Genomic DNA, 113,710 nt, shown 5'->3' with positions numbered 1-113,710 from the left:
GTTGTCCACTGTGGTCAGTGGATTGGCCGACGCGGGCGCGGGTGGCGGCTACGTGAACTACATCGATCCGGACCTGCCGGACTGGAAGGCCGCGTACTACGGCGACAACGCCGGCCGCCTGGACCAGCTCACCCGGACACTCGACCCGGACGGGGTGTTCGCCTTCGCCCAGACCGCGTGACGCAAGGCCTTCCCGGAGTGCGAAGCGTTCAGCCGGCATCGAGGACGGCGGCGGTCTCGGTGATTTCCGCGAAGGCAGCGCGGGCAAGGGGCCCGAAGTCGCGGTAGCCGGCCTCGATCGACCGTTCGGACGCCACGTCGACGGCCAGCGTGCCGAGGCTGGCCGCGGCCTCGGGAGCCGGGTGACTTACCGGCCGGACGCAGGCCGCGCTCGACGCCGCCGTGGGTTCGATCGGGCAAGGAGCGATCGCCGTCCTCGCCGTCCGCAACGGCATCGCGGACCTCGACGGCCTGGACGCGCTCGTCGAGCGTGCGCGCGGCACGTTTGACAGTCCGGGGCTGCTTTTGCTCAACGCGGGAATCGCCCGCAGCCCCGAGTCCGGCGACACCACCGCGAATGTCGATGATGACGTCTCGCGATCACCATGTGGGTGACGCAAGGCCTTCCCGCGGCTACAGCTCCACGCCGGTGAACACCGTGACCTGCTCCGCGGTGAGGTCGTGCATTGCCGAGAGCACGCCTTCCCGGCCGAGGCCGGAGCCTTTCACCCCGCCGTAGGGCATCTGGTCCGCGCGGTAGGACGGCACGTCGCCGATGATCACGCCGCCCACCTCCAGCTCCGCGGACGCGTGGAAGGCCAGCTGCACATCGCTGGTGAACACGCCGGCCTGCAGGCCGTAGGCCGAATCGTTCACCGCGGCAAGGGCTTCGTCCACACCGTCCACAACGGACACCGCCAGTACCGGGCCGAAGATCTCCTCCGCCCACGCCTTCGCGTCCGCCGGGACGTCGGCGAGGACCGTCGGCGCGACGGCGGTGCCCTCGCGGGTGCCTCCGGTGAGCACCCGGGCGCCCCCGGCCACCGCCTCCTCGACCCACGCGATGATCCGCTCGGCGGCTGCCTCGTCGACGACCGGGCCGACGTCGGTGTTGCGGTCGTAGGGATCGCCGGTCTGCTGCGACTCCACCGCTTCCACGAGCGCGGGCACGAATTCGTCCGCGATCGCCGAATCCACGATCACCCGCTGCACCGCGATGCAGGACTGCCCGGCCTGGTAGTTGCCGAAGGTCGCGATGCGGTACGCGGCGCCCTCCGGATCCGGCCAGTCGCGCAGGACCACGGCCGCCGCGTTGCCACCCAGCTCCAGGACCACGTGCTTGCGCGGCACGGCATCGGCGATCGACCAGCCGACCGGTCCGGAACCGGTGAACGACACCACCGGCAGCCGCGGGTCGGCGACCAGCGCCTGCGTTTCCCCGTTGCCCAGCGGCAGCACCGAAAAGGCGCCTTCCGGCAGCTCCGTCTCGGCCAGCAGTTCGCCGAGCACGAGCGCGGACAGCGGCGTGCGCGGCGCGGGCTTCACGACGATCGGCGCCCCGACCGCGAGCGCAGGCGCGACCTTGTGCGCCACCAGGTTCAGCGGAAAGTTGAACGGAGCGATGCCGAGCACCGGCCCGCGCGGCACCCGCCGGGTGAGCGCCAGCCGAGCGTCCCCGGATGGGTCGGCGTCAAGCCGCTGCACGTCGCCGCTGAACCGCCGGGCCTCCTCGGCCGCGATCCGGAACACCGACACCGCCCGGTTGACCTCTGCTTCGGCCCATTTCAGCGGCTTGCCGTTCTCGGCGGTGATCACCTCGGCGATCTCCTCCGCACGGGCCGCCAGGCCGCGGGACACGTGCTCCAGCGCGCCGGCGCGCAGATGCGCGGGGCTGCGCCGGAACTCCTTCGCGACCGCGGCCGCCGCGGCCACCGCCCGTTCCACCTGCTCCGGGCCGGGCACCGCGACGGTCGCGACCTCGCTGCCGTCCAGCGGGTGGCGCACCACCAGCGTGCTCGCGCCCTGCTCGGCCCGCCCGGCGACCCACGCGGCCCGCGGCTGTGGAGTGATCGTGTCCATGCGCACCAAGGTATTCGGCTGCGCCGGACGAGGCACGTCGGCGTCAGAACGCCACGAGCACCTTCAACGCCTCACGGTCGGCCATCGCCTGGTAACCAGCAGGGACGTCCTCGATGCCGATGGTCCGGTCGAACACGCGACCCGGCTGGTAGCGGCCGTCGAGCACGTCGGGCAGCAGCTCCGGGATGTAGTGCCGGGCCGGTGCGACGCCCCCGGTAACGGTGATGTTGTTCGAGAACAGCGGCCGCCCGATCGGACCCTCCGCGTACTGCGGCACGCCCACGCGGCTCAGCGCGCCACCGGGGCGCACCACGCCCAGCCCCATCTCGAACGCGGGCAGCGTGCCCACGCATTCGAGCACGGCGTGCGTGCCCCGGCCGCCGGTCAGATCACGGACCTTCGCGATGCCCTCGTCGCCACGCTCGGCCACCACGTCCGTGGCACCGAAATCGCGGCCGAGGTCGGTCCGCTCCTGGTGACGTCCCATGAGGACGATCCGCTCGGCGCCGAGACGCTTCGCGGCCAGCACTGCGGACAGGCCGACCGCGCCGTCCCCGATCACGGTCACCGAGCTGCCCTCGCGAACGCCCGCGGTGACCGCGGCGTGGTGCCCGGTGGCGAACACGTCCGACAGCGTGAGCATCGACGCCAGCAGATCGGCGTCCTCGGTGTGGGGCAGCTTCACGAGCGTGCCGTCCGCCTGCGGTACCCGGGCCGCCTCGCCCTGTCCGCCGTCGACGCCATTCTGGCCCCAGCCGCCGCCGTGCAGGCACGAGCTCTGCAGCCCTTCCCGGCAGAACTCGCAGGTGCCGTCGGAGTACAGGAACGGCGCCACGACCAGGTCGCCCTTGCGCACGCTGGTCACCTCCGCACCGGTTTCCTCGACGATGCCGAGGAATTCGTGCCCGATCGGCCGTCCCCGCTCCTGTACCGGCAGGCTGCCGTACGGCCACAGGTCACTGCCGCAGATGCACGCCCGCGTGATCCGGACGAGGGCGTCGGTGGGCTCGACCAGCTTCGGGTCCGGCACCGTCTCCACTCGGACGTCGCCCGCGCCGTAGATGAGTGTCGCTCGCATGAAGGTCCTTTCCTGGTGGTTGCCCTCACCCGGTGCCGAGTCGCGAACGCCGGGATTCATTCCCGGCGACACCCACGCAGGGGACCTTCGCAGTTCAGCGGCTCCGGTAGAGGTCGCGCATCAGGAGTACCTCCGCTGAGTGGTGAATAGTCTCCCGGTTGATGTGCAGGATCAGCTTGGCGAGCGGAGCGTCGGCGTACGGTCCCTCCGCCGGTCCGCACGGCCGCGCGAGGCCTTCCGCTTCGAGCTCGCGCACGCCGGCGATCCAGGTCGCGTAGGCGTCGTCGAGCTGCTGCAGCGCTTCGCCGGCAGTGCCCGCGTACGGGAAGGTGTCGTAGCTCATCGGCGGGCCGCCGAAGTGCGACGCAGCGCGCATCCCCAGCACGCCGACGATGATGTGCGCCAGCCGCCAAGCGATCGTGGTCACCGGGGGCGGCGCCGGCTCGGGGAAGGCGAAGTCGATGGTGAAATCGCCGGTGCCCGGGCCGTCCGGCCGCTCCGCACGCGGGCGCACGGTCCAGCAGTCCGGAACCGGCTGCCAGAAGTACTCGTCGTCGGTGATTCCCGCCAGCCGCTCGCGCACGTGGTTCTGCCAGTGCCAGTCGAGCTGCTCGGCGAGTTCGGTGGTCCAGTCGACAGTCATGGCGGCACGGTATGCCCGATCGCGGTCAGTCCCGGTCCTCGTTCCGGGGCCAGCGCCGACGTGACGCGGCCCACCTGGGACGATGGTCGGCAAAAGCGCTCATTCGCCTGGAGGTCGTAGGTGGCCACTCCCACCGGTCCGGTACTCGTCATGGACTTCGGGGCGCAGTACGCGCAGTTGATCGCGCGTCGCGTACGCGAGGCGCAGGTCTACTCCGAGGTCGTGCCGTCCACGTCGACCGCCGAGGAGCTGCTGGCCAAGGATCCGGCGGCGATCGTGCTGTCCGGCGGCCCGTCCAGCGTGTACGCCGAGGGCGCGCCCGGAATGGACCCGAAGCTGGTCGAGGCGGGCGTCCCGATCCTCGGCATCTGCTACGGCCACCAGCTGCTGGCGAGGGCTCTCGGCGGCGTCGTCGAGCCCACCGGGGTGCGGGAATTCGGCCGCACCGACGTGCGGATGGTCGGCGAAGGCGGCGTGCTGCACGCCGGGCTGCCCGGGCAGCAGACGGCGTGGATGAGCCACAATGACAGCGTCACCGAGGCGCCCGCCGGCGCGGTCGTCACCGCCTCCTCGGACGGCGCGGCGGTCGCCGGCTTCGAGGACGTCGAACGGCGCTTCGCCGGCGTGCAGTACCACCCGGAGGTGGCGCATTCGCCGCACGGACAGGAAGTCCTGCGCCGGTTCCTGCACGACATCGCCGGCATCCGTCCACAGTGGACGACTTCGTCCATCGTGGACGAGCAGGTGCAGCGGATCGCCGAGCAGATCGGCGACGGCCGGGCCATCTGCGGACTGTCCGGCGGAGTCGATTCGGCGGTCGCGGCCGCACTCGTGCAGCGGGCCATCGGCGAGCGGCTGACCTGTGTGTTCGTCGACCACGGCCTGCTGCGTGCGGGGGAGCGTACGCAGGTGGAGCGCGATTTCGTCAGCGCGACCGGGGTCAACCTGGTGACGGTGGACGCGCGTGCGCGGTTCCTCGACGCGCTGGCCGGCGTCACCGACCCGGAGCAGAAGCGCAAGATCATCGGGCGTGAGTTCATCCGGGTGTTCGAGCAGGCCGAACGGGACCTCAAGGCCCAGGGCGACTACAAGTTCCTGGTGCAGGGCACGCTCTACCCCGACGTCGTGGAGTCCGGCGGCGGCGAGGGCACGGCGAACATCAAGAGCCACCACAACGTCGGCGGCCTGCCCGAGGACCTGCAGTTCGAGCTGGTCGAACCGCTGCGGCTGCTGTTCAAGGACGAGGTCCGGCGCGTCGGGCTCGAACTGGGTCTGCCGGCGACGATCGTGGGCCGCCAGCCGTTCCCCGGACCGGGGCTGGGTATCCGGATCATCGGCGAGGTGACCGCGGACCGGCTGGAAACCCTGCGCGCGGCCGACGCGATCGCCCGCGAGGAGCTCACCGCCGCCGGGCTGGACCAGGAGATCTGGCAGTGCCCGGTGGTACTGCTTGCCGAGGTGCGCAGCGTCGGCGTGCAGGGCGACGGCCGGACCTACGGCCACCCGATCGTGTTGCGCCCGGTGTCGTCCGAGGACGCCATGACCGCGGACTGGACGCGTCTGCCGTACGAGGTGCTGGAACGGATCTCGACCCGGATCACCAACGAGGTGTCCGAGGTCAACCGCGTCGTCCTTGACGTCACGAGCAAGCCGCCGGGCACCATCGAGTGGGAGTGAACGCCGTCCAGGCCTCCTTCGCGGAATCCGGTTCCCGCGAGGAGGCCTGCACGCCGCGTCCGCCTCAGCGCCGCCGGCGGCCGAACGACGAGGCGAGCATCAGCACCCCGATGAACACCGCGCCGCCCGCGACGATCCACCGGAAGTCGAAGGTCGGCAGCCAGCTGGCCCCGTCGGTGAGCACATAACCCGAAACCAGCAGGGTCGCGATGCCGACCACGAGGGTCACCACATCCACGCCGCCCCGGCGCGCCGGGGACTTCGGCTCGTCGTAGGAGTACGGGTTCTCAGCCACGGCGCACCTCCACAGTGCCCACGCCGTTGGTGACGTGGAGAGTGATCTTCTGTCCACCCGGTCCGTCGGCACCGTTGTCGATGCCGGTCAGCGGGTCCTGCCCGACGCCGTCGGTCGAACGGCCGAAGCAGGTGGCGTCCCCGGCGCTGGTTTCGCAGCTGTAGGTCACGTCGGCGTTCGCCGGCACGGTGACGGTGGTGTCACCGGCGCCGTTGCTGACCGTGGTGGTGATCGGCTCGGACGCCGGCAGCTGGGTCAGGTCGAGGTCGAGCTGCCCGGCCGCGTGGTGGTACTCCGGCTGCAGCTCGGACACCGTACGCGGGGTGGCGGTCAGGTCGCCGACTCCGCCGCGCAGGTCGAGATCGCCGAACGTGCTCGTGGTCAGCAGCATGCCGCCGATCGACAGCAGTACCGCCAGCCCGATCAGTCCCCGTCCACCACGGACGAACGCGCCCGCCACCATGCCGACGCCGAGCACGGCGAGCACCATGCCGATGATGTGCTGCAGGGAGAACCAGGGCACGTCGCTGAGGTTCAGCACGACTCCGGTGCCGGCCACGAGCACCGCCAGCCCGAACGCGGCCCCGCCGATTTTCGAGTTCCGCCGCCTCGGCAGCGGTGTCTCGTACTCCGGTGCCGCCGCGACCGGCGGTACCGGCGCGGCCGGATCCGGCAGGTCCCAGCCCGCCGGATCGGCGGCCAGCGGATCGAATCCGGCTGCCGCGGGGGCTGAGGTGTCGGCGTCGCTGCTCATCGTGAACGCTCCGGTTCCGGGCACGGCCGCACCGGCCGCGAACGCGGTGACCGGGGCCGGGCGGTGGTCCTGCCCGCGGCTGCGGTGCAGGAAGTAGAGACCGAGGGAGAGCAGGACCAGCCCGATCAGGCCGCCGCCGTCGAACCAGCCACCCGCGAACGTCCAGCCGGTCACCGGAATCAGCACGATGGCCAGCCCGATGGCGAACCCCTTCGGCATGCTCGTGCGCCCCCGCCCGGCCAGCGCTTCGGCCGCCGAGACCTCGTCGTTCTCTCCCGGGAACAGCAGCCATCCGAGCAGGTAGAACACCAGCCCGAAACCGCCGAACACGGTGGCCGCGACGAGCGCCACCCGGATCACCACGGGATCGATGCCGTACCGGTTCCCCAGCCCGGCCGCGACCCCGGCGACCTTCCGGCCGTCCACCGCCCGCCGGGGCCTGCTGAGCCAAAAGTCCTTGGCGGTCTCCTCGAACCCGTTCAACGGGTTGCCCCGGGACGTCCGCTGCTCCGCACCACTCATACCGAAGAGCATGCGCGAGCGCGGCGCGGCACACATCGGGGTAGGTCCCTGAGTTTCCCCGGAGGCAGACCGGTGCCCTTCGACGCTGCGCGATCCGGGTCGATGATCAGGGGCTTCCCCGATGTCGGTACCGCGCACGCGTGTGACCATGGGACCCGTGCAGGACTTTCTCGACGTCGGCGCGCCCCCGCGCGAGGCTTCCGACGATCCGTTGCCGATCGTGCCCGCCTCCGTGGACGTGGCCGAGGCGGAGCAGCGGCCGCGGATGTACCGGCAACGGTCCGGGCGGGCCGTGGCCGGGGTGGCCGGAGGGCTCGCCGAGCACCTCGGGGTGCCGGTCGTCTGGGTGCGGACCGCGTTCGCGCTGCTCGCCGCGCTCAACGGGGCGGGGCTGCTGGCGTACGGACTGCTCTGGGTGTTCGTGCAGCAGCGGGCCGACGAAGCGGAGACGACGCCACGGGCCCGGGACCGTCGGCAGGCCTACGGCCTGATCGCACTCGGGATCGGGCTCGCCGTCGTCAGCGGCACGCTCACCGGCACCATCCAGGGTTGGGTCGCGGTTCCGCTGGCGCTCGCGGCGATCGGCGCCGCGGTGGTCTGGCGCGAGGCCGACGAATCGCAGCGGCGACGCTGGCGCGGGGCGCGTGAGGGGGTGGCCGGCGCGCTGGTCGGGGACGGCGGACGGCTATCGGCCGCCGTCCGCATTCTCGCCGGAGTCGCGCTGGTGGCCACCGGCATCGGGGTCGTCGTGTTCCAGAGCGGCAGCTTCGACCAGGTGAAGTTCGCCCTGCTCGCGGTGCTCGCCACGCTGTTCGGCGTCGCGGTCATCACCGTGCCGTTCTGGCTGCGGCTGGTGCGCGACCTCGGAGACGAACGCCGCGCCCGCATCCGCACCGACGAACGCGCCGAGATCGCCGCGCACCTGCACGATTCGGTGCTCCAGACGCTCGCGCTCATCCAGCGCCAAGCCGACCAGTCACACGAGGTCGCCCGGCTCGCCCGCGGCCAGGAACGGGAGCTGCGCGGCTGGCTGTACGGCCCCGGCGGCTACGGCAAGCCCAGCGAGAAGCGGACCAAGGAAGAAGAAGAGGGTGCGCGGCAGCTGTCCGAGGCGCTCGCCACCGCGTGCGGAGAGGTCGAGGACCAGTTCGCCATCTCGGTCGGGCAGGTCGTCGTCGGCGACGTCGAGCTGGACGAACCGCTCACCGCGCTCGTGCAGGCCGCCCGCGAGGCGATCGTGAACGCGGCCAAGCACGCCGGTGTCGACGAGGTGAGCGTGTTCGCCGAGGCCGAACCCACGTCGGTCACGGTGTTCGTGCGCGACCGCGGCAAGGGTTTCGACCCGGACCTGGTGCCAGGAGACCGGCACGGGCTCGCCGATTCGATCCGCGGCCGGATGGAACGCCACGGCGGCACGTGCAGCCTGCGCACCGCGCCCGGCGAGGGGACCGAGGTCCAGCTCGCCATGCCGGTCAAGGCGACCAAGACAGTGGCGTGACCTCGCTATGCTCGGGGCACGCGAGTGAGGGAGTGCGATCGTGACGGAAAGCCAGCGGGAACCGGTCAAGGTCTTCCTCGTGGACGACCACGCGTTGTTCCGAGCCGGGGTGCGCACCGAGCTGGACTCGATCACCGACGAGGTGCAGGTCGTCGGTGAGGCGGGTTCGGTCGGCGACGCGGTCGCCGGGATCGCCCGGACCCGGCCTCAGGTGGTGCTGCTGGACGTGCACATGCCCGACGGTGGCGGTGCCGAGGTGCTCCGGCGGGTCCGCCCGGAGCTGCCGGACGTGGTGTTCCTGGCGTTGTCGGTGTCCGACGCGGCGGAAGACGTGATCGCGGTGATCCGCGCCGGCGCGCGTGGCTACGTCACCAAGACGATCTCCTCGAAGGAGCTGGTGCGCGCGGTGGTCCGGGTCGCCGACGGCGACGCGGTGTTCTCGCCGAGGCTGGCGGGCTTCGTGCTCGACGCGTTCGCCGACCGCCCCGGTTCCGCGCCGATCAACGACCCCGAGCTGGACCTGCTCACGCCCCGCGAACGCGACGTGCTGCGCCTGCTGGCGCGCGGGTACGCGTACAAGGAAATCGCCTCCGAGCTGTTCATCTCGGTGAAGACGGTGGAAACGCACGTGTCCAGCGTGCTGCGGAAGACCCAGCTGTCCAACCGTTACGAACTGTCCCGCTGGGCCTCGGACCGCCGCCTGGTCTGACTTCTGCGTGCGCAACGCCGGTGGGAACCGGCGTTGCCACTCGCGAGTCAGACGCGTTCCGCCAGGGCCACCGGTTCCTGGGGCCGCGCGGCCGGCGTGCGCCGCAGCCGGGTGAGGGCGACTCCGCCGAGGACCACGACCATGCCCACGATCACCCGGACGTTCAGCTGCTCGTGCAGGAACACCGCACCCAGCAGGACCGAGACCACCGGCAGCAGGTACCCGACCATGGACGTCGCCACTGCGCCTTCGCTCGCCAGCATCTGGTAGTTGAGCGCGAACGCGATCCCGGTCGATCCGACACCCAGTACCAGGACCGCGATCACCGCGAGCGGGCTCAGGTGCACCGGCGTCATTCCGGCGAACGGCATCGCCAGCACCAGGAAGCCGGTCGCCAGCAGCATCTGCGCGCCGGACAGCGCATACGGCGAGACTCCCGTGCCGGTCAGGTAACGGCCTTCGTAGACGAACGCGAAGCCGTAACTGGCCGCGGCGGCGAGGCAGCCGAGCCCGGGCCAGCTGAGCAGCCCGGAAGCGTGCCACGGCGCGAAGATCAGCAGAATCCCGGCGATCCCGGCCACGAGACCGGCCACCCGGGTTCCGGTCATCCGGTTCGGCACCCCGAGCAGCGGCGCGGCCACCAGCACCCACAGCGGGGTGGTGGCGTTCAGCACCCCGCTGACGCCGGAGTCCACAGTGGCCTCACCGATCGCGAAGAGCAGGAACGGCACGGCGTTGTGGAAGAACGCCGCGACGGCAAGGTGCCCCCAGGTACGCCGGTCCGAAGGCAGCCTGCGCCGGCCGAGCAGGCACAGCGCCAGCAGTACCGCCGCGCCCATCACCAGCCGCGCGAGGACGAGCTGTACCGGCGAGAACGCGGCGAGGCCCAGCTTGATCCAGAAAAAGCTGGACCCCCACAACAAGGCCAGCGCCAGGATTCGCAGCAATGTCTTGGTCTCGCCCACCTGGATGTCTCCTCTCGCTCCTGCGATCAGCTTCGCTACGAGCAGACGTAAGGACAAGCGAAAATAACTGCACGGACTTTTAAGCAGAGCTGTAGCATCGAGGCATGCTTGACGTGCGACGCATGCAGGTCCTCCGGTCGGTGATCGTGAGTGGTTCGATCACTGCCGCCGCACGGAACCTGGGTTACACGCCGTCGGCGATCAGCCAGCAGCTGTCGGTGCTCGAACGGGAGGCGGGCACTCCGTTGCTCGAGCGCGTCGGCCGCGGGGTCCGTCCCACCCCGGCGGGCACGTTGCTGTCGAGCCATGCCGAAACACTCAGCACCGAGCTGGCCCGGGCCGAGGCGGCGCTCACCGAGCTCAAGGAGGGCCGCACCGGTCGGCTCGCGATCCGCTACTTCGCCACCGCGGGAGCCTCGCTGGTGCCGCACGCGGTCGCCGCCGTGCGCCGGGAACACCCCGGCGTGTGGCTCGATCTGAAGCTGATCGAACCCGACGATCCGCTGCCCGAGGTGGAGCAGGGCCGCGCCGAGGTGGCGATCGTCGTCTTCCCGCGGTCCACCCCGCCGTCCGGCGGCATCGAGCTGGTGCACCTGCTCGACGATCCGTACTGCGCCGTGCTGCCCCGCACCCACCGGCTGGCCCGCAAACGCGTGCTCGACCTCGCGGAGCTCGGCGACGAGCCGTGGGTGGGCATCGACCCGCTGCCGGGGGCCTGCCGGGCGATCCTCGAGGGCGCCTGCGCGTCCGCCGGGTTCCACCCGAACGTGGTGGTCGAATCCGAGGATTACCAGACCGCGCAGGGGTTCATCGCCGCCGGACTGGGTGTCGGGCTGGTTCCCGAGCTGGGTCTCGGCACCCCGCATCCGGGAGTGGTGGTGCGGCGGGTCCGCAATCCGCAGCCGAGCCGGGGAATCCATGCCGCGGTGGCGCCGCGGGTGGCAGGCAGCCCGGCCGTGCGCACGCTGCTCGCCGCGATGCGCGAGGCGGTCACGGCGGTCGCCTGAGCCCGCGTCAGACGAAGAGCAGTTCCGAAACGCCGATCCCGATCAGCACCGCGCAGAGAATCGCGGCCACGGTGAGGATCATCCGGCGCCGGGCCGCCGCCTTCTCGCGGACGGCCTGCGCCGCGGCCGCCTGCTGCGCGGCCGAGGGCACGTACCGCGCGGTCGGCTGCCGGGGCACCTGCATCGGCTGGGGCGGGGCGGGAGCCTGCGGAACCTGCTGGACCGGCAGCTGCATGAGCGGCCCGGACTGCTGCGCCCGGGCGATCTGCTGGGTCTGGCCGATCTGCTGGGGCTGGGCGGGCTGCTGCGGCGCGAGGGCCTGCGGGGTCGGGACGGACGGCGGGATCTGCTGGGTCGGTCCGGCCTGCGGCGACCGGCCCGGCCAGGACACCGGCATGGTCGGCATCGCGGGCGCGGTCGGCGGGACGAACGCGGTCTGCTCGCGTCCCACGGTGATCGCCTTGAGCGCGCGCACCGTGTCGGCCATGGTCGGCCGGATCGTCGGATCGGACCGCAGCATCTTGCTCAACGCCCCGGCCAGCACGCCGGCCTGCTGCGGTGGCCGCTCCGGGGAGGTGCCGTCCTCGCCGAACGGCGGCACCCCTTCCACCGCGGTGTAGAGGGTGGCACCCAGCGAGAACACGTCCGCGGGCGGCGACGGCGGGCCTCCGCGCGTGACCTCCGGCGCCCGGTAGGCCGCGTGCGGGCCACCGCCGGTGATGCCGATGTCGGTGAGCTTGACGCCGCCGTCGTCGGCCAGCAGCACCGTGCCCGGCTCCAGCGTCCGGTGCACGATGCCGGCCGCGTGGATCGTCGCCATCGCGTCGCCGAGCAGGATGCCCAGCGCTGCCGCCTGTTCCGGGGTGAGAGTCCCGTACTCGGAGAGGAAGACCGACATCCCGCGGGAGGGGATGTACTCCATCACCAGCCACACGTCGGCGCCGTCGGGCAGCACGTCGTACACCGTGATCGCGCACGGGTGCTCGATCCGGGCCGCGGCCTTGCCCTCTTCCATCGCCATCGCCCGCGCCTGTTCGGCCCGCTCCGGCGGCAGCCCGACCGGCAGGTACATGCGCTTCATGGCCACGGTGCGGAACAGCCGCGTGTCGAACGCGAGCCACACGATGCCCGATCGGCCGCGGCCGATCGGCTGGTCGAGCCGGTACCGGTCGCCGACGATGGTGCCTTCTGAACTCAACTCTGTCCCTGGATCATGGATTCGGCGACGAGGTATCACCGGGATCACTGGCCGACGTGGTCGGCGTCGGGTCGTCCGGCTCGCTCGTCTCGGGCTCCGACGTCTTCGTCGTCTTGGTCGGAGTGTCCTTGGTCGTCGTGGTCCGCCGGGTGGTGCGATGCGTCGGCGTCGACTCCTCCGAGGTCTCCTCCTTCGAAGACGTCACCGGGGCGCTGCTGGTTGCTTCCTCGGTCGAGGGAACCGGCTGTGAGGTCGGCACGACCGCCGACGACGTCGTGGGGACGGGCTGCTGCGAGGCGTCCGGCGGGTTGTTCGGGCTGAGCAGCCACACCCCCAGCGCGACCAGTGCGACCACCACGACGCCGCCGATCAGTGCCGGCTTCTTCCAGGCGCCGGGTCGCTGATCGTCCTCGTCCTCGGGGCCGGTGTGCGCCCGAGCCGGAGGCGGCTCGTCGTAGCCGTCGCCGTACGGATCGTCCTCGAAGCCCGGTGGCACCGGCACCGCCCGCGTCGCGGCCATCCCGCCGCGGCCGGGATCGGCGTAGGCCCGGGTCTGCTGCTGGTACGGGTCCTGGGCGTACTCGTCCTGCGGATAGTGCTGGTAGCCGTCGTAGTCGTCTTCGGGGTAGCCGGTCGCGGCCGGGTAGTCGTCCTCGTAGTACTGCCGGGTCGGCCCGGACTCGTCGAGCAGCGTGCCGGAATGCCCGTCGGGCTGGTCGTCGAAGAACTCGCCGGCTGCGGCACCGGCCAGCCCACCGGCTGCCGCGGCACCGAGCGTGCCGGACGACGACGCGAGCACCGTCTCGTCCCCGGCGCCGCCGAGCGGGGTCTCGCCACGCGCGACCGCGGCGAGCAGCTCCTCGCATTCGTCGGCAGTGGGCCGGTGCTGCGTTTCCGGGTGCAGCAGTACCGCGAGCACGCTGGCCAGCGGACCGGACTGCCGGGGCGGGTTGATCTGCCCGGCCGCGACCGCGTGCAGCAGGCTCAGCGTGTTCTCCGACAGGCCGAACGGCGGCTGTCCCTCGCAGGCGGCGTACAGCGTGGAGCCGAGTGAGAAGACGTCCGACTCCGGGCCGGGATCGCCCCCGATCGCTACCTCCGGTGCCAGGTAGGCGGGTGTGCCGGCGATCATCCCGGTCTTGGTGACCGTGACGTCGTCCTTCGCCCGGGAGATGCCGAAGTCGGTGATCTTCACGGTGCCGTTGTCGGCCAGCAGGATGTTGCCCGGCTTGATGTCGCGGTGCACGATGCCGACCGCGTGCGCCTCGCGGAGCGCGGCGGCCACCTGGGCGCCGATCCGGGCGACCTCCAGCGGCGGCAGCGTGCCGTGCTCCTGCAGGCTTTGCGCAAGGCTGGTCGAGGCCAGGTACTCCATGATCAGGCACGGCTGGCCGTTGTCGTCGGTGACGACGTCGAACACGGTGATCGCGTTGGGGTGGTGCAGGCGCGCCGCGATGCGGCCCTCACGCATGGTGCGCTGCCGGGCGTCCTCGGCCTCGTGCTGCTCCAGGCCGGGCTGCAGCAGCAGCTGCTTGATGGCGACCGTACGGGCCAGCACCTCGTCGTGGGCCTGCCAAACGGCACCCATCGCGCCGGTGCCGACCTTGCCGATGATGCGGTACCGGCCGGCGACCAGACGACCCTCGTCGCTCACGCGACCTCCCTTTGGGGCTCCGACTTCGCACGGCGGGACGGGACCCGCCGCGGCACCGGAGCCTAGGCACCGGACATGGGCCGCGTGCGCGGTTTACCGAGACCGGCCCGTGACAAGGCTAGGCGTTCACTCTGCGCACACGCACCCGGCACACTCCGACCGCCTGCCGGAAAGCACGTCGCCGCAGCTCAGGCGTACACCGCGGACAGCAGTCGGGCCTGGGAGATCACATCCTGCTCGAGGACGTCGAACAGCTGGGTCACGCGGACCACAGTCCCGTCCGCCTGGTGCACGAGCGCCGCGGCGAACACCGAACCGTCGTCCTGAACGTACACGTCCTGCACGGCGATGGACTGGGCTTCGCTCCACGCGCGGACCAGCCGGCCGGTCTCGCCGACCGCGGCTTTCGGCGTGAGCAGCGCCAGCGCGTCGTCCGGGCTGCCGTCGATCGACGAGTAGAACGTGCGCACGGCGTCGAGCTTCACCCGGTCCGACGGGGTGGTCGTTTCCTCGTCCGACGAGGGCGAGCTGCTCGGATCCGGTGACGAGCTGGTCCCCGACGGCGTCGCGGTGCCGGACGACGTCGGGGTGGCCTCCTCCGCGACTGGCGCGGAGCCGGTCTCCCGGTGCTGGGCGGAGGCGGAGCCGGACGGGTGCTGCCGCTGTGTGGGCACGGGCTGGCCACCGAGCGCGGCAGCGCCGTCGAACCCGGCGGGCATCGTCGTGTCGTCCGCCGACACGGCCGCTACCGGACCGCGGCTGAGCAGCGCGGCGGTGACGACGGCGCCGGCGACCAGTGCGCCGGCGCCGACGAGACCGGCCAGCTTCGCGCGGCGCGCCACGGTGCCCTCGGGCTGGTCGGCCGGTTGCTCGGCGCGGGCGTCGTGCGACCGGCGGGATCGTGGCGGCAGGTACTTCTGCGGTTCGCGGAACACCTGCTCGAGGTACTCGCGGTCGGCCTCGTCGACGTCCTCGAGCAGCTGCGGCGGGATCACGTCCTCGACGCGGACCGCGTCGAGGTCACGCCGGGTGCGCTGCCGTTCAGGCACGGAAGTCCTCATTCAGTGGGGTCGGGCGGGATGCCGCCGTTCGGCTCATCCCGGCTGGCCCGGGCGGCCGAGTCGTGGTCGGTTCCGGGTCCGTCGTCGTCAGGTAACCGCGTGCCGCCCGGCAGCCGCCAGGGTCAGTCGCCGGAATGCCTCCGTCGTACGACGAGCGGCAGCCTATGTCACCCACCGAGCGCAAGGCCAACCGTTCACCGCACCGCACGTGCATCGGCATGAGCAGGTGAAACGCTGTGGTGACCTCGGACGATGGACCCGGGATTCACTTGCCGTCGTCAGTGATCTTGCCGGTGTCGTCGAAGGTGAGAGTCTGCTGCTCGGTGCTCTTGCTGCCGTCCTGATGGGTGACTTCGACGGTGTTGACGGTGGTGTTGTGGTCGGGGTCGATGGTGACCTTCTTCACTTCGAAGTACGCCACGTCGGAGTAGCGTTCGCGCAGTCCTTGCGCGCCTTCTTGCTGGAGGTCGCCGGACGTCACCGACGACGCGGTGCCGGGGTCGGTGGTGACGTTGTTGAAGAAGGTCTCCGAGTTGTCGCCCATCGTCTGCGTGTTGTGCTTCGTGTAGTAGATGGACGCTTCGGTTTCCCGTGACGCGGGCGTGACCGGTGGCTTCTGTGGCGGTTCGCTGGACGAGGGTGACCCGGTGCTCGTCGGCGACGAGGACGAGCTGCCGGCCGAGGTGCCGGACGTGCTGGAATCCGTGGTCGGATCGGCGCCGGTGCTGGTGCCCGGGGTGTTGCGGGCCTGGTCGGCCGGGGTGCCGTCGGGGGTGGTCCCCTCGGTGTGGTGCTCGGGGGTGTCGCCGGTGGAGCCGCCGTCCGGTCCGCTCGAAGGGATGAGGGCGCTGAGGTCGGGGTTGCCGCCGTTCTGCCGTCCGGGCCAGCCGCCGTCGAGCGCGCCCGTCGTGGTGGTGGGCCCGCCGACGAGGAACGTGCCGGCGAACAGCAGCCCGACGACCACCGCACCGGACGCGCCGGTCGCGAACCAGGCCGCCTTGCGCCACGTCTTGGGCGGAGTGACGGAGGCGGGCACCGAGCCGAGGTCGAACTTCCCGAGCCCGTCGAGCACCGGCGCGGCGTAGACCCGCACCTCGTCGTCCTCTTCCCGCGAGGTGACCACGGACCCGGCCGAACGCAGCGAAACGCGCTGCCGCCGCGGCGGCTCGCCCTCGACGCTCTGCCGCACCTCGCCCACTCCGCCGGATGGCTGGTCCGCAGCCGGGTCGGTGTCCGGCTGGGTCGTGTCCGCGTTCGTGCCGGCGTTCTCGTGCGCGACTGTCGGCCGGTTCGTCACCGTGGCGTCTTGTCGGTTCGCCGGCGTGGCTGCTCGTTGGTTCGCCACTGTGGTGGTCGGCTGATGCTCCGGCGTGGCTGCTCGTTGGTTCGTCACCGTGGTGGCCGGCCGATACTCCGGCGTGGGCGTCCGCGGGTCCGCCGTGGCTGCCTGCTGGTTCGCCGCCGTGGCGTCCTGTCGGTTCCCCACGGTCACGGTGTCCGGCTGGTCCGCCACTGCGGATGACCGGCGGTTCGTCGCTGTGGCGTCCGATTGGTTCGCTACCGTTGCAGCCCGCCGGGCCGCTGGCGGATTCGCCAACGTGGCGGCAGTCGCTTGAACTCGCTCCTGCCGAGTCCGCCGAACCCGGCCACTCGGTTGCGGAAGCCCGTGATCCGGCGGCGCGAAAGCCCGGTGTTCCTCGGGTACCGGCAGCGCCCCGGAAACCTGCCCCGTCTGTGCCTGGAATGTGGTCGGCCGTGCCGCCTCGACCGGCCCATGCTGCGCTGACCGACCGCCCCGCGCCCCGCCGCCGCGCGACGGCTGCGGTAACCCACCAACCGGCAACGTGCCCCGCGCGGCGGCGAACGACCCGCGACCCCCACCCCCCGGCAGCCCACCGGCCGACGCATCCTCCGCAGACGGGCCATCCCGTGGGTCGATCGCAGCGGGAGCGCCCCGCGAAGCATCCCGCGACGCGATGAACCGCGACCCGGCGGATGCGTCCGGCGGTACCGCTGTGAACGAAGAGTCACCTGGTGCCGTCGAGAACCGTGCGTCACCCGGCGGCGCCGCGTATTCCGACCCACCCGGCGTCCCGGCACATCGTGAGCCCTCCAGCGTTCCGCCACCCCGGGTGTCCGCCGCAGACGTCGAATTCCTCCGGGCCGCCGGGACCTGCGCATCCATCGCGCCACTTGGCCTCGCAGGCTGCAAGTCGCCCCGTGTGGCGGCAAACTGCGCTTCGCTATAGCCGGGGAACGGCGCAGCCCACGACCCCCCGGGAACATCAGCCCGTGACCCGGGCACCGCGTGCGGTGGTGGTGGGGGCGGGGGTCCGGCCGGAGCACCCGGGCGGTGCCGATGGTGCCCGGCGCTGCGCGGCGGTACGACCGGCGTCCACGTCCCGTCGCCGCGGACCCGGTGCCGGCCCGGAACCGTGACTTCGGCGTCCGTCACCGCGTCCGGACGACCCGCGCGCCGCGCGCCGCCCACCGTGTTTCCCGTCATGCCGGTCCGACCCCTCCCCGGTGCCGACGTGACGGCGCCGCCGCCCCGGTCAACCCGAACGGAGCAGGCCGGCGAGCAGAATCCCTTGCGTACACACGAGCGGACTCCCGCGCATCTGCACGCGCATGCGGCCACAGACGCGCGGTGCCGCAGCTACCGCGCGTCCTCCGGGTCCGGCCCGGGGCAGACGCCAGGGTCCTCACTCGTTCCACAGTAGGAAACCGTCAAGCGAAAGTCTTCACCCATCCTGCAACTTGCATGGGTTTCACTCGGTCGGGTTCGCTCGGCGGAAAGTACGTCACTCAGCGCTGTGCAACCCAGGCTGTTCGCCCAGGTCGCCGAGCTTCAGCCGCCGCTGCGGTACTTCGCCTGGGTCGACTGAAGGGCCTTGACCGACGTCGCGCCACTACCCACCGCAATCAGGATGGCGATGATGTCCAGCGGGACATCCCCGTTCGTGAGCAGCCAGGCCAGCAACGACGCCGCGGTGGTCCCGCCGGCGATGGCCCACCGGCTGCGCACGTACTGCGCGATCGGTGCTCCTCCGGCCCGCTTGCCCGCCGCGTTGCCGAGCATCGCCAGATAACCGGCGTGGCCGAGCGCGGCCAGCACACTCGCGATCGCGATGATGATGGCGATGACGTTAATCATGTGTCCAGTCTGCCCTGTTTCCGTGGCGCGTGAATCGGGGATCCCCCCGATCCCCGCGTTCCCCCGGACGCACCCGCACCCGGTGCGCCCGCGCGCTCACCGGCCCAGCCGGCCCCGGCCCAGGTTCAGCAGGGCCATCGCCAGCTGACGGCCGTCGGGCCCCAGCTCGCGGTACCGGGCGAGCACGTCCATCTCGCGGTTGTAGACGATCCGGGTACCACCGGCGGCCATCCGGGCCGCGCCGATCGTCTTGGAGACCTCCACGCGGCGTTTCACGAGCCGGAGGATCTCCTTGTCGAGCCAGTCGATCTCGGTGCGGAGCGAGGAGATGTCCTCGCCCGCGGTGGTGTGCTCAGCGGGCTGTCCGTCGGCGTTCTGCGTCTGCGCGTTCATCGGGACCTCTCTGAAGTCCGGATTCCCAAGTGGCCCCTGGGACGGCGAAAGCCCCGGGTCCGTGGACTCCGGGGCTGCGGGCGATGGCGGGTGGGGCACTACGCGATCACGGGAGCCGGAGTCCGGGTCCCGTAGAAAAATCGCTCGCTGTCGTACCGCACGAGATCAGTATGGCACAGCCGAGCCCGATCGCGTCCGGAACGCCCGGAAGCGAGCGTGCGCCAGGAGACTGACGAACAGCCAGAACAGGGGCACCACCGGCCAGAAAAAGCCGGGCCCGGTCACTGCCCATCGCACGATCAGCAGCGTGGCGAGCACGGCGATCACGCCGAGGTGCACGCGCAACGCCGGATGGTCGCGGAGCGCGGCCACCGTGAGCGGCCGGCGTGGCCGTGCGCGCTCCGGCGCGGGGAGGTCGGCGGTGAGCGTGCCGAGCTCGTCGACGTAGCGGGTGGCGTAGGCAGCGCGTAACCGGTCCTCCACTTCGCCGAGCGAAAGCCGTCCCTCGGCGCCGGCGGCCTGGACAGTGGTGGCGACGCGCTCTCGGTCGTCGTCAGAAGCCCTCAACCGGGCGGGAATCCTGTCGTCCATGCCTTCTCATGCTCCGCGCGCGAAGCGGCGTCCGCGTCGGGCGCGGAGCGGCAAACCCGCGTACGTCGGGAAGCGCAGCATGCCGTCGCGCCAGTCGAACACCTGTCGTACCCCGGGGGTAGCGTGGACAGGCGATGGACACCCTCTTCGATCTCCCCGCAGACCAGCCCGTGCCCGCCCGGCCTGGTGTCGCCGACCTGCTCGAGGACCTCAATCCCGCGCAACGCGAGGCGGTGACGCACGCGGGCGGTCCGCTGCTGGTCGTCGCCGGCGCGGGCTCGGGCAAGACACGGGTGCTCACGCGTCGGATCGCGTACCTGCTCGGGCAGCGTCACGTGCATCCGGGCGAGATCATGGCGATCACCTTCACCAACAAGGCGGCCGCGGAGATGCGCGAGCGCGTCGCCTCGCTCGTCGGCCGTCGCGCCAACGCGATGTGGGTGTCCACGTTCCACTCGATGTGCGTGCGGATCCTGCGCCGCGAGGCGAAGACGCTGGACATGTCGTCGAACTTCTCCATCTACGACTCCGACGACACGAAGCGGCTCATCACGCTCGTCGCGCGCGACCTCGACATCGACCCGAAGAAGTACGCCGCGCGCATGCTCGCGGTGCACATCTCGAACCTCAAGAACGAGCTGGCCGACCCGGAGACGGCCGCGGCGAACGCCGGAAACGACCTGGAGCGGCGGGTCGCCGAGGTCTACGCGGAGTACCAGCGCCGTCTCGAAGCGGCCAACGCGTTCGACTTCGACGACCTGATCATGCGCACAGTCTCGCTGCTGCAGGCGTTCCCGGCCGTCGCGGAGTACTACCGGCGCCGTTTCCGGCACATCCTGGTCGACGAGTACCAGGACACCAACCACGCGCAGTACACGCTGGTGCGCGAGCTGGCGGGCACGGAGGCCACGGACACCGGGATCGACCCTGCCGAGCTGTGCGTGGTGGGTGACGCGGACCAGTCCATCTACGCCTTCCGCGGTGCGACCATCCGCAACATCGAGGAATTCGAACGCGATTTCCCCAACGCGCACACGATTCTGCTGGAGCAGAACTACCGGTCCACGCAGACGATCCTGTCCGCAGCCAACTCGGTGATCGCGCGCAACCCGAACCGGCGCGCGAAGCGGCTGTGGACCGATTCCGGGGACGGCGAGAAGATCGTCGGCTACGTGTCGGACAACGACCACGACGAGGCCGCTTTCGTCGCCGGGGAGATCGACGCGCTCGCGGAGCAGGGCGCGGCCGACTACTCCGACGTCGCGGTGTTCTACCGCACCAACAATCAGTCGCGGGTGTTCGAAGAGATCTTCATCCGGCTCGGCCTGCCGTACAAGGTCGTCGGTGGAGTGCGGTTCTACGAGCGGCGCGAAGTGCGCGACATGGTCGCGTACCTGCGAGTGCTGGCGAACGCCGAGGACACGGTGTCGCTGCGGCGCATTCTCAACGTGCCGAAGCGCGGTATCGGTGATCGCGCGGAGGCAGTGGTCGCGACGCACGCGGAGCGGGAGCGGATCTCGTTCTGGGCCGCGCTGCGCGACGCCGTCGACGGCAAGGTGGCGCTGCTGAACCCGCGTTCGGCGAAGGCGATCACCGGATTCGTCACGCTGCTCGATGACCTGCGCGAGACGGCGTCTTCCGGTGCCGAGGTGCACGACGTGCTCGAAGCCGTGCTGGAGCGCACGGGTTACCGCGCAGAGCTGGAGGAGTCGGACGATCCGCAGGACGCTTCGCGGGTCGAAAACCTCACCGAGCTGGTCACGGTGGCGCGCGAGTTCGCCGAGTTCACCGCGGAGGTCACCCAGGACGAGAACGCCGAGCTGGTCGTCGGCGACGGCGTGCCCGCACCCGGTTCGCTGCCGGCCTTCCTGGAGCGTGTTTCGCTGGTCGCGGACGCCGATTCGATCCCGTCGCCGGACGGCGGCGAGGAAGGCGACGGCGGTGCGGGCGTGGTCACGTTGATGACCGTGCACACCGCGAAGGGCCTGGAGTACCCGGTGGTGTTCTGCACCGGGTGGGAGGACGGTGTCTTCCCACACCTGCGCGCGCTCGGCGACCCGGCTGAGCTGGCGGAGGAGCGGCGGCTGGCGTACGTGGCGATCACGCGGGCGCGCCAGCGGTTGTACGTGTCGCGCGCGCTCGTGCGTTCGGCGTGGGGGCAGCCGCAGATGAACCCGGCTTCGCGGTTCCTCGACGAGCTGCCGCCCGATCTGGTCGATTGGCGGCGCCTCGAACCGTCGTCGCCGGGGTTCGGCAACTTCGGTTCGTCCTCGGGTGGCGCCTCGTCCGGTCCGCGCGCGGCGACCACGTGGGGGCGGCGGTCGTCCTCCGCCACGTCATCCAGCTCGCCGTTCGGCAAGGCGTGGAAGGACACCGTGGCGCTGAAGCTGGACGTGGGGGACCGGGTCAGCCACGACAAGTACGGCCTGGGCACGGTGGTCTCCTGCGACGGGGTCGGCCCGCGCGCCACGGCCACGATCGACTTCGGCGCGTCCGGCAAGGTCCGGCTGATGCTGATCGGCAGCGTGCCGATGGTGAAGCTCTGACCAGGCACAACCTTCACCAGGTCGGGTGATCTTGCCCCGGTTCGGCAGCCTCCTGCAGTAGAGTATCGAACAGAAGTTCGATACGTTCGGCTGTGCTCAGGGAGGGGCAGAGGATGGACGCGGTTCTGTTTGGGCTGTTCGCGGCTGGGGTACAGGAGTACTTGCGGGGCGTCGTGGGGACGGCGAAAGCACCGGCAGCGGTACGGGGAGCGCCGGGCGAGATCGCGCGCTTGGCCGCGGCTTGGCGGGTCTTGCTGAAGCAACATGCGCTGGGCTCGGACGGCCGATGCGTCGTATGCGGTGGAGCTGGCACTGCGGGATCGGCTGGTTTCAGCTGGTGGCCGAGGCGCCGGCGGTCGGGAATGTGCACGGTGTGGCAGGTGGCGGTCGCGTACTTCATTCGCCGCTCACCGGCTGCGGATCCGTGATTCGCGGGGATCGGCGCGTTCTCCGCGGAGCGGATCCTCCAGAACGGCACGGGACATCCCGATCTGTTCGGGCCGAAGGTCGAGCAGATCGGTCGCGAGTCGCATTCGCTTCGGGCTTTCCTGACCTGCCCGGGTCGGGCTGTGGCTGGCGCTGCTGCCGTCCGGTCGTGGCCAGGCCGTTCTCTTGCACGTGGAGCGTGCGCGGGGCGCACGTGGAGCGTGCGCGGGGCGCACGTCGAGCGTGCGCGGGCCCGAGTGGTTGTCGCGAGTACCGGGACGTTCGTTCCGGGTGCGTTGGTCTTGCCTGACTGCCGATCTGCCGGGCCCGGTGCCAGTCTGCAGATCAGGCGAATGTCCACTCTGGACTGTCGCGTGCACCGGTGCTGCGGCGATCGCAACGTCACGCTGGCACCCTGCCCTTGACCCGTAGCGCGGAGGTCGCGGCTTTGCCCTGGGTCTCTTTTGCTGGCGCGGAGATTACGACGTCACGCTGGGCGCCAGCGGATAATGCGGACGTTGCGAGAGGTCACGCTGGAAGTTGGGCACTAGGGATGGGTGCGGAGAGGTGATGTCACGCAGGAACCTAGCGGATGATCCGGAGGTGCGGATGGTGCGGAGATTATGACGTCACACCGGGCGTAGCGATGCTGTAGAGGTTGCGAGAGGTCACGCTGGAAGCGGGCACTAGCGATGGTGCGGAGTTACGACGCCACCGCTAGGCGCTAGCGATCGTGCGAGACCGCGGCCTCAACGCTGGGAGTAGGGCACTAGCGATGGATGCGGAGGTGTCATACCGATCCCTGGCGGATGATGCGGAGTTTGTGACGTCGCGCCGGGCGTAGTGAACGGTGCGAGGCCGAGACCTCACGCTGGAAGCTGGCATCAGCGACGGTGCGAAGACCGCGAGTCGCTACGTTCAACGCGCCGGTGGGGGAGACCCGATGGGCGTGAAGATCAGACGTCCACGCCGCGGGCGGCGAGCCAGGGGCGAGGGTCGATCTTCTTGCTGCCGTTCTGCCACACCTCGAAGTGCAGGTGCGGCCCGGTGCTTTGGCCGCGCTGGCCGATCTCCGCGATCTGCTCGCCGCACTTCACCTTCTGGCCTTCACTCACGGAGAAGCTGTTCATGTGGCCGTAGACCTGGATCGTGCCGTCGTCGAGCTGGATGCGGACCCACAGGCCGAAGCCGTGGGCAGGGCCGGCGTCGATCACGGTGCCGTCGGAGGCGGCGTAGATCGGCGATCCGATGGAGTTGGCGATGTCGATGCCGAGGTGGCTGGCTCCCCAGCGGGCGCCGAAACCGGAGGTGAAAGTGCCGTGCGCGGGCATGCAGGTCTTCGGGCGGGCGGCCTCTTCGGCGGCCTTGCGCGCGGCCTCGGCGTCGGCCTTCTCGCGGGCCTCGGTGATCTTGGCGCTGTCGGCCATCTTCGCGGCCTCGTCGGCGGCGTTCATCGAGTGACCGGCGGGCAGCAGTTCGGGAGCTCCCCCCGAGCTCGCGCTGCCGAGGGTGAAGGAGGCGCTCGCGTCCTGCGCGTTGGCGAGCGGCTTGACCGTGGTGTCCGAATCCGTGCTGTTGGCGGCCTTGAGGGTCTGCCCTGCGGCGGCTGCGGCGAACGCGCCGGCCGCGACGGCAGCGACCACGACCCGCCCGCGAAGGGCGGAGGAAGGAGGTGCGATGCGGTGCTGGCCCCGCACGCGGATGACCGCACCGTCCAGTGCGTCCTTCAGCGCCGGGGAAGGAGCTTGGCCGCCGGGGGAGCGGTGTGAAGCCAAGACGAGGCCTTCCATCGTCGGGGAGCCGGGTCGAAGCGAACTCGGGTCGGGGGAACCCGTGGGCCAACCTCGGGGGTGGTGTGCCCGGCGTCCTGCTTCGTGACCTGACTGTAATGGGGACCGGAGGACAGTAACGAAGCGGCAGCACCGTCGGCAAGATGCCCGCCCCGTTTCGGCCGAACGAGTGGCCGCCGCTCGCCTCCTAGCTGTGGAAACTACCCAAAGTTAATCCGAAACTACGCCAAAAGTTGTGACCTTGCTTACAGACTCACGGTAGGTGTAGCTGCCCGATCTGCGCTCTACGCCCGTTACGCACGATGCGGGCGACGAAATAACCGCCAGCCCCGAAGCGTTGAACCGCATTCGACGCCCCGCTTGTGACCGCGCTCACCGCGACGTGCTGATTTTGAAGCCGCTACTGCGACCGAGCCGGAAACTTCGACACTCACCAACCGCCCACGCCTACACCTCCGGCGCTGCTGGCCCTTGGGCGTGTGACTCGCGCCGGGCTGCAGACATTGCCGGGCTGCGGATGCTGCCGGGCTGCGGATGCTGCCGGGCTGCGGACATTGCCGGGCTGCGGACATTGCCGGGCTGCGGACATTGCCGGGCTGCAGACATTGCCGGGCTGCAGACATTGCCGGGCTGCAGACATTGCCGGGCTGCAGACATTGCCGGGCTGCAGACATTGCCGGGCTGCAGACATTGCCGGGCTGCAGACATTGCCGGGCTGCAGACATTGCCGGGCTGCAGACATTGCCGGGCTGCAGACATTGCCGGGCTGCAGACATTGCCGAGTCGCGGAAGCTGCCGGCCGCCGATGCTGCCGAGTCGCCGACACTGGCGAGCCGACCAGCACTGCGGGGCACCCAATCTGTCGGCTCGCGGTCGCTCAGCGCTGCGAAGTTGGCGGCAATGCTGGGGGCGCCCATAGTGCCGGGCAACTCGCTTTGTCGACTTGCCGTCGACCCACGCTGCGGGGGCCCTGTCGCTGCTGGGGCGCCGCAAACCACCTGTGGCTCCGGTTGGCGGGAGGTCGTGCTTTGCCGGTTGTCCTGACGTCGGCGACGGTCACCGTCGCGACTGGTCACCTCGCCGCAGTGAAGTCATGCCCGATTTTCCGGCGGCGGTCGGTCCTTGTGCGCTGGCGATCACTGCGCAGCGTCAGCTCCGGTACACCGGCGGTCTCTGTGAAGCCTCGTTCCGGTACACGGGCGATCTCGTGCGGCTCGGCCTGCAGCACATCTGCCGCCGTCGTGTTGTGGCACGGCGCGAGGGCAAACTGGCTGGTCAGCCGCGCCTGCGTTGCCAGCCGCCCCGCGTTCCCAACCCGTCTGCGTTGCCAACCCGTCGGCGTTCCCGTCTTGCCGGAGTTGCCGTATAGCGGCATTCACGTGCGGCATTACCGTATGGCGGCATTCACGTACAGCGGCGTTGCCTGCCCGGTCCCCGCTGCAGCCCTCCTGCGCCCGGTCAGCCCCCTGTGCTGTCCGGGCGCGGCCCGCGCGGCCCCTGGCTGATCTCCGCGCGGGCTGGCTGCCGGTCGATGTCCCGTCCGGTCCGCCCTGTGGACCGGCATCGTCCGGCTTTCCCCTTGTGTTCCCCGGTCGTGCCTGTGTTCAGTTGTGCCCCGATAGCCCCGGTCCGTCCCCACGGCGGTGGCCTCTGTCCTCGAGACGTCCGCCTTCGGTGATCATTACGCGGTTCGGCCGGGAAAAATTCCCTGTTCCTGCCTGGCAAGACGGTCGGGAGGTCGCCGAGGTTCACTCCGGAGGCAAATTTCCCGACACGTCCGGCTCACCCGTCCCGGACGTGCGGTTCTTGCTAGCGTCGCCACCGATGACTCCGCCGACCAACGAGCCTTCCGACGGCGACCCGGCCCCGCGCCGCCCCGGCGCGCGCCGGCCCAGCCTGGCCGAGCGCAAAGCCGCTGCCCGGGCCCGAGCGCGTCGCGCAGCCGAGCACTCCGCGGCGGACCGCCCCGACGGCCGCCCGGCGACCGACGGCGAGCCCGTAGCAGCGGACGGATCCGCGACCGCCGGTGATCCCGCAGCCGACAGCGGCCCCGCGACCGGCGCCAGCCCCACGGCCGACGGCGGATCCACGGCAGCCGGTGGTTCCGCGCCTCCCGGTGGTCGCGCGCTCGCCAGTGGTCCGGCAGCCGGTGGTCCCGCGACCCCCGACGGTCCCGCGCACGCTGGCGGTCCCGCAGCCACTGGTGGTCCCGCGACCCCCAGTGGTCTCGCGACCTCGGGCGGTCCCGCGCACGCCGGTGATCCCGCAGCGGCTGGTGGTCCGGCATCCGCTGGCAGTCCCCCACCCGTTGGTGGTCGGGCAGCCGCTGATGGCCCCGCGTCCCCCAATGGTTCCGTCACCCCCAGTGGTCCCGCAGCCGCTGATGGTCGGGCAGCCGCCGGTGGTCCCCAACCCGCTGGTGGTCGGGCAGCCGCTGGTGGCCCCGCGACCCCTGGTGGTCCCGCAGCCGCTGGTGGTCGGGCAGCCGCTGGTGGTCTCGCGACCCCGGGCGGTCCCGCGCACGCTGGTGGCCCCACCGCCCCCAGTGGTTCCGCGACCCCCGGCCCGCGTTCCGTCGACGAGCGGCGGGTCGCGCTCGAGATCGGCCGGCAGGAGATCTCGCCGGCGTTGTGGGTTGCCGTCGGGCTCGTTGTGGCGGGGGCGGTGGCGCTCGCGGTGGGGGCGGTCGTGCCCGTCTCGCCGGATGCGGGGCCCGGGTTCCTGTCCTGGCCGCTGCTCGTGCTGCTCGCCGTGGTGCCCGCCGGGGTGGTCGTCGCGGCGGTCGGCAGCAGGCGGGTGGGGCTGGCGGCCGGACTGGTCGTCGGGCTCGCCGCGCTCGCGCCCGGACGGCTGGTGCTCGACGGGCAGTTCCTCGTCAACGGCGCGAAAACCGTCCGTCCCGAGTTATACCTCCCCGATCGGCTACTGGATCGCAGTGCGGTCGGTGCCGGGTTCTGGCTGCTGGTCGCCGGGCACGTGCTCACGCTGGTGGCGGGCATCGTCGCCGCGCGGGTGGCTCGCGAGCTCAACGAGGTCGCGGGCAGCGACGCGGGACAGCGCCGCTGGCGGCTCGTGGTTCCGCTGCTCGCCGTGGTCGCCGCGGTCGGGCTGTTGATGACTCCCGTGCTCTCCGACGACCCCTTCCTGCTCGCACGTTCCGCCTTCGAAGGACCCGGCGTCGCCCTCGCCGGGTACGTGCTGCTCGCCGGGGCGCTGCCGATCGCTGCCGTACTCGGGCTGTCCGCCGCGTCCGACGGGGTGGCCCGCGGGACGCTCGGTGGCGTCGCGGCCGCGGTCTTCGCTGTCGCGCTGCCCGCGCTGGTGGCCGGGCTCGCTGTCAACGGCCTGCACGTGTCGACCGGCGCGTACCTCACAGTGGTGCCGACGGTGCTCGTTCTCGTCCTCGCTCCGCTCACCACGCCTCAAGAGGCTGTTTCGGAGCGCACGGATCTCGCCGGTGAAGCGCGCATTCCCAGCCTGACGCTGTGGCGCAGCCTGACCGCGCTGCTCGCCTTGCTCACCGCAGTGGCCGCAGCCATCGGCGCGCTCGCTCCTCAACTCGGTACGACCACGGAAAGCCCCGCGCGCTGGCATCTGCTCGCCTCGGCGATCTTGGTGGTTCTTCCCGTGCCCTTCGTGCTCACTCGACGTACCGCGGCCGCCGCGCGGGGGTTGCTCACCGTGCTGTGGGCGGGCGTGGTGCTCGCCGGAACGGCCGTGCTGAGCACCGCCATCACCGCGTCGGAGGCGACGGGGCTCGGCGGGCTCGGTGGCGCGATCAGCTACCGGCTCGGTGCCGGCGCCGTGTTCACCGGCGTCGCGCTCGGGCTGGCCGGGCTCACCGCGCTGGCCGCGGTGATCACCGGTGTCGTGGAGCGCGACGACACCGGTACCGAAGGACCGCGTTCTCCGGTTCTCGTGCCGGCCGTGGTCGCCGCGGTGCTCGCTGTCGGATCCTTCGGTACGCCGGTGTTCACCGCGCCGGACTATCCCTCGCCCGGGCTTTGGTCCGATTTCGACACTCCGTCGTGGGGTCTGCTCACGGCTCTGCTCGTGGTCCTCGGCGTACTCGCGCTCGGGGTGCGCTCCCGGCCGGGTGCGGCCGCGGCCGCGTACGCCGGTGCCGCGGTGCTGCTCGCCTTGCACGTGGCCGAGCTGCCTCTCGTCGGCTCCGCCATCGACGGCGCACAGCCTGGCCTCGGCTTGTGGCTCGGTGTCGGGGCGGTGGTGGCCACGGCCGTCGCCGCAGCGTTCGCAGCCGCCGGTGCGAAGCGGGACGAGTGAGCCCGCGGCGCGTTGTGCTCGCAGAGCTCGCCGAAGGTCCCGACGCGGTCCGCTTCGCGCGGCTCCTGCGCGACGCCGGGCTCGAAGTCGTCCACGTGGGACTGCTGGGCACTGTCGAACAGGTCCTGCGCACCGTCGAGCAAGAAGACCCGGACGTGCTCGCCGTGACGGGCGCGGAACCACCACCCGAACTCGCGGACGCGCTCGGCGAAGTCCACCTGTTCGTGCTCAGCACCGGTGACGGTGGCTACCCGACGCTGGAAAAAGCGGCGGAAATGGTCGCTGGTGGGCGGTCTCACACCCTCGCCACACCCTCTGACCGCACACGGTGACCGACTTCACCAGGTGCGGCGTCCCCTGTGTCTGCGCAGGTCGCTAACCTCGACTGGTCCGACAGCGCGGTCCGGGAACGGACCACCACAGTGGCGTGTCGTCAGGAGACTGGAGTAGTGGACCTCTACGAGTACCAGGCGAGGGATCTCTTCGCCGCCCACGGAGTACCGGTTCTGCCGGGCTCGGTGGCCAACACACCGGAAGAAGCCAAGGCCGCCGCGGAGCAGATCGGCAACCAGGTCGTCGTCAAGGCGCAGGTGAAGGTCGGCGGCCGGGGCAAGGCGGGCGGCGTCAAGCTCGCCCAGACGCCCGACGAGGCGAAGGAGAAGGCGGAAGCCATCCTGGGTCTCGACATCAAGGGTCACGTCACGCGCCGCGTGCTCGTGGCGGAGGCCTCGGACATCGCGTCCGAGTACTACTTCTCCTTCCTGCTCGACCGGGCCAACCGCACCTTCCTGGCGATGGCCTCGTCCGAGGGCGGGATGGAGATCGAGCAGCTCGCGGTCGAGCGCCCGGACGCGCTCGCGCGGATCCCGGTCGACGCCATCGCGGGCGTGGACAAGGCGAAGGCGCTCGAGATCCTGAAGGCCGGCAACTTCCCGGCCGACATCGTCGACGAGGCCGCCGACGTCGTGGTGAAGCTGTGGGAGACCTTCGTCTCCGAGGACGCCACCCTGGTCGAGGTCAACCCGCTGGTCCGCGACCCGCAGGACAAGATCATCGCCCTCGACGGCAAGGTCACCCTCGACGAGAACGCCTCGTTCCGGCACCCGGCGCACGAGGAGCTCGTCGACAAGCAGGCCGAGAACCCGCTCGAGGCCAAGGCCAAGGCCAAGGACCTCAACTACGTCAAGCTCGACGGCGAGGTCGGCATCATCGGCAACGGCGCGGGGCTCGTCATGTCCACTTTGGACGTCGTGGCGTACGCGGGTGAGAAGCACGGCGGCGTGAAGCCGGCCAACTTCCTCGACATCGGCGGCGGCGCCTCGGCCGAGGTGATGGCGGCCGGGCTGGACGTCATCCTCAACGACACCGACGTGAAGAGCGTGTTCGTCAACGTCTTCGGCGGGATCACCGCGTGCGACGCGGTGGCCAACGGCATCGTCGAGGCGCTGAAGATCCTGGGCGACGAGGCCACCAAGCCGCTGGTCGTGCGCCTGGACGGCAACAACGTCGTGGAGGGTCGCCAGATCCTCGCCGACGCGAACCACCCGCTGGTCACCGTGGTGGACACAATGGACAACGCGGCCGACAAGGCCGCCGAGCTCGCCGCGGCAGGTGCGTGAGATGTCGATCTTCCTCAACGAGAACAGCAAGGTCATCGTCCAGGGCCTCACCGGCTCCGAGGGCATGAAGCACGCCACCAAGATGCTGAAGTCCGGCACGAACATCGTGGGCGGCGTGAACGCCCGCAAGGCCGGCCAGACGGTCACCGTCGAGGGCAAGGACCTCACCGTGTTCGGCACGGTCGAGGAAGCCATCAAGGAGACCGGCGCCGACGTGTCGGTCATCTTCGTGCCGCCGAAGTTCGCCAAGGACGCGGTCGTCGAGGCCATCGACGCGGAGATCGGTCTCGCCGTGGTCATCACCGAGGGGATCCCGGTGCACGACTCGGCCTACTTCTGGGCGCACGCGGTCGCCAAGGGGAACAAGACCCGGATCATCGGGCCGAACTGCCCCGGCGTGATCAGCCCGTCGAAGTCCAACGCGGGCATCATCCCTGCCGACATCACCGGCCCCGGCGGCATCGGGCTGGTGTCCAAGTCCGGCACGCTGACCTACCAGATGATGTACGAGCTGCGCGACATCGGCTTCTCCACGGCGGTCGGCATCGGCGGTGACCCGGTCATCGGCACCACCCACATCGACGCCCTCGAGGCGTTCGAGAAGGACGCCGACACCAAGGTCATCGTGATGATCGGCGAGATCGGCGGCGACGCCGAGGAGCGGGCCGCGGCCTACATCAAGGAGAACGTGACCAAGCCGGTCGTCGGCTACGTCGCGGGCTTCACCGCCCCCGAGGGCAAGACGATGGGCCACGCGGGTGCGATCGTCTCCGGTTCGTCCGGCACGGCCGCCGCGAAGAAGGAGGCCCTCGAGGCCGCCGGCGTGAAGGTCGGCAAGACCCCGAGCGAGACCGCCGTGCTCGCGCGTGAGCTGTTCAACAGCCTCGGCTGAGCTGCGGCGACACTGTCGGCGAGGGCCGGGCACCCCGAAGGTGCCCGGCCCTCGCCGTGTCTTCCGGCAACCCGCTGGGTATCCCACGCGTCCCATGGCGCGGATGCGCTAGCGTTGACCTGCTCGTGAGTGGCGAGTCCGGTGCTCACCGGACTCAGCACTCACGAGGTCCTGGGCGGTGCCCGTCTCCCCCTTGTTGCCCGGTCGAACGACAGGAGAGTTCCCGATGACCTACCCCAGCGGCGGGCCCGGCTACCCCCAGCAGGGTGGCGGGCAGCCACCCCAGGGACCGCCCCCGTCGGGCGGCTTCCCGCAGTCGCAGCCCCCTTCGGGTGGGTTCCCGCAGCAGCAGCCCGCGCAGGGGCCGCAGGCTTCGTCCCCCGCGGTGTCCCCGGAAAACCTCCCGCTGCTGCTGTCGCTCGGGGTGGCCGTGCTCGGGCTGGTGCAGTACTTCATCGGCTTCTCCGACGAAGCGGGCGACGTCGGCCAGGAGACCATCTTCCTGCTCGTCGGCGGCCTGCTGTCCGGGCTGGTCGCGCTGCCGAAGTCGCCGAAGGTGCTGCCGTTCGCCACGCTGTTCAGCGTGCTCGGCGCACTCGGCGCGCTCGATACCGTGATCGCCGAGCAGTCCACGCCGGGCATCGTGGTCGTGATCCTCGTGCTGGGTTTCGTGCAGATGCTGGTGTCGGTGGCCGCGCTGCTGCTGGAGTACGGCGTGCTCAAGCCGCCGGCACCCAAGCCCGCCGTGCCGAACGTGCCGCAGTACCAGCAGCCCTACGGCCAGCCGTACCAGGCGCAGCAGCCGGGACAGCCCGGTCAGCCTGCCCAGCCGGGCCAGCCTGCCCAGTACCAGTCGCCGCAGCAGCCGCCGGCCCAGCCGTCGCCGGGGCAGCAGGCCACCACGTACGCGCCGCAGCAGGGCCAGTTCTTCCAGCAGCCGCCCGCCGAGCCGGGCAAGCAGAACCCGGGCACGCCGCCCGGTGGGTTCGGCCAGAGCTGATCCCGCGAATATCCGGCACCCGCTGTGACTCTCCGTGTCACGGCGGGTGTTTTTTCTGCGCTGATCCCACGACCGGGTGGGGGTTGGCTTCGCCACGTCCGCCCGGCGGCGCGGCGCACCCGAATGGCCGAGCGCGGATGTCATGGTCGGGATCATGCAGGTGCTCACCAGACCCGATCGCCCCGCGGGCGACGAGCCGGTGGACGACACCCCCGGAGCGGACGGCACGCCGGCGACCCGGCTGCGGGTGGTGCTCGGCGCGGCCCTCGGCCCGCTCGTCACCGGGTACGCCGTGGTCGCGACGCTGCTCGCGCTCGTCACGCTGACCGCGGAACGCACCGAGTTCTCCGCGGGCGGGGTACTGCTTTCGGCCGGTCCCGGCTGGCTGGCCGCCTACCAGGTCCAGCTCGGCATCGGCGGTCACCCGCTGGGTGTGCTGCCGCTGCTGCCGACGATCGCCGTGCTGCTGCTGGTGGCGCGGACGGCGTCCGGGGCGGCGGCCCGGCTCGGATACGCCGGGCCGCGGCAGGCGGTACCGCTGATCGCCGCGATCACCGGCGCCCACGTGCTGTTCGGCCTGGTGATCGGCTTGTTCTCGCTCGGTGAACCGGTGCGGGTGAACCCGGCTCTCGCGGCCGTGGTGCCCGGGGTGTTCGCAGCGGTCGCCGCGACCGGAGGTGTCCTGCGCCGTTGCGGCCTGCCCGTGACGCTGTCCGAACGGCTCGATCCGCTCGCGATCCGAGGCCTGCGCGCGGGACTGCTTGGACTGTCCGCACTGGTGCTGATCGGGGCGCTCGTGCTGACCGCCGCCACGGCGTTCTCCGCGCACACCGTGTCCAGCCTGTTCGAACCGTCGATCGGCAGCAGCTTCGGCCTGCTCCTGCTGTCCGTGCTCTACCTGCCCAACGGCGTGGTGGCCGCGATGTCCTTCGCCACCGGGCCAGGTTTCACGGTCGGTGAGCTGAACGTGCACCTCGTCGGCTACCGCGGCGGTTCAGTGCCCGCGGTGCCGCTGCTCGGCGGCATCCCCGAGCATGCCGCGGCGTGGTGGCCCGTGCTGCTCGTGCTGCCGCTGGCGGTCGGGCTGCTGGTCGGCTGGATGGTCCGGAACGCCGACGACGACCCGGCCGCGCGGATCCGGATCGTCGTGGTGGCCGGCGCGGTGGTCGGGTTCGGCTGCGTGGTGCTGGGCACGTTCGCCGGCGGACGGCTCGGCGACGGTCCGTTCGACCCGGTCAGCGTGCCGGTCGGGGTGGCTTCGATCGTGGCGTTCTGCTGGATCGTGATCCCGGCCGGGTTCGTGGCCTTCTTCGCCGGAGCGCACGCGCCGCCGCGAGCCCCCGCCGGTCCCGCCGTCGAGGACGAGGAATCCGTGCTCCCGGACGCCGCGGAAGACCCCGAGGCCGCCGACGACGAACCCGCGGACACCGATGATTCCGAAGCTTCCGGCGATGCCGAAGACGACCCGGAAGACGGGGAAGACCCCGGAGAGTTCGAAACGCCCGAAGCCGCCGACGACTCCGAGGAGTCCGAGGACGCCGATCCCGCCGACGACGCCGATCCCGCCGCCGACGCCGAAGCCGCCAGCGCCGCCGAAGACTCCGACATCCCCGAAGCCGCCGAGCCCGCCGACGAGTTCGACGCCGAAGCGGATGCCGAACTGGGGCTCGAACTGCCCGAGGACGTGCCGCCCGGCGATCCGGAACCCCCCGCCGAGCAGTCGCGGACTGTGACCGAGTCCACCGAGGACTCCGGCGACGAAAAGCATCCCGGCGCCGACCGTTAGGGTTGGGGTGACCTGGTGAAGCGCCGCGTGCCCGAGGTGCGCTGCCGTGCAAGGAGCCCGTTCTGGCCAGCCGCTTGGACCTGCCGACTCCGGTGAAGCTCGTCGTGCTCGCGTCCGGTTCCGGGACGCTGCTGCAGGCCGTGCTCGACGCCGCGGGCCGCTCCGGGTTTCCCGCCGACGTCGTCGCGGTGGGCGCCGACCGCACCGGAATCGAGGCGCTGACGCGGGCGGAACGGGTGAGCGTGCCGTCGTTCACCGTCCGCGTCGCCGACCATCCCGACCGCGCCGCGTGGGATCGCGCGCTGGTCGCGGCGGTCGACGCCTACCGGCCCGACCTGGTGGTTTCCGCGGGGTTCATGAAGATCCTCGGTCCCGGGTTCCTGGCCCGCTTCGCCGGCCGGGTGATCAACACCCATCCCGCGCTGCTGCCGTCGTTCCCCGGGATGCACGCGGTCGCCGACGCGCTGGCGGCCGGGGTGCGGGTCACCGGGTCGACGGTGCACTTCGTCGACGCCGGGGTGGATACCGGACCTGTCATCGCGCAGGAAGCGGTGACCATCGAGGACGACGACACCGAAGACGTCCTGCACGAGCGGATCAAGGCCGTGGAACGCAGGCTGCTGGTGGAAACGATCGAGCGACTCGGCCGTGGTGGGTGCACCGTGGACGGACGAAAGGTGAGGTTTTCGTGAGCACAGCACAGGGGCGACGCCCGGTCCGGCGCGCGCTGATCGGCGTCTCGGACAAGGCCGGCCTGCTCGAGCTCGCCACGGGTCTGCACGCGGCCGGCGTGGAGATCGTGTCGACCGGCGGTACCGCGAAGGTGATCGCGAACGCGGGGGTCCCGGTCACGCCGGTCGAGCAGGTCACCGGGTTCCCGGAATCGCTGGACGGCCGGGTCAAGACCCTGCATCCGCGGGTGCACGCCGGTCTGCTCGCCGACCAGGGCAATGAGGACCACGTCGCGCAGCTCAAGCAGCTCGAGATCGCGCCGTTCGACCTGCTCGTGGTGAATCTGTACCCGTTCACGCAGACGGTCGCTTCGGGGGCGAGCCCGGAGGACTGTGTGGAGAACATCGACATCGGTGGCCCGGCCATGGTGCGCGCGGCCGCGAAGAACCACGGCAGCGTCGCGGTCGTCGTGGAACCGGCGCGGTACGCGTGGGTGCTGGAGCAGGTCACTGCGGGCGGTTTCGAGCTCGCGGACCGCAAGCGGCTCGCTGCGCAGGCGTACGCGCACACGGCTGCGTACGACTCGGCTGTCGCGTCGTGGTTCGCGAACGCCTACGCGCCCGCGGACGACTCGGGCTTCGCGGACTTCCTCGGCTCCACTTGGGACCGTGCCGATGTGCTGCGCTACGGCGAGAACCCGCACCAGCAGGCGGCGCTGTACCGCAGCGCGCAGCCGGGTCTCGCGCACGCCGAGCAGCTGCACGGCAAGGCCATGTCGTACAACAACTATGTCGACACCGACGCCGCGCGGCGAGCCGCCTTCGACTTCACCGAGCCCGCGGTCGCGATCATCAAGCACGCGAACCCGTGCGGGATCGCAGTGGGCGCCGACATCGCCGAAGCGCACCGCAAGGCTCACGCGTGCGACCCGGTTTCCGCGTACGGCGGCGTGATCGCGACGAACCGGCCGGTCTCGGTCGAAGCCGCGGAGCAGATCGCGGAGGTGTTCACCGAGGTCGTGCTCGCTCCCGAATTCGATCCGGAAGCGCTGGAAATCCTGCAGCGCAAGAAGAACGTGCGGCTGCTGAAGCTGCCGGTGATCGACGCTCCCGCGCCGGTCGAGCTGCGGCCGATCTCCGGCGGCGTGCTCGTGCAGACCGCCGACCGGATCGACGCACCGGGCGACGACCCGGCTTCCTGGCAGCTGGCCACCGGCGCCCCGGCCGACGAGCACACGCTTGCGGACCTGGAGTTCGCGTGGCGGTCACTGCGTGCGGTGAAGTCGAACGCGATCCTGCTGGCGCACGACCGGGCGACCGTCGGCGTCGGCATGGGCCAGGTCAACCGGGTCGACTCGTCGCGGCTGGCGGTCGCCCGTGCCGGGGACCGGGCCAAGGGCTCGGTGGGCGCGTCGGACGCGTTCTTCCCGTTCCCGGACGGGCTCGAGGTGCTGATCGAGGCCGGCGTGCGCGCGGTGGTGCAGCCCGGCGGTTCCATCCGGGACGCCGAGGTGATCGCGGCCGCGGAAGCCGCCGGGGTCACGCTCTACCTCACCGGTACGCGGCACTTCGCGCACTGAGCGGCGGTTACGCCTCGCTGCGCAGCAGGCCGTAGACGATCGCGTCGCGGTAGGTCCCGTCGCGCCAGGTCGCCTGGCACAGCAGGCCTTCGCGGTGGAATCCGGTCTTCTCCAGCACGCGCTGCACAGCGAGGTTTTCGGTGTCGGTGAACGCTTCGAGCCGGTGCGCGCTGGTGAACCGGAAAAGGTGTTCGGCGAGCAGCTGGTGCGCCCGCGTGCCGACGCCGTGGCCACGGTGGTCGGGCAGGAGTGTGACGCCGATTTCGTAACACCCGCCGACCGGTCCGCCCCGGTCGGCGGCCTCCCATGTCGCCATCCCGGCCACCGCGTCGTCCACGACCACCGCGACCGCACTCGAGGTGGCACCGAGTAACCCGTCCGCGGCGAAGCGCCGCCGGAGGGCCTGGGAATCGACGAACCCGGACCGCCGGAACGCCCCGGCTGCCTCGGGCTCGGTGCCGAACCGATCGAACGCCGCGAAATCGGCTTCGCCGAAGGGTCGCAGGGCGATGTGCTGCTTGTGATTGCCGCCAGTCTTCATCGGAGCCCAGTCTAGGGACTGCTACAGGTTCTCGGCGTAGAAGGAGGCGAGCCGGTCGACGGCGGCGTCGACGTACTCGGGGACGTCGTACATCTCGTAGTGGCCGGCGTCGTCGATCACCATGAGGTCGACCGGATGGGGCGCCAGCTTCCACAGCTTCATGCCAGCCTCGTAGGAACCGGTGTTGCCGATGCGTCCGGCGAGCACGACCTGCAGTGGCTGGGTCATCAGCTGATCGACCAGGTGGAACGCGTCATAGCCCAGCAGCAGCGAATCACCGCGCGCGAGGCGGCGGTTCGTCGAATGCTCGTTGCCGCCCCGCTCGGTGCGGTAGTACGTGACCGCCTGGGTCGTGTCGATGTCGGCGTCCGCCGCGTCTTCCAGGGTGTCGGGCAGCCAGTTCAGGCGGGCCAGCTCGCCGGTGCGGTTCTCCTCGGCGCGCGCGGTGGCCATGGCTTCGAGCGCGGCGACCGGGCCGTCCGGCTGGAAGCCGCGGAACGAAGTGCCCATGTTGCCCGGAACGACGGTGCCGACCGCTTTGATGCGGTGGTCCGTGCGGGCGGTGTGCACTGCGTAGCCGCCGCCGGCGCAGATGCCGAGGACACCGATGCGCTCCGGGTCGATCCCGGGCGTCGTGCCGAGTGTGTCGATCGCGTAGGAAATGTCCTCACCTCGGCGGTACGGGTCTTCGAGGTCGCGGGGTTCGCCGCCGCTTTGCCCCTGGTGGGCGGGGTCGAACACGAGTGCCGCGATACCCCGGGCCGCGAGCCGGGAGGCGTAGTTCGCGCCGATCTGTTCCTTCACGCTGCTGCCGGGAGTGGAAAGCACCACGGCACGCAACGGCGTGCTCCCGTCGTGGTCCTCGGGCAGGTGAAGGTCGGCCGCGAGCGCGATCGGCCCGCGAGGGATCGTGATGTGCTGGAGCACGGGGTGGCGCCTTTCGCGTAAGGTTCGTTCGGTATTCGGGTACTCCGTGATGAGTATTAGTCTAAATCTGAACTAGTACAGAACTGTACCACTTGATCGAGGGAGCCCACGTGCCGGTTGACGCGGCCCAGCTGTGGACGCTGAACCATCGTTTGCTGACCGTCGTGCTGGACGCCTGCGGTGCCGAACTGGCCGCGCTCGGACTGGAAACGAAGGAGTTCTTCGTGCTCGCCGAGGTGGCTACGTCGCCGTATCCGGCCGAGCTGGCGACGGCGCTGGTGATCCCCAAGGCGAGCGTGACGGTCTACGTACGCAACCTCGTCGCGAAGGGATTCATGCGGCGCGAGATCGACGACGTGGATCTGCGGCGTCACCGGCTCGTCCTGACCCCCGAGGGCGTGGCGGCGCGGGACCGGGCGCTCGCGGCGCTCGCGACGGAGTTCGATCGCCGGCTGGCGAAGATCGCGCCCCGCGATCGTACCGAGTTACAGCGGATTCTTCTGGAGATGCTCGAGTGAGCCGTGGTGGGCTCCGGACTGAGGTCTTCGCTCGCCGGGGTGATGCATATGTTCTTGGGTGCGTTATTCAGGCCGGAACGTTCGTATGTTCGACTCCCGGGGTAAAGGCCGGCGCGTTCGACGGCGCAGAAGGCGGTCTGAACGCGGAGACCAGCAGCTTTGTAAGGCCTCGATCGACCACCTGATCCGCGGCGTCTCTATCTGGCCTTCCGGGGTGTGCCAAGGTCAGCCGAGCGGTCGGCCAAGCACGAGGTGCCGAGCCTCGCGGAGGAAAGCCTGGACGACGGCGTCATCGGCGAGGTTCGGCTCCTTTCGGCTACCGGCGGCGACGATGACCGTAGCGACGTCGTGCAGCTTGACGTTCGTGTGCTGGGAGATCTCCGTCAACGCAGCGAACGCGTGGTCGGCGCTCCAGCCGCGAATCAACATGAGCATGCTTTTGGCTTGCTCGATAGCAGGCTGGGTGGCCAACGCGGTCCGTAACTGGTCGCGCTCGAGTGCAACGCCATCCCAGTCACCTTGAGTCTCCACTCACGTACTCAATCTCACCAGCAGCTGGCACGTGCCTCAGTCGCCGCCAGCACAGATCAGCTGACGGCGCGGCACTGGCCATATCCGGACTGTGGACCGGTGCCGCCGCCGCCATCAGGTGTTCTGGTCCACGACCACCTCGTGCCGGACGAAGCTCCAGCGGCCTCCGCGCCGGACCAGCCGGTCTCGGTAGCGCCCGAATGCGGCCATCTGCGGGGGGCCACCTGTGCTGAGCAGCGTGAAGTAGCTCTCGGCCTCGACGTCGGTTCCGTCGTCGACGGGAACGATCCGGGTGTTGGTGACCAGGTGCCGGGTCGGCTGCGTGCCTTCGGCGATGAGGTCACCGATCGCGGGACCGGTGACCTGCCGGCCTCTGATGACCACGACGGCGTCTCGGAGCAGGTCGCTGAAGACGCTCCGGTTTCCCTCGTCGACCGCGCGGGCGCGGTTGAGGATCAGCTCGGTGATCTCCGCACGGTCGTCGGCGGTCACCACGGGACGGCTCCGTCGCGGCTGAGGTAGCTGCCGGTGGGTCCGTCCGGGGCGACGGTGGCGAGTTCGACGATGACGTCGGTGCCCTCGGTGACGGTCTGGGTGCCGAGGTAGTCGTTGATCTCGGTGGCTGTCGGGCCGGGTCGGCGATGTTGACCCGGAACCGTGGAAGGGCTTCGGCGTACTTCAGGGTGAGCATGTTGATCGCCGCCTTGCTTGGCTGGTAGAAGGGCAGCGGGGTGGCGTGCTCGAGCGTGGCCGGGTCTACCGACCGGGTGAACGACCCCATGCTGCTGGACACGTTGACGATGCGCGGAGCGTCCGACTTGTCCAGCAGCGGCAGGAACGCGCGGGTGGTGCGCAGGGTTCCGAGGTAGTTGGTCTGCATGACGCGCTCGGCCTCAGCGGCGGTGACCTCGAGGATGTCGGAGACGCGCGGGCCGGGGATGCCGGCGTTGTTCACCAGGACGTCGATGCGGCCCTCGTGCGCGGCGACGTCGGCCGCCGCCGCGTCGACCGAGGCCTGGTCGCGGACGTCGATGGCGACGAACCGGGCGCCGAGTTCGGCCGCGGCTTTCGCGCCGCGCTCGGGATCGCGGGCGCCGAGCAGGACGTCGTGGCCGAGGGCGACGAACCGCCGGACGGCCTCGTAGCCGATGCCGCGGTTGGCGCCGGTGACGAAAGTGATGGTCATGGGAAGGCCTTTCGGGGCGGGCGAGGTGCTCCTCTTCGGAGCGGTCCCGACCAGTTCACCGGTGTCGCCCTGAACCGGGAAGGCACGGGCTTCCTGGGTGCGCCACACCCGGGAAGCCCGTGCCTTCCGCGGCGTGCCCGACGACCCGACGATCGACGTGCCCCCGCGACCGGAACGAAAGGAACACCCATGCCGAGCCAGGCCGTCGTCGAGAAGTGGATCGAGAAGTACGTGCACGCCTGGACCACCAGCGCACGCAAGGACATCGAGGCACTGTTCACCAAGGGAGCCGAGTACCACGAGTGGCCCTACGAGACCGACTGGATCGGCCGGGACGCGATCGTCGAAGGCTGGCAGAGCCGCGACGACTGGCAAAAGAACGGCTGGGCCTTCGAGTGGGAGGTCTTGATGATCACCGGTGACACCGCCGCCGTCCGCGGGCTGGGGACTTACGACGAGTTCGGGAAGTTCGACAACCTCTGGACGCTGACCTTCGCAGCCAACGGCCGGGTCGCCACCTTCCGCATGTGGAACAACGCCGCCGGGCAGTGAGCGTCCACTGTGGTCCACTACTCTCGAACCGCGTGATCGGAACCTCGTCGCGCCTGCTGCACCTGCTCTCGCTGCTCTCGTCGCGGCCGAGCTGGACCGCGGACGAGCTCGCCCGGCGGATGGACGTCACCGACCGCACCGTGCGCCGCGACATCACCCGGCTGCGCGAGCTCGGTTACGACGTCGAGTCCGACCCCGGCCGGTGGGGCGGCTACCGGCTGCGCCCGGGCACCAAGCAGATCCCGCTCGTCTTGGACGACGAAGAGTCCCTCGCCGTCACGGTCGCGCTGCGGGAGGCGGCGCGGACCGGGGTGCTCGGCGACGACCAGGCCGTGCTGTCGGCGTTCCTCAAGCTGCGGCAGCTGCTGCCCACGCGGGTGGCGTCGCAGCTCGGGGCGATGGACGACGTGTTCGAGCACACCGCCCGGGCCGGCGGGCAGCCGCTGTCGCCCGGCCTGCTCGCCGGGTTGGCCTCGGCCTGCCGCCGCGGCGAGCGCGTGCGGCTGTCCTACCGGGACTCCCGCGGCACCGAGACCGAGCGCGCGGTCGACCCGCACCGGCTGGTGTTCACCGGGAACCGCTGGTACCTCGTGGCCCGCGACGTCGAACGCGCGGCCTGGCGCACGTTCCGGGCCGACCGCGTCGTGCACGCTGAGCCGACCGGCCGGGTGGTGCCCGTCGACGACCCGCCGGACGCCGCCCGGTTCGTCGCCGAGATGCTCACCAGCGACTATCCGCTCTACGTGACGGTGCGGCTGTTCGTGCCCCTGGCCGAGGCCATGCGTGCGGTACCGCCCACGGCCGGCGTGCACCGCGCCGACGGGCCGGACGCCACGGTTGTCGAACTCGGCGGCACCGACGTCGAGTCCCTCGCCGCGCGCCTGGTCAAGCTGGGCGTGCCGCTGACCGTCCTCGAACCCGCCGAAGTCCGCGCCGCGGTCCGGCGGCGCGGACTCGCGCTGGCCGACGGCAACCGTCCGGACGATCACTGACCCTCTTGACTGTAACTAGGGTTGTTACATATCTTCTTAATGTAACCAACACTGTTCTCATCAGGGGAGTCGGATGCGTGTCATCACGTTCGACCAGCCGGGCGGCCCGGAAGTCCTGCACGTCACCGAGACCGACCCCGCCGAGCCCGGCCCGGGTGAGGTCCGCCTCCGGGTCGAATACCTCGGAATCAACCGTCCGGACGCGCTGTTCCGCGCGGGGCTCTACCCGGTGCGGCCGACCCTTCCGTGGTCCCGGCTGGGTATCGAGGCGGTGGGCGTCGTGGACGCGATCGGCGCAGGCGTGACCGGCTTCGCGCCCGGGGACCGGGTGGTGGCAGGGCCGATCGCGCAGCAAAGCCGCCACGGTGTGTACGGCGAGCTCGCTATCGTTCCCGCCGCCGAGGTCGTTCCGGCCTTCGACGGAGTCAGCGCCGAGACCACGGCGGCGGTGTGGATGGCGTACTTCACCGCCTTCGGTGGTCTGGTCGAGACCGGCGGTCTCCGGGCCGGCGACCACGTGGTAGTCACCGCCGCCACCGGCGGCGTCGGACTGGCCGCACTCGACGTCGCGAACCAGGCGGGCGCGGTGGCGATCGCCGTCACCCGCTCGGCGGGCAAACGTGACCGGTTGCTCGCGGCCGGAGCTGCACACGTCGTGGTGACCTCGGACGAGGATCTCGAAGCCGAGGTCCGGAAGGTCACCGGCGGCCGCGGCGCCGAGGTCGTGTTCGACTCCGTCGGGGGCCCGCGGTTCCCGGACACCGCCGCCGCGGCCGCCGACAACGGCACGGTCGTCGCCTACGGCTGGTATGGCGCCGAGCCCGCGGCGCTGCCCACGCGCTGGCCGGTGAAAATACTGGGACACAACGGGTTCGCCTACAGCACCGATCCCGCCGCACTGTCCCGCATCCGCGAGCACCTCGCCCGCGGCCTGGCCGCAGGTGCGTTCCGGCCCCGCATCGACCGCGTCTTCGAGGGCCTGGACCAGGTGACCGACGCGCACCGCTACCTCGACTCCGGCCACCAGGTCGGCAAGGTCCTCATCAAGCTCGGCAACTGAAGGATTCTCCTGTGACACAGATCTTTCCCGCTGTGAAGTTCGGCCTCCACGGCGTCAACGCCGGCCCCGGCGCGGCCCCCGCGGCCGCCCGCCGGCTCGCGCGACGAGCCGAAGACCTCGGGTACGACTCGCTGTGGGCGGTCGACCACGTCGTCATTCCGTCCGGATACCAGAGCCCTTACCCGTACGACGAGTCCGGGAAGATGATGGGCGGGGCGGAGGAGTTCGATCTGCTCGACCCCCTTGCGTGGCTGACCTTCGCGGCCGCCGTGACCTCCCGGATCCGGCTCGCGACCGGCGTGCTCGTACTTCCGCAGCGCAACCCCGTCGTGCTCGCCAAGCAGCTGGCCTCCCTCGACGTGCTCAGTGAAGGCCGCGCGATCGCCGGCACCGGCGTCGGCTGGCTCGAGGAGGAATTCGACGCCGTCGGCGTGCCCTTCCGCGATCGCGGCCGCCGGCACGACGACTATGTCCGCACGATGCGCGCACTGTGGACCGAGACTCGCGCCACGATCGAGACGACCTACACGCGCCTGTCCGACGCCATCAGCCTGCCGCACCCGGTCGAGCAGTCGGTGCCCATCGTGGTCGGCGGCAGCGGCCCACGCTCCGCCCGTCGCGCCGCCCAGCTCGGCGACGGCTACTTCCCGACCGTGCAAGACCCCGGACAACTCGAAGCCCTGTTGACGACGATGCGCGCCGAGAGCGAGCGCGCCGGGCGCGATCCCGACGGCATCGAGGTCACCGTTCCGTTCCCCGGCGTCGTCGCGGACGCGGCCGGCCTCGAGAGCTTCGTCAAGGACGCGCGACGCTGCGCGGATCTGGGCGCGCACCGCATCGTGATCCCCGTACCGCCTGATGACGTCCTGACCGGACTCGCCACCGAACTCGGTCTGGAAGGACATCAGTGATCGCCTCCGAGGCCCCGCTCAGCCAGGACCACGACGCCGCGACCCGCGACGACGCGGAGTTCGCCGCGCATTTCGAGCACCGCTTCACCACGATCGACGGCGTGCAGATGCACTACGTCATCGGCGGCACGGGCCCACAGCCCATCGTGCTGCTGCACGGCTTCCCCGAAACCTGGTACAGCTGGCGACCGCTCATGACCGAGCTGCTGCCCGGGCACACGGTGATCGCCATCGACCTGCCCGGCCTGGGCGACTCCACCGGCGACATCCCGCGCCACGACAAGGCTTTCCTCGCTCGCTACGTCCACCTGCTGCTCGTGCGGCTGGGTTACCCCAGCGGCGTGCAGCTGGTCGCGCACGACTTCGGCGGCGGGATCGCGTTCGCGCTCGTCACCGGATGGCGGGACCAGTTCAGCGGGCTGCTCTTGATGGACTTCCCCGTCGCCGGCGGCAGCCTGAGCTACGCGGAGATCAAGCCGCTGTCGTTCCACTTCGCCTTCCACAGCCAGGAACCGCTGTTCGAACAGCTCGTCGCCGGCCGCGAGCGCACCTACCTCGAGTACTTCTACCGTGCGAACTCACCGGCAACATCCGAGCCCGTCCCGGCGCACGCCGTCGACGAGTTCGTCCGCGCCTATTCCCGCCGCGGTGTCCTGCATCACGGATCCCGCTACTACCAGGCGTGGCCCGAGGACGAAGTCGACAACCGCGAGCGGATGGGTGTCCCGCTCACCATCCCGGTGCACCTGCTCGCGCAAGCGCCGTTGTTCGACACGTTCCTCGAAGCGCTTCGCGGCGCCGCACCCGCGGCCGGCGGCACTCCGATGCGGTGCGGGCACTGGATGCAGCATGAGGCCGGCGAGCAGGTGGTGGCCGAGATCAAGCGCTTCTACGGCTACCCGGGCTGAGCGGCGTCACAGAGGTGCGGGCGCGAAGCCTTGCGACTCCCAGAGTTCGGGGAAGTCGGTGAGGCTTTCGCGCAGCACGTCCCGGATGGTCCGGGCGGCCAGCACGTCGCTCATCGCCCGGGTGGCTTCGGCGTAGATGCCGGTGAGGGTGGTTTCGATGCCGTGGCCGACGTAGCACTCGGCGTCCGGTGGTGTGGTGTACATGCCGAAGATGGGCTCTTCGCCGAGCGCTCGGTACACGTCGAGCAGCGTGATCTCCGCGGCGTCGCGGGTCAGGATCCAGCCGCCGCCGCGGCCGCGCTGCGCTTCGACCAGACCGGCGTCCTTGAGCTCGGTCAGGCAGCGCCGGATCACCACGGGGTTGGTGTTGACGCTGCTGGCGATCCGCTGTGAGGTGGCGATCTCCTTGTCGCTGCCGCGCCGGTCGAACGCCATCCACGTCAGGATGTGCACGGCCATCGTCATCCGGGAATTCGCGCTCACCCTTCGACTGTAGCTCGCCGACCCCAGTATAGGTAACCCTCCTGGTTACGAATCGCTGAGCAGGGCGACCGCGCCCGGATGGCCCTGCCGGACGAGGCCGCGCAAGCCGTGCGCCGCGATCCTGGCGACCTCCGCGGTGGGCCGGTCGAGCCACGCCGCGGCGGTCGCCACCGCCAGGTCCGGGTCACGGCGGGCCACGTCACTCAGGTGCGCGGCAACGGAGCGCCGCACGTACTCGCTGCCGTCGTCGTGCAGAGCGTCGAGGATCGGCCGGGTGCGGTACGGCTCGGCCAGCAGCCGCGGGACCCGCTCGGCCCACGGCAGCAGCGGGCGCGTCCCCTCGGCGGCCAGGCGGCGCACGTCCTGACTGTCGTGCCCTGCCCACGTCCCGACGACGGCGAGGCCTCGGTCCAGGTCGTGGCGCAGCAGCCCGCGCAGCGCGAACTCCGAGGTCAGCAGCGAGGTGAACTCGGCCAGCAGCGCGAGCGCGTCGTCGAAGGCGCCGGCCGAACCGTCCTGGACGGCTTTGGCCGCGACGGCGCTGGTGACCGGCCAGACCAGCCAGCCGGTGAACGAGGGCGACAGTTCGCGCGCGGCCCGCATGGTCGCGGCGAACGAGGGGTAGGAGCCGGGCAGGTCGGCCAGCAGCGCGTCGCGGACCAGCCGCCCCCGCTCGCGCAGCGCGAGCGGGGGCAGGGCCGCGGTGGTGTCGAGCAGGGCGCGCAACGGTGCGTGAGGTGCGGCTCGGTGCACCGCGGCCACGAGCGCGGCGACGACGCCCGGGCCGACCAGGTCGTCGGCGAAGGGCATGACAAAGCTCCGTCCGGGGTGAGAAATCGCCGGGAGGGTCAGCGCCCGGCGTGCAGGGAAGCGAGGAAGGACATCGCCTCGGCACTGCGGGTGTCCGGCTCGGCCGTGCCCACCAGCAGCTGCTGGCCGGGCGCGTCGTGCACGTCGAAGGTCTGGTACGTCAGCTCGACCCGCCCGGCTTCGGGGTGCACGAACACCTTGAACGCGCGGGCGAGTGCCCCGACCAGCTGGTCGTTCCACAGCTTCCGGAAGTCCCTGGACACCTCCAGCATGTCCTCGACCAGGCCGCGGATCTCCGGGTCGTCCGGAAACCGGCCGGCGTTCAGACGCAGCGCATAGACCGTGTCGCGGACCACGGTTTCCCACTGGACGAACACCGTCTTCGCCGCCGGGTGGGTGAACTGGACGCGGACCATGTTCCGCATCCCGTCGAACGGCGCCAGCAGCGCCGCGGCGAGGGTGTTCGTGGCCAGGATGTCGAAGCTCGGGCTCAGGACGTAGGCCGCCGAGGTCGGGAAGGCCTCTAGCAGCTGCCGCAGCGACGGGTGCACGGCATCCCGGTCACCGGCGCCGCCCAGCCGCGGGTTGAGCCCGGCCAGGCGGTAGAGGTGCTCCTTGCCGTCCGCGCTCAGCCGCAGTGCCTGGCCGATCGCGGCGAGGACCTGGGCCGACGGGTTGCGCTCGCGGCCCTGTTCCAAGCGGGCGTAGTAGTCGGCGCTGACCCCGGCCAGCACCGCGACCTCCTCGCGGCGCAGCCCGGCCACCCGCCGGCTGCCGGACGCCCCGATCAGCCCCGCGTCGGCGGGGTCGAGGCGGGCGCGGCTGGCGCGGAGGAACTCGCCCAGCGGCGTGGCGGAGGCGGCGGCCATACGGCCGAGGCTACCGCCATGCCGCGTGGTACGCGTCGTGACCTGCGACGTCATGCCCGTTCGAACGCTTTCGAGCCCAGGCCGTTGATCGTCGTGTTGCCCTGCTGGTAGCCGATGCCGACCTCGTCGAGGAAGGGGAACGGGTACTCCAGCGACGGCGTGCTCAGCGCGTCGAGCGCGGCCAGGTGCCCCGCGGTCAGCGTGACTTCGACCGAGGCCAGGTTGGCCTTGAGCTGGGTCAGCGTGCGGGCGCCGACGAGGATCGAGGTGATCTCCTGCTGCTGGCGCACCCAGGCCAATGCGACCGCGGCGACCGTGGCGCCGAGCTCGCCTGCGATGCGCTCCAGCTCGTCGAGCAGGGTGAAGGTGCGTTCGGTCAGCATCGGCGCCGCGTACCCCGCGCGGCCAGACCCGGCGGGATCGGTCTTCCCGCGCGAGTACTTGCCCGAGAGCACCCCGCTGGCCAGCGGGCTCCACGGGGTGATGCCGAGCCCGAACGCGCGGGCGGCGCCGAACTGCTCGCCCTCGACCGTGCGGGCCAGCAGCGAGTACTCGACCTGCAGTGCGGCGATGCTCGTCCAGCCGCGCAGCGCCGAGGTCGTCGCGGCCTGCGCGACCCACCAGGCCGGGGTGTTGGACAGCCCGATCGCGCGGACCTTCCCCGCCCGCACGAGGTCATCCAATGTGGACAACGTTTCCTCGAGTGGGGTGTGGCGGTCCCACTGGTGCATCCAGTACAGGTCGACGTAGTCGGTGCCCAGCCGGCGCAGCGACCCCTCCAGCTGGGAGGTGATCGCCTTGCGGCCCGCGCCGCCGGCGTTCGGGTCGTCCGGGAACAGCGTGCCGCCGAACTTCGTCGACAGCACGACCCGCTCGCGCAGGTGCGGGTAGCGGGCGAAGTAGGCACCCAGGGTTTCCTCGGACGCGCCGTCGTTGTACTGGTTGGCGGTGTCGACGAAGTTGCCGCCCGCCTCCAGGTAGTGGTTCAGGATGGGGAAGGCATCCTCGGCGGTGGTGCCCCAGCTGCCGTCGCCAAACGTCATCGCGCCCAGCGCCAGCGGGCTGACCCGGAGCCCGGAACGGCCGAGCGTGCGGTAGGAATTGAGCTGCATCGGTGGTTCTCCCTGGAGTTGTCGTTGTGGGAACCAGCTTCGCCCGGGCGCCGCGGGGTCCGGAAGGACACGTCATCCTGGGTGCGGCACTCCTAGGAAGACAGCGCCCGTTCCAACCCGGACCCGATCTTGTCCATAGTGGACTCGAAGGCCGCGGGTACGTCGACGCCGAGGCGCTCGCCGAGCACGAACACCCACCACAAGCACTCGGCCAGCTTGTGCCGCAGCTCGGCGTCGACGTCACCGTCGATGCCCCAGGTGTTCTCGGCGGCGAGGACCAGGCGCCCGACGTAGGCGGCATCGTTGGTGAACCCGAGCGCCAGTTCCGGAAGAGTCCAGGTGCGGCCCAGCAGGCGGTCTTCGAGCTGTTCGTAGAGCCGGCGCACTTGCAGGGCCCGGGTTTCCGCGTCGGTGAGAGTCATGACGGCGACCGTAGCCACCTTCCCGGATAGGGCCGGTCCGGATAGCCGCGGTGTCCGCCGGATCACACCATCGAGCGAGCGTACCCGGACCCGACCTGTCCGGGTCTGTCTCTACCGTCGCCGATACCAAGCCAGGGAAAGGAAATGCAGTGAACGGACGTCTTCTCGTCTACGGCGCCACCGGCTACACCGGACGGCTCGTCGCCCAGCACGCCGTCGAGACCGGCCTCGACGTCGTCGTGGCCGGCCGCGATCCCGGCCGCGTCGCCGAACTCGCCGGCGAACTCGGTGTCGAAGCCCGCGCCTTCGACACCACCGACGCCGTGGAGGCGATCAAGGACATCGAAGTCCTGCTCAACGTCGCCGGCCCGTTCCGGGACACCGCCCGCCCGCTCATGGACGCCTGTCTCGATGCCGGCGTCCACTACCTCGACACCACCGCCGAATTCGCCACCTTCACCCTCGCCGAATCGCTGGACGAACGAGCCACCCGGGCGGGGATCATGCTGATGTCCGGGACCGGGTGGGACGTCGTGCCCAGCGACTGTCTCGCCCTGCACACCACCCGCCGCGTCGCCGAGCCCCACAAGCTCACCATCGCCCTGCGGGTGACCGGCGGCTTCTCCCGCGGTTCGCTGGCCAGCGCGGCCGGGATCGAGGACCTGGGCACGCTCGTCCGTCGCGATGGCGAACTCACCCGCCTGGAGGCGGCCGTGCCCAGGACGTTCGACTTCGGCAACGGCCCGGAGGAGTGCCTGCCGGCCCCGATGGGCGACCTGATCACGGCGCCGAAGTCCACCGGTCTCGGCGATGTCGAGGTCTACCTCGGCACCGACAGCGGCTTCACCGACACCAGCGACGGGCCGACTGCCGACGAACGCGCGGCGGGCCACTACTTCGCCCTGGCCGAGGTGACCGGCCGCGACGGACAGATCGCCCGCTCGCTGGTCACCACGCCGACCGGCTACACGTTCACCCAGCTCAGCTCGGTCGAGATCGCCCGCCGAGTCCTCCGCGGCCAGGTCACACCCGGCTATCAAAGCCCGGCCTCGGCCTACGGACCTGAGCTCGCGACCACGATCGCCGGTACCACCATCGTCGACCTGGACTGAATGTAACACTCTCTGATACCTTTTAAAGGGAACAGACTTTGTTACAGATGGGAGGCGCATGGGCCAGCTCGACGGCCGGACGGCTCTGGTGACCGGCGGATCCAGCGGCATCGGCTTCGCCATCGCACGGCGCTTCATCGAGGAAGGTGCGACCGTCCACGTCTCCGGCCGCCGCCCCGACGCGCTGCGCGCGGCGGTGTCGGAGCTCGGTCTCCGCGCGCACGGGATCGTCGGCGACGTGGGCGACACCGCCGATCTCGATCGGCTCTTCACGGCGGTCACGCGGCTCGATATCGTCGTCGCCAACGCCGGCGGAGGCCACCACACACCCCTCGCCGAGGTGACGGAGACCGAGTTCGACACCACCTTCGCCACCAACGTCCGCGGCCAGTTCTTCACCGTCCAGAAAGCACTGCCCCGCCTGGCCGACGGAGGCTCGATCATCCTCGTGTCCTCGATCGCCGGCGTCAACGGAGCACCCGGGCAAAGCGTCTACGCGGCAACAAAAGCGGCCTCCCGAAGCCTCGTCCGCTCCTGGGCGGCGGAGCTGGCGTCGCGCCGCATCCGCGTCAACGCGCTGCTGCCCGGCCCGACCGACACCCCCGGCATCGCGCAAGCCCGCCAGGAGGTGCTCTCCGGCGGCGGCACCTGGACCCACACCACGCCCCTCGGCGACCTGGTCCCCACCGACCAGGTGGCCGCGGCCGCCCTATACCTGGCCTCCGACCACAGCACCTACATCACCGGAACCGACCTCATCGTCGACGGCGGCAACCTCGTCGCCTGACCCGTGCGGAGCACGTCATGACCCTTCCCGCCGCCGGCGACGAACCCGCGACCGCGACCATCGGCGCCGCCACCTTCCTGTCCACCACCGGCCAAGGGGTGCCCGGAACCGACGAGTTCTACGCCGCCAAGGCGAAACTCGGCGCCGCAGCCGGCCAGCTCGGCCACTCCGGCCCCATCGAAATCCTGTACTGGTTCGAGCCCGAACACGGCGACGTCGGCATCGCCGACTTCTACTGGACCGTCCCGCTGGAACACCTTCGCTGGCGCATGCTCGTCCACGTGCCCGACGACATCACGCTCCCCGCCGAACTCGCGGCCGCACTCACCGACGCCGGGCTGTTCCTCTTTCCCTATAAAGAAGGCAAAGTCGTCCAGGTCATGCACCACGGACCCTTCGCCGGTGAAGACGAGACCATGAAACGACTCGGCGCCTACGCCGACGCCCACGGACTCCGCCGCCGCGGACCCCACCACGAGATCCACCTCGACACCTTCGACCGCACAACACCGCAAGACCACTTCCGCACCATCCTGCGCGACCCCGTCACCTAATGGCCACGAATCACTCCCCATGGAGCACCTTCCTTGCTCCGGCTCGCCCGCGTTGCCTTCGACCTCATCGAGATCACCGTCGGCGCTGCGACCGGCCGTGGCAGGGCTGGTCGTGGCAGCGTCCGCGGTCGCGGCCACGAAACGCTCGCTCCGAGGCGCACCTCAGCGTCATCCACGCTTCCGGTACTGCCGTCCGGCTACGTCGTACCCGGTTCGCGGTCAGATGGCCAAATACACCTAGGTGCTTTCTGTGCTGGACATCGCGTCGCCTTCGCCTATGAGATCGTGGCGTCTTTGGCCGCGATGTAGGGTGTCCAGTCATGGCCGACTCGCTTGTTCCACGCGTCCGCGGTGGTGACCTCGATGCCGGTCAGGCTGGCGAACACGGCCGCCGGCAGCTCCGCGGCGAGCGCGAGCCGTGCGGTGTTGCGCGCGGAGAGGACGCGTATGCCGTGCTCGCGCAGCTGGCAGTAGAGCGTGGCGGGTAGGACGGGGCGGTGAGCGGCTTTGCCGGGATAGAGCAGAGGCGATTCGAATGGCAGCTGGCTGAGCGCCCGTGTTCCGCTCGTGGGCTGTGTGACTAGGTGTGTCAGGAGCCTTCCCAGCATTGGTGGTATCGCCAGGAGGTGTCCGTCGACATCCAGCGATACAGCGCCTTCCTCGATGCGGACGTGATCCCTGCGGAGTCGCACGACTTTGGTGATCGACAAGCCGAACAGCAGAGTCAACGCACCGGCAACCCGCACGTGCAGTGGTAAAGCCTCGTCGTCGAGGCAGCTCCGAAGCTGGGTCAGCCGCTCGTCGGAATCGAGATAGTTCGTTCGTTTCGGGTAGACGGGGAGCGGTACCCGGACACGCGGGTCCGTAATGCCCTGGGTCCGGGTCCAGTTAAGGAACGGATACAGGTGGCGGTAGTAGCCGCGGCCCTCAATCAGCCATTCGTCCACGAGTGGCTGGGTCAGGTCCGGCAGGCCGACACCTATGTCGTCAAGCCACGCGAGAAGCCGTGCCGCGGCACGCACCAGCGGCGGAATCGGCGCCGGCACGCTCTCACCGACGCCGCGGCGTGCCACGACGCGGTGCGCCTTCGGCAGCACGTACCAGCGGACATATTGCGTGAGTATGCGAGCGTGTTCGGCGGGAATTGACGCGAGTTCGTTCCGAAGCCATGGATGGATGCGCTGCAGGTACTCCGCGTCACGCCGAGGGAGAATTTCGCAAGACATCAGCAGATCCCGGATGTCATGCGCTGGAGATCGGTGCGGCAGTTCATCGAGCATCTCGTGGGTGACGGGCGTCTGCGCAGCGATCACCTCCTGCAGCAAACCGGCGGCGCGGCTGTGCTTGAACCAGCTGATCATCGTCAGGGGTCGTCCGTGGCCAGGAGTGCCTCGCGCAGCGGGGTCCATTGACCAGCCGAGCCACCCGCTGCGGCGCCGAACAGCTGCTGCACGTGGGTGGTCAATGCGCATGCGGCGCAGCATGTCCCGGTGTAGAGGTCTGTCCTGGCGTCGAAGTGACGGCAGGCGTAATCGAAGGTGGAATTCGAGCACCGGCCACACCACCACTCGCTCCCGGAAGGTGACCGCGCGATCAGCGGACGAGTTTCTTCGCAGGTGTTGCACGGACGTCAGGATCGCATTGCCTTGCCGTAGCACGGTTTGCAGACGACACCGAGCGGCCACCGCACGGCTGATGGCCGGGACTTACCACACAACGCGCACGTCACCACGGGGCGCCGACGCGGACGGGACGGGCGAGGTGGCCGCGGTGGGTGACGCATCCGGTGCAGGCAAGTCGGGCACAACGAACCGCGTGTGGTGGCGCGCCACGCTCCTCCGGTGGCGCCGCAGTCGGCGCAAGGGCGCACGAGTTCTTTACGCCACAAACAGATCAGCGCCCCCTCGAAGGACTCGGTGAGGAAGAAGCTGGGCTTTCGGCATCGCATGCAGTGCGGCGCCGGGATCGACGAGCCGACGGTTCTGGAAAGAACGTGTGCCAGCGCCGGAAAGCCCGCAGGAACTGCGGACCGCGAGAGGGTGAGCGCGTCGTCGTGTGCGCGGAGAAACGCGACGAGCTCCTCGACGTCGCCAACCTCGGGCAGAACGCCGCGGATCGCGGCTTCGAGGTCCCGCCGCCCGGCCCGGGGCAGGTGCAGCTGTAAGACGGCCAGGAGCGGGGCGGCCGCGGACGGCGAGGAGGTGATCGCGTCGGCGGTCATGAAGGCTCGGGTCGCCGAATCGTGCTCCGCCGCGCTGTCGGAGCCGCGCTGGAGCCGCCAACGGCCTTGCGCTGATCACCGGCTGTCGGCTTGATCTCGATGAGGTCGTTGGGCTGACACTCCAGGATGTCGCACAGCGCCGCGAATACGTCCATCGACAACCGTTGCGGCGGCGAGGTCACCAATCGGTAGACCTGTTCGCGTGAGAGCGAGATTCCGCGCTCGTGAAGCGGCTTGACCAGGTAGGAGGTCTGGAACATGCCTCGTTCGGCCATCCGCAACCGCAGGTGCCACTCGAACGTCATCGCCTTCGCCATCAGGTCTCCCACAACTCCGGTGCCCATGAAGCGACAGCCTTCTGCATCAGCCGATTCCGGTAGTCATCCGACACGCCCGTGTAGATCGCCGTGGTGCTGGCATGTCGATGGCCAACCTGTTCTTGCACGAACCGAGGCGTGTAGCCGAACTCCACCAGGTGGGTGACGTAGGAGTGCCGAAGGCAGTGCAGATCAAGCTCCGAGTCCAACCCGGCCGCTGCCCTGGCGACCTGGAACGCCTCACTGATACCTCGCGGCGCAAGCCGGGTGCCGCGTTCGGTGACCAGCAGCGCCGACTGCGACCTGCGAATCAGCGTTGGACGGACTTCTTGCAGCCATTGCTGGAGCGGTTCGAGGATCCAGTCCATCTTGGGCACTAGGAGGACAGTGCGCGGTTTGGGTGGGCTGCCGTTGGCAGCTTTGCCCCACCAGACGAACAGCCCACCGCAGGTCCCGAAACGAGGAACATGCGGATTCGTCCGGAAGTCCGGTAGATCAAGGCCCCACGCTTCGCGACGCCGTAGACCGAACGCGTAGACCACCTTCAGCACCAGCGCGTTGCGCATGGCCGTGACGCAACCTTTGCGACCCCGCGCTCGGATCTGATCGATCAAGCCATCCGCCGCGTCGAGCAGCGCCTGCACTTCGTCGTAACTCAGTGGTCGCCGACCCGGCCGGCATTCCACGTCTGCGACATGCCGGATGCTGTTGAACTCGTGCAGCACCATCTGCGGCGCGGAGCCGAAGCGCTGCTTGCACACCACCGGCCAGCCATACCGAGGATCAGTGGCATAGCCAAGAAAGATCCGCAGCACGCACTCGTAGCCGCGCATCGTCGACATCGCCAAGGGTCGGCCGCCCGAGGGCAAGTCGGCGAAGAACGCCTCGACCTCCGCGGAAGTCCACTGCCACGGGTACTGGTTGGACACTTGAGCGACGCGCCGCACGAGTCCGACCCGGTTGCTGATCACCTGTGGCTTGACCGAACGCACACGCTGCTGCTGCTCCCAGCCGGCCAGCATCGCCTCGAAGACCGACGTCTCAGGATCGAGATAGGTGACCCCGTCGACGAGCATCAAGCCGGCGGAGCCGGTCAGTCCCGTGCCGTTCTCCATGCGTTGCATTTAACCCAACATTGTGTCGACGAGCTAGCAGATTGTCATACTAATGGCCTAATGAGTGACAACCGCAGGTCCGCCACCACTTCACCGCCTCGGCCGCTCCACCCACTGCCGTCGGCGGCGCATACGGGGTCGCCACCACATTGTCGTGAGCTGCGGCTTTCCAACATCCGAACCTGTTGTGACCGATGCAACTTTGCCCGTTCCGTGCTTGACAAGGGCTGCGGGTGTGGGGTTGAATGAGGTTTGTCGAACAAGTGTTCGAAGTTGTGGTTGTCGGAGCCGCCTTCCCCGCGGTGTGCCGGTAGCCGTTCCGTAGTCCGCCCTGCCGAGGTGGGCCTGCCGGAACGGAGCCGGCAGGTACGCGAGGGAGGTGCCGGTGATGTCGACCGGCTCGGCGGAGACGGCCGGTGTGGCTGAGTCGGCTGCGGTAGTCGGGACGGCCGGTGTGGTCGGGTCGGCCGGTGTGGCTGGGTCGGTCGGTGTGGCCGAGGCGGTCGGGTCGGCTGGGGTGGTCAAGGCGGTGGATTCGGTCGTATCGGCTGGGTCGGTCAGGTCGGCTGGGGTAGCCGGGTCGGCGGACTTGGCTGTGGCGGCCGGGGTGGCCAGGACGGCGGACTTCGCTGGGCTGGCCGGTGTGGTTGGGTCGGCTGGTGTGGCCAGGACGGCGGACTTCGCTGGGGTGGCCGGTGTGGCTGGGTCGGTTGGCTTGCCCGGGTTGGCGGACCCGGTTGGGACAGCTGATTTGGTCGGGGCGGCTGACTCGGTGGGGACAGCTGGTCTGGTCGGGGCGGCTGACTCGGCCGGGGTGTCCGGCGTGGCGGAGTCGGCTGGGCGGCGGGGAGCGCGGGGGCGCTCGCCTGTAGCTGGCCGGCCGCTGCCGTCGACGGTGGCGTCGATGCTGTCGGGGGCGCCGCTGCCACCGTCGACGGAGGCGGGACAGCCGGGCTCGTCGGGGCGGTGGGGGTCGCCGGGTTCGTCGGGATCGCGGCCAGGGGCGTGGGGGAGCCTCGGATCGTCGGCATCGGTGAAGGGGCGAGTGTTGTCCCGGCGGTGGGAGTGCTCGCCGCCGGTGGTGGGGTCGGCGTCGGTGTCGTGGGAGAGACCGGCGCTCCCGTGCGGTTCGGTGGCGCGACCGCCCGGGGACGGACAGCTCGGCGGAAAGCCGATGCGGTCCGCGTGCGTCGCGGCGCCGGGATGGGTGCTCCCGGCGTCGCTGACGTCGCGAGTGGAGCCGACGTCTTCGTGCGTGCCGGTGGCGCGGCCGGCACGCACGAACTTTTCCGCGCTCACGATTTCCTTACCCACGATTCCCGCATCCTCGGTTGCAGCGCCCTCGGCCGCAGTGCCCTCGGCCGCAGTGCCCTCGGTTTCCGCTCCCTCGGCTTCCGCGCAGCCGGTTTCCTCGCGGCGGATTTCTGTACCGCCGATTTTCCTTGCTGGAGAAGGGTTTTCGCAGTCGGTATCGGGTTCGCCGAGTGAACTCCCGATCACCCGAGCCACTCCTTCCAGCCGGGTCACCCCGATCACCCGAGCCGCTCCGTCCAGCCGGGCCACTCCGATCACCCCGCCCAGTCCGGTGGCCCCATCCACCGCGCCCGTCTCAGTGCCCTCGGCCGAGGTGGTTCCCCTCCGTCCCACCTCAGTTTCCGAAGCCGCCCCCGCCCCTGACGACGGCGGTGGGATGCCTCCGGTGGCTCGGTTGGCTGCCTTGCCGGGGGTGAGTACCGCCAGCCGGGTCGGGAAGTTCGTCCGGCACGGCGCTCGGGACGGGGAGTCCGGTGCTGGGCGGTTGTTGCCGGTCACCCCCGCGCTGGCGGATCTGCTTCCGGGCGCCGGGCTTCGGCGGGGGAGCACCGTGGTGGTGCACGGTTCGACCTCCCTGCTGTTCGGGTTGCTTGCCGAGGCGACCGTTGCCGGGGCCTGGGTCGCGGTGGCCGGGGTGCCTGCCCTGGGGGTCGCCGCGGCGGCGGAGCACGGGGTCGTGACGTCTCGGATGGCGCTGGTGCCCCGGCCGGGGGCCGACCACCCCTCGGTGCTGGCCGCGTTGCTCGACGGGGTCGACCTCGTGGTCACCGAGGCGCGGTCGATCAAGGCGGACGTCGCGCGGCGGCTTTCCGCGCGGGCCCGGCACCGGGGATCCGTGCTGTTCTCGCTCGGGGCCTGGCCCGGGGCCGATCTCGAACTCCACTGCACCCCCGGCGCCTGGACCGGCCTTTCCGGCGACGGCGACGGGGCCGGGCACCTGCGTACCCGGCCGGTCGAGGTGCACGTCCGCGGACGCGGGGCCGCGGCCCGTCCGCGTTCGGCTTCGGTGCTGCTGCCCGGACCGCACGGGCGCGTCACCCGGACCGGGAAAGCCGCCCGGCGAACGGAGGCCGCCGGATGACCGCGGACCGCCGGATGCTCGTGGTCTGGTGCCCCGACTGGCCCGCGGTGGCTGCCGTCGCCGCGGCCGGGGAAGTGCTGACCCGGCCGGCCGCGGTGTTCTCGGCGAACCGGGTGGTCGCGTGCACCGAAGTGGCCCGCGCAGGCGGGGTACGGCGCGGGATGCGGCGGCGGGAGGCGGAATCGCGGTGCCCCGGCCTCGCCGTCTTCGGGGCGGACGACGGGCGGGACGCGCGGCTGTTCGAGAACGTCGCGCAGGCGGTGGAAGACCTGGTCGTCGGGCTCGAAGTGGTGCGGCCGGGGCTGATCGCGGTCCCCGTCGCGGGGGCGGCTGGCTACTACGGCGGGGAGCCCCGGCTCGCGGAGAAGCTGCTGGACCAGGTCTCCGCGGCGGCGGGCGTCGAATGCCAGATCGGGATCTCCGAAGGCCTGTTCGCGGCGACGCTCGCGGCCCGCCGCGGGGCACTCGTCGAACCGGGGCAGGCCGCGCAGTTCCTCGCCCCGCTGCCGATCGCCGAACTGGACCAGCCCGATGCCGACCGGGCGGAGCTGGTCGACCTGCTCGTCCGGCTCGGCCTGCGCACGCTGGGTGCGTTCGCCGCGCTCGGCGAACGGGACGTGACCGCCCGGTTCGGCCGCGCCGGCGTGCTCGCCCACCGGCTGGCCCACGGCCGGTCCGACCGGCCGCCGCTGCGCCGCCGTCCGGCACCGGAACTCTCGCTCACCGAATCGTTCGACCCGCCACTCGCCCGGGTGGACGTGGCCGCATTCCTCGCCAAGAACCTCGCCACCCGGTTCCACGCCGCGCTCGCCGCCCGCGGACTCGCCTGCACCCGGCTCGGCATCTACGCCACCACGGAGAACGGCGAACAGCTCGGCCGAGTCTGGCGCTGTGCGGAACCCCTTACCCCGCAAGGGGTCGCCGACCGGGTGCGCTGGCAGTTCGAGGGCTGGCTGCGGGCGGTGCCCGGGCAACGGCCGACCTCCGGCGTCATCCGGCTGCGGCTGGAACCGGAGGAGACGGTCGAGGGCCGTTCCCTGCAGCTCGGGCTGTGGCGGGGCGGTGCTCCCGGTTCGGGAGCCGGGGCGGACGAGGACGAGTCCGCCGAACGCGCCGGCCGCGCCTTCGTCCGGGTGCAGAGCCTGCTCGGCCCGGACGGGGTGCTCACCCCGCTGTTCGACGGCGGACGCGACCCCGCGGGCCGGGTCCGGCTCGTGCCGTGGGGCGACCCGCGAGAACCGGCCACCCCACCGGAGGCCACCTGGCCCGGCCGGCTGCCCTCGCCGTCCCCGGCGACGGTGGTCACGCCGCCGCTGCCGGTCCAGGTCGTGGACGAGCAGGGGAACCCGGTCGGCCTCACCGCACGCAAACGGCTCACGGCACCGCCGGACCGGCTCCGCGTGGCCGGCGGGCCACCGCGGCAGATCACCGACTGGGCCGGTCCGTGGCCGGTCACCTCGGGCCGCAGGGCGACCGGCCCGCAGCAGGCCCGGTTGCAGCTGCTGCTGGCCGGTGCCGGAGACGCCCCCGGCCAGGCCGTGCTCGTGCTCTGCTCGGGCACCGAGAATCCACAGTGGACGGTAGAGGGGAGTTACGACTGATGGGCCGAGCAACCTCCGGCGGGTCGGCATGAGCTGGAACAACCCGCCGGTGCCGTGGAAGGACCTCGCGCGGGCGTTCTCGGGTGCGCTGCCACCCGGTGACCACGGGGACAGTCCTGCGTGGAGCCGTAAACGCGAGGGCTACCGGCGTCCCGCCGACGTCCCGCCACCGCGCAGCGACTTCGAGTCCCCGCCCCGGGTGCCCTACGCCGAGCTGCACTGCCACTCCACCTTCAGTTTCCTCGACGGCGTGAGCCACCCCGAGGAACTCGTGGAGGAGGCCGCGCGGCTGCGGCTCGACGCCATCGCGCTCACCGACCACGACGGCATGTACGGCGTGGTCCGGTTCGCCGAGGCGGCGAAGGAACTCGGCGTCCGCACGGCGTTCGGCACCGAGCTGAGCTTCGGGCTTTCCGGACCGCAGAACGGGATGGCCGACCCCGAGGGTGAGCACCTCCTGCTGCTGGCCCGCGGCCAGGACGGCTACCGCAGCCTGTGCCGCGCGATCACCGCCGGCCAGTTGCGGGGACACGACGACACAGCGCCGTCGGAGGCACGCGCGGAAAAGGGCCGTCCGGTCTACGACCTGGCGGCGGTCGCGGAGGAGGTCGCCGGCCAGTGCGCCGTGCTCACCGGATGCCGCAAGGGATCCGTGCGTTCCGCGCTGGTGCGGGAAGGCCCGGACGCGGCGGCCGTCCAGCTGCGCCGGCTTGTCGACCTCTTCGGCCGCGACCAGGTCTACGTCGAGCTGATCGACCACGGCCAGCCGCTCGACAGCACGCACAACGACCTGCTCGCCGAGATGGCCGACGAACTCCACCTGCCCACGATCGCCACCACCGCCGCGCACTATGCCCGCCCCGAGCGCGGCAGGCTGGCCGACGCCGTCGCCGCCATCCGGGCCCGGCGCGGCATCGACGACCTGGAGGGATGGCTGCCCAGCGACGGCACCGCGTTCCTGCGCTCCGGCACCGAAATGGCGGAGATCTTCCGGCGGTACCCGGGCGCGGTGCAACGTTCGGCGCTGCTGGGTGTGGAATGCGCGTTCGAGCTGGAACTGCTCGCGCCGGAACTACCGCCGTTCGACGTGCCCGAGGGGGAGACCGAGACCACCTACCTGCGCCGGCTGGTGCGGGAGGGTTTCCGGGAACGCTATCAGGGCAAGGAAAAAGAAGACCAGGCGCGGCGGCAGCTCCAGCACGAGCTGGCGGTGATCGAGGAGCTCGGGTTCCCCGGGTACTTCCTGATCGTCTGGGACATCGCCCGGTTCTGCCGGGACAGCACCATTCTCTGCCAGGGCCGGGGCTCCGCGGCCAATTCGGCGGTCTGCTACGCACTCGGCATCACCAAGGTCGATCCGGTGCAGTACCAGCTGCTCTTCGAACGCTTCCTCGCGCCCGATCGCGACGGCTACCCGGACATCGACGTCGACATCGAGTCCGACCGGCGCGAGGAGGTGATCCAGTACGTCTACCGCAAGCACGGCAGGCTCAACGCCGCGCAGGTCGCCAACGTGATCACCTACCGTGCCCGTTCGGCGGTCCGCGATGCCGCCCGCGCGCTCGGCTACTCGCCCGGCCAGCAGGACGCCTGGAGCAAGCAGATCGACCGCTGGGGTGCCTTGCGCAGCACGGAAAAAGACCACGACCACGACATCCCCACCGACGTCGTGCAGCTCGCTTTCGCGCTCGAGGACTTCCCGCGCCACCTCGGCATCCACTCCGGCGGCATGGTGATGTGCCGTGAACCGGTGAGCCAAGTGTGCCCGGTCGAATGGGCGAGGATGGCCGACCGCAGCGTGCTGCAGTGGGAAAAGGAGGACTGCGCCTCGGTCGGGCTGGTGAAGTTCGACCTGCTGGGGCTCGGCATGCTCTCCGCACTGCACTACATGCTCGACCTGGTCCGCGACTACAAGGACGAGGAGATCGACCTCGCGGAGCTGGACCTCACCGACGCCAACATCTACGAGATGCTCTGCCGCGCCGACGCGATCGGCGTGTTCCAGGTGGAAAGCCGGGCACAGCTGGCCACGCTGCCGCGGTTGCGGCCGACGAAGTTCTACGACCTGGCCGTGGAGGTCGCGTTGATCCGCCCCGGCCCGATCCAGGGTGGTTCGGTGCACCCCTACATCCGGCGCAAACAGGGCAGGGAGAAATGGGACTACGACCACCCGCTGCTGGCGAACGCGCTGCGCAAAACGCTGGGCGTACCGCTGTTCCAGGAACAGATGATGCAGATCGCACTGGACGTCGCGGACTTCACGCCGGCCGAAGCCGACCAGCTGCGGCACGCCATGGGTTCGAAACGGTCGGAGCGGAAGATGGAACGGCTCCGGCAGCGTTTCCTCGACGGCGCCGGGGCGAAGGGGGTGGGGCCGGAGCTGGCGGAGAAGATCTTCCAGAAGCTCAAGGCGTTCGCGAACTTCGGCTTCCCGGAAAGCCATTCGCTGAGCTTCGCGCACCTGGTGTTCGCGAGCGCGTACTTCAAGTACTACCACCCGGACGCGTTCTGTGCGGGGCTGCTGCGGGCGCAGCCGATGGGCTTCTACTCACCGCAGTCGCTGGTGGCCGACGCCCGCAGGCACGGGGTCACCGTGCTCGGGCCCGACATCAACCTCAGCCTGCCGCACGCCACCCTGGAACCTTTGCCGGACAAGGGAAAACTGCATGCGGTCCGGAACGGTCTCGGTACCGTCCGGACAGTCGGGGACACGCTCGCGGAGGAGATCGTGGCCGAGCGCGTGGCGAACGGCCGGTACCAGAGCATGTCCGACCTCGGCCGCCGGGTGCGGCTCACCTCGCCGCAGCTGGAGGCGCTGGCCACCGCGGGCGCGTTCAGCGGGCTGGTGCCGGACCGGCGCCAGGCGCTGTGGTCCGCGGGCGCGGTGGCGCACGACCGGCCGGAGAAGCTGCCCGGCACCGGGACCGGCGTCGACGCCCCGATGCTGCCGGGCATGGACGGGCTCGACCTCGCCGCGGCCGACGTCTGGGCCACCGGGATCTCACCGGACAGTTTCCCCACCGAGTTCGTCCGCGACCGGCTCGACGCGCTCGGGGTGATCACCGCCGACCGGCTGCTTTCCCTGCCCGACGGCACGCAAGTGCTCGTCGGGGGCGCGGTCACGCACCGCCAGCGTCCGGCGACCGCGGGCGGCGTCACGTTCCTCAACCTCGAGGACGAGACCGGCATGGTCAACGTGGTCTGCACCCTCGGCCTGTGGCAGCGGTTCCACCGGATCGCACGAGCCAGCCCGGCGCTGCTCGTGCGGGGAGTGCTCGAGGCGGCCGACGGCGTGGCGAACGTGCGGGCACTCAAACTGGAGCCGCTGCCCCTGCGGATCCCCACGAAATCCCGGGACTTCCAGTGAGCGAAGCGACCCCGTCGCAGCGCCGGTGCCGGGGCGGATGACATCCTGTCCGGGTGAACGAGACCGGCGAGGACTACCGCGAGGCGCAGCTTTCCGGGCAATGGTGGGAAAAACGCCAGTTCATCGGCTGCGACTTCGCCGAGGCGGACCTGCGGAACCTGCGTACCCGCGGCTGCACGTTCGACGACTGCGACTTCACGAAGGTCGACCTGTCCGGCTCCCGGCACGACGCGTCGGCGTTCCGGTCGTGCACCTTCGACCGTGCGGTGCTGGCGGACAGCCGGTGGTCGTCGTGCTCCCTGCTCGGATCATCCTTTGTGGACTGCCGCTTCGCTGGGATGGCGTTGACCGAATGCGATCTGTCGCTGGCCTCGTTCGCCCGCGGACGGCTGCGGAAACTGGACCTTTCCGGGCTGCGGCTGCGGGAAGTGAACCTGACCGAGGCGGACCTGACGGATTCCGACCTGCGCGGGGCCGACCTGACCGGCGCGCGGATGCTCGGCGCGAAACTGCCCGGAGCCGACCTGCGGGGAGCGCTGGTCGACGCCAACGGCTTGCTCCACGCCGATCTGCGGGGCGCCCGGGTGGACCTCGATCTGGCCGCGGGTTTCGCCGCCGCGCACGGCCTGGTGGTGAAGTAACGCGCAGCGGCCCGGTGACCGGCCGTGCGTGGGCTCGCTGCCCTTGCCACGGAAGAAAGGGGGACGAAGCCGTGGCCTCGTCCCCCTTTTCCGTGCTCAGTCGATCGGTGGCTCGCCCGGGTCGAGTTCGAGCAGGTCGCCTTCCGCGACGAGTTCTTCGATGCTCGCGGGCAGCAGGTAGGCCGAGCCGCCGCCGGGCTGGTTGAACCACGGGATCGCCACTCCGGCCAGGGTTTCCAGCGGACGCTGCACCCGGTAGACGTGGTAGGGCCGGTCGATCCACTCCGGTACCAGCGAGCGTTCCTCGAACGGGGTGCCCGCCGCGTAGGTCAGGTTGCCGTTCGGGCCGCCGAACCGGTCCAATTCACTGCCCGCCGGCAGTTCCCGCAGCTCCTTGCCCCGGAACAGGGTGAGTGGCGGCTCGCCGGCGAGCGGCGAGATCGGCCACTGGTTCCCGCCGCCCGCGCCGCGGGAGCCGTTCGCCCGCGCCGGTTCCTCCCGGCGCACCTGCGGGGCAGGCGCGGCTGGCGGCGGCTCCCGGCGTACCGGTGCGGAGACCGGGGGAGTCACCTGCGTGAGCGGCGCGGCCGGTGGTGCCTGCCGGGCCGCCGGCTCGTCGTCGGCCAGCAGCTGCTCGGCCGGGGTGAACGCGGTCTGCTCCTGCGGCGGCACGGTTTCCCGCGGCCGCACCGGGAACGAGCCCGTGGCCACCTCCGGCGACAAGGTCGCCATCACCGGCGGCTTCGGCGCGTCGGCGACCGGGTCCGGCTGTGGCTCGGGTTCCGCCGCCACCGGCGTGTGCCCGTCCGGGTGCAGCAGCACCTTGCCGAGCATGAACGCGGCCGCGTCCTCGGCGTCGCCGAACACGGCCGGGTTGACCAGCTCACCGTCGTACCAGCCGACCCGCCAGCCTTCGTCGACCTGCTCCACGCTCCAGCCGCGTTCGGTGGCCGCGCCGAGCCGGTAGGCGTTCCTCGGCACGTCCAGCTCGTCCAGTTTGGACTGCAGACCGGCCAGCGCGGGCTCGGACGGCTGCTCCCGCAGCGCCCGCCGCCCGCCGGATTGCTGCGGCTCGGACGGCACCCCGCCGCGTACGGGCAGCGGCTGGTCCACCGGGATCGCCCCCGGCACCTCGGCGCCGGGCATGATCATCGCGGTCGGCGGTCCCGCGTCGAACTCCTCGTCGCGGTGGCGCTCGTCGTCGTAGCGTTCGTCGTCGTACCCGCCCGGCTCCGGTGCACGGTCCGAGTGCGTGTACAGATCGGCGTGCCGCTCGTCGTCGCGCGGCTCGTTGGCGTGGGTGAAGAGGACCGGCTCCTCGTCGTCCGCCTCGGCCGGTTCGTACGGAGCGTCCGGGGTGTCGTCGACCGGCGCGTACAGCGCGGTCTGCTCGACGTCCGCAACCGGCGAGGCGCCGTTGCGCTGTCCGAAGGCGCCGCGCGGTTCGTTCTCGTAGGGCTCGTCGACGGCGAAACGGTCCTCGAACTCGTCGCCGTACACCTCTTGCTCGTGATACTGGCCCTGCTCGCGGTACGGCGCGCCCTGCTCGTGATAGGGCTGATCCTGCTGGTGGTACTGATCGCCGTACGCCTCGTCGTGCTCGTCGTACTGCCCGAAGTCCTGCTCGAACGGCGGCTCGGCGCCGTGTTCGGCTACCCCGTGCTCGTCGGCGCCGTGCTCGTCGGCGTAACCGTCGTGCTCGTCGGCGTAGCCGGCATGCCTGTCCGCCCCTTCGACGGTGACCGGGTCGACCAGCTGGGTGCCGTGGTCGTCGTAGCCGAGGTCGTCGTGCGCGGAGCCTGTCGCCTCCCCGCGCGGGCCGGGAGTGCGTTCGCCACCGGGCGAGTTGTCCTCAGGTTCCCGGCCGGACTCGTCCTGTCCGGCAGCGGAACGTCCGCCGCGACCCGCTGCCGCGAGTCCGCCGGCCACCCCCGCGGCGGCCAACCCACCGGCGACCGCAGCCGCGCCGACACCCGGGCCACTTCGTCCCGGATCACCCTGCCGCGGATCACCCTGCCGCGGGCCGTCGTACCTCGGATCTTCCTGGCTCGCGTCGTGCTGGCCTGGGCCGCCGTGCCTGGGGTCGATGTGGCTACGGTCCCGCAGCCGCGGATCGTCCTGCGCGGGACCGCTCCGCCTCGGGTCTTTCTGACTCAGGTCACCTGGTGCCGCACCGGTCGGCGCCGGGTCGTCCTGCCTCGGGTCGCCCTGCCTCGGGTCGCCCAGCCTGGGATCGCCTTGCCGGATATCGCCTTGCCCGGGTTCGCCCGGTGCGCCGGCGCCCGGGATGCCTGAGCCTTCGGGACCGGCAGCGGCCGTGCGCCCGAGCTCTCCTGGCCTGTCGGCACCGCCGAGGCCGTCGACGCCACTCAGACCGTCAACACCGCGAGGTTCGGTGGCGCCGTCCTGCCCATGGGCACCGCGCAGCTCGTCGCCACTGCCCGAGACACTCGCACCGCGCAGCTTGTTGCCGCTGCCCGGTCCACCTGCGCTGCGCAGCTCGGTCGCGCCTCCGCGTTCGCCGGCGCCGTGCGGTTCGGACGCGTTGTCCGGCCCGCGTAGGCCGGTGGCGCCGCCGGGCCCACCGGCACCGCGGAGCTCGGCGGGGCCAGCCGCTTCGCGCAGTTCGCCGGGTGCGCCCAGCCCACCCGGGACTGCGGAAGCATCCGGATGGTCGGCACCGTCGTCGTAACCCCCGGGCCCCCCGGGACCGTCGAACTCGTCGGCCTGGTCGAGACCGTCGCCTTCGTAGTCGTCGGCGTCTTCGTAGCCGTGGGCATCGTCATAGCCATCGTCGTAGTCGTCGGTGTCGTGGGGATCGACGACGTCGCGACCGTCGGCACCATCGAGGTCGCTGGGGCCGCGGAAAATGGCCGTCCCGTCCGGACCGGTACCAGCCGGACCGCCCTGAGCACCGGGACCGGCCAGGCGGCCGGGATCACCAGCACCACCAACACCGCCGGCACCGCCCGGGCCACCGGCACCACCAACACGGCCGGGGCCACCTGCACCGCCTGGATCACCGGCACCGCCAGGACCACTGACGCCGCCGGCACCACCGGCGGGAACGGCGCCGCCGGCACCCGCACCGGCACCAGCCGCACCGAAAGCCGCGCCGGCACCACCCGCCGCACCGGCACCAGCCGCTGCCGGACCGCCGGGTCGTCCGGGACCGCCCGGCCCGCCCGGACCCGGCTGCCGAGGCGGGGCAGGACGTTGCTGAGGTGGCTGGGGCGGCTGGTTGCCCCGCGTCAGGTAGGCACCCGCGCCCTGCAGGGTGAGGTCGTCGACCTGGGGGAGCTGGAAACCGTTGCCCCGGATGTGGTCGATCAGGTCCGCTTCCGGTGAGACACCGTAGGTACGCAGGTAGAAGTTGACCGCCGCGGGCCAGATCCACTGGCCGTCGCTGTGGAAGGCGACCGGGACGGTGGCCTCCGGCGTCTGCGCGAGCCGGTCGATGTCATAGCCGCGGTCCTGGACCACCACCGGCGCGTGGTCGAGGTAGTCCAGCAGCCGGTCCTGCTCGTCGACGTCGAGGTCGGGGCGGTTGATCACCGGGCGGCCGGACGGGCCGATCGTGTCGAAGATGCGGGCGATGCGGAAGTGCGGGCCGGGCTGCTCCGGGCCGAGGCCGGACAGCCGCCGGATCAGCCACTCCGGCACGTTCTCCTCGGTACGCGGGAACAGCCGCAGCTCGTCGGAGTACGCCTGCGGCGGCGGGGCGAGCTGCCACTGCGGCTCGTCGCGGTTGTACTCGAGGTTGTAGCTGGACGGGTGGTCGAGCTGGTAACGCGCGTTGAACCAGGTGCCGCGCCCGTCCCGGTACATCCCGGCGCGCAGCCGGCCGAACAAGGTCGCGATGTCGTGCGTGGCCACCCATTCCTGGGTGGAGCCGTCCTCGAGCCGGACTTCGCCGGTCAGCTCGTGGTACCGGCCGACGGCGCGGTACTCCGCGGAGACCTTGCGCCAGTCGCGCGGGGCAGCGCGCAGCAGGGCCAGCCCGATCTGCTTGACCAGTGTGTCCTGCTCGGTCGCATTCAACTGCGTCGTCGGTTGTGCCACAGGAACATTTTGACTGTTCGCGCGCGCGAACGCACCCCGCATGGGGCTTTTGCCACTCGCGGGCAGGTCTGCGTGCCCGCTGACCTCGACGGACGCGATATGGCAGAGGTCACACGCCCGGGTGGGTGATGCGGTGGAGTGCGCTCCAGTCTAGGCCCGAGGGTGCGTCCGGCCGAGGAAGACGCGCGGGCCGATCGGGTGAGCTGCCGGGCACGCAGCGTAGGCACCCCCATCGGTGGAGAACAGGACGTGTCGCTGCGAAGATGGCAGGCGTGACGGCGAAGATTCTGGACGGCAAGGCCACGAAGGACGCCATTTTCGCGGAGCTGCGCCCGCGGGTGGCCGCGCTCGCCGAGCGGGGGGTGACTCCCGGGCTGGGCACGGTGCTGGTCGGGGACGACCCCGGCTCGCATTCGTACGTGAAGATGAAGCACGCCGACAGCGCGAAGATCGGTGTCAACTCGATCCGCCGCGACCTGCCCGCGGACATCTCGCAGGAGAAGCTGGAAGCCGTCGTCGACGACCTGAACGCCGACCCGGCCTGCCATGGCTACATCGTCCAGCTGCCGTTGCCCCGCCACCTCGACGCGAACCGGGTGCTCGAACGCATCGCCCCGGAGAAGGACGCCGACGGTCTCGCTCCGGTCAGCCTCGGCCGGCTCGTGCTCGGCCGGCGGGGGGCGCTGCCGTGCACGCCGTACGGAATCATCGAACTGCTCAAGCGGTACGACGTGGAGCTGAACGGCGCGCAGGTGACTGTGGTCGGTCGCGGTATCACGGTCGGCCGAACACTCGGCCTGCTGCTCACTCGCCGTAGCGAAAACGCGACGGTCACGCTCTGTCACACCGGAACCCGCGACCTCGCCGCCGAGGTCCGCCGCGCGGACGTCGTGGTGGCCGCCGCGGGGGTCCCGGGAATCATCAAGCCGGACATGGTGCGCCCGGGTGCCGCGGTACTCGACGTCGGCGTCTCCCACGTCGAGGGCAAGCTCACCGGCGACGTCGACCCGGCGGTGGCCGAGGTCGCGGGCTGGCTCTCGCCGAACCCCGGCGGGGTCGGCCCGATGACGCGGGCGATGCTCGTCAGCAACGTGGTCGAGGCCGCGGAACGCGCGGTCGCGCGCTGATGGCGATGCCCGGCGAACGGCAGCGTGGCGGTCGCGCGTGGACCGTCCACGTGCCGTTCGCGGTGGTGCTCCTGCTGCTCCTCGCCGCGGTGGAGCGGGCTTTCCAGTACCACTGGCGGGAGGGCGCCGTGCTCGTCGGCGTGGCACTGCTCGTGGCCGGCCTGCTCCGGGCGGTGCTGCCGGTCGAGAAGGCGGGGCTGCTCGCGATCCGCGGCAAGGTCGTCGACCTGCTCACCTACGGCGCACTGTGCGCCGCCGTGCTCTACATCGCCCTCACCATCACGGGCGGCCCCTTCGGCTGAGGCCTCCTGAGGCCTCCTGAGTCACGAGGGACTCAGGAGGTCATCAGCGCGAGGTCCTCCCCGCTCCGTTCGCGCGCGGCCTCGCGCCGGTCCAGCAGGCCGGACACCGCGGCGATGGACACCCCGAGCACGGCCAGCATCGCGCCGACCCAGTTGGGCGCCAGCAGGCCGAGGCCGCCGGCGATGACCAGGCCGCCGAGGTAGGCGCCGATCGAGTTGGCGATGTTGAACGCCGACTGCACCGCGGCGGAGACGAGCGACGGCGTACCGCCGGCCTTCTCCATGATCCGCGCCTGCATCATCGGGCCGATCATGAAGCCCGCGACCCCCACGAAGAAGATCGTGATCGCGGCCCCCACCTTGCCCTGCGCGGTGACCGTGAAGATCGCCAGCACGGTGGCCAGCGAGAGCAACGCGGCGTACAGGCCCGGCATCAGCGCCTTGTCGGCCAGTCGACCGCCGAGGTAGTTGCCGATCGTCATGCCCACCCCGGCGAGCGAGAGCAGCACCGTGACGTTCGACGGTGAGTAGCCGGCGACGTCGGTGAGCATCGGCGCGATGTAGGACATGCAGGCGAACACGCCGCCGAGCCCGAACGTGACGATGGCCAGCGCCAGCCACACCTGCGGACGGCGGAACGCGCCGAGCTCGCCGCGCAGCGAGGGTTCGGCCGGGCGGCCCTGGTGCGGCACCAGCTTGGCGATGGCCGCGGCGGCCACCAGCCCGATCACCGCGACCACGCCGAACGTGGCCCGCCAGCCGACCTGCTGGCCGAGCAGCGTGCCGAGCGGCACGCCGACGACGTTCGCCAGCGTCAGGCCCATGAACATCATGGACACCGACTTGGCCCGCTCGCCCGGCCGGGCGAGGCTCGAGGCCACCACCGCGCCCGCCCCGAAGAACGCGCCGTGCGGCAGTCCGGCGAGGAACCGGAACACGATGCCGAACTCCTGGTTCGGCGACAGCGCGAACAGGCCGTTGCCGAGCGTGAACAGGCCCATCATGGCCAGCAGCATGGTCTTGCGGGGCAGCCGCACGGCCACCGCGGTGAGCAGCGGTGCGCCGATCACCACGCCCAGTGCGTAGGCGGAGATGAAGTAGCCGGCGGACGGGATGTCGATGCCGAAGTCCGTGGCGGCCTGGGGCAGCACACCCATCATCACGAACTCGGTGGTGCCGATGCCGAAGGCACCGACGGCGAGCGCGAGCAACGCGACGGGCACGGCTCTCCTTCCTCGGAAAAATCGTGTGTCCAGCCCGGGGTCAGCCCGGTTCTGAAGCGCTTTAGTCGACGGCCAAAAAACAAGACAGCCGCGGGCGGCTCCGACGCCGTCGTGCTGTCTGCGCTCCAGTTCAACCGAAGAGGGGTGCCTTTGTCATCCCGGTATCCGGGTGAGGCTGTTCACGTAACGCGACGCTCAGCGCGGGGCGGCGAGCACCCCGTCGAGCAGTCCGGGGAACAGTGCGTCGAGATCGGTGCGACGCAACGAGTTCAGCCGGGTCGTGCCGTCCTGGCGGCCGGCGAGCACGCCGGCCTGGCGCAGGATCGCCAGGTGGTGGGTGAGGGTGGACTTCGTCACCGGGACGTCGAACGCACCGCAGGACAGTTCGCAGTCCGCGACGGCCAGCTGCCGGACGATGGCGAGCCGCACCGGGTCGGCGAGGGCGCGCAGGACGGCCTCGACGGTCATTTCCCCGCGCTCGGGGTGCACGAGCGGCGGGAGCGGTGTGGTGGCGGCCATGAATCCCATAGTACGACAAGGCTCGAAATTGTCCTCGCGCATTGTGTACGATCATCGTCGAACTACGACGTTCGTCGAACCCATCGTCCGGTTACCTTGTGGGGGCACCTCCATGTCCACCGTCGCGTCCTCGGCCGCCGCGCGGAATCTCGTGCTCGCGTTCGGGGCCTTCGGCGTCGGCACCAGCGGCTACATCGTCGCCGGGCTGCTGCCGTCGCTGACCGCGGAGCTGCACATCTCGGCAACGGCCGCGGCCCAGCTGGTCACGGCGTTCGCGATCGCCTACGCGGTCGGTTCGCCGGTGTTCGCCGCGGTCACCGGGCGGTGGGAGCGGCGCGGGCTGCTCGTCGCCGCGCTCGTCGTCGCCGGCGCCGGCAACCTGCTCGCCGCGGTCGCGCCCGGGTACGCGACGTTGCTCGTCGCCCGGGTCGTCACGGCCGTCGGTGCCGCGGTGTTCACCCCGGCGGCCAGCGCGGTGGCCGCGGAACTCACCACGCCGGACCGCCGTGGCCGTGCCGTCGCGGTGGTGTTCGGCGGGCTCACCGTGGCTTTGATCTTCGGGGTGCCGCTCGGCAGCCTGATCTCCCAGCAGCTGGACTACGAGGCGGCGTTCCTGCTCGTCGGCGTCCTGCTGCTGGCTGGTGCGGCCGCGGTCCGGCTTGTGCTGCCGAACGTCGCGGCGCCGCCCGCGGTGACGCTGGCCGAGCGGTTCGCGGTGGCGCGCGACCGGCGGGTGGTCGCGTTGCTGGTGACCACGGTGCTCGCCTGCCTCGCCGCGTTCATGGTCTACACGCTGGTCTCGCCGTTGCTCGCGGCGACGGCCGGGGTCTCCGGCGGGACCGTCACGCTGCTGCTGTTCTGCTACGGCATCGGCGGCGCGATCGGCAACTTCGCCGGCGGACGCGCGGCCGACCGCTGGGGTGCACGCCGGCCGGTGCTGCTGGTGCTGGGCGTGAGCACCGTGGTGCTGGCGCTGCTGCCGATCGCCACGTCGACGATTCCGGGTGCGGCCGTCGCGCTGTTCCTGTGGGGTTTGTCGACGTGGGCGTTCAGTCCGCCGGTGCAGCACCGGCTGATCGAGCTTTCGCCGGGGCACGCCGGGCTCACGCTTTCGCTGAACGCGTCGGCGATCTACCTCGGTGTCGGGCTGTCCGGAGCGGCCGGTGGCGCGGTGCTGACCTCGGCCGGTCCGACGGTGCTGCCGGAAATCGCCGCGGTGCTGACGGCCACGGCCGCCTTGGTGATCCTCTTCTTCTGGAAGACGCGGCTGCCTGCCCGGCCCGCGCGGGAGGAAGTGCCGGCGTGAGAAGCTGCCCGGCGTGGTCGAGGTACTGGAAACCGTGGCCGGGCACGGCGGGGAGCTGGTGCTGCGCCAGGACGGTGATGCGTTCGAGGTGATCGAGAACGGCGTGTTCCTGATGGACACCCGCGGCGGCGAGTCGGAACGACTGCTGGTGAACGGCGCTGCCGACCGGCTCGCCCCTGGCGCGCGGATGCTGATCGGCGGCCTGGGTGTCGGATTCTCGCTGCGGGCGGCGCTCGATCACCCGGACGTCGGCGAGGTTGTCGTCGTCGAGCGCGAACCGGCCGTGATCGCCTGGAACCGCACCGGCCCGCTGCGCACCGTGCACAGCGACGCTTTGGCCGATCCGCGGGTGACTGTGGTCGAAGCGGACCTCGTCACGTGGCTGCGCTCCACCGGGGAGGCTTTCGACGCACTGTGCCTGGACATCGACAACGGTCCGGAGTGGACAGTCACGGAAGGCAACGCGGAACTGTACGCGCCGACCGGACTCGGCCGCCTCGTCCGGCTGCTGCGCCCGGGTGGCGTGCTGGCGGTGTGGAGCGCGGGCGCGGCCCCGGCGTTCACCGAGCGGCTGCGGGAGCGGTTCGCTTCGGTGGAGGTGGTGCCGGTTCCGGTGCCGCGGGGCGAGCCCGACGTGGTGTGGTTCGCTCGCTAGCTCTTCGCGGCTGCTTTCGCCGCCTTCTTGAACGCGCGGACTTCGGCGAGAGTGCCGGCGTCGGTCACGTCGGCGATGGAGCGCCGGGAGCCGCGGTCGCCGTACGCGCCGGCCGTTTCCCGCCAGCCCTTCGGCTGGACGCCACGCTGTTTGCCCAGCAGCGCCAGGAAGATCTTCGCCTTCTGCTCTCCGAAGCCGGGCAACGCCTTGAGCCGCTTGAACACTTCCGGCCCGTCCGGCTTGGGACGGCCGGCGAGCCAGATCCCTTCGGGATCGCCGTCGTAGTGCTCGATGATGTGCTCGGCCAGCGCGTGCACGCGGCGCGCCATCGAACCGCCGTACCGGTGGATGGCCGGCGGGGTGACACACAGTTCGACGAACGTGTCGAGGTCGGTGGCAGCGATCTTCGACAGCGAGAACCCGTCCATCCGGTCGGCGATCTTCCGCGGACCGGCGAACGCGTGTTCCATCGGGTACTGCTGGTCCAGCAACATGCCGACCAGCAGCGCGAACGGGTCGTCGTTGAGCAGCTCGTCCGCCGCCGGTTCGCCGGTCAGGTGCAGTTCACGCAGCATGCGGACCAGGATCTCACGACCGCTGCCCGCGCACTTCTCAGCCGCGCGCGTAGCGGGCAGGTGTGGTGCCAAGGTAACGCCGGAAGTGCCGAGTCAGGTGCGCCTGGTCGGTGAATCCCGCGGCCGTCGCGACGGTCGCCGGTGGGGTGCCCTCGAGCAGGAGCCTGCGGGCGCGGTCCACGCGGCGGCCGGTCACGTACCGGTGTGGCGGGAGGCCGAAGCGACGGCCGAACGCGCGGACCAGGTGTCCCGGATGTGCGTCGAGCACGTCCGCGGCCTCCGCCAGAGTCAGCGCGGCCGGCAGGTGCTCGTCGAGCAGGTCACGCAGGTCGTCGGCCAGGGTGCGGTCCGGCGGGGTGCCGGCGGGCGGGTGGCCGAGGTGCCCGCGCAGCCGTTCGGACACCAGCGCGAGCCGGCTCTCCGCCTCGAACGGATCGGTGAGTGCCTCGTGGAGCTGGTGAATCCGCTTGCGTAGCAACGGGTCCGGCAGACTCGGCCGGTCCACGGCCGCGCCGATGAGGTCTTCGCCGAGTACGTCGGCGTCCAGGTAGAGCACGCGCTTGCGGAAGCCGTGCCGAGTGGCGGCGCGGCCGTCGTGGGCGACGTTCGGCGGCAGCAGCGTGACGGCGCTGCCGAGCGCGCCGTGGTGGTGCCGGTCGAGGTCGTAGCGGATGGCGCCGTCGTCCACGATCAGCAGGGTCCACGTGTCATGGGTGTGCGCGGGATACGCGTGGTCGGTGAAACGGGCGTGGAACGCCTCCACGATCCCGGGCACCGGTGGGCGCCAGGCCGACACGGTCATGTTCAGAACGTACAAGACCGGCGGCGCCCGCGGCTTCGATGCTGGTGCCCGTGACCCGATTCGACACCAAGATCGCCGTGCTGCTGCGGGACGATCTGGCTTCCTGGCAACGGCTGAACGTGACCGCCTTTCTGGTGAGCGCACTGGCCCACGCGACGCCCGAGCTGATCGGCGAGCCCTATCTGGACGCCGACGACACCGAATACCTGCCGATGTTCGGCCAGCCGGTGCTCGTCTTCGCCGGCTCCGCGGACGTCCTCACCGCGGCCCACACCCGGGCACTGGGCCGGGGCCTGCGCTTCCCGGTCTTCACCGACGACCTCTTCCGGACGGGCAACGACGCGGACAACCGCGCCGCCGTCCGCGCGGTACCGCGGGAAAAGCTCTCGCTCGCCGGAATCGCCGTGCACGGCCCGAAAAACGCAGTGGACAAGATCCTCAAAGGAGCCCGGCTGCACAGCTAACCCTCGGCGAACACCGCGAACACCTGGCGGACCCGGTTGCCCTCGTCCGAGGTCACCGTGCGGGCCGTCGCCGCGGTGAAGCCGGCATCGGTGGCCAGCGCGGCGGCCTCCTCGGCCGTGGCTGGGATACACAGGTCGCGTGGCATCAGCTCGCCCATCGGGCCGTCCCGGCGCAGCCGCTGCGCGAGCGAGATGCTGAACGCCAGCCGCCCGCCCGGGCGCAGCACCCGGCGCCAGTCCGCCAGCGCGGCCGCGCCCAGGAAGTGCAGCGCCGACGCGCACACCACGGCATCGGCCTCTCCGTCGCCGACCGGGAGCGGCACCGCGGGCGCGACCTGCCAGGAGATCCGCCCCTCCGGATCGAGCGCGGCCGCCTTCTCCCGGGCCCGCGCGATCATCGCGGGCGCGAAATCCACCGCGAGCACCGATTCCGGTGCCAGGCGCAGGGCCGCGAACGCCGCGGCGCCGGTTCCGGTGGCGACGTCGACGAGCAGCGACGGCCGCCGCACCAGGCCGTCGACGAGCGTGCCGGCCACGAGCGGGTGGAAAAGGTCCCCGTCGTAACCGGGGGCCTGGGTGTCGAAAAGTGCGCTCACCACCTCACCGTAGTGTCACTGACCAGTGGTTTTTCACTCCAGCATTCGTCGCCCGGCGAAGCCGAGGTCGATCCGGTGGTACCAGCGCAGTTCGTCGTCGCCTTCGAGCCAGCACAGCAGCACGTCGTCGTCGCCGAGCGTGGCGGGGAAGTCCACCAGCAACGGTGCGAACCCCTTCAGCTCGGCGCCGGTCGCCTGGATCGCGGTCATCAGGTCGTCCAGCCTGGCCTGCGCGGCCTTCCACTCGGGCAGACCGCCGAGCTCGGTGTCCCGCCCGCCCGGCCGCAGCGACGCGGCGAGCTCGGCGGCGTCCGCGCGGAGCCGGACGAGCTCGTCGAGCACCGGACGCAGCCGGGCGAGTTCGGCGCGGGCGTCGGCCACGGTGAACAATCCCATCTGCAAATGCTCCCACCGGGTCCGTGCCCCGTGGCCCGCGCCCGGTCGCCGCACTGGCCGTGGCTTGGTGGAGACTTGACGCCGACCACTTCTGGAACCATCCAGCTCCGTTTAGCAGTACGCTTGTACCGCTACCCGAGAGAGTGAACGCGAAGATCCGCGGAAGGAGCACCGCTGCTCATGGCCAAGATCAAGGTCCAGGGCACCGTCGTCGAACTCGACGGCGACGAGATGACCCGAATCATCTGGCAGTTCATCAAGGACAAGCTGATCCACCCGTACCTGGACGTCAACCTGGACTACTACGACCTGGGCATCGAGGAGCGGGACCGCACCGACGACCAGATCACGGTCGACTCCGCCAACGCCATCAAGCAGCACGGCGTCGGCGTCAAGTGCGCCACCATCACGCCGGACGAGGCACGGGTGGAGGAGTTCGGCCTGAAGAAGATGTGGCGGAGCCCGAACGGCACCATCCGCAACATCCTCGGCGGCGTGGTGTTCCGCGAGCCGATCATCATGGCGAACGTACCGCGGCTGGTACCGGGCTGGACCAAGCCGATCATCATCGGCCGGCACGCCCACGGTGACCAGTACAAGGCCACCGACTTCAAGGTCCCCGGCCCCGGCACGGTCACCATGACCTACACCCCCGCCGACGGTTCCGAGCCGATGGAGTTCGAGGTCACGAACTTCCCCGAGGGTGGCGGCGTCGCCATGGGGATGTACAACTACCGCAAGTCGATCGAGGACTTCGCGCGCGCGTCGCTGCAGTACGGCCTCGACCGCGGCTACCCGGTCTACCTCTCCACCAAGAACACCATCCTCAAGGCCTACGACGGCATGTTCAAGGACGTGTTCCAGGAGATCTACGAGGCCGAGTACAAGGCCGACTTCGACGCCAAGGGCCTGACCTACGAGCACCGGCTGATCGACGACATGGTCGCCGCGGCGCTCAAGTGGGAGGGCGGCTACGTCTGGGCCACCAAGAACTACGACGGGGACGTCCAGTCCGACACCGTGGCGCAGGGCTTCGGTTCGCTCGGCCTGATGACCTCGGTGCTGCGCACGCCGGACGGCAAGACCGTCGAGGCGGAGGCCGCGCACGGCACGGTGACCCGGCATTACCGCCAGCACCAGCAGGGCAAGCCGACCTCCACGAACCCGATCGCCTCGATCTACGCGTGGACCCGCGGCCTCGAGCACCGCGGCAAGCTCGACTCCAACTCGGAGCTGATCGGCTTCGCGAACAAGCTGGAGCAGGTCGTCGTCGACACCGTCGAGGGCGGCAAGATGACCAAGGACCTCGCGCTGCTGGTCGGCAAGGACCAGGAATGGCAGACGACCGAGGAGTTCCTCGCGACGCTGGACGTCAACCTGGCGAAGAAGATCGGGCAGTCCTGATCCTCGCGCGCATTTCCCGGTAACGGGTGCAGGGGCACCTCGGAGGAGTCTTCCGAGGTGCCCTTTTCGTCACCCTGGGTCGTCACCCGGTGACGCTGATTGCCGCCATCGGGTGGTCTGCGGTCGCGGGCCTGTCCGCCCGGCCGGGCGGTCTCTACTCTGGTCATCGTTTTCGCGACTGAGGAGCGGCCGTGATCCTGGGTGTGCCGAAGAAGACGCTGATCATCATCGGGGCCATCGCCGTGGTGGTCATCCTCTACGTGCTGAGCCAGAAGGGCCAGGCCGACGCGCAGGGGTCCGCGACCGGGTGCGAGGTGGCGGTCACCGCGGACGTGCTCAACGCCCGCGACACCCCGGCCGGCGACGGGCAGATCGTCGGCAAGTACCTGAACGGCGCCGAATTCGACGCGCAGCCGGTGGTACAGAACGGGTTCCGCAAGATCGCCGACGGCAAGTGGGTGGCCGACGGGTTCGTGCAGCCCACCGACGGCTCGAAGTGCTGACGCTACAGCTCGAGGACCAGGTCCTCTTCCGCCACGAGTACTTCGCCGTCGAACTGCCCGCGTGCCTGCGCGGCTGACGCGGCGCGGTCGGTGCCCGGCCAGAAGTGCGTGAGCAGCAATGTTCCGACGCCCGCCGCGGCCGCCGTGCGACCGGCTTCGGCTGCCGTCATGAGGTGCCGCGGCCCGCCCGGCGGCTCGTGCAGCGTGGCTTCGCAGATCAACAGGTCGGCGTCGCGGGCCAGCTCGACCAGCAGCAGCGACGGACCGGTGTCGCCGGAGTAGGCGACGGTCGTGCCCGCACTGCTCAACCGGACGCCGTGGTTCGGCACGTGATGCGGCAGCGGAACAGAACTGAGCTGCCACGGACCGGACGCTCCGGGCGTGCTCAGCAGGTGCACGTCGAAGATCGTGGCCGGGTGCGGGTGTGGTTCGGCGGCTTCGAGCCGCCGCAGTACGCCGGGTGGGCAGTGCAGCGGGATTTTCGGCGCGCCGTCGCGCTGCACGGTGTGGTGCCATGCGCGGCCGAGCGCGGTGAGGTCCGCGACGTGGTCGGGGTGCTCGTGCGTGACGACCACGGCGTCGAGGTCCCGCGGCGAGACGTGGCTGAACAGCCGGCTCGCCGCACCGTAGCCGAGATCGAGAACGACGTGGTGGTCGTCGTGGGAGAGCAGGAACCCCGCGCACGCGCGGCCCGGCTCGGGCCACGCGCCACAGCTGCCGAGCACGGTGAGTCGGGCCATGGCCGCAGTGTGGCACGAAACTGTCGGACCCCGCGGGTAGCGTGCGCGAGGTGCTGACCGTGACCACCGTGAATGTCAACGGCCTGCGGGCCGCCGTGAAAAAGGGCTTCGTCGAATGGCTTGCCGCCACGAAGGCCGATGTCGTCGCGTGCCAGGAGGTGCGGGCCGAGCCCGCCCAGCTGCCCGCGTCGGTCGTCGAGCCCGAGGGCTGGTTCGTGGCGCACGCGCCGTCGGCCGCCAAGGGGCGCAGCGGTGTGTCGTTGTACAGCCGCGTCGAGCCGGACGAGGTGCGCACCGGGTTCGGTGAGCCGGAATTCGAGGACAGCGGTCGCTATCTCGAAATGCACCTGCCCGGCGTCGTCGTGGCGAGCCTGTACCTGCCCAGCGGCGAGGTCGGTACCACGCGTCAGGAGGAGAAGGAACGTTTCATGGCCGCGTTCCTGCCCTACCTCGCGGAGCTGCGCGGGAAGGCCGCGGCGGACGGGCGGGAGGTCGTGGTGGTCGGCGACTGGAACATCGCCTACGACACGATCGACCTGAAGAACTGGCGCGGCAACCAGAAGAACTCCGGCTTCCTGCCGCAGGAGCGGGCCTGGCTGGGCCGCGTCCACGAGGCCGGCTACGCCGACGTCCAGCGTCGGCTGGACAGCGAGGGCCCCGGTCCGTACACGTGGTGGTCCTACCGCGGCAAGGCGTTCGACAACGATTCCGGCTGGCGCATCGACTGCCAGCTGGCCACGCCGGGGCTGGCGGACAAGGTCACCTCGGTGGTCGTCGAGCGGGCCGCGTCCTACGACCTGCGGTGGTCCGACCACGCGCCGCTCACCGCGACCTACGATGTGCCGTTCCCCGGCTGATGCCCTTGCCCGGTAACGAAAATGTCCCCCCGGCCGGAGCCGGGGGGACGGTGGGGAGAGGAGAACTCAGCAGCTGAGGTTGGCGCCAGGGTCCACGCCGAGGATTCCGGCGAAGTTCGTGTAGGCGTCGATCCGGCTCTGCACCTGCCCGGGGTTGCCGCCGTTGCATTCGATGGATCCGTTGATGCTGCGGATGGTCTCGCCGAAGCCGTTCCCGTTGACCATGGCGTCGTGCGGGGTCATCGTGCCCGGTCCGGTCTGGGTGTTCCAGTACCAGAGGCCGGTCTTCCAGGACACCGCCGCGTCCTGTTCGACGAGGAACGGGTTGTTCAGCAGGTCGATGCCGAGCGCGTCGCCCGCGGACTTGTAGTTGAAGTTCCAGCTCAGCTGGATCGGCCCGCGCCCGTAGTAGGCGTCGTTGCCGGCCGGGCAGCCGTAGGACTGGGTGGTGTCGCAGTAGTGCGGGTAGTTGTCGGTGTTCTGCTCCACGATGTACTGGAGGCCGCCGGTCTCGTGGTTGACGTTCGCCAGGAACGCCGCGGCTTCCTGCTTCTTCACCGTGTCGCTGCCGGTGTTGGCGAATCCCGGATACGCGCTGAGCGCGTCGGTCAGCCCGGCGTAGGTGTAGAACTGGTTGCGGCTGGGGAACATCTGGTTGAACTGGTCCTCGCTCACGGGGAACGCGGCATTCGGCGCCGCGTGCGCGACCGTGGGCATGAGCACCGCGACCGCGGCCGCCGTGGCGGCCGCGAACGCGGTGAGGATTCTACGCAGAGACATGGGCTCGCTCCCTTGGTCGCCCGGTCTGGTGGTCTACACCAAAAGGTATAGACCAATTCGGCGAAGGTGAACAGTCTTCGCGGCCGCACTCAGGGCAAGAAGACGCGAACAGAGCAGCGACGTTGGTGAATAACTGGCACAGCGTGAACAGCGGCGGCTGAATGGGTGAGCTTTTCCGCATTACGCTCAGCAGCCGCCACGATGCGTGGTCCGACACGGTGGAAGGTCGGGTTCAACGCCGTTCGGAGGCTTTCGCGCGCGCTCGGTTGATGGTCGCGCGCGGGTTCTCCTGGTGGCTGCGCCCCGGGTTCGCTCGGTGGCCGCGCGCGGGTTCGCCTGGTGGCCGCGCCCCAGCCTCCGCTGGTGGCCGCGCCCAACCTTCGCTGGTGGCTGCGGGCGGTGCTGGGCGTGTGTTCGGCGGGGCCTTTCGGTTACCGGCTCGTGGGGTTCCGTCCGGAGTCGCGGGACTGTCCGGTGGACAGTGCGTTCGCGTGGCGCGCGATGGTCTCGACGGTGCTCGCGATGCTGGACGTTGCGGTATCGATCACCAGGTGGTCCCGGTCCCACGGTTCGTAGTCGCGGTCGAGTACCTGCTGCCACGTCGGCGGTACGAGGCCTTCGACGTCGACGGTCCGGTTCTCCACCCGGGCACGGTGCTCGTCCGGCAGGGAGCAGACGAGCTCGACTTCGAGGGTCCACTCGCCGTGCCGGTCGCCGGTGTCCTTCCAGGCATCGCGGGTGATCCTCAGGGGATTCACGCATTCGGCGACCACCGTGACGCCGACCGTGAGCTGATCGCGGGCCAGTCCGTAGCCGACGAGGTATCCGGACGCCGTCGGCCGCCGCGGCAGCTCGCCGGAGTCCGCCAGCGCCTGCTCGATGCGGTCGATCCGCAGGTAGGCCGCGCCCAGCCGGCGCGCCAGCGGGACCGCGACGGTCGACTTGCCCGTACCGGGCAGGCCGCCGAGCACGATCAGGCCTGGGCGGGTCATCGGGACACCTCCGGTTGCCTTCGTGCGGAGGCACCCGGCCGGGAACCCCTCCGCCAGCGTTCCACGACTGTCGCGGGCCCTGCGACAGTCGTTCAGCAGGTGAGCCCAGGGGCCCGCCCGCAGGGGGTGGACGACGAACCTCGGTGACCCTCGGGCGGGTCCGGATCCCGGTGCCGGCGGGGTGCGCAACGCTGACCACCGGCGATGCACCAAGAGTGGGGGCGGCCTTCGATACTCCCCGTGTGGGCGCTAGTGTCGGCGCCCGAGTTGATCAGATCCGACCGATCTTGACACGCTCGGTAGTTTTTTGACCAGTAGCGCACGGGTTACTCGTCCTTACGGGTGAGCGGCCCGTCAGGAACGCTCACTTCGCGGGAGGCACTCCGGTGCGCAACGCAGGCCATCTCCTGACCCGGTCCACGCTGCCCACCAGCCACTCGACCTCGCGTGCCGGGCGAGTGCTGGCGGTGCTCGCCGTGCCCGCGGTACTGCTGCTGGCCGGCGGAGCGCCGGCGTTCGCCGACGACGGGGTCGCCCGCGCGGAGACCACCGCGGCCGGATTCGGAATGCTCGGGCCGGTCGGACTCGTCGCGGTCAGCCTCGGGATCGTCGGCATGACCCTGGGCGTGCTGCGGCAGCGGCGCAAGGCACGTGCCGCCGCCGCGGCAGCCGAAGCCGGCAAGGCCGAGCCCGGCTCCGACGAGCCCACCCGCCCGCTGACGGCCCTGCGGCAACCCTGACCCGCCCGCCGACGACCTTGCGGCGCTCTCACTCTGGTCGCTGACGGCCTGCGGCAGTCTCGGTCCGACGGCCTTGCGTCGGCCTGGGTCTGGTCGTTGAGGCCTCGAGGTGGCCCTGATCTGCTCGGTCACGGCCCTGCGCCAGAGCCCCGACCTTGCCCACTCATGCAGCCTCGTTCTGGTTGCCGACGCCCTGCGCCCGCCCGGACCCGGTCGCTCACGACCCTGCGGCGAAGCCCCGACCTGCTCGCTCATGCAGCCTTGTTCTGGTTGCCGAAGCCCCTGCCCCAGCCCGCCCCGGGCGCTCACAGCCGTGCGGCAAAGCCCTGACCTGCTTGCTCACATCCGACACCGGCCCTGATCTGGCTTACTCATGCGGTCGAGCCCGGCTGCGACGAGCCCACCCGTCCGCTGACGCTCTCGCGGCAGCCGCTGACCTGGTCGCTCACAACCCCGAACCCCTGACCCGCCCGCCGATCCAGCGTCGGCGGTGCCAGTCCGGCCCTTTCCCGTCCGCGGGGCGGGCGGCCCGGCACCCGGGAAAGCCGGACCTCCCTGCGGGCCGTTGCTCGTGGTGCTGGAAGAATCCAGGCGTGTCCGACGAACAGAACGGGCGCCTGCGGGTGCTTTCCGGGATCCAGCCGACCGCCGACTCCTTCCACCTGGGCAACTACCTCGGTGCGCTGCGGCAGTGGGTGCGGTTGCAGGACACGCACGAGACCTTCTACTGCGTTGTCGACCTGCACGCGATCACCGTCGAGCAGGATCCGAAGGTGCTGCTGGAGCGCACCCGCCGCTCGGCCGCGCAGCTGCTCGCGATCGGGGTCGATCCGGAGCGGAGCGCGTTGTTCGTGCAGAGCCAGGTGCCCGAGCACGCGCAGCTGAGCTGGGTGCTCGAATGCCAGACCGGCTTCGGCGAGGCCGGGCGGATGACCCAGTTCAAGGACAAGGCCGCCAAACAGGGCACCGACCGGGCCAGCGTCGGGCTGTTCACCTACCCGATCCTGCAGGCTGCGGACATCCTGCTGTACCAGGCGAACGCGGTGCCGGTCGGCGAGGATCAGCGCCAGCACCTCGAGCTGACCCGTAACCTCGCGCAGCGGTTCAACAACCGGTTCGGCACGACGTTCACCGTGCCCGAACCGCACATCGTCAAAGACACCGCGAAGATCTACGACCTGCAGGACCCGACGGCCAAGATGAGCAAGTCGGCGTCCGCGGCCAACGGGCTCATCGAACTGCTCGAGGATCCCAAGCGGTCGGCCAAGAAGATCCGTTCCGCGGTCACCGACACCGGCCGCGAGATCCGGTTCGACCCGGAGCACAAGGCCGGCGTCTCCAACCTGCTCAGCATCTACTCCGCGCTGACCGACCGCACCGTGGCCGACCTCGAGGCGGCCTACGAGGGCAAGGGCTACGGCGACCTCAAGAAGGAGCTCGCCGAGGTGCTCGTGGAATGGGTGACCCCGTTGCAGGAGCGCGTGCAGTCCTACCTGGACGACGTGGCCGAGCTGGACCGGATCCTCGCCGGCGGAGCGCGCCGGGCACGCGAGGTCGCGGCGAAAACGCTCGAGTCGACCTACGAACGGATCGGCTTCCTGCCGCCCGTTCGCTGACGCACTGTTCCGTTGTCGGGGAGGGCAAGGGATGAAACTCAAGACCGGAATCTGGCTGATCGCGGTCACCACCGTGGTGATCGTGGCCGCGGCAGTGATCGTGTTCGTGCGGCAGGGGTCCACTGCGGACACCGCGCAGGCAGCGGACCCGAACGCCGACAACCAGACGATCCAGCGGGCGGGCTACCCGAACTCCCAGTACGCGGATCCCGCGCCGATCAAGGAGAAGCCGAACCCGCAGGCCGTGCAGTACGCCGGGAAGCCGGTGATCCAGGCGTGCACCCTGCTGTCGGTCGGCGACCTCACCGCGCTCGGCATGAAGGTCGGCTCGCGGCCGGATCCGAACGTGGTCAACTTCGACCGTTCGTACCTGGTCGGCGACGGTTCCGGGCCGCTGACGTCGAGCAGCATCAGCCTGCCCGACGCGGACGGCCTCGCACTGAACAAGTGCAGTTACGAGCTCAACACCACGGATGGCACGACGGGTGACCTGCTGTCGGTCGCGGTGGCCCAGCCCGGTTATCAGCAGGACCTCGACCTCAAGCTGTTCCGGGAGTCCCCGAACGCGAGGTTCACCGTCGGTCCGGTCAAGGCCTTCTGGAAGGACACGCTGGCGAACGTCCCGGCGGGTGAGGCCGGGGAGGCCGCCTTGGTCGCGGGCGACACCTACGTCGACTTCCACGCCCAGAGCAAGGGCACCGCGACCGCCGGCAAGCTGCCGGAGCTGGTCAAACGGATGGCGCAGCACCTCGCGACCCAGACCGCCACTCCGACCGGGCCGGTCATTGTCGACTACGACAGCCCGGTCTTCCGGAAGTCCGTCGCGCAGCCGTGCCCGATGCTCACCGCGGACGTGGTGAGCCCGGCGATCGGTACCGAAGCCTCGCCGCTGGTCGAGGAGATGCCGGGGACCGCGGTCGGCAACCTGATCATGGGAGACGCGAGCGCCCACAACTACGTCGAGCTGAGCTGTGAGCGCGGGACCGGGCAGGACGACCCGTTGTCCCGCATCGCGCTCACCCTCACCGCGTACAGCTTCCTGTCCGATGACGCGGCGAAGGCGTACGTCGATTCCGCACCCGCGAACGGACAGTCCTCGCCGGCCACGGTGGGCGACAAGGCCCGGATCCTCTCCGACGCTTCGGGGCAGACCAAGGGGCAGCTGGTCTTCGCCAAGGGCCGCTTCGCCTTCACGCTCTACCTCGCCGACCACGCGGGCCATCCGGACGGCGTCAGCGCGGCCGACGTCAGCCGGTTGCTGGTGCCCGCCGCGCGGAAGATGCTGGCGGATTTCCACCAGCAGTAGCCGTTCGCGTTGCGACCTTCACCCACTGTGGTTAACGTTTCCCGGTGGCGAAAGAAACCGGCGAGAAGGAAAAGCTGCTGCCCCGGCTGCGGCGGAAGAACCCGTGGCTGGATCACCTGATCCGCGCCAACGACTCGTTCAACGAGCACTACGGCAACCACTACGCCGCCGCCATCACCTACTTCAGCGTGCTGTCGGTGTTCCCGATCTTCATGGTCGCGTTCGCGATCGTCGGCCTGGTGCTCGGGCACAACCAGGCGGTGATCGACCAGCTGCGGGACGGGATCAACAATTCCGTCCCGGATGGCCTGCAGGGACTGGTGCACCAGATCACCGACAGCGCGCTCAGCTCCGGCAGCGGGATCGGGGTGTTCGGCCTGCTGCTGGCGCTCTACTCCGGCGTCGGCTGGATGGCGAACCTGCGCGACGCGCTCACCGCGCAGTGGGGCCAGGAAAAGAAGCAGCAGCCGTTCATCCCCACCACGATCAAGGACCTGCTGTCGCTCATCGGGCTCGGGCTGGCGCTGGTCGTCTCGTTCGCGCTCACCGCGGCCGGCAGCGGGATCGGCAAGCTGCTGCTGGAGCTGGTCGGCTTGGAGGACCAGCGCTGGGCGGTGTACCTGCTGCGCGTCGCGACGATCCTGCTCGGGCTGGCCGCGAACACGCTGGTGTTCCTGTGGGTGATCGCACGGTTGCCGCGGGAACACGTGGCGTTGCGGAGCGCGGTGAAGGGCGCGATCTTCGCCGCGGTCGGGTTCGTGATCCTGCAGCAGGTCGCCTCGGTCTACCTCGCCAGCGTCACGAAGTCCCCGTCAGCGGCGATCTTCGGTCCGGTGATCGGGTTGCTGGTGTTCGCCAACCTGGTGTCCCGGTTCCTGCTCCTGGTGACCGCCTGGACGGCCACCGCGCGGGAGAACCAGCGCCGTGTGGTGCGCCCGCCGGCGCCGGTGCTGCTGGAGCCGAACGTCACCGTGCAACGCGGACTCGGCCTGGGTGCCGCGGCGGGAGCGTTCAGCGCCGGCGCGCTGCTCGGCTGGCTGGGCCGCCGCAAGGGCTGAGACGCGCTTCTTGCGCTGGTGTCCGAAGGCGAAGCCTGCCCCGATGATCGCGGCGACCACCACGGTGAGCAGCCAGCCGGTGGTGCCGAACGGGTCCGCCTCCGCCGGGGCCGCGGGCGCCGCACCGGACGCGGCGGCCACGTTCCCGTCCGTGCCCGGTTCGGGCAGCGCGGTCGCGGACGCCTGGTAGGCGATCCGGCCGACCGGGTTCGCGTGGTCGTCGTGCAGCGCGAAGCCGTAGTCGAGCAGGTTTCCCGCCTGCTCGACCACCTTGGTCGGGCGCTGCTCGGCCCGCATCATCACCACGGCGAGCCGGTGCCCGTCGCGCTGCGCGGCGCCCACGTAGGTGTGCCGCGCGTCGTCGGTGAACCCGGTCTTGCCGCCAAGGAAGCCGGGGTACACGCCGAGCAGCTTGTTGTCGTTGAACACCGGGATCGCCGGTTTCCCCGCGATCGCCGGGATGGTGTAGGCCTTCGTCGCCACCGCCTGCGCGAACTCCGGCTGCTTCATCGCGTAGTGGAAGATCAGGCTCAGGTCGTAGGCCGAGGTGGACATGCCCGGCCCGTCCAGCCCGGACGGGGTGGCCGCCCGGGTGTCCATCGCGCCGAGGCGCGCGGCCAGCCGGTTCATCTTGCCCACCGCCACGTCGACGCCGCCGAGTGCGGTGGCGAACGCGTGCGCGACGTCGTTGCCCGAATGCATCAGCAGGCCGTGCATCAGCTGGTCGACGGTGTACTGCTGGCCCGCGACGATGCCGACGCAGGTGCACTCCTGCTCGGCGTCCTGCTTGGTCGGCACCACGACCTGGTCCGGGCGCATCTCGGTGACCACCACGAGTGCCAGCAGCGTCTTGATCAGCGACGCCGGCCGCTCCCGCGCGTGCGGGTCCTTCGCCGCGAGCACGTCCCCGGTGTCGAGGTCCTGCAGGACCCAGGACGCTGCGGTGTTGCCGTCCGGCGGGTTCAGCGCGTCCTCGGGCAGGACCGTGCCGCAGCCGCCGAGCTGCGGCCCGCCGACCGGCTCGGCGGGCACCGGCATCGGCGGGGGTGCGGGTTGCCCGGGCTTCGGCTGCTCGGAGGTGTCCACCGGAGGAGGCGGAACGCTCCGGTCGGCGCATTGCTGGGCCTGCGCCGGTACCGCGAAAGCGGCGGGCGCGGCGACGGCGACAAGACCGGCGGCGAGGGCCGTGACGAGGGTTCGCCGCGACCGGCGGAACGCGTTGTGCACCCACGCAGGCTAGCGCCGCCGCAGCGGCGGCATACTCGGGACATGCGCATTTCGCGACGTACCGCGATGTTCCTGTTCGCGTTCGGAGTCTGGTCCTGGATCATCTGGATCACCTTCGCCAAGAACCTCTGGGCGAGTGACCAGTCGTGGGCCGCGGACGGTTCGCCGACGGCGTACTTCATCGTGCACGCGGTGCTCACCGTCGTCTCGTTCGTGCTCGGTACCGCCATCGGCGTGCTCGGCTGGAAGGGCGTGCGGGCCACCGCGCGAGAGCGAGTCTCCGCGGGCGATTCGGCAGGGGATTCGGCCACCTGATGCGGTGACCGTCCTTCGGGGGTGGCGGGTGCAGCCCGGGCTGCATAACCTCAGCCCACCGACCCTGGAGGTGGAATGTCCCGTATCCGTCGCATGCTCGTTCCCGTCACGCTTGCCGGAATCGCCGCCGGTGCCGTGACGGTGCCGGCTGCCGCTGCCGCCCCCGCGCCGTCGTGTGACACGACGAGCACCCCCTACAGCTACGTCGTGCTGTACCAGCCGGGCGCCTCGCAGCGTTCCGTCGATGCCGAGCTCGGAGCCAAGTGCGGCACCAGAGTGGCGTACTACCCGGAGATCGGCGTCGCCGTTGCCAGCTCGCGCAACGCGGACTTCGCCGAGCGGATCGGCGTGATGCGGGCGTACTCGGGCGGCAAGGACGTGGCCGCGCAGAACGCCGCGCGGGCGCACCAGCGTTCCGCGGTGGGCACGCTGGAGCAGACGCGGACCCGCGCCGCCGAAGGTGATCTTTCGGCGCAGCAGTGGGACATGCGGGCCATCCACGCGCAGGAGGCGAACAAGGTCGACGAAGGTTCGTCGCGGGTGACCGTGGGCGTACTGGACTCCGGCATCGACGCCAAGCACCCGGCGCTGTCGCACGCGGTGGACGCGCGCTCGTCCGCCGGCTGCGTCACCGGCGCCGCGGACACCTCCGCGTCCGCGTGGGCCCCGACGAACTCCGAGCACGGCACGCACGTCGCGGGCACCATCGCGGGCAAGGACGCGTCGCGCGGCTTCTCCGGCATCGCGCCGGGCGTACGGCTGGCCTCGGTGAAGGTCGTGAACGACGACGGCTACATCTTCCCGGAGGCAGCGGTCTGCGGGTTCATGTGGGCAGGCGAGCACCGTTTCCAGGTGACGAACAACAGCTACTACATCGACCCCGGGATGTTCTACTGCCGCAAGGAAGCCGGCGACGCGGCCGCATACGAGGCCGTACGCCGCGCGGTGACGTACTCGAGCCACCGCGGCACGCTGAACGTCGCGGCAGCGGGCAACTCCGGTTTCGACGTCACGAAGCAGACCACTGACCCGAACCGTCCGCACCCGGTCGACTCTTCGTGCGGCATCCTGCCGAAGTCGATCGACGGTGTGGTCACGGTGTCCTCAGTCGGATACGCGGGCACGAAGTCGTCGTTCTCGAACTACGGTGCGGTCAGCGTCGCCGCCCCGGGCGGTGATTTCGCCCAGCTGCCACCGGAAGGACAGGGCGAGGGTTGCCCGCTGTCGACGGTGTTCGACGGCGGCTACGGCACGATGTGTGGCACTTCCATGGCGTCGCCGCACGCGGCCGGCGTCGCGGCACTGCTGGCCTCGCGAATCCCGTTCTCCCCACCACGACTGGTGTCGGCCCTGCTGGGCGCGGAAGCCGACCCGGTCGCGTGCGATGTACAGGAGTGCACCGGCCCGGCACGCAACAACTCCTACTACGGCCACGGCCTGGTGAACGCCCTGGACGCGGTTCGCTGACGCGGCACACGAAAACGGCCCTCGCTTCCCGTGACCGGGAGCGAGGGCCGTTTCAGCGACTGCGCTGGGTCAGACGCGCTTGAACAGCAGGGCGCGCTTGACCTCCTGGATCGCCTTCGTCACCTGGATGCCGCGGGGGCAGGCGTCGGTGCAGTTGAAGGTCGTGCGGCAGCGCCAGACGCCTTCGCCGTCGTTCAGGATGTCCAGGCGCTCTTCGGCGCCGTCGTCACGCGAGTCGAAGATGAAGCGGTGCGCGTTGACGATCGCGGCCGGGCCGAAGTACGAGCCGTCGTTCCAGTAGACCGGGCAGGACGACGTGCAGCAGGCGCACAGGATGCACTTGGTGGTGTCGTCGAACCGGTCGCGGTCGGCCTGGGACTGGATCCGCTCGCGCGTGGGCTCGTTGCCGTAGGTGATCAGGTACGGCTTGATCGCCCGGTACGCCTCGAAGAACGGGTCCATGTCGACGTAGAGGTCCTTCAACGTCGTCAGGCCCTTGATCGGGGCGATCGTGATCTCGGTCCGCTTGCCGTTCTTCTCGAGCAGGTCCTTCAGCAGCACCTTGCAGGCCAGCCGGTTGATCCCGTTGATCTGCATGGCGTCCGACCCGCACACCCCGTGCGCGCACGAGCGGCGGAAGGCGAACGTGCCGTCGAGGTAGTCCTTGACGTGGAACAGCAGGTTGAGCACCCGGTCCGTCGGCTGCGCCGGGACGTCGTAGGACTCCCAGTGCGGCTCCTCGTCGACCTCCGGGTTGAACCGGAGGATCTTCAGGGTGACGGTGATCGGCGTGTGGGTTTCGGAAGCGGCCTCGGCTTCCGGGGTGGCCGTGGTCATCAGTACTTCCGCTCCATCGGTTCGTAGCGGGTGAAGGTGACCGGCTTGTAGTCCAGCCGGATGTCCGAGCTCAGGCCCTCGCCCTGCTTGTAGGCCATGGTGTGGCGCATGAAGTTCGTGTCGTCGCGGGCCGGGTAGTCCTCGCGCGCGTGCCCGCCGCGGGACTCCTTGCGTGCGATGGCGCCGGTCACGAGCACCTCGGCGAGCTCGAGCAGGAAGCCCAGCTCGACCGCCTCGAGCAGATCGGTGTTGTACCGCTTGCCCTTGTCCGCCACGGTGATCCGCGTGTAGCGGTCCTTCAGCGACTGGATGTCGGTCAGCGCCTGCTTGAGGGTGTCCTCGGTGCGGTACACCGACGCGTTCGAGTCCATGGTCTGCTGCATTTCCTTGCGGATGTCGGCGACGCGCTCGTCACCGTGCTCCGACAGCAGCAGCTCCAGCTGCTCCTCGACCAGCGTGGTCGGGGTCTCCGGCAGCTCCACGTGCTCGTGCGCCAGCGCGTACTCCGCGGCGGCGATCCCGGCCCGGCGGCCGAACACGTTGATGTCCAGCAGCGAGTTCGTGCCCAGCCGGTTCGACCCGTGCACGGACACGCAGGCGACCTCGCCCGCGGCGTACAGGCCCGGGATCACGTGCTCGTTGTCGCGCAGCGCCTCACCGTGGATGTTGGTGGGGATGCCGCCCATCACGTAGTGGCAGGTCGGGAACACCGGCACCGGCTCCTTGACCGGGTCGACGCCCAGGTAGGTGCGGGAGAACTCGGTGATGTCCGGCAGCTTGGTCTCCAGGACCTCCACCGGCAGGTGGGTCACGTCGAGGACGACGTAGTCCTTGTTCGGCCCGCAGCCGCGGCCCTGCAGCACCTCCTGGACCATCGACCGGGCGACGATGTCGCGCGGTGCGAGGTCCTTGATGGTGGGGGCGTAGCGCTCCATGAACCGCTCGCCCTCGGAGTTGCGCAGGATGCCGCCCTCGCCGCGGACGGCCTCGGAGATCAGGATGCCGAGCCCGGCGAGGCCGGTCGGGTGGAACTGGAAGAATTCCATGTCCTCCAGCGGCAGGCCCTTGCGGAAGATGATGCCGAGGCCGTCACCGGTGAGGGTGTGCGCGTTCGACGTCGTCTTGAAGATCTTGCCCGCGCCGCCGCTGGCCATCACGATCGACTTCGCCTGGAACACGTGCAGCTCGCCGGTGGCCAGCTCGTAGGCGACGACGCCGGAGGCGACCGGGTTGCCGTCCTCGTCCTCGCTGGTCACCAGGTCGAGCACGTAGAACTCGTTGAAGAACTCGGTGCCGTACTTGACGCAGTTCTGGTACAGCGTCTGCAGGATCATGTGCCCGGTGCGGTCCGCGGCGTAGCAGGCACGGCGCACCGCGGCCTTGCCGTGGTCGCGGGTGTGCCCGCCGAAGCGGCGCTGGTCGATCTTGCCCTCGGGCGTGCGGTTGAACGGCAGGCCCATCTTCTCCAGGTCGAGGACGGCGTCGATGGCCTCCTTGGCCATGATCTCCGCGGCGTCCTGGTCGACCAGGTAGTCACCGCCCTTGACGGTGTCGAAGGTGTGCCATTCCCAGTTGTCCTCCTCGACGTTGGCCAGCGCGGCACACATGCCGCCCTGTGCCGCGCCGGTGTGCGACCGGGTCGGGTAGAGCTTGGTGAGAACCGCGGTGCGGGCGCGCTGGCCGGATTCGATGGCCGCGCGCATTCCGGCGCCGCCGGCGCCGACGATCACCACGTCGTACTTGTGGAACTGCATAGTGGGGGCTCCGCTACGTAGTGGAATAGCGCTGTGGTGGGTGCGCCTCAGCTGGCGGGCATTTCGGGGTCGAAGGTGAAGATCACCATGGTGCCCACGGCGAGGATCAGGACCATCGACACGTAGAGCAGCATCTTCAGCCAGAACCGGGTGGAGTCCTTGCGCGCGTAGTCGTCGATGATCGTGCGCAGGCCGTTGCCGCCGTGGATCTCCGCGAGCCACAGCATCGCCAGGTCCCAGAACTGCCAGAACGGCGAGGCCCAGCGGCCGGCCACGAAGCCCCAGTTGATCCGGTGCACGCCGCCGTCGAGGATGTTCATGATCAGCAGGTGGCCGAGCACCAGGATGATCAGCGCGAGGCCGGAGATGCGCATGAACAGCCAGCTGTAGAGCTCGAAGTTGCTGCGCCGGGCGGCCGGGCGCCGCGGCGAGCGCGGCTTGTCCAGGATCAGAGCGTCGGCCATCAGGCACCCCCGAAGAGCGTTTCGACGGTGCGCTTGAGCATGAAGAACGCACCCGGGATCATCACCACGACCCAGACGACGCCGATCACCCACAGCATCGTCTTCTGGTACTTCGGGCCCTTGGCCCAGAAGTCGACCAGCATCACGCGCAGGCCGTTGAGCGCGTGGAACAGCACCGCCCCGACCAGGCCGACCTCGAGCAGGTTCACGATCGGCGTCTTGTACGTCTCGATGACCTGGTCGTAGGTGTTCGGCGACACGCGCACGAGCGCGGTGTCGAGCACGTGCACGAACAGGAAGAAGAATGTCAGCACGCCGGTGATGCGGTGCAGCACCCAGGACCACATGCCCGGGTCGCCCCGGTAGAAGGTTCCCTGCCGGCGTGAGGCACCCGCCCGATCGCTCGCCCCCGCCGCTGGCTCAGCGGCAGGGCTCGCCGTGGTGGACATCGGTGAACGGCCTCCAACGTCATGACTGTCGTGCCCGGATGACCGGTGCTCTCCGCACTCGCCGGGGTCGGTCCACTGGGGACAACTCCGGCGACAGTGCCGAGATCAGAGGCCATCGAGCGTGGATGCAAGGGATGCTAGACCCGCCCCGGGTACCCGGCTCACCTCCGGGTTCGTCTCTGTGATGGACCAGACACCGGCAGCGCTGCCGGGCGCCCGGACGTGTGTTCTGGAGCACGCCGGGGAGTGCTTCCGCGGCCCGCGTCCCCGGCAGGTCCACTGTGGACGCGACGGGAGTCGGCACGGGTGCGGCTGGCCGGGTCCACCGGATGGCCCGCCCGGGTGAGTTCCGATGATCGAAGATGCGGAGCGTGCCCGAGATCGTCACGTTGTGTACACGAATGGTCGCGGACCGACCCGCTGAGTAAACGTTTGTGTTACGTAGCGTGCCGTTGCTATGGCGTCTTCCTGACCGCCCGGTACCGTCTGGCCGTTGAACCCGGCATCGCCGCCGGGTTCGTTCTCGGATCGTCCGCTGGATCAGCGGGGAGGGAGACACACGTTGCGTCGCATGCGTGGAACCGCGCTGGCCGCAGTGGGCATGGCCGGGGTACTCGCCCTGGCCGGGTGTGCGAAGGACACCGGTAAGAACGACAACGCGTCCGGTTCGGGGGGCGACAGCGCGGGCAACTGCATCACCGCGCCGAAGCCGCCCGCCGCGCCCGCCGCGGCCACGAGCAGCACCGCCGACAGCGGCAAGGTCGACGGGAGCAAGCTGAAGGTCGGGCTGGCCTTCGACGTCGGCGGCCGTGGGGACGCCTCGTTCAACGACGCGGCCGCCGCCGGCACCGACCAGGCGAAGGCCGAGCTGGGCGTGCCGTCGGTCCAGGAGAGCACCGCGAGCGCCAGCGAGAGCGAAGCGGCGAAGCAGCAGCGGCTCGAGCAGATGGCCGCGCAGGGTCTCAACCCGATCATCGCGGTCGGCTTCGCGTACGCGCCTTCGGTCACCGCGGTCGCGCCGAAGCACCCGAACACGCGGTTCGCGATCGTCGACGACGACTCCATCAAGCAGCCGAACGTGACGCCGCTGGTCTTCGCCGAGGAGCAGGGCTCGTTCCTGGCCGGCGTCGCCGCCGCGTACAAGAGCAAGAGCTGCCACATCGGTTTCGTCGGCGGTGTGAAGACCCCGCTGATCCAGAAGTTCGAGGCCGGTTACCTGCAGGGTGCGAAGGCGGTCTCGGACAAGATCGAGATCGAGGACGACTACCTCACCCCGGCCGGCGACTTCACCGGTTTCCAGGACCCGGCCAAGGGCAACGTGAAGGCCGCGGCGGAGATCGCCAAGGGCGCGGACGTGATCTACCACGCCGCGGGCGCCTCCGGTAAGGGCGTGTTCGACGCCGCGAAGGCGAACGACGCGCTGGCCATCGGCGTGGACTCCGACCAGTACAACCAGAAGACCGTCGCCGCGGACAAGGACATCATCATCACCTCGATGATCAAGCGGGTCGACATCGCGGTCTTCCAGTTCCTGCGGTCGGTCGCGAAGAACGACCTCAGCTCGCTGCCCAAGCGGTTCGACCTGAAGGTCGACGGGGTCGGCTACGCCACCTCCGGGGGCAAGGTCGACGACATCAAGGACGTCCTGGACGGGTACAAGGCCCAGATCGTCTCGGGTGCCGTCCAGGTTTCGGACAAGCCGGCCAAGTAGTACGCCGACGCGCCAGGGCTCGGAAGGATCTCTCCTTCCGAGCCCTCACGCGTTTCGAGAAGAACGGGATGTCCTCGCCGATGAGCGAAACCGAGGCCGAAGCCGCCCCTGACCGGGGCACCCCGGCCGTCCAGCTGACCGGGATCACCAAGCGCTTCCCCGGGGTGGTCGCCAACTCCGACGTCAACCTGACCGTGGCCGCGGGCGAGGTGCACGCGCTGTGCGGGGAGAACGGCGCCGGCAAGTCGACTCTGATGAAGATCCTCTACGGGATGCAGCAGCCCGACGAGGGTGCCATCGCGATCGACGGCACCGAGGTGCGGCTGCGCAACCCGCAGGACGCCATCCGGACCGGGATCGGCATGGTGCACCAGCACTTCATGCTCGCGGACAACCTCACCGTCGCGGAGAACGTGTTCCTCGGCGCGGAGGGCATGCACGGCATCGGCCGCGCGGCACGGTCGCGGCTGGCGAAGCTGGCCGAGCAGACCGGCCTGCACGCGAAGCCGGACACGCTGCTGGAGGAACTCGGCGTGGCCGAGCGGCAGCGCGTGGAGATCGTGAAGGTGCTCTACCGCGGCGCGAAGATCATCATCCTCGACGAGCCGACCGCGGTGCTCGTGCCGCAGGAGGTCGACGCGCTGTTCGACACGGTCCGCGGGATGAAGGCCGAGGGCTACACCTTCCTGTTCATCTCGCACAAGCTCGACGAGGTGCGTGCCATCGCGGACACGGTCACCGTGATCCGCAGGGGCAGCACGGTCGGCACGGCCGATCCGAAGAACATCACCACCCGCGAGCTGGCCGAGATGATGGTCGGCTCCGAGCTGCCCAGCCCGGAGACGCGTGAGTCGACCGTGACCGAGCGCGAGGTGCTGCGGGTGCGTGACCTGCGGCTGGCGGCCGAGGGCTCGGAGCGCGCCGTGCTCGACGACATCTCCTTCACCGTGCACGCGGGGGAGGTGCTCGGCATCGCCGGCGTCGAGGGCAACGGCCAGACCGAACTCGTCGAGACGGTCATGGGCATGCGCAGGGCGAGCGGCGGGCACATCGAGCTTTCCGACGCCGGCGGGAGGACCCACGACCTGGTGAAGCTGGGCACGCTGGCGCGGCGCGAGGCGGGCATCGGCTACATCGCCGAGGACCGCACCCGGCACAGTCTGCTGCTCACCCAGCCGTTGTGGGTCAACCGGATGCTCGGTTACCAGACCCGCAAACCGGTCTCCAGCGGGCAGTTGCTCGACATCGCCGGCGCTCGCCGCGACACCGAGCGGATCGTGCGCGAGTACGACGTGCGCACGCCGGGCATCGAGGTGCCGGCGGCCGCGTTGTCCGGTGGCAACCAGCAGAAGCTGATCGTCGGACGGGAGCTGTCCGGTGCTCCGGTGCTGCTCATCGCCTCGCACCCGACGCGCGGGGTTGATGTCGGCGCGCAGGCGCTGATCTGGGAGCAGATCCGCCAGGCCCGCGCGGACGGGCTCGCGGTGCTGCTGATCTCCGCTGATCTGGACGAGCTGATCGGGCTGTCCGACACGATCCGCGTGATGCTGCGCGGGCGGCTGGTGAGCGAGGCGAACCCGGCCACGGTGACCCCGCAGGAACTCGGCTCCGCGATGACCGGTGCCGCGGGAGAGGGAGAAGAAGTCCAGTGAAGTCCGGAGTGAGTTCGTGGCGCACGCGGCTGTTGCCGCCCCTGCTCGCGATCGTCTTCGCCCTGCTGCTGTCGGCGATCGCGCTCATCATCTCCGGGGCCGATCCGCTGCAGGCGTACGGGACCATGGTGGGCCAGCTGTTCAAGGGCTCGACCGCGGTCGACACGGTGAACCTGGCCACGGTGTACTACCTGTCCGGCCTCGCGGTCGCCATCGGTTTCCAGATGAACCTGTTCAACATCGGGGTCGAGGGCCAGTACCGGTTCGCCGCGGTCGTCGCGGCGATCATCGGCGGCGCACTGCAGCTGCCGCCGGTGCTGCACACCATCGTGATCCTGCTGGTGGCCGTCGTGTCCGGCGCGCTGTACGCGACGATCCCGGCGGTGCTGAAGGTGACCCGCGGGGTCAGCGAGGTCATCTCCACGATCATGCTGAACTCGATCGTGGCAGGCATCATCGCGTTCCTCGTGAACGCCGACCAGTTCGGTGTGCAGACCGGCAACAACATCGGCACCAGGGAGATCGCGCCGTCCGGGCGCATCCCGGGCATCCCGATCGGTGCCGGCACGCTGTTCGGGTTCGTGTTCATCGCGATCGTGGTCGGCGCCGCCTACTGGTTCATGCTCAACCGCACGCGGTTCGGCTTCGAGCTGAAGGCGAGCGGTGAGTCGTCGACGGCGGCCTCGGCCGGTGGCGTCAGCGCGAAGAAGATGACGCTGATCGCGATGCTGCTTTCCGGTGCGGTGGCCGGCCTGGTCGCCATGCCGGAGCTGCTGGGTCGCGATTACAGCTACGGCATCACGGCCACGCAGATGTACGGCTTCACCGGGATCGCGGTGGCGCTGCTGGGCCGCAACCACCCGGGCGGTATCGCGTTCGGCGCGTTGCTCTGGGCGTTCCTGGACACCTCCGCGGTGTCGCTGGAGCAGATCAACGTGTCCAAGGAGATCGCGACGATCATGCAGGGCATCATCGTGCTGTCGGTCGTCGTCGCGTACGAGATCGTGCGCCGCGCCGACCTCGCCGCCGAGCAGCGGCGCGTGGGACGCGCGCTGGCTGGCAAGGGTTCCTCGGTCGCGGAAGGCGGTGCGGTGTGACCACCACGACGGAGTTCGCCCGGCCAGAGCCGGAGCCCGGCACGTCGATGCCGGCGCGGCGCAAGCGGAACCGGATCCCCGGCTGGGCGCGCGGGGTGATCTGGGCGGTCATCGCGATCGCGGTGATGTCCACTGCTTCCTACGCCACCGGTGTCTCGTCGCTGACGTCCAGCAACACGACCTCCACCGCGTTGCGGCTCGCGCTGCCGATCCTGTTGTGCGCCCTCGGCGGACTCTGGGCCGAACGCGCGGGCGTGATCAACATCGGCCTCGAGGGCATGATGATCCTCGGCACCTGGGGCGCGGCCTGGGGTGCCTACTACGGCGGCGTGTGGGTCGGGCTGGTGGCCGCGATCGCGTTCGGCGCGCTGGGTGGCCTGCTGCACGCGGTGGCGACGGTGACCTTCCGGGTCAACCACATCGTCTCCGGTGTGGCGATCAACCTGCTCGGCCTCGGTGTCGCGAAGTACCTGGCGAACCTGATCTTCGAGCCGATCTCGGGCAATCCCCGGCAGTCGCCGCCGGTGCCGAAGTTCGACACCTACTCCGCGGCCGGGCTGTCGGACTGGCTCGGTTCGCTGGAGGACGAACAGCGTGTCGGCCTGTCCGACGTGGCGGGCATCCTCAAGGGACTGGTCTCCGGGGTCGCGCCGCTGACCATGCTCGCGATCGTGCTGATCCCGGTGAGTTACTGGGTTCTGTGGCGTACGCGGTTCGGTCTGCGGCTGCGTTCCTGCGGCGAGAACCCGGTGGCCGCCGAGTCCCTCGGCGTGAACGTGTACCGCTACAAGTACCTGGGCGTGCTGATCTCCGGCGGCTTCGCGGGGATGGGTGGCGCTTCGCTGGTGCTGCTCAAGGGTGGCGCGGACTACCTGGAAAACCAGACCAACGGCCGTGGGTACATCGGTCTGGCCGCGATGATCTTCGGCAACTGGCGGCCCGGTGGCCTGCTCGGCGGTGCCGCGCTGTTCGGGTACGCCGACGGGCTCCAGCTCGCCGGCGGTGGCGAGGCCGTGCTCTCGCTGCTGTACGGCACGGTGCTGCTGCTGGTGATCATCGTGATCGTGCAGCTGTTCCGGCGGCGGTGGATCGCGGCCGCGCTCGCCGTGGTCGGCGCCGGCATCCTGTACGCGATCTACTGGACCAACGACTCGTTGCCGAGTGACCTGATCCCCTACACCGCGCACTTCGTCACGCTGATCGTGCTTGCCGTTGCGTCGCAACGACTACGACCACCGAAGGCCGACGGAGCGCTGTACCGCAGAGGAGAAGGCGACTGATGTCCGAAGTGGACTGGGAAGCGCTGCGTGCCGAAGCTGTGGCGGCCGCTTCGCACGCGTACGTGCCGTACTCGGGTCTGCAGGTCGGTGTCGCCGGCATCGTGGACGACGGCCGGCACGTGATCGGCTGCAACGTCGAGAACGCCTCGTACGGCCTCGGGTTGTGCGCGGAGTGCACGATGGCGGGCCAGCTCCGGCTGTCCGGTGGCGGCCGGCTGGTGGCGGTGGCCTGCCGGAGCGGCGAGGGGAAGCTGCTGATGCCGTGCGGCCGCTGCCGGCAGATCCTGTTCGAACTCGGTGGCTCGACGTGCCTGGTCGACACACCTCGCGGCGTGCTGCCGATGTCCGAGGTGCTGCCGGACGCGTTCGGCCCTGAGGACCTGCCGTGAGCTTCACGGCGGTGGACGTCATCCGTGCCAAACGCGACGGCGGGCGGCTGAGCGACGAGCAGATCGACTGGGTCGTCGACGCCTACACGCGCGGCGCGGTGGCCGAGGAGCAGATGGCCGCGCTGGCCATGGCGATCTACCTGCGCGGGATGGACAACGCGGAGATCGCCCGCTGGACCGGCGCGATGATCGACTCGGGCACGCACCTGTCGCCGGCCACCTCGCGTCCGACCGTGGACAAGCATTCGACCGGCGGCGTCGGCGACAAGATCACCCTGCCGCTGGCGCCGCTGGTCGCCGCGTGCGGTGCCGCGGTGCCGCAGCTGTCCGGCCGCGGCCTCGGGCACACCGGGGGCACGCTGGACAAGCTGGAGTCGATCCCGGGCTGGCGGGCCGCGTTGTCGGTGGACGAGATCGCGGCGCAGCTGGATTCGGTGGGCGCGGTCGTCTGCGCGGCCACCGAAGGCCTGGCCCCTGCGGACAAGAAGCTCTACGCGCTGCGGGACGTGACCGGCACCGTCGAGTCGATCCCGCTGATCGCCAGCTCGATCATGAGCAAGAAGATCGCCGAAGGCGCGTCCGGTCTGGTGCTGGACGTGAAGGCAGGCTCCGGCGCGTTCATGAAGACCGTCTCCGATGCCCGGCAGCTGGCCCGCACCCTGGTCGACATCGGCACCGCGCACGGCGTCGCCACCACCGCGCTGATCACGGACATGGAGGTGCCGCTGGGCCGGGCGGTCGGCAACGCGGTGGAGGTCGCCGAAGCGGTGGAGGTGCTCCAGGGCCGTGGACCGGCCGACGTGGTGGAGCTGACCGTCGCACTGGCCAGGGAAATGCTGACGCTGGCGGGGATTTCGACGGATCCGGCAGCGGTGCTGGCCTCCGGCGAGGCGTACGAGACGTGGGCACGGATGATCACCGCGCAGGGCGGAGACCCGTCCGCACCGTTGCCTCGGCCCACCCACGTGCACGTCGTCCGCGCTCCGGCCACGGGAGTGCTGGCTTCCCTGGACGCCTACGCCGTCGGCGTCGCCGCGTGGCGGCTCGGCGCCGGGCGAGCGCGCAAGGAAGACCCGGTCCAGTCCGCGGCCGGTGTGCTGTGCCTGGCGAAGCCAGGCGACGCCGTCACCGAAGGTGACCCACTGCTGGAACTCCACACCGACACCCCGGACGCGGTGCCTGCCGCGCTCTCCGCGCTCGAAGGCGGCTACGCCGTGACCTCCGAGACCCCCGAGGCCCGCCGGATTGTCCTGGACACCATCAAGCCCTCGTGAGTGGCAACTCACGAGGGCTTGATGGAGGGAACTATTCGGCGGGTGCGTCGTCCGCGTCGGCGCTGCCGTTCTTCGCCTTCGCGTCGGCGGCCTTGGGGGAGCGGCCGTTGCGGGAGCTGCGACGGGGCTGGCGCGGAGCGGGCGGCGGCGGGGCGATCTGCTGCACCGCCGGGCCTCCGCCGAGCATCAGCTCCGCGAAGGTGGCCATCGCCTCGTCCAGCTGACCGCCGATGCGGCGCACGGACTCGTCGTTGCTGCGGCGCACCAGCGAGTCGACCGAGTCGGTGTCCGGCTGCTGGGCCAGGGTGCCCTCGACCTTCGACAGGCCGGTGCGCAGCGAGCCGTCCAGGTCGCCGAGCCGTCCGGTGACGCCGTCCTCGACCTTGTCCAGCCGGGTCGCGAGGTCGTCCAGCCGATCGGTGACCGTGTCCAGCCGGCCGCCGAGCTTCTCCAGGCGCTCGGCCGGGTCGACCATCTCGCCGGTCTCGGTGACCGCGGTCTTCAGCGAGTCGGCGGCGCCGGCGATCCGCTCCTTGGTCGCGCGGTCGAGCTCGTCGACGCGGGAGCGCAGCTCCTGGTCGGTGGTCTCGATCCGCTCGCGCAGCGAGGACTCGGCCAGCTCGATGCGCTCGCGCACCGGACCCTGGGTGCTCTGCGGGATCGAGTCCAGCTTGGCGTCCTGTTTGTCCAGGTGCCCGCCCAGCTCGTCGAGCCTGCGGTGGATGTTCTGCAGCTTGTCCTCGAGCCCGTCCATCCGGCCGGCGACGCCCTCGAACCGCGAGGCCATGCCATCCAGCCTGCCGTCGAGCTGTGCGAACGGCTTGGCCAGCTTGTCGACGATGCTCTCCACCGCGTGCGTGAGCGCGGCGAGCGCGTTGTCCTGCGACTCGAGCCGGGTCATCGCCTCGTCGAGCCGCTCGGCCAGCACGCCGACCTCGGTGCGGTCGGGCAGCTCGGACAGCCGCTTGCGCACCGCGCCCAGCGAGTCCACCGGCGCCAGCCGGGCGTAGATGTCGTCGAGCGCGTCGAAGATCTGCTGCTGCTCGCTCTCACGCACTTCGGCCGCGCGCACCAGCATGTTGCGCATCCGGTCGAAGGACGGAGCGGCAATGTGGTTGTCAGTGGTCACTGCGGTGTCCTTCGTCGGCGGGGAAATGGAAGGGACTGGGCGGAAGCTTATCGACAAGAAAATTGCTGTCCGTATGGCCCCCGCGAAGACCGGATAACGAGCCGGCTACCCGGATGGCCGATTCCTTCGCCGGACACCGTGTGCGCAGGGTGCGTCCGGCACTGTCGGTTACGGCCATGTAGGGGAATGACAGCGAGGCTACCGTTGGATGATGTCGGACGTAACCCCGCTGAGCGCCGAGATCCTGCGCCGCGCCCCCAAGGTCCTGCTGCACGACCATCTCGACGGCGGTCTCCGCCCGGCCACCGTCGCCGAGCTGGCCGACGAGACCGGCTACCGCGACCTGCCCACGAGCGATCCGGCGGAGCTGGGCCGCTGGTTCCGCGCCGCGGCCGACTCCGGATCGCTGGTGTCCTACCTCGAGACGTTCGCGCACACCTGCGGGGTGATGCAGACCGAGGAGGCGCTGGTCAGGGTTGCCGCGGAGGCCGTGGAGGACCTGGCAGCCGACGGGGTGGTCTACGCGGAGCTGCGGTACGCGCCGGAGTTGTTCGTCGAGCGTGGTCTTTCACTCGATGCGGTGGTCGAAGCGGTCCAGGCGGGATTCGTCGAGGGAACACGGCGCGTGGTCGCCGCGGGTGGCCGGATCCGGGTCCGGACGTTGCTGTGCGCGATGCGCCAGCACGCGCGCGCGATGGAGATCGCCGAGCTGGCGGTGCGCCACCGCGACGCGGGGGTGGCCGGCTTCGACATCGCCGGGCCGGAGGACGGTTTTCCGCCGAGCCGCAATCTCGACGCATTCGAGTTCCTGCGTCGCAACAATGCGCATTTCACCATTCATGCCGGCGAGGCTTTCGGAGTTCCCTCGATTCACGAGGCGCTACAGTTCTGCGGCGCCGAACGGCTCGGGCACGGTGTGCGGATCGCCGAGGACATCACCACCGGCCCGGACGGCGAGGTCCACCTTGGACGGTTGGCGGGTTATGTCCGCGACCGCCGGATCCCGTTGGAGATCTGTCCTTCGTCGAACGTCCAGACCGGAACCGTCGGATCGCTGCCCGAACACCCGATCGGCCTGCTCGCCCGGCTGCGCTTCCGGGTCACCGTGAACACCGACAACCGGCTGATGAGCGGATGCACGATGACCAGTGAATTCGCCGCGCTGGCCGAGACCTTCGGCTTCGGGCTGGCCGATCTGCGCTGGTTCACCATCAATGCCATGAAATCCGCGTTCCTCGATTTCGACGCACGGCTGGAGCTGATCGAGAAGGTGGTCAAGCCCGGCTACGCCGCGCTGGCCTGAGCCCTACCGGTACCGCGGCTCCGGGCGGTGCCGCCCGTCCGGAGTGGCAGCGGCCGTCCCCCGCGGACGGTTGCGGTACTTAGCATGCCCAACTAACGTTCATTATATAAGAAGGACTTCTCAGATAATGAGACGGTGACGGGAATGGCGCAGGTCACAGGTGAGGAGCAGGTGCGGGTACAGGGTGGTGCGCGCAGGTGGTTCATCCTCGCGCTCGGCCTTGCCGCGCAAACCGCGAGCTGCTCGTTCCTCTACGGTCTGCCGTTTCTCGTGCCGGCCATGCGTACGGCCGAGGGCCTCACGCTCGCCCAGTCCGGCACGGTCGTCGCCGCGCCGAGTATCGGGCTGTTGCTGACCCTGATCGCCTGGGGCGCGGCTGCGGACCGTTACGGGGAGCGGCTGATCATGGCCCTCGGACTGGGGCTGTCCGGGCTACTCCTGGTGTATGCCGCGCTGTGGTCTCACCCGGTTGGGCTACTCTTCGGCCTGTTCCTCGTTGCCGGAGCGTGCACGGCGTCGGTGAACGCGGCGAGCGGCCGGGTCGTGATGGGCTGGTTCACGAAATCCGAACGCGGCGTCGCGATGGGCATCCGGCAGACCGCGCAGCCGCTCGGTGTCGGAGTGGCCGCGCTGGGGCTGCCGCCGCTGGCCGCGCGCTGGGGATTCCAGGAAGCCATGCTCCTGCCCGCGGCGCTGGCGGTCGTGGTCGCGCTGCTGGTCGCAGTGTTCGTGGTCGACCCGCCGCGGCCTCCGCGACCGGGTAAGGGCGCCGAGAAACCCTTGTCGCCGTATCGCAAGCCGGCGCTGTGGCGCGTGCACGGGGCAAGTGCGTTGCTGGTCGTGCCGCAGTTCGCGGTGTCCGCGTTCGCGCCGGTGTACCTGGTCTCGCAGCAGGAGTGGAGTGCTTCGCAGGCGGGGATCTTCCTAGCCGTGGCGCAGGTGCTGGGTGCGCTGGGGAGGCTGGCGTCGGGTTACTGGTCCGACCGGGTGGGCAGCAGGCTGCGGCCGATGCGTCAGTTGGCGGTGGCCAGTGTCGTGGTTGTGCTGCTGGTCGCGCTCGGCGACGTGACGTGGGCGTGGCTGGTGTTGCTCGCGCTGGTGCTCGCCGCGGTGATCACGGTGGCGGACAACGGGCTCGGCTTCACCGCGTCCGCCGAGCTCGCCGGGGTCGCCTGGTCCGGCCGCGCGATGGGTGCGCAGAACACCGCACAGAACATCGCCTCCTCGCTGACCCCGCCGCTGCTCGGCCTGGTGATCGGGGACAGCCGTTACGCACTTGCCTTCTGTGTGGCCGCGATCTTTCCCGCGCTGGCGATCGGCGTGGTCCCGGTGCGCGCGGAGTCCGAAAAGGACTAGGTGCGCAGGCCGTCAAGGAAGAACCCGAGGTGCCGGCGCCAGGCCTCCGGGGCGGCGCCGGACCGGAACAGCTGGGACATGCTCACCATGAGCGGGGTCAGATCGCCCACCTCGAAGTCCGGGCGCAACCGGCCTGCCGCCTTCGCGCGGTCCAGCACCCGGGTGGCGCGCTCGAGTCCGGCATGGCAGGCCTCCAGCACGACGGGGCTGAGGGGGAACCGCCCGGCGAGGGCGTCGTTGAGTCCGGAGTCGTTGGCCTGCAAGGTGAACAGGCTTTCGACGAACGCGGTGAACCCCTGCCACGGGTCCGGCTCGGCCAGCGCCTGCCCGATGAGGTCGTCCAGTACGGCGATCTGCGCGGGCAGGACCGCGTCGAACAGCGCGTCGCGGGTGGCGAAGTGCGCGTAGAGAGTGCCGATGCTGACGCCGGCGTCGCGCGCGATCTGTTCCAGCGGCGTGTCGAGACCGCGTTCGGCGAACGCCCGCGTGGCGGCACTCAGCAGCTTGGTGCGGTTGCGGGCGGCGTCCGCACGCAACGGCTTGGATCCGGCGGCCATGCTCCCATCGTACAAAGTCGAGGCAAGTCTCGACTTGTGCTATCGTCGACCCTAAGTCGAGGAAGCCCTCGACTTAACTCGGACGAAGGAGATCACCATGACCAAGCCGACCGCCGTCATCCTCGGGGTCGGGCCCGGCCTCGGGCTTTCGATGGCGCACCGCTTCGGACAGGCGGGCCACGACGTCGCCCTCGTCTCGCGGTCGGACACCCGGCACGCCGGGTACCTGGCCGGCCTGTCCGAAGCCGGGATCACCGCGGAGGCGTTCACCGGCGACGTGTACACCGACCTCGGCTCCACTCTGGACGCCGTGACCGAGCGCTTCGGCCGGATCGACGTCGTCTACTACGGGCCGGCCGCGCTCGGGCCGGACAGCCTGCCGAAGCCCATCCTGGAAACCGGGCCCGCGGACGTCCGGCAGGCGATGAACGTGCTGTACCCGGCGGTCGAGGTGGTCGAGGCGACACTGCCGGGCATGCTCGAGCGCGGGACGGGCGGGTTCCTCTTCGCCGGCGGGCTCAGCGTGGTCCGGCCGATGCCCGCGATGGGATCGCTCGCGGTTGCCGGGGCGGCGCTGCACCACTACGCGAAAACACTGCACGAGGGACTGGCCGGCACCGGGGTGTACGCGGGCAGCCTGGTCATCGGCGGCCTCGTCGAACGCGGTGACATCTACCAGATGATGACCGCGCAACAGGGAAAAAACGGCGACGCCGGCAACCACACCCTCAACCCGGATGAGATCGCCGACGTCGCCTGGAAGCTGTATTCGGATCGCGAGAGCGCCGAAGCCGTGTTCGACGTACTCGGCTGACCGCGGGTGGGGGCTCAGAGCACCGTGAGCCGGTTCTCGAAAGCCTCCACCAGTTTGCGCCACGCACTCTGCTCGGTGTCGAACGGCGCGCTCGGCTCGAGCCGGCTCGGGTCCGGGCGAAGCACGAACGACACCAGCCAGCCGAGGCTTTCGCCTGCCGCCAGCGCGGTTTCCACGCTGTCGTCGCCTGCCCAGTCGCCCGCGTCGGTGAGCAGTTCGACGGCGAGCTCCAGCTGGGTCGGATCGATCGACTCGGGGCCCTCGGCGATGTCCTCGTCGAGACCGTTCAGCACGTAGGTGTTGTCCGCGTCGACCTCGATCTCCAGCTCGCCCGCGGTGGCCTTCTCCCGCACCTCGTCCCAGGTGGACACGTCGGTGAGGTCGGTGTCGGCCAGCTCCTTGCCGTCGGTGATCGCGGACAGCAGCGCCTTCGCCGAGCCGAACACGTCGATCTCGCCCTCGTTGCCGAGGAAGACCGGCTTGTCGTCGAGGTAGCAGCGCAGCGTGTAGTACTCCGCGCCGGCGGTGACGATCTTGATCGGGTCGATGCCGACCTCGCCCCAGAATCCCACCGGCTCGTCGTCGCCCTCGTCCTCGGAGTCCTCGGCGTCCTCGGAGTCCACCGCTTCGAGGTCCTCCGGGCCGCCGTCCTCGGCGTCGGCCTCGGACTCGGCGGACTCCTCGTGGAAGGCAGCCAGCTCTTCGGCGGTCTGGTCGAGCACCGCGGAGTCGACCTCGGGCACGGTGACGAGCCCGTCGATCGCGTCGAGCACCACGTCCCACTTCTCCGAGACGGCCTTCGACAGGTCGTTCCACAGTGCTTCGCCCTCACGCCCGGTGAACGGCAGCCTGCCCTGCTCCAGCAGCGAGAAGCCCTCGTAGGCGTCCAGCACCTCGTGCACTTCCTCCAGCTCGCACACGTCCGCGAGCGAGCGCACGATGCCGACGATCTCGGCGAGCTCGCCGATGGTCCACGAGTCCGGCTCCTCGGCGACCAGCTCCGGCACGCCGACCAGGTCGTAGGAGTGGTCGTCGTCCGGGATCAGCTCCGGCACGTTCAGCTCGGGCACCGCGTCCCACGCCGGGTGGTCGAGCAGGTCGTGCTGCTCGGAGGTGCGCACGAAAGCCGCCAGGTGGGCGGCGTCCGGGAAGGCGTACAGGTCGTCCTCGTCGCCGAGGAACGCTTCCCACTCCTCGCCGTCCTCCCGCCACCGCGGGGCCCAGAGGGTGACCACGTCGCCCTGCGGCAGCCCGAGTTCGATCGGGATGATGTCCTGTGCCATTGCCGATTCCTCCGCGAGTACCGCCCGTGTGCGCGCCCGGCCGCCGGTATCCCCCGGTCGGTGCGCGGTACCGCGAAGCCTACGGGTTCGGGCAAGCACCCGCGATCTCCCCTGCGGAACTGCCCGCCGCGGGATGGCACGATGGGTCCCGCGATGACACTCACAGACCTCCTGCCTGCGGATCCGGACCCGGACGCCCTCTTCGAAGCCTTCTCCACCTGGACGGCCGAACGGGGGATCGAGCTGTACCCGGCCCAGGAGGAGGCGCTGATCGAAGTCGTCTCCGGCGCCAACGTGATCCTCTCCACCCCGACCGGGTCCGGGAAGAGCCTGGTCGCGGTCGGCGCCCACTTCGCCGCACTCGCACACGGGCACCGCAGTTACTACACCGCGCCGATCAAGGCACTGGTCTCGGAGAAGTTCTTCCAGCTCATCGAGATCTTCGGGGCCGATCAGGTGGGCATGCTGACCGGAGACTCGAGTGTCAACGCCGAGGCCCCGATCGTCTGCTGCACCGCGGAAATCCTGGCGAACATCGCGTTGCGCGACGGTGCCGCGGCCCCGGTGGGGCAGGTCGTGGCGGACGAGTTCCACTTCTACTCCGAACCGGACCGCGGCTGGGCGTGGCAGGTACCGCTGATCGAACTGCCGAAGGCGCAGTTCGTGCTGATGTCGGCGACCCTCGGCGACGTCTCGTTCTTCGAGGAGGACCTGACCCGCCGCACCGGGCGGGCCACCGCGGTGGTCACCTCCGCGCAGCGGCCGGTCCCGCTGACCTACCGCTACGCGCTCACCCCGCTGCACGAGACGATGTCCGAGCTGCTGAACGGCGGTCAGGCGCCGGTGTACGTCGTGCACTTCTCGCAGGCCGCGGCCATCGAGCGGGCGCAGACGCTGATGAGCATCAACGTGACCACTCGCGCGGAGAAGGATGCCATCGCCGAACTGCTCGGCGACTTCCGGTTTTCCGCCGGCTTCGGCAAGACGCTGTCGCGGCTCGTGCGGCACGGCATCGGCGTGCACCACGCGGGCATGCTCCCGAAGTACCGGCGGCTGGTGGAAACGCTGGCGCAGTCGGGGCTGCTCAAGGTGATCTGCGGGACGGACACGCTCGGCGTGGGAATCAACGTGCCGATCCGGACGGTGGTGTTCTCCGCGCTGACGAAGTACGACGGGGTGCGCCAGCGGCATCTGAAGGCGCGTGAGTTCCACCAGATCGCCGGGCGGGCAGGCCGGGCCGGTTACGACACCGACGGTTACGTGGTGGTGCAGGCGCCGGATCACGTGGTGGAGAACGCCAAGGCGCTGGAGAAGGCGGGCGACGACCCGAAGAAGAAAAAGAAGATCGTCCGGAAGAAGGCGCCCGAGGGCTTCGTCAACTGGACCGAGAGCACCTTCGACCGGCTGATCGCCGCCGAGCCAGAGCCGCTGCACTCCAGCTTCCGGGTCAGCCACTCGATGCTGCTGAACGTGATCTCCCGGCCGGGTAACGCTTTCGACGCGATGCGGCATCTGCTGGAGGACAACCACGCGGACCGGCCTGCGCAGCGGAAGCTGATCCTGCGTGCGATCGAGATCTACCGTTCGCTGCTGGCCGCAGGGGTCGTGGAACGACTGTCCGAACCGGACGCCGAAGGACGGATCGTACGGCTGACCGTGGACCTGCAGTTCGACTTCGCGTTGAACCAGCCGCTCTCCCCGTTCGCGCTGGCCGCGATCGACCTGCTCGACCCGGAGTCACCCGGCTACGCACTCGACGTCGTGTCCATTGTGGAATCCACTGTGGATGACCCGCGGCCGGTGCTGTCGCAGCAGCAGTTCAAGGCCCGCGGTGAGGCCGTGCAGGCGATGAAGGCCGACGGGATCGAGTACGAGGAGCGGATGGAGCTGCTCGAGAACGTCACGTACCCGAAGCCGTTGGAGGAGCTGCTTTCCGGCGCGTACCAGTCGTACCGGCAGGGGCATCCGTGGGTGGCCGACTACGAGCTGTCGCCGAAGTCGGTGGTGCGCGACATGTACGAGCGCGCGATGAACTTCGTCGAGTTCGTGGGTTTCTACCAGCTCGCCCGGTCCGAGGGCCTGGTGCTGCGCTACCTCGCCAACACCTACGACGCACTGCGGCACACTGTTCCGGACGAGGCCAAGACTGAGCCGTTGCAGGATCTGATCGAATGGCTCGGCGAACTGGTCCGGCAGGTCGACTCCAGCCTGCTCGACGAGTGGGAAGCGTTGCGGCATCCCGGTGCCGAAGGTCCGGTGTCGCACCGTCCGCCGCCCGAACCGCCCGCGGTGACCCGCAACGAGCGGGCGTTCCGGGTACTGGTGCGCAACGAGTTGTTCCGCCGGGTGGAGCTGGCTTCGCGCGGTGCCTACGAAGCGCTCGGTGAACTGGACGCCGCGTCCGGCTGGGACGCCGACGCGTGGGAAGACGCCATCGAGGACTACTTCGACGAGCACGAAACCCTGGGCATCGGCCCGGACGCCCGCGGCCCGGCGCTGCTGCTGATCGAACGCGAGCCGCGGCTCTGGCGAGTACGCCAGATCTTCGACGACCCCGCCGGTGACCACGACTGGGGCATCAGCGCCGAGATCGACCTGGCCGCCTCGGACGAGGCGGGGTCCGCGGTGGTGCGTGTCGTGGACGTCAACCAGCTCTGAGTCCCGCACCGGTTTCCGTTACGCAGGCTGGTTCTGCCGGGTCCCGAGTACCGCGTTCAGCAGGCCGGGGAAGCGCCGCTCCATGTCGTCGCGGCGCACGGTGACGATCCGCCTGCGTCCCTCCGCGACGGTGCTGATCAGGCCCGCTTCCCGCAGCACGCGGTAGTGGTGGGAGATCGTCGGGTTGCTCAGGCCGAGGTCGGCCTTCTCGACCACGACAGCGCAGTCGATCGGCTCCGAACCGCGGTACAGCTCGGTCATCAACGCCCGCCTGCCCGGTTCGGCGAGCGCGCTGAGGACGACCGTGAGATCGAACGAGTCGACTGAGGGTTCGGGCAGCGCGCGCGGCATCGTTCGCCTCCGTTCGATCGTTTGACGCTCATCGAATCGTAGCTTACTGTCGAATCCTGTGATGATTCGACAAGTATCAAATGGTTGGCGGGCGGCGCTGCCGGTCCTTGCCGCCGTCAGGTCCGGGTCGACCCTGGGCGAAGGAGACGCCGTGCCGGGTAGTGCCGAGGAGCCGATCCGATGACCGGCGTACTCGTGACCGGTGGCACCGGGAACATCGGCCGCGAACTGGTGCGGCTGATGCGCGCCCAGGGCGTGGCGGTTCGAGTGGCCAGCCGTAACCCCAGCTCCGACGATCCGGACGCAATCCGGTTCGACTGGGCCGATCCGGCCACCCATCCGGCGGCTCTCGACGGACAGGACCGGCTCTTCGTCGTGCCTCCGGCGCGGAGCGTGGACCCGATCCCGTCGGTCGGGCCGTTCCTGGCCGAGGCGCGGCGCCTCGGTGTGCGCAAGGTGGTGCTTCTCGGCTCCGCCGTTCCCCTCGCCCCGAGCGCGCCGGAACTGGCCGCCCAGGTGCTGGACCGGCCCGGCGGGATCGTGTTGCGCCCGTCCGGGTTCATGCAGAACTTCCTGAGCCCGCATCCGGTGGGCGAGCGGATCCGGCGGCACGGTGAGATCCGCACCGTGCCGGCGACGGCCGGGCGGGGTGGATCGACACGCGCGACGTCGCGGCGACCGCCGCCGCGGCCCTGCTGCGTGATTTCGGCGACCAGCGTGACTACGTGCTGACCGGACCGCAGGCGTTGAGTTACCCAGAGGCGGCGGAGATCATCACCGCGGGCACCGGGCGGAAGATCCGGATCGTGCACGCCGGCGCGGACGAGCAGGCGGCCGATCTGCGGACCGCGGGCGTGCCGGCGGGTTTCGCCCGGCTCCTCGCCGCAGCCGACGCCGGGGTCCGTGACGGCGGGCAAGCCGAGGTCAGCACCGCGGTGCTCGATCTGACGGGCCGGCCGCCCCGTACCTTCAGCCAGTTCGTTCACGACCACGCGGCCCGGTGGGCACCGGCCGCGTGAGCGGAGGCGTCGGTTGCGTCAGCTCATGAGCATCGTCCGTGCGTCGGCGCCGCGTTTCCAGAGCCCGATCGCGAACGCGGCGGTGGCTTCGAGCAGCGGGGCGCGGTCGAGGCCGCCGGCGGGCAGGGGAGTGGCGCCGACGTCACGGACCAGTTCGGCGGCCACCTCGACCGCGGCAGGGTCGCCACACAGCGGGACGCCGAGCGGACGCCCCTCGAACGTCGGCGGCGCCATTCGCCAGACGTCCACGTGGGCCAGGTTGAACGCCTTCACCACGGACGCACCGGGCACGTGGCCGGCGATCCTGGTGGCGACGGGCGTGCCGGGCGGTTCCGCGTCGCCGGGGGTGTTGGTGCAGTCCAGCAGCACCGTGCCGGACAGGTTGAGGGAGGGCAGGAGCTCGTCGAGTGCGGAGGACGGCACAGCGAGCAGGACGGCGTCGGCCTCGCGGGCGGCGTCTGCCCAGGATTTGACCTCGGCACCGAGTTCGGCGGCGAGTTTCGCGGTACGGCCGCGGTCGCGGCCGGAGACGGTGAGGTCGTGGCGGGTCCACCGGGACCCGAGGGCGGCGGCCATTCCGCCGGTGCCGAAGATCGCGATGCGCATGGGTTTCTCCTCCGGTTGTGGTTGACTCCGAAGGTAGAAACCCTGCCGGGAACCACGAGGTAACCACCGATGAACTTCCTCGCCGACTGCCGTACGCGGCTCGCCTTCGACCTGGTCGGGAACACGTGGCACCCGGTCGTGCTGTGGGCACTGAAGGACGGCCCACGCCGGCACGGAGAACTACGCACGATGATCGGCGGCATCAGCGCGAAGGTGCTCACCGAGGCGCTCCGCAAGCTGGAGCGGGACGGAATGGTCGAACGCGTGGCAGGCGGCTACGGCCTGACCCGGCTGGGCGTGAGTTTCCTCGGCCCGATCGAGGCCTTCGGCCACTGGGCCGAGGAACACGGGGACGAGGTCGTGGCCGCGCAGGCCGACGCGATCAGCCGGTGAAACGCCGCACCGCGCGGTGGAACCACCGAACTCGCTCCTGAGATCAAGCCGGGGGCCGAGCCTGTAGCAGCTCCGGGTCCGCGGCGAAACCGTGCCGCCGGTATGCCGGCACGGCTCGCGTCGACGAATGGACAGTGACTCGCTCCAGGCCCAGCTCGGCGCCCAGGCGCAGGATGGCGTCGATCAGCAACCCGCCGAGTCCGCGGCCGCGAGCCTCCGGAACGACGTAGACGCACTGCAGGTCTCCGGACGCGCGCCGGAACTTTCGCGGGGTCGGCACACGAGCGGTGACCACGAGAAACGCCATGCCTGCCACCTCGTCGTCCTGGGTCAGCACAAGGCAGTGGTGCGTGGCCGCGTTCTCCCGTGTCCAGGCGACGAACTCTCGTACGAACTCGTCGCGGTCGAGGTCCGGCGGGCCGTCCTGTTCGGCCACCCATCGCCACCGCAAGGCGGCGACCGTTTCGAGTTCTGCTGGGCGTGCGGTGCGTACTTCGGTCTCCGGCATGCTTACCCGGTCACGTCCCGGGCAGTGGCGGCAGCGGCTTCGCCCGGGCCAGTTCCAGCAACGGCTCCGCGGCGGCCGCGTCGGTGACCAAAGTGGACACCATGCCCGAGCGCAGTACCGCGTCCACCGCCTCGGCCTTCGGCCTGCTGTAGCCGATCGCGATCACCTCCGGCACGGCCACCAGTTCTTCGCGGCTGATCGCCAGCACGTGGTGGGTCAGGCCGGTCGACACCGGCGTGCCGGCCGCGTCGAACAGCCGCGCGGCCACTTCGGCGGTCGCGCCGCGGGCGGCGATGGCGGCGCGCTCGGCGTCGTCGAGTGCGTCGTAGACGGTGGATTCGCCGCTGGTCCATGCGCCGATGCTCACCACGGCCTTGGTGAGCTTGCCGAACTGCGCGAACGTCTCGGCGATCCCCGGCTGGTGCCGCAGGATCTCGGTGGTCCGCTGGTCGGGCAGCACGAGCGGGCCGAAGATCGGGTAGGCGTCGCCGCCGGACACCGACGTCACCCGGCTCACCGTTTCCACCGACCGGCCACGCATGTCCATGCCTGCCTGTACTCCGCACAACTGCACGATCGGGCACCGTGGCAAGGTCCGGATCGCTTCGGTCATCGCGTTCACCGAACGCGCCCACGACATCCCGATCACGTCCTCGGGCACGGCGATCTCCTCCAGCAGCCGGGCGGCCAGCGCGCCGACCCGCCTGCGCACGACCTCCTTCGGCTCCCGCATCGAGGATTTCTCGAGGACCAGCGCACGGTCGAGCCGGTACGCTCTGCGGACCTCGTCGCAGAGTTCGACGTCGACCGGGGCCGGCAGGTCGAACTCGATGCGCACCAGGCCGCTCTCCCGCGCCGAGTCCAGCATGCGAGCGACCTTGAACCGGCTCACCCCGAACTCGTCGGCGATCTCCAGCTTGGAGTGTCCCTGCACGTAGAACCGCCGGGCCATGGTGGCGAGGCGCAAGGTCTCGCTGAGTGGCGGCTGCCCTTTCTTCCTGCTCACATGAGCACTATAGCTCGAAACTGAGCGGTAAGTGTTGACGTAACCCCCAGGAAACGCCTGTAATGCTCTCGCATATTAGGTGCGGCATAGATCGATGTTGCTCGGATGAGCACCCAGGAAGGTGATTGGCATGCGTGCCGCGATCGTGGACCGGCCCGGAGAGATCCGGGTCGGCGAGGTTCCCGATCCCAAACCCGGGGAGCGCCAGGTCGTCGTGAAGGTGGGTGCCTGCGGAATCTGCGGCACGGACCTGCACATCGCCGACGGGCACTTCCCGCCGACCCCGTACCCCATCGTCCCCGGTCACGAGTTCGCCGGGGAGATCGTCGAACTCGGCGCCGACGTGCCGGGCGAGTGGAAAGTCGGCGACCGCGTCGCGGTCGACCCGTCGATCTACTGCGGGTACTGCACACCGTGCCGCTCCGGGCACGGCAATCTCTGCGCCAACTGGAACGCCACCGGGGACACCGTCAACGGTGCGTTCGCCGAGTACGTGGCGGTCCCCGCGGACACCTGCCACCAGATGCCCGACTCCCTGACCTGGGAGCAGGGTGCGCTGGTCGAGCCGGTCTCGTGCGCCGTGCACGGGGTGCGCCGGATCGGCGTCGAAGCCGGGGAGCGGTTCCTGGTCGTCGGTGCCGGCACGATGGGCCTGATCATGCAGCAGCTGCTGCAGCGGGCCGGCGCGCAGGTGACGATGGTCGACCGCAACGCCGCGCGGCTGCCGCGCGCGACCGACCTTGGAGCCACCGCGGTGGCCGAGGACGTGTCCGCATTGGACGGCGAGCGTTACGACGCCGCGGTGGACTGCACCGGCGCCGCGCCCGCCATCGAATCCGCCTTCGACGCGCTTCGCCGCGGCGGCAGGCTGCTGGTGTTCGGCGTCGCGCCGGCGGAGGCCCGCGTGGCCCTGTCGCCGTTCCGCATCTACAACGACGAGATCACCATCGTCGGCTCGATGGCCGTGCTGAACAGCTACGGCACCGCGCTCGACCTCGTGGCGAACGGCTACATCGACACCGAGGCCCTGATCACCGACACGCTGCCGCTCGAGCAGTACCCGGAGGCACTGGCGAAGATGCGCAGTGGTTCCGGGCTCAAGATCCAGGTCCTGCCCGGAGGTGGCCGTGCGTAAGCTCCTGTGTCTCCTTGCCGCAACAGCGCTGTTCGTGACGGGATGCGCCGGAGCCGGCTCGCTCGGCAACGGCGAGCGGACGCTGGTCGTCGCGATCGTGTCCAACGCGCAGATGAAGGACGCGATCTCGCTCAAGGGGGAGTTCGAGAAGAAGAACCCCGGGGTGAACCTGAAGTTCGTCTCCCTGCCGGAGAACGAGGCCCGCGCCAAGATCACCGCCTCCACCGCCACCCAGGGCGGCGAGTTCGACGTGGTGATGATCAGCAACTACGAGGCCCCGCAGTGGGCGGCCAACGGCTGGCTCGAGAACCTCGAACCGCACATGAAGGCCACCCCCGGCTACGACGAGAACGACTTCATCCCGAGCATCCGGGATTCGCTGTCGTACCAGAACCAGATGTACGCGGTACCGTTCTACGGCGAGTCGTCCTTCGTCGCCTACCGCAAGGATCTGTTCCAGAAGGCCGGGATCACCATGCCGGCGCATCCCACCTGGGCGCAGATCGCCGAGTACGCCGCGAAGCTCGACGACAAGCAGGCCGGCGTCGCCGGGATCTGCCTGCGTGGCAAGCCCGGCTGGGGCGAAAGCCTCGCGCCGTTCACCACCGTCGCCAACACCTTCGGCGCGCAGTATTTCGACAAGGACTGGAACGCCAAGCTCACCAGTCCCGAGTTCACCAAGGCGGCGAACTTCTACGTGAACCTGGTGCGCGAGCACGGTGAGGTGGGTGCCTCCAGCGCCGGGTTCACCGAATGCGGCACGCAGTACGCGCAGGGCAACGTCGCGATGTGGTACGACGCCACGTCGATGACCGGCACCACCGAGGACCCCTCCACCAGCCACGTGGTCGGGAAGAACGGCTATGCCCCGGCCCCGGTCGACAAGACCCAGGCCAGCGGATGGCTCTACGCCTGGTCGCTGGCCATCCCGAAGGTCGCCAAGGACAAGGACGACGCCTGGAAGTTCATGGCCTGGATGACCGACAAGGAGTACGCGAAGAAGGTCGGCGAGGCCTACGGCTGGAACCGCGTGCCGCCGGGCACCCGCAAGTCCGTCTACGAGATCCCGCAGTACAAGGACGCGGCGAAGGCGTACGCGCAGCCCACGCTGGACGGCATCGCGAACGCCAACCAGCAGAAGACGATGGTGTCCGCGCCGCCCTACCCTGGCATCCAGTTCGTCGGCATCCCGGAGTTCCAGGATCTCGGCACCCGGGTGAGCCAGCAGCTCTCGGCGGCCATCGCCGGGCAGACCTCGGTGGCGGACGCGCTCGAGCAGTCCCAGAAGTACGCGGAGACCGTGGGCAAGTCCTACCAGGAGGTGGCCGGATGAGTACCCTCTCCGTCCCCGCCGGCACCGCGCCGGCAACCACGAGCCGGACCGAGAAGAAGGCCACGAACAAGACCGGCAAACGCAGGCTTCCGCTGCTGCCCGCGCTGATCTTCGTCATCGCGGTGACCCAGATCCCGTTCCTGCTCACGCTGTTCTACTCGTTCCAGTCCTGGAACCTGGTGCGGCCGGGCTCGCAGCATTTCGTCGGCCTGCAGAACTACGTCGACGTCTTCACCGACAGCACGTTCCTCGGCGCGCTGCTCAACACCGTGGTGCTCACCGTGGTGTGCGTGTTCGTCTCGCTGCTGCTCGGGCTCGGGCTCGCGATCCTGCTGGACCGCAAGTTCGCCGGCCGCGGTTTCGTGCGCACGCTGCTGATCACGCCGTTCCTGATCCTCCCGGCGGCCGGTGCGCTGCTGTGGAAGACCACGATGTTCGACCCGACGTTCGGGCTGCTGCACTTCGTGTTCAACACCGACGTCGACTGGCTCTCGCAGTTCCCGCTGGCCGCGG

General features: G+C 70.2%; 107 protein-coding genes and 1 pseudogene (2 of these 108 running past the window's edge). 58 read left to right on the top strand and 50 right to left on the bottom strand.

Annotated elements, in window-relative coordinates:
* Window positions 1-181: the end of an FAD-binding oxidoreductase gene (locus BJY18_RS19045; protein WP_184781258.1), read on the top strand. It extends 1,271 nt beyond the left edge of the window; 181 of the gene's 1,452 nt are visible here — the last part of the coding sequence; the start codon falls outside the window, past its left edge; the stop codon is at window positions 179-181.
* 221 nt (window positions 182-402) lie between these two features.
* Window positions 403-615, top strand: coding sequence for a hypothetical protein (locus tag BJY18_RS19040; RefSeq protein ID WP_184781257.1), 213 nt, complete (start codon window positions 403-405; stop codon window positions 613-615).
* Between the two features lie 18 nt (window positions 616-633).
* On the opposite strand, the gene BJY18_RS19035 is transcribed toward BJY18_RS19040, so the two are convergent.
* The 3 genes from BJY18_RS19035 to BJY18_RS19025 all read right to left on the bottom strand — a co-directional run bounded on the left by BJY18_RS19035 (window position 634) and on the right by BJY18_RS19025 (window position 3,800).
* The gene (locus BJY18_RS19035) at window positions 634-2,079 is read right to left on the bottom strand and encodes an aldehyde dehydrogenase family protein (RefSeq protein ID WP_184781256.1); all 1,446 of its coding nucleotides are present in this window, start codon (window positions 2,077-2,079) and stop codon (window positions 634-636) included.
* A 43-nt stretch (window positions 2,080-2,122) separates the two neighbouring features.
* On the bottom strand, window positions 2,123-3,157 hold the full coding sequence (locus BJY18_RS19030) for a zinc-dependent alcohol dehydrogenase family protein (protein ID WP_184781255.1): 1,035 nt from the start codon (window positions 3,155-3,157) through the stop codon (window positions 2,123-2,125).
* Between the two features lie 94 nt (window positions 3,158-3,251).
* Window positions 3,252-3,800: a DinB family protein gene (locus BJY18_RS19025; protein WP_184781254.1), complete on the bottom strand. Its 549-nt coding sequence runs from the start codon at window positions 3,798-3,800 to the stop codon at window positions 3,252-3,254.
* 120 nt (window positions 3,801-3,920) lie between these two features.
* Here BJY18_RS19025 and guaA point away from each other — a divergent pair, with 120 nt between their 5' ends.
* Window positions 3,921-5,477: a glutamine-hydrolyzing GMP synthase gene (gene guaA, locus BJY18_RS19020; RefSeq protein ID WP_184781253.1), complete on the top strand. Its 1,557-nt coding sequence runs from the start codon at window positions 3,921-3,923 to the stop codon at window positions 5,475-5,477.
* Between the two features lie 64 nt (window positions 5,478-5,541).
* Here guaA and BJY18_RS19015 read toward each other — a convergent pair whose 3' ends face one another.
* Together BJY18_RS19015 and BJY18_RS19010 are read right to left on the bottom strand one after the other, a co-directional pair.
* Complete coding sequence (locus BJY18_RS19015) at window positions 5,542-5,772, bottom strand: hypothetical protein (RefSeq protein ID WP_184781252.1); 231 nt, start codon at window positions 5,770-5,772, stop codon at window positions 5,542-5,544.
* Window positions 5,765-7,048: a PspC domain-containing protein gene (locus BJY18_RS19010; protein ID WP_184781251.1), complete on the bottom strand. Its 1,284-nt coding sequence runs from the start codon at window positions 7,046-7,048 to the stop codon at window positions 5,765-5,767. Before BJY18_RS19010 ends, BJY18_RS19015 begins: the two co-directional genes overlap by 8 nt.
* A gap of 148 nt (window positions 7,049-7,196) precedes the next feature.
* On the opposite strand from BJY18_RS19010, the gene BJY18_RS19005 reads away from it, so the two are divergent.
* Both BJY18_RS19005 and BJY18_RS19000 read left to right on the top strand, forming a co-directional pair.
* Entirely contained in the window at window positions 7,197-8,546 is a 1,350-nt protein-coding gene (locus BJY18_RS19005) for an ATP-binding protein (RefSeq protein WP_184784710.1), read from the top strand.
* A 40-nt stretch (window positions 8,547-8,586) separates the two neighbouring features.
* A complete protein-coding gene (locus BJY18_RS19000) occupies window positions 8,587-9,255 on the top strand; it encodes a response regulator (protein ID WP_184781250.1) in 669 nt (222 codons plus the stop codon).
* A gap of 47 nt (window positions 9,256-9,302) precedes the next feature.
* Here BJY18_RS19000 and BJY18_RS18995 read toward each other — a convergent pair whose 3' ends face one another.
* Window positions 9,303-10,220 (bottom strand): DMT family transporter, encoded by a 918-nt coding sequence (locus BJY18_RS18995; protein WP_184781249.1) that lies wholly within the window; start codon window positions 10,218-10,220, stop codon window positions 9,303-9,305.
* A 104-nt stretch (window positions 10,221-10,324) separates the two neighbouring features.
* Here BJY18_RS18995 and BJY18_RS18990 point away from each other — a divergent pair, with 104 nt between their 5' ends.
* Entirely contained in the window at window positions 10,325-11,227 is a 903-nt protein-coding gene (locus tag BJY18_RS18990) for a LysR family transcriptional regulator (RefSeq protein WP_184781248.1), read from the top strand.
* A gap of 7 nt (window positions 11,228-11,234) precedes the next feature.
* Here the strand turns inward: BJY18_RS18990 and BJY18_RS18985 are convergent, their stop codons facing one another.
* From BJY18_RS18985 to BJY18_RS18955, 7 genes are all read right to left on the bottom strand, one after another.
* Window positions 11,235-12,425 carry a serine/threonine-protein kinase gene (locus tag BJY18_RS18985; protein ID WP_184781247.1) on the bottom strand — a complete coding sequence of 397 codons (1,191 nt, stop codon included), beginning with the start codon at window positions 12,423-12,425 and terminating at the stop codon, window positions 11,235-11,237.
* A 13-nt stretch (window positions 12,426-12,438) separates the two neighbouring features.
* Window positions 12,439-14,079: a serine/threonine-protein kinase gene (locus tag BJY18_RS18980; protein WP_184781246.1), complete on the bottom strand. Its 1,641-nt coding sequence runs from the start codon at window positions 14,077-14,079 to the stop codon at window positions 12,439-12,441.
* Window positions 14,080-14,267: 188 nt separating this feature from the next.
* Window positions 14,268-15,128: a hypothetical protein gene (locus tag BJY18_RS18975; protein WP_184781245.1), complete on the bottom strand. Its 861-nt coding sequence runs from the start codon at window positions 15,126-15,128 to the stop codon at window positions 14,268-14,270.
* Window positions 15,129-15,405: 277 nt separating this feature from the next.
* Entirely contained in the window at window positions 15,406-16,437 is a 1,032-nt protein-coding gene (locus BJY18_RS18970; protein ID WP_184781244.1) for a hypothetical protein, read from the bottom strand.
* A 1,554-nt stretch (window positions 16,438-17,991) separates the two neighbouring features.
* Entirely contained in the window at window positions 17,992-18,297 is a 306-nt protein-coding gene (locus BJY18_RS18965) for a hypothetical protein (protein WP_184781243.1), read from the bottom strand.
* Between the two features lie 96 nt (window positions 18,298-18,393).
* Complete coding sequence (locus BJY18_RS18960; RefSeq protein WP_184781242.1) at window positions 18,394-18,690, bottom strand: chorismate mutase; 297 nt, start codon at window positions 18,688-18,690, stop codon at window positions 18,394-18,396.
* A 165-nt stretch (window positions 18,691-18,855) separates the two neighbouring features.
* Entirely contained in the window at window positions 18,856-19,281 is a 426-nt protein-coding gene (locus tag BJY18_RS18955; RefSeq protein WP_184781241.1) for a DUF1707 domain-containing protein, read from the bottom strand.
* 134 nt (window positions 19,282-19,415) lie between these two features.
* Between BJY18_RS18955 and pcrA the strand changes: the two genes are divergently transcribed.
* Complete coding sequence (pcrA, locus tag BJY18_RS18950) at window positions 19,416-21,827, top strand: DNA helicase PcrA (protein WP_184781240.1); 2,412 nt, start codon at window positions 19,416-19,418, stop codon at window positions 21,825-21,827.
* A gap of 1,382 nt (window positions 21,828-23,209) precedes the next feature.
* On the opposite strand, the gene BJY18_RS18945 is transcribed toward pcrA, so the two are convergent.
* Both BJY18_RS18945 and BJY18_RS18940 read right to left on the bottom strand, forming a co-directional pair.
* Complete coding sequence (locus tag BJY18_RS18945) at window positions 23,210-23,896, bottom strand: M23 family metallopeptidase (RefSeq protein WP_184784709.1); 687 nt, start codon at window positions 23,894-23,896, stop codon at window positions 23,210-23,212.
* Between the two features lie 1,219 nt (window positions 23,897-25,115).
* Window positions 25,116-25,418: a hypothetical protein gene (locus BJY18_RS18940; protein ID WP_184781239.1), complete on the bottom strand. Its 303-nt coding sequence runs from the start codon at window positions 25,416-25,418 to the stop codon at window positions 25,116-25,118.
* Window positions 25,419-26,707: 1,289 nt separating this feature from the next.
* Between BJY18_RS18940 and BJY18_RS18935 the strand changes: the two genes are divergently transcribed.
* From BJY18_RS18935 to purH, 8 genes are all read left to right on the top strand, one after another.
* Window positions 26,708-28,327: a hypothetical protein gene (locus BJY18_RS18935; RefSeq protein ID WP_184781238.1), complete on the top strand. Its 1,620-nt coding sequence runs from the start codon at window positions 26,708-26,710 to the stop codon at window positions 28,325-28,327.
* A gap of 14 nt (window positions 28,328-28,341) precedes the next feature.
* A complete protein-coding gene (locus tag BJY18_RS18930; RefSeq protein WP_312873892.1) occupies window positions 28,342-28,659 on the top strand; it encodes a hypothetical protein in 318 nt (105 codons plus the stop codon).
* Between the two features lie 117 nt (window positions 28,660-28,776).
* Window positions 28,777-29,946 (top strand): ADP-forming succinate--CoA ligase subunit beta, encoded by a 1,170-nt coding sequence (sucC, locus tag BJY18_RS18925; RefSeq protein ID WP_184781236.1) that lies wholly within the window; start codon window positions 28,777-28,779, stop codon window positions 29,944-29,946.
* A 1-nt stretch (window position 29,947) separates the two neighbouring features.
* Window positions 29,948-30,838, top strand: a complete 891-nt coding sequence (gene sucD, locus BJY18_RS18920; protein ID WP_184781235.1) for a succinate--CoA ligase subunit alpha — start codon at window positions 29,948-29,950, stop codon at window positions 30,836-30,838.
* A 226-nt stretch (window positions 30,839-31,064) separates the two neighbouring features.
* Window positions 31,065-31,838, top strand: a complete 774-nt coding sequence (locus tag BJY18_RS18915) for a DUF5336 domain-containing protein (protein ID WP_184781234.1) — start codon at window positions 31,065-31,067, stop codon at window positions 31,836-31,838.
* A 154-nt stretch (window positions 31,839-31,992) separates the two neighbouring features.
* On the top strand, window positions 31,993-33,624 hold the full coding sequence (locus tag BJY18_RS18910; RefSeq protein WP_246458920.1) for a cell division protein PerM: 1,632 nt from the start codon (window positions 31,993-31,995) through the stop codon (window positions 33,622-33,624).
* Window positions 33,625-33,698: 74 nt separating this feature from the next.
* A complete protein-coding gene (gene purN, locus BJY18_RS18905) occupies window positions 33,699-34,316 on the top strand; it encodes a phosphoribosylglycinamide formyltransferase (RefSeq protein ID WP_184781232.1) in 618 nt (205 codons plus the stop codon).
* Complete coding sequence (gene purH / locus BJY18_RS18900; protein ID WP_184781231.1) at window positions 34,313-35,875, top strand: bifunctional phosphoribosylaminoimidazolecarboxamide formyltransferase/IMP cyclohydrolase; 1,563 nt, start codon at window positions 34,313-34,315, stop codon at window positions 35,873-35,875. The genes purN and purH overlap by 4 nt, the downstream gene beginning before the upstream one ends.
* Window positions 35,876-35,882: 7 nt before the next feature.
* Here the strand turns inward: purH and BJY18_RS18895 are convergent, their stop codons facing one another.
* Complete coding sequence (locus BJY18_RS18895; protein ID WP_184781230.1) at window positions 35,883-36,416, bottom strand: GNAT family N-acetyltransferase; 534 nt, start codon at window positions 36,414-36,416, stop codon at window positions 35,883-35,885.
* A gap of 21 nt (window positions 36,417-36,437) precedes the next feature.
* Complete coding sequence (locus BJY18_RS18890; RefSeq protein WP_184781229.1) at window positions 36,438-37,343, bottom strand: alpha/beta hydrolase; 906 nt, start codon at window positions 37,341-37,343, stop codon at window positions 36,438-36,440.
* Between the two features lie 110 nt (window positions 37,344-37,453).
* Here BJY18_RS18890 and BJY18_RS18885 point away from each other — a divergent pair, with 110 nt between their 5' ends.
* Entirely contained in the window at window positions 37,454-37,861 is a 408-nt protein-coding gene (locus BJY18_RS18885) for a MarR family winged helix-turn-helix transcriptional regulator (RefSeq protein WP_184781228.1), read from the top strand.
* Window positions 37,862-38,086: 225 nt separating this feature from the next.
* Here the strand turns inward: BJY18_RS18885 and BJY18_RS18880 are convergent, their stop codons facing one another.
* The 3 genes from BJY18_RS18880 to BJY18_RS18870 form a co-directional block, all read right to left on the bottom strand.
* Complete coding sequence (locus BJY18_RS18880; protein ID WP_184781227.1) at window positions 38,087-38,392, bottom strand: ANTAR domain-containing protein; 306 nt, start codon at window positions 38,390-38,392, stop codon at window positions 38,087-38,089.
* A gap of 114 nt (window positions 38,393-38,506) precedes the next feature.
* Window positions 38,507-38,848, bottom strand: a complete 342-nt coding sequence (locus BJY18_RS18875; protein ID WP_312874111.1) for a nuclear transport factor 2 family protein — start codon at window positions 38,846-38,848, stop codon at window positions 38,507-38,509.
* Window positions 38,733-39,578, bottom strand: a complete 846-nt coding sequence (locus tag BJY18_RS18870; RefSeq protein WP_246458918.1) for an SDR family NAD(P)-dependent oxidoreductase — start codon at window positions 39,576-39,578, stop codon at window positions 38,733-38,735. Before BJY18_RS18870 ends, BJY18_RS18875 begins: the two co-directional genes overlap by 116 nt.
* 189 nt (window positions 39,579-39,767) lie before the next feature.
* On the opposite strand from BJY18_RS18870, the gene BJY18_RS18865 reads away from it, so the two are divergent.
* From BJY18_RS18865 to BJY18_RS18845, 5 genes are all read left to right on the top strand, one after another.
* Complete coding sequence (locus BJY18_RS18865) at window positions 39,768-40,130, top strand: nuclear transport factor 2 family protein (protein ID WP_184781225.1); 363 nt, start codon at window positions 39,768-39,770, stop codon at window positions 40,128-40,130.
* Window positions 40,131-40,162: 32 nt separating this feature from the next.
* Window positions 40,163-41,122, top strand: coding sequence for a helix-turn-helix transcriptional regulator (locus BJY18_RS18860; protein ID WP_184781224.1), 960 nt, complete (start codon window positions 40,163-40,165; stop codon window positions 41,120-41,122).
* 73 nt (window positions 41,123-41,195) lie between these two features.
* On the top strand, window positions 41,196-42,182 hold the full coding sequence (locus BJY18_RS18855) for a zinc-dependent alcohol dehydrogenase family protein (RefSeq protein ID WP_184781223.1): 987 nt from the start codon (window positions 41,196-41,198) through the stop codon (window positions 42,180-42,182).
* A gap of 11 nt (window positions 42,183-42,193) precedes the next feature.
* Window positions 42,194-43,093 (top strand): LLM class F420-dependent oxidoreductase, encoded by a 900-nt coding sequence (locus BJY18_RS18850; RefSeq protein WP_184781222.1) that lies wholly within the window; start codon window positions 42,194-42,196, stop codon window positions 43,091-43,093.
* A complete protein-coding gene (locus BJY18_RS18845) occupies window positions 43,090-44,001 on the top strand; it encodes an alpha/beta fold hydrolase (protein WP_184781221.1) in 912 nt (303 codons plus the stop codon). Before BJY18_RS18850 ends, BJY18_RS18845 begins: the two co-directional genes overlap by 4 nt.
* A gap of 6 nt (window positions 44,002-44,007) precedes the next feature.
* On the opposite strand, the gene BJY18_RS18840 is transcribed toward BJY18_RS18845, so the two are convergent.
* From BJY18_RS18840 to BJY18_RS18820, 5 genes are all read right to left on the bottom strand, one after another.
* Window positions 44,008-44,484, bottom strand: coding sequence for an Rrf2 family transcriptional regulator (locus tag BJY18_RS18840; protein WP_312873891.1), 477 nt, complete (start codon window positions 44,482-44,484; stop codon window positions 44,008-44,010).
* Window positions 44,485-44,529: 45 nt separating this feature from the next.
* The gene (locus BJY18_RS18835; protein WP_184781220.1) at window positions 44,530-45,294 is read right to left on the bottom strand and encodes a hypothetical protein; all 765 of its coding nucleotides are present in this window, start codon (window positions 45,292-45,294) and stop codon (window positions 44,530-44,532) included.
* A gap of 38 nt (window positions 45,295-45,332) precedes the next feature.
* Window positions 45,333-46,163: a helix-turn-helix domain-containing protein gene (locus BJY18_RS18830; protein ID WP_184781219.1), complete on the bottom strand. Its 831-nt coding sequence runs from the start codon at window positions 46,161-46,163 to the stop codon at window positions 45,333-45,335.
* 50 nt (window positions 46,164-46,213) lie between these two features.
* Entirely contained in the window at window positions 46,214-47,275 is a 1,062-nt protein-coding gene (locus BJY18_RS18825; protein WP_184781218.1) for an aldo/keto reductase, read from the bottom strand.
* 92 nt (window positions 47,276-47,367) lie between these two features.
* On the bottom strand, window positions 47,368-47,697 hold the full coding sequence (locus BJY18_RS18820) for a nucleoside triphosphate pyrophosphohydrolase family protein (protein WP_184781217.1): 330 nt from the start codon (window positions 47,695-47,697) through the stop codon (window positions 47,368-47,370).
* 149 nt (window positions 47,698-47,846) lie between these two features.
* On the opposite strand from BJY18_RS18820, the gene BJY18_RS18815 reads away from it, so the two are divergent.
* Genes BJY18_RS18815 through BJY18_RS18805 form a run of 3 tightly spaced genes read left to right on the top strand, consistent with a single transcriptional unit; the run spans window position 47,847 to window position 50,150 of the window.
* On the top strand, window positions 47,847-48,809 hold the full coding sequence (locus tag BJY18_RS18815; protein ID WP_184781216.1) for a saccharopine dehydrogenase family protein: 963 nt from the start codon (window positions 47,847-47,849) through the stop codon (window positions 48,807-48,809).
* Between the two features lie 58 nt (window positions 48,810-48,867).
* A complete protein-coding gene (locus BJY18_RS18810) occupies window positions 48,868-49,596 on the top strand; it encodes an SDR family NAD(P)-dependent oxidoreductase (RefSeq protein WP_184781215.1) in 729 nt (242 codons plus the stop codon).
* A gap of 17 nt (window positions 49,597-49,613) precedes the next feature.
* The gene (locus BJY18_RS18805) at window positions 49,614-50,150 is read left to right on the top strand and encodes a GyrI-like domain-containing protein (RefSeq protein ID WP_184781214.1); all 537 of its coding nucleotides are present in this window, start codon (window positions 49,614-49,616) and stop codon (window positions 50,148-50,150) included.
* Between the two features lie 275 nt (window positions 50,151-50,425).
* On the opposite strand, the gene BJY18_RS18800 is transcribed toward BJY18_RS18805, so the two are convergent.
* From BJY18_RS18800 to BJY18_RS18790, 3 genes are all read right to left on the bottom strand, one after another.
* Complete coding sequence (locus BJY18_RS18800) at window positions 50,426-51,511, bottom strand: site-specific integrase (protein WP_184781213.1); 1,086 nt, start codon at window positions 51,509-51,511, stop codon at window positions 50,426-50,428.
* Between the two features lie 856 nt (window positions 51,512-52,367).
* A complete protein-coding gene (locus tag BJY18_RS18795) occupies window positions 52,368-52,688 on the bottom strand; it encodes a helix-turn-helix domain-containing protein (protein WP_184781212.1) in 321 nt (106 codons plus the stop codon).
* Window positions 52,688-53,803 (bottom strand): tyrosine-type recombinase/integrase, encoded by a 1,116-nt coding sequence (locus BJY18_RS18790; protein WP_184781211.1) that lies wholly within the window; start codon window positions 53,801-53,803, stop codon window positions 52,688-52,690. Before BJY18_RS18790 ends, BJY18_RS18795 begins: the two co-directional genes overlap by 1 nt.
* Window positions 53,804-55,493: 1,690 nt before the next feature.
* Here BJY18_RS18790 and imuA' point away from each other — a divergent pair.
* Genes imuA' through BJY18_RS18770 form a run of 4 tightly spaced genes read left to right on the top strand, consistent with a single transcriptional unit; the run spans window position 55,494 to window position 61,807 of the window.
* Window positions 55,494-56,198 carry a DnaE2-dependent mutagenesis accessory factor ImuA' gene (gene imuA', locus BJY18_RS18785; protein WP_246458917.1) on the top strand — a complete coding sequence of 235 codons (705 nt, stop codon included), beginning with the start codon at window positions 55,494-55,496 and terminating at the stop codon, window positions 56,196-56,198.
* On the top strand, window positions 56,195-57,799 hold the full coding sequence (locus BJY18_RS18780) for a DNA polymerase Y family protein (RefSeq protein ID WP_446680346.1): 1,605 nt from the start codon (window positions 56,195-56,197) through the stop codon (window positions 57,797-57,799). The genes imuA' and BJY18_RS18780 overlap by 4 nt, the downstream gene beginning before the upstream one ends.
* Window positions 57,800-57,827: 28 nt before the next feature.
* Window positions 57,828-61,166, top strand: coding sequence for an error-prone DNA polymerase (locus BJY18_RS18775; protein WP_184781210.1), 3,339 nt, complete (start codon window positions 57,828-57,830; stop codon window positions 61,164-61,166).
* Between the two features lie 53 nt (window positions 61,167-61,219).
* On the top strand, window positions 61,220-61,807 hold the full coding sequence (locus BJY18_RS18770; RefSeq protein ID WP_184781209.1) for a pentapeptide repeat-containing protein: 588 nt from the start codon (window positions 61,220-61,222) through the stop codon (window positions 61,805-61,807).
* 96 nt (window positions 61,808-61,903) lie between these two features.
* Here BJY18_RS18770 and BJY18_RS36955 read toward each other — a convergent pair whose 3' ends face one another.
* A complete protein-coding gene (locus tag BJY18_RS36955) occupies window positions 61,904-65,869 on the bottom strand; it encodes a glycohydrolase toxin TNT-related protein (RefSeq protein ID WP_376774691.1) in 3,966 nt (1,321 codons plus the stop codon).
* A 272-nt stretch (window positions 65,870-66,141) separates the two neighbouring features.
* Between BJY18_RS36955 and BJY18_RS18755 the strand changes: the two genes are divergently transcribed.
* Entirely contained in the window at window positions 66,142-66,996 is an 855-nt protein-coding gene (locus BJY18_RS18755) for a bifunctional methylenetetrahydrofolate dehydrogenase/methenyltetrahydrofolate cyclohydrolase (protein ID WP_312873889.1), read from the top strand.
* Window positions 66,996-67,298 (top strand): DUF3017 domain-containing protein, encoded by a 303-nt coding sequence (locus BJY18_RS18750; RefSeq protein ID WP_184781207.1) that lies wholly within the window; start codon window positions 66,996-66,998, stop codon window positions 67,296-67,298. The genes BJY18_RS18755 and BJY18_RS18750 overlap by 1 nt, the downstream gene beginning before the upstream one ends.
* Before the next feature lie 32 nt (window positions 67,299-67,330).
* Here BJY18_RS18750 and BJY18_RS18745 read toward each other — a convergent pair whose 3' ends face one another.
* On the bottom strand, window positions 67,331-68,521 hold the full coding sequence (locus BJY18_RS18745) for an MFS transporter (protein ID WP_184781206.1): 1,191 nt from the start codon (window positions 68,519-68,521) through the stop codon (window positions 67,331-67,333).
* A gap of 195 nt (window positions 68,522-68,716) precedes the next feature.
* A complete protein-coding gene (locus BJY18_RS18740) occupies window positions 68,717-69,040 on the bottom strand; it encodes an ArsR/SmtB family transcription factor (RefSeq protein ID WP_184781205.1) in 324 nt (107 codons plus the stop codon).
* A gap of 112 nt (window positions 69,041-69,152) precedes the next feature.
* Between BJY18_RS18740 and BJY18_RS18735 the strand changes: the two genes are divergently transcribed.
* Both BJY18_RS18735 and BJY18_RS18730 read left to right on the top strand, forming a co-directional pair.
* Window positions 69,153-70,346 carry an MFS transporter gene (locus BJY18_RS18735; RefSeq protein WP_184781204.1) on the top strand — a complete coding sequence of 398 codons (1,194 nt, stop codon included), beginning with the start codon at window positions 69,153-69,155 and terminating at the stop codon, window positions 70,344-70,346.
* Between the two features lie 13 nt (window positions 70,347-70,359).
* Entirely contained in the window at window positions 70,360-71,001 is a 642-nt protein-coding gene (locus BJY18_RS18730) for a spermine/spermidine synthase domain-containing protein (protein WP_184781203.1), read from the top strand.
* Here the strand turns inward: BJY18_RS18730 and BJY18_RS18725 are convergent.
* The gene (locus BJY18_RS18725; RefSeq protein WP_184781202.1) at window positions 70,998-71,576 is read right to left on the bottom strand and encodes an HhH-GPD-type base excision DNA repair protein; all 579 of its coding nucleotides are present in this window, start codon (window positions 71,574-71,576) and stop codon (window positions 70,998-71,000) included. The two genes, BJY18_RS18730 and BJY18_RS18725, sit on opposite strands and share 4 nt — an antisense overlap.
* Before the next feature lie 37 nt (window positions 71,577-71,613).
* On the bottom strand, window positions 71,614-72,378 hold the full coding sequence (locus BJY18_RS18720) for an AraC family transcriptional regulator (protein WP_184781201.1): 765 nt from the start codon (window positions 72,376-72,378) through the stop codon (window positions 71,614-71,616).
* 50 nt (window positions 72,379-72,428) lie between these two features.
* Here BJY18_RS18720 and BJY18_RS18715 point away from each other — a divergent pair, with 50 nt between their 5' ends.
* Window positions 72,429-72,842: a DUF2000 family protein gene (locus BJY18_RS18715; protein ID WP_312873888.1), complete on the top strand. Its 414-nt coding sequence runs from the start codon at window positions 72,429-72,431 to the stop codon at window positions 72,840-72,842.
* Here the strand turns inward: BJY18_RS18715 and BJY18_RS18710 are convergent.
* Together BJY18_RS18710 and BJY18_RS18705 are read right to left on the bottom strand one after the other, a co-directional pair.
* Window positions 72,839-73,438, bottom strand: a complete 600-nt coding sequence (locus tag BJY18_RS18710; RefSeq protein ID WP_184781199.1) for a class I SAM-dependent methyltransferase — start codon at window positions 73,436-73,438, stop codon at window positions 72,839-72,841. The genes BJY18_RS18715 and BJY18_RS18710 overlap by 4 nt on opposite strands.
* A gap of 33 nt (window positions 73,439-73,471) precedes the next feature.
* A complete protein-coding gene (locus tag BJY18_RS18705; protein WP_184781198.1) occupies window positions 73,472-73,834 on the bottom strand; it encodes a DUF2203 domain-containing protein in 363 nt (120 codons plus the stop codon).
* A 180-nt stretch (window positions 73,835-74,014) separates the two neighbouring features.
* Between BJY18_RS18705 and BJY18_RS18700 the strand changes: the two genes are divergently transcribed.
* Window positions 74,015-75,238, top strand: a complete 1,224-nt coding sequence (locus BJY18_RS18700; RefSeq protein ID WP_184781197.1) for an NADP-dependent isocitrate dehydrogenase — start codon at window positions 74,015-74,017, stop codon at window positions 75,236-75,238.
* 191 nt (window positions 75,239-75,429) lie between these two features.
* Window positions 75,430-75,741 carry an SH3 domain-containing protein gene (locus tag BJY18_RS18695; RefSeq protein ID WP_184781196.1) on the top strand — a complete coding sequence of 104 codons (312 nt, stop codon included), beginning with the start codon at window positions 75,430-75,432 and terminating at the stop codon, window positions 75,739-75,741.
* Window positions 75,742-75,743: 2 nt separating this feature from the next.
* Here BJY18_RS18695 and BJY18_RS18690 read toward each other — a convergent pair whose 3' ends face one another.
* Window positions 75,744-76,481: an MBL fold metallo-hydrolase gene (locus BJY18_RS18690; RefSeq protein ID WP_184781195.1), complete on the bottom strand. Its 738-nt coding sequence runs from the start codon at window positions 76,479-76,481 to the stop codon at window positions 75,744-75,746.
* 41 nt (window positions 76,482-76,522) lie between these two features.
* Between BJY18_RS18690 and BJY18_RS18685 the strand changes: the two genes are divergently transcribed.
* Window positions 76,523-77,338: an exodeoxyribonuclease III gene (locus BJY18_RS18685; protein ID WP_184781194.1), complete on the top strand. Its 816-nt coding sequence runs from the start codon at window positions 76,523-76,525 to the stop codon at window positions 77,336-77,338.
* 66 nt (window positions 77,339-77,404) lie between these two features.
* Here the strand turns inward: BJY18_RS18685 and BJY18_RS18680 are convergent, their stop codons facing one another.
* Complete coding sequence (locus BJY18_RS18680) at window positions 77,405-78,118, bottom strand: chitinase (RefSeq protein ID WP_184781193.1); 714 nt, start codon at window positions 78,116-78,118, stop codon at window positions 77,405-77,407.
* A gap of 431 nt (window positions 78,119-78,549) precedes the next feature.
* Complete coding sequence (locus tag BJY18_RS18675) at window positions 78,550-79,110, bottom strand: P-loop nucleotide/nucleoside kinase family protein (RefSeq protein ID WP_184781192.1); 561 nt, start codon at window positions 79,108-79,110, stop codon at window positions 78,550-78,552.
* Window positions 79,111-79,496: 386 nt separating this feature from the next.
* Here BJY18_RS18675 and BJY18_RS18670 point away from each other — a divergent pair, with 386 nt between their 5' ends.
* The 4 genes from BJY18_RS18670 (at window position 79,497) to yhjD (ending at window position 83,830) form a co-directional block, all read left to right on the top strand.
* Entirely contained in the window at window positions 79,497-79,850 is a 354-nt protein-coding gene (locus tag BJY18_RS18670; protein WP_376774690.1) for a hypothetical protein, read from the top strand.
* Window positions 79,851-80,443: 593 nt separating this feature from the next.
* Window positions 80,444-81,466, top strand: coding sequence for a tryptophan--tRNA ligase (gene trpS, locus BJY18_RS18665; RefSeq protein WP_184781191.1), 1,023 nt, complete (start codon window positions 80,444-80,446; stop codon window positions 81,464-81,466).
* Between the two features lie 31 nt (window positions 81,467-81,497).
* Window positions 81,498-82,772, top strand: coding sequence for a hypothetical protein (locus BJY18_RS18660; RefSeq protein ID WP_184781190.1), 1,275 nt, complete (start codon window positions 81,498-81,500; stop codon window positions 82,770-82,772).
* Between the two features lie 44 nt (window positions 82,773-82,816).
* Entirely contained in the window at window positions 82,817-83,830 is a 1,014-nt protein-coding gene (gene yhjD, locus BJY18_RS18655; protein WP_184781189.1) for an inner membrane protein YhjD, read from the top strand.
* On the opposite strand, the pseudogene BJY18_RS18650 reads toward yhjD, so the two are convergent.
* Window positions 83,828-85,057: pseudogene (locus BJY18_RS18650) on the bottom strand (D-alanyl-D-alanine carboxypeptidase family protein); the annotation flags it as partial. The gene yhjD and the pseudogene BJY18_RS18650 sit on opposite strands and share 3 nt — an antisense overlap.
* 42 nt (window positions 85,058-85,099) lie before the next feature.
* On the opposite strand from BJY18_RS18650, the gene BJY18_RS18645 reads away from it, so the two are divergent.
* Window positions 85,100-85,372, top strand: coding sequence for an SCO4848 family membrane protein (locus BJY18_RS18645; protein WP_184781188.1), 273 nt, complete (start codon window positions 85,100-85,102; stop codon window positions 85,370-85,372).
* 75 nt (window positions 85,373-85,447) lie between these two features.
* A complete protein-coding gene (locus BJY18_RS18640; protein ID WP_184781187.1) occupies window positions 85,448-86,839 on the top strand; it encodes a S8 family peptidase in 1,392 nt (463 codons plus the stop codon).
* Window positions 86,840-86,908: 69 nt separating this feature from the next.
* Here the strand turns inward: BJY18_RS18640 and BJY18_RS18635 are convergent, their stop codons facing one another.
* Genes BJY18_RS18635 through sdhC form a run of 4 tightly spaced genes read right to left on the bottom strand, consistent with a single transcriptional unit; the run spans window position 86,909 to window position 90,343 of the window.
* On the bottom strand, window positions 86,909-87,676 hold the full coding sequence (locus tag BJY18_RS18635; protein WP_184781186.1) for a succinate dehydrogenase iron-sulfur subunit: 768 nt from the start codon (window positions 87,674-87,676) through the stop codon (window positions 86,909-86,911).
* Window positions 87,676-89,430 carry a succinate dehydrogenase flavoprotein subunit gene (gene sdhA, locus BJY18_RS18630; RefSeq protein ID WP_184781185.1) on the bottom strand — a complete coding sequence of 585 codons (1,755 nt, stop codon included), beginning with the start codon at window positions 89,428-89,430 and terminating at the stop codon, window positions 87,676-87,678. Before sdhA ends, BJY18_RS18635 begins: the two co-directional genes overlap by 1 nt.
* Window positions 89,431-89,477: 47 nt before the next feature.
* Window positions 89,478-89,894, bottom strand: a complete 417-nt coding sequence (locus tag BJY18_RS18625) for a succinate dehydrogenase hydrophobic membrane anchor subunit (protein ID WP_184781184.1) — start codon at window positions 89,892-89,894, stop codon at window positions 89,478-89,480.
* On the bottom strand, window positions 89,894-90,343 hold the full coding sequence (sdhC, locus tag BJY18_RS18620) for a succinate dehydrogenase, cytochrome b556 subunit (protein WP_184781183.1): 450 nt from the start codon (window positions 90,341-90,343) through the stop codon (window positions 89,894-89,896). The genes BJY18_RS18625 and sdhC overlap by 1 nt, the downstream gene beginning before the upstream one ends.
* A 571-nt stretch (window positions 90,344-90,914) precedes the next feature.
* Here sdhC and BJY18_RS18615 point away from each other — a divergent pair.
* The 6 genes from BJY18_RS18615 (at window position 90,915) to BJY18_RS18590 (ending at window position 97,746) form a co-directional block, all read left to right on the top strand.
* Entirely contained in the window at window positions 90,915-92,054 is a 1,140-nt protein-coding gene (locus BJY18_RS18615; protein ID WP_184781182.1) for a BMP family lipoprotein, read from the top strand.
* Between the two features lie 80 nt (window positions 92,055-92,134).
* A complete protein-coding gene (locus BJY18_RS18610) occupies window positions 92,135-93,706 on the top strand; it encodes an ABC transporter ATP-binding protein (protein WP_376774689.1) in 1,572 nt (523 codons plus the stop codon).
* Window positions 93,707-93,714: 8 nt separating this feature from the next.
* Window positions 93,715-94,803 (top strand): ABC transporter permease, encoded by a 1,089-nt coding sequence (locus BJY18_RS18605; protein ID WP_184784703.1) that lies wholly within the window; start codon window positions 93,715-93,717, stop codon window positions 94,801-94,803.
* A gap of 47 nt (window positions 94,804-94,850) precedes the next feature.
* A complete protein-coding gene (locus BJY18_RS18600; protein ID WP_184784702.1) occupies window positions 94,851-96,083 on the top strand; it encodes an ABC transporter permease in 1,233 nt (410 codons plus the stop codon).
* Window positions 96,083-96,472, top strand: a complete 390-nt coding sequence (locus BJY18_RS18595; RefSeq protein ID WP_184781180.1) for a cytidine deaminase — start codon at window positions 96,083-96,085, stop codon at window positions 96,470-96,472. Before BJY18_RS18600 ends, BJY18_RS18595 begins: the two co-directional genes overlap by 1 nt.
* Window positions 96,469-97,746, top strand: a complete 1,278-nt coding sequence (locus BJY18_RS18590) for a thymidine phosphorylase (RefSeq protein ID WP_184781179.1) — start codon at window positions 96,469-96,471, stop codon at window positions 97,744-97,746. Before BJY18_RS18595 ends, BJY18_RS18590 begins: the two co-directional genes overlap by 4 nt.
* A gap of 31 nt (window positions 97,747-97,777) precedes the next feature.
* On the opposite strand, the gene BJY18_RS18585 is transcribed toward BJY18_RS18590, so the two are convergent.
* A complete protein-coding gene (locus BJY18_RS18585) occupies window positions 97,778-98,875 on the bottom strand; it encodes a PA containing protein (RefSeq protein WP_184781178.1) in 1,098 nt (365 codons plus the stop codon).
* A 211-nt stretch (window positions 98,876-99,086) separates the two neighbouring features.
* Here BJY18_RS18585 and BJY18_RS18580 point away from each other — a divergent pair, with 211 nt between their 5' ends.
* Complete coding sequence (locus BJY18_RS18580) at window positions 99,087-100,178, top strand: adenosine deaminase (protein ID WP_184781177.1); 1,092 nt, start codon at window positions 99,087-99,089, stop codon at window positions 100,176-100,178.
* Between the two features lie 144 nt (window positions 100,179-100,322).
* Window positions 100,323-101,534: an MFS transporter gene (locus BJY18_RS18575; RefSeq protein ID WP_184781176.1), complete on the top strand. Its 1,212-nt coding sequence runs from the start codon at window positions 100,323-100,325 to the stop codon at window positions 101,532-101,534.
* Here the strand turns inward: BJY18_RS18575 and BJY18_RS18570 are convergent.
* Window positions 101,531-102,091: a TetR/AcrR family transcriptional regulator gene (locus BJY18_RS18570; RefSeq protein ID WP_184781175.1), complete on the bottom strand. Its 561-nt coding sequence runs from the start codon at window positions 102,089-102,091 to the stop codon at window positions 101,531-101,533. The genes BJY18_RS18575 and BJY18_RS18570 overlap by 4 nt on opposite strands.
* 97 nt (window positions 102,092-102,188) lie before the next feature.
* Between BJY18_RS18570 and BJY18_RS18565 the strand changes: the two genes are divergently transcribed.
* Window positions 102,189-102,905, top strand: a complete 717-nt coding sequence (locus BJY18_RS18565) for an SDR family NAD(P)-dependent oxidoreductase (RefSeq protein WP_184781174.1) — start codon at window positions 102,189-102,191, stop codon at window positions 102,903-102,905.
* 14 nt (window positions 102,906-102,919) lie between these two features.
* Here the strand turns inward: BJY18_RS18565 and BJY18_RS18560 are convergent, their stop codons facing one another.
* The gene (locus BJY18_RS18560) at window positions 102,920-104,188 is read right to left on the bottom strand and encodes a SatS C-terminal domain-containing protein (RefSeq protein WP_184781173.1); all 1,269 of its coding nucleotides are present in this window, start codon (window positions 104,186-104,188) and stop codon (window positions 102,920-102,922) included.
* A gap of 153 nt (window positions 104,189-104,341) precedes the next feature.
* On the opposite strand from BJY18_RS18560, the gene BJY18_RS18555 reads away from it, so the two are divergent.
* The gene (locus BJY18_RS18555) at window positions 104,342-106,846 is read left to right on the top strand and encodes a DEAD/DEAH box helicase (RefSeq protein WP_184781172.1); all 2,505 of its coding nucleotides are present in this window, start codon (window positions 104,342-104,344) and stop codon (window positions 106,844-106,846) included.
* Window positions 106,847-106,864: 18 nt separating this feature from the next.
* Here BJY18_RS18555 and BJY18_RS18550 read toward each other — a convergent pair whose 3' ends face one another.
* Complete coding sequence (locus BJY18_RS18550) at window positions 106,865-107,197, bottom strand: ArsR/SmtB family transcription factor (protein ID WP_184781171.1); 333 nt, start codon at window positions 107,195-107,197, stop codon at window positions 106,865-106,867.
* A gap of 180 nt (window positions 107,198-107,377) precedes the next feature.
* Here BJY18_RS18550 and BJY18_RS18545 point away from each other — a divergent pair, with 180 nt between their 5' ends.
* Both BJY18_RS18545 and BJY18_RS36950 read left to right on the top strand, forming a co-directional pair.
* A complete protein-coding gene (locus BJY18_RS18545) occupies window positions 107,378-107,929 on the top strand; it encodes an SDR family oxidoreductase (protein WP_246458915.1) in 552 nt (183 codons plus the stop codon).
* Window positions 107,923-108,216 carry a Rossmann-fold NAD(P)-binding domain-containing protein gene (locus tag BJY18_RS36950; RefSeq protein WP_246458913.1) on the top strand — a complete coding sequence of 98 codons (294 nt, stop codon included), beginning with the start codon at window positions 107,923-107,925 and terminating at the stop codon, window positions 108,214-108,216. Before BJY18_RS18545 ends, BJY18_RS36950 begins: the two co-directional genes overlap by 7 nt.
* Before the next feature lie 18 nt (window positions 108,217-108,234).
* Here BJY18_RS36950 and BJY18_RS18540 read toward each other — a convergent pair whose 3' ends face one another.
* Window positions 108,235-108,822, bottom strand: coding sequence for an NADPH-dependent F420 reductase (locus tag BJY18_RS18540; protein WP_184781170.1), 588 nt, complete (start codon window positions 108,820-108,822; stop codon window positions 108,235-108,237).
* A 69-nt stretch (window positions 108,823-108,891) separates the two neighbouring features.
* On the opposite strand from BJY18_RS18540, the gene BJY18_RS18535 reads away from it, so the two are divergent.
* On the top strand, window positions 108,892-109,215 hold the full coding sequence (locus BJY18_RS18535) for a winged helix-turn-helix transcriptional regulator (RefSeq protein WP_184781169.1): 324 nt from the start codon (window positions 108,892-108,894) through the stop codon (window positions 109,213-109,215).
* A 43-nt stretch (window positions 109,216-109,258) separates the two neighbouring features.
* On the opposite strand, the gene BJY18_RS18530 is transcribed toward BJY18_RS18535, so the two are convergent.
* Together BJY18_RS18530 and BJY18_RS18525 are read right to left on the bottom strand one after the other, a co-directional pair.
* On the bottom strand, window positions 109,259-109,723 hold the full coding sequence (locus BJY18_RS18530; protein WP_184781168.1) for a GNAT family N-acetyltransferase: 465 nt from the start codon (window positions 109,721-109,723) through the stop codon (window positions 109,259-109,261).
* 10 nt (window positions 109,724-109,733) lie between these two features.
* On the bottom strand, window positions 109,734-110,675 hold the full coding sequence (locus tag BJY18_RS18525; RefSeq protein ID WP_184784701.1) for a sugar-binding transcriptional regulator: 942 nt from the start codon (window positions 110,673-110,675) through the stop codon (window positions 109,734-109,736).
* 184 nt (window positions 110,676-110,859) lie between these two features.
* On the opposite strand from BJY18_RS18525, the gene BJY18_RS18520 reads away from it, so the two are divergent.
* The 3 genes in view from BJY18_RS18520 to BJY18_RS18510 are tightly spaced (each overlapping or abutting the next) and all read left to right on the top strand, a layout consistent with a single transcriptional unit that may run on beyond the window.
* Window positions 110,860-111,864 (top strand): zinc-dependent alcohol dehydrogenase family protein, encoded by a 1,005-nt coding sequence (locus BJY18_RS18520; RefSeq protein WP_184781167.1) that lies wholly within the window; start codon window positions 110,860-110,862, stop codon window positions 111,862-111,864.
* On the top strand, window positions 111,857-113,197 hold the full coding sequence (locus tag BJY18_RS18515; RefSeq protein ID WP_376774688.1) for an ABC transporter substrate-binding protein: 1,341 nt from the start codon (window positions 111,857-111,859) through the stop codon (window positions 113,195-113,197). Before BJY18_RS18520 ends, BJY18_RS18515 begins: the two co-directional genes overlap by 8 nt.
* Window positions 113,194-113,710: the 5' portion of a carbohydrate ABC transporter permease gene (locus BJY18_RS18510; RefSeq protein WP_184781165.1), read on the top strand. Its footprint extends 416 nt past the window's final position; the window shows 517 of its 933 coding nt (coding positions 1-517); the start codon lies at window positions 113,194-113,196; its stop codon lies beyond the right edge, outside the window. The genes BJY18_RS18515 and BJY18_RS18510 overlap by 4 nt, the downstream gene beginning before the upstream one ends.

Origin of the sequence: Amycolatopsis jiangsuensis (assembly GCF_014204865.1) — a bacterium.
In the GTDB taxonomy this organism is placed as follows: domain Bacteria; phylum Actinomycetota; class Actinomycetes; order Mycobacteriales; family Pseudonocardiaceae; genus Amycolatopsis; species Amycolatopsis jiangsuensis.
Note: the sequence above shows the minus strand (reverse complement) of the source record. Positions and strands in the feature narration are given on the sequence as shown.

Coding starts and splice junctions, on each gene's coding strand:
- BJY18_RS19035 (WP_184781256.1), bottom strand. CDS start 2,079: ATGGACACGATCACTCCACAGCCGCGGGCCGCGTGGGTCGCCGGGCGG.
- BJY18_RS19030 (WP_184781255.1), bottom strand. CDS start 3,157: ATGCGAGCGACACTCATCTACGGCGCGGGCGACGTCCGAGTGGAGACG.
- BJY18_RS19025 (WP_184781254.1), bottom strand. CDS start 3,800: ATGACTGTCGACTGGACCACCGAACTCGCCGAGCAGCTCGACTGGCAC.
- BJY18_RS19010 (WP_184781251.1), bottom strand. CDS start 7,048: ATGAGTGGTGCGGAGCAGCGGACGTCCCGGGGCAACCCGTTGAACGGG.
- BJY18_RS19005 (WP_184784710.1), top strand. CDS start 7,197: ATGGGACCCGTGCAGGACTTTCTCGACGTCGGCGCGCCCCCGCGCGAG.
- BJY18_RS18990 (WP_184781248.1), top strand. CDS start 10,325: ATGCTTGACGTGCGACGCATGCAGGTCCTCCGGTCGGTGATCGTGAGT.
- BJY18_RS18965 (WP_184781243.1), bottom strand. CDS start 18,297: ATGATTAACGTCATCGCCATCATCATCGCGATCGCGAGTGTGCTGGCC.
- BJY18_RS18960 (WP_184781242.1), bottom strand. CDS start 18,690: ATGAACGCGCAGACGCAGAACGCCGACGGACAGCCCGCTGAGCACACC.
- BJY18_RS18955 (WP_184781241.1), bottom strand. CDS start 19,281: ATGGACGACAGGATTCCCGCCCGGTTGAGGGCTTCTGACGACGACCGA.
- pcrA (WP_184781240.1), top strand. CDS start 19,416: ATGGACACCCTCTTCGATCTCCCCGCAGACCAGCCCGTGCCCGCCCGG.
- BJY18_RS18940 (WP_184781239.1), bottom strand. CDS start 25,418: ATGCCGCTATACGGCAACTCCGGCAAGACGGGAACGCCGACGGGTTGG.
- sucD (WP_184781235.1), top strand. CDS start 29,948: ATGTCGATCTTCCTCAACGAGAACAGCAAGGTCATCGTCCAGGGCCTC.
- BJY18_RS18915 (WP_184781234.1), top strand. CDS start 31,065: ATGACCTACCCCAGCGGCGGGCCCGGCTACCCCCAGCAGGGTGGCGGG.
- BJY18_RS18910 (WP_246458920.1), top strand. CDS start 31,993: ATGCAGGTGCTCACCAGACCCGATCGCCCCGCGGGCGACGAGCCGGTG.
- BJY18_RS18895 (WP_184781230.1), bottom strand. CDS start 36,416: ATGAAGACTGGCGGCAATCACAAGCAGCACATCGCCCTGCGACCCTTC.
- BJY18_RS18870 (WP_246458918.1), bottom strand. CDS start 39,578: ATGACCATCACTTTCGTCACCGGCGCCAACCGCGGCATCGGCTACGAG.
- BJY18_RS18865 (WP_184781225.1), top strand. CDS start 39,768: ATGCCGAGCCAGGCCGTCGTCGAGAAGTGGATCGAGAAGTACGTGCAC.
- BJY18_RS18855 (WP_184781223.1), top strand. CDS start 41,196: ATGCGTGTCATCACGTTCGACCAGCCGGGCGGCCCGGAAGTCCTGCAC.
- BJY18_RS18835 (WP_184781220.1), bottom strand. CDS start 45,294: ATGCCCTTCGCCGACGACCTGGTCGGCCCGGGCGTCGTCGCCGCGCTC.
- BJY18_RS18830 (WP_184781219.1), bottom strand. CDS start 46,163: ATGGCCGCCGCCTCCGCCACGCCGCTGGGCGAGTTCCTCCGCGCCAGC.
- BJY18_RS18825 (WP_184781218.1), bottom strand. CDS start 47,275: ATGCAGCTCAATTCCTACCGCACGCTCGGCCGTTCCGGGCTCCGGGTC.
- BJY18_RS18820 (WP_184781217.1), bottom strand. CDS start 47,697: ATGACTCTCACCGACGCGGAAACCCGGGCCCTGCAAGTGCGCCGGCTC.
- BJY18_RS18810 (WP_184781215.1), top strand. CDS start 48,868: ATGGGCCAGCTCGACGGCCGGACGGCTCTGGTGACCGGCGGATCCAGC.
- BJY18_RS18805 (WP_184781214.1), top strand. CDS start 49,614: ATGACCCTTCCCGCCGCCGGCGACGAACCCGCGACCGCGACCATCGGC.
- BJY18_RS18800 (WP_184781213.1), bottom strand. CDS start 51,511: ATGATCAGCTGGTTCAAGCACAGCCGCGCCGCCGGTTTGCTGCAGGAG.
- BJY18_RS18795 (WP_184781212.1), bottom strand. CDS start 52,688: ATGGCGAAGGCGATGACGTTCGAGTGGCACCTGCGGTTGCGGATGGCC.
- BJY18_RS18790 (WP_184781211.1), bottom strand. CDS start 53,803: ATGGAGAACGGCACGGGACTGACCGGCTCCGCCGGCTTGATGCTCGTC.
- imuA' (WP_246458917.1), top strand. CDS start 55,494: ATGCCTCCGGTGGCTCGGTTGGCTGCCTTGCCGGGGGTGAGTACCGCC.
- BJY18_RS18780 (WP_446680346.1), top strand. CDS start 56,195: ATGACCGCGGACCGCCGGATGCTCGTGGTCTGGTGCCCCGACTGGCCC.
- BJY18_RS18775 (WP_184781210.1), top strand. CDS start 57,828: ATGAGCTGGAACAACCCGCCGGTGCCGTGGAAGGACCTCGCGCGGGCG.
- BJY18_RS18750 (WP_184781207.1), top strand. CDS start 66,996: ATGGCGATGCCCGGCGAACGGCAGCGTGGCGGTCGCGCGTGGACCGTC.
- BJY18_RS18740 (WP_184781205.1), bottom strand. CDS start 69,040: ATGGCCGCCACCACACCGCTCCCGCCGCTCGTGCACCCCGAGCGCGGG.
- BJY18_RS18735 (WP_184781204.1), top strand. CDS start 69,153: ATGTCCACCGTCGCGTCCTCGGCCGCCGCGCGGAATCTCGTGCTCGCG.
- BJY18_RS18725 (WP_184781202.1), bottom strand. CDS start 71,576: ATGCTGCGTGAACTGCACCTGACCGGCGAACCGGCGGCGGACGAGCTG.
- BJY18_RS18720 (WP_184781201.1), bottom strand. CDS start 72,378: ATGACCGTGTCGGCCTGGCGCCCACCGGTGCCCGGGATCGTGGAGGCG.
- BJY18_RS18705 (WP_184781198.1), bottom strand. CDS start 73,834: ATGGGATTGTTCACCGTGGCCGACGCCCGCGCCGAACTCGCCCGGCTG.
- BJY18_RS18700 (WP_184781197.1), top strand. CDS start 74,015: ATGGCCAAGATCAAGGTCCAGGGCACCGTCGTCGAACTCGACGGCGAC.
- BJY18_RS18690 (WP_184781195.1), bottom strand. CDS start 76,481: ATGGCCCGACTCACCGTGCTCGGCAGCTGTGGCGCGTGGCCCGAGCCG.
- BJY18_RS18680 (WP_184781193.1), bottom strand. CDS start 78,118: ATGTCTCTGCGTAGAATCCTCACCGCGTTCGCGGCCGCCACGGCGGCC.
- BJY18_RS18675 (WP_184781192.1), bottom strand. CDS start 79,110: ATGACCCGCCCAGGCCTGATCGTGCTCGGCGGCCTGCCCGGTACGGGC.
- BJY18_RS18660 (WP_184781190.1), top strand. CDS start 81,498: ATGAAACTCAAGACCGGAATCTGGCTGATCGCGGTCACCACCGTGGTG.
- BJY18_RS18645 (WP_184781188.1), top strand. CDS start 85,100: ATGCGCATTTCGCGACGTACCGCGATGTTCCTGTTCGCGTTCGGAGTC.
- BJY18_RS18640 (WP_184781187.1), top strand. CDS start 85,448: ATGTCCCGTATCCGTCGCATGCTCGTTCCCGTCACGCTTGCCGGAATC.
- BJY18_RS18635 (WP_184781186.1), bottom strand. CDS start 87,676: ATGACCACGGCCACCCCGGAAGCCGAGGCCGCTTCCGAAACCCACACG.
- sdhA (WP_184781185.1), bottom strand. CDS start 89,430: ATGCAGTTCCACAAGTACGACGTGGTGATCGTCGGCGCCGGCGGCGCC.
- BJY18_RS18625 (WP_184781184.1), bottom strand. CDS start 89,894: ATGGCCGACGCTCTGATCCTGGACAAGCCGCGCTCGCCGCGGCGCCCG.
- sdhC (WP_184781183.1), bottom strand. CDS start 90,343: ATGTCCACCACGGCGAGCCCTGCCGCTGAGCCAGCGGCGGGGGCGAGC.
- BJY18_RS18615 (WP_184781182.1), top strand. CDS start 90,915: ATGCGTGGAACCGCGCTGGCCGCAGTGGGCATGGCCGGGGTACTCGCC.
- BJY18_RS18610 (WP_376774689.1), top strand. CDS start 92,135: ATGAGCGAAACCGAGGCCGAAGCCGCCCCTGACCGGGGCACCCCGGCC.
- BJY18_RS18600 (WP_184784702.1), top strand. CDS start 94,851: ATGCCGGCGCGGCGCAAGCGGAACCGGATCCCCGGCTGGGCGCGCGGG.
- BJY18_RS18595 (WP_184781180.1), top strand. CDS start 96,083: ATGTCCGAAGTGGACTGGGAAGCGCTGCGTGCCGAAGCTGTGGCGGCC.
- BJY18_RS18580 (WP_184781177.1), top strand. CDS start 99,087: ATGTCGGACGTAACCCCGCTGAGCGCCGAGATCCTGCGCCGCGCCCCC.
- BJY18_RS18575 (WP_184781176.1), top strand. CDS start 100,323: ATGGCGCAGGTCACAGGTGAGGAGCAGGTGCGGGTACAGGGTGGTGCG.
- BJY18_RS18570 (WP_184781175.1), bottom strand. CDS start 102,091: ATGGCCGCCGGATCCAAGCCGTTGCGTGCGGACGCCGCCCGCAACCGC.
- BJY18_RS18565 (WP_184781174.1), top strand. CDS start 102,189: ATGACCAAGCCGACCGCCGTCATCCTCGGGGTCGGGCCCGGCCTCGGG.
- BJY18_RS18560 (WP_184781173.1), bottom strand. CDS start 104,188: ATGGCACAGGACATCATCCCGATCGAACTCGGGCTGCCGCAGGGCGAC.
- BJY18_RS18555 (WP_184781172.1), top strand. CDS start 104,342: ATGACACTCACAGACCTCCTGCCTGCGGATCCGGACCCGGACGCCCTC.
- BJY18_RS18550 (WP_184781171.1), bottom strand. CDS start 107,197: ATGCCGCGCGCGCTGCCCGAACCCTCAGTCGACTCGTTCGATCTCACG.
- BJY18_RS18545 (WP_246458915.1), top strand. CDS start 107,378: ATGACCGGCGTACTCGTGACCGGTGGCACCGGGAACATCGGCCGCGAA.
- BJY18_RS18540 (WP_184781170.1), bottom strand. CDS start 108,822: ATGCGCATCGCGATCTTCGGCACCGGCGGAATGGCCGCCGCCCTCGGG.
- BJY18_RS18535 (WP_184781169.1), top strand. CDS start 108,892: ATGAACTTCCTCGCCGACTGCCGTACGCGGCTCGCCTTCGACCTGGTC.
- BJY18_RS18530 (WP_184781168.1), bottom strand. CDS start 109,723: ATGCCGGAGACCGAAGTACGCACCGCACGCCCAGCAGAACTCGAAACG.
- BJY18_RS18525 (WP_184784701.1), bottom strand. CDS start 110,675: ATGGCCCGGCGGTTCTACGTGCAGGGACACTCCAAGCTGGAGATCGCC.
- BJY18_RS18520 (WP_184781167.1), top strand. CDS start 110,860: ATGCGTGCCGCGATCGTGGACCGGCCCGGAGAGATCCGGGTCGGCGAG.